At 72.2% G+C, this 114498-nt stretch carries 100 protein-coding genes, 2 tRNA genes and 1 pseudogene (1 of these 103 only partly in view); 65 read left to right on the top strand and 38 right to left on the bottom strand.

Features of this window, described 5'->3' with window-relative positions:
* Positions 1-299 carry the 5' portion of a hypothetical protein gene (locus Mam01_RS21010; protein ID WP_204286935.1) on the bottom strand. It extends 19 nt beyond the left edge of the window, so 299 of the gene's 318 nt are visible here — the first part of the coding sequence; the start codon lies at positions 297-299; the stop codon falls past the left edge of the window.
* A gap of 44 nt (positions 300-343) precedes the next feature.
* On the opposite strand from Mam01_RS21010, the gene Mam01_RS21005 reads away from it, so the two are divergent.
* Complete coding sequence (locus Mam01_RS21005) at positions 344-817, top strand: hypothetical protein (protein WP_204286934.1); 474 nt, start codon at positions 344-346, stop codon at positions 815-817.
* Positions 818-832: 15 nt separating this feature from the next.
* A complete protein-coding gene (locus Mam01_RS21000; protein WP_204286933.1) occupies positions 833-1408 on the top strand; it encodes a DNA-3-methyladenine glycosylase I in 576 nt (191 codons plus the stop codon).
* 12 nt (positions 1409-1420) lie between these two features.
* Here the strand turns inward: Mam01_RS21000 and Mam01_RS20995 are convergent, their stop codons facing one another.
* Positions 1421-2191, bottom strand: a complete 771-nt coding sequence (locus tag Mam01_RS20995; RefSeq protein WP_204286932.1) for a PaaX family transcriptional regulator — start codon at positions 2189-2191, stop codon at positions 1421-1423.
* 181 nt (positions 2192-2372) lie between these two features.
* Here Mam01_RS20995 and Mam01_RS20990 point away from each other — a divergent pair, with 181 nt between their 5' ends.
* Positions 2373-2540 carry a DUF3117 domain-containing protein gene (locus Mam01_RS20990; protein WP_076433904.1) on the top strand — a complete coding sequence of 56 codons (168 nt, stop codon included), beginning with the start codon at positions 2373-2375 and terminating at the stop codon, positions 2538-2540.
* A gap of 76 nt (positions 2541-2616) precedes the next feature.
* Positions 2617-4110 carry a leucyl aminopeptidase family protein gene (locus Mam01_RS20985; RefSeq protein WP_239101483.1) on the top strand — a complete coding sequence of 498 codons (1494 nt, stop codon included), beginning with the start codon at positions 2617-2619 and terminating at the stop codon, positions 4108-4110.
* Positions 4111-4117: 7 nt separating this feature from the next.
* Here Mam01_RS20985 and Mam01_RS20980 read toward each other — a convergent pair whose 3' ends face one another.
* Positions 4118-4747 (bottom strand): O-methyltransferase, encoded by a 630-nt coding sequence (locus Mam01_RS20980; RefSeq protein WP_150937934.1) that lies wholly within the window; start codon positions 4745-4747, stop codon positions 4118-4120.
* 185 nt (positions 4748-4932) lie between these two features.
* Between Mam01_RS20980 and sigE the strand changes: the two are divergent.
* From sigE to Mam01_RS20960, 4 genes and pseudogenes are all read left to right on the top strand, one after another.
* Positions 4933-5511: pseudogene (sigE, locus tag Mam01_RS20975) on the top strand (RNA polymerase sigma factor SigE); the annotation flags it as partial.
* Positions 5512-5538: 27 nt separating this feature from the next.
* Positions 5539-6096: an anti-sigma factor family protein gene (locus Mam01_RS20970; protein WP_150937936.1), complete on the top strand. Its 558-nt coding sequence runs from the start codon at positions 5539-5541 to the stop codon at positions 6094-6096.
* Between the two features lie 80 nt (positions 6097-6176).
* On the top strand, positions 6177-7490 hold the full coding sequence (locus Mam01_RS20965) for a S1C family serine protease (protein ID WP_239101482.1): 1314 nt from the start codon (positions 6177-6179) through the stop codon (positions 7488-7490).
* Positions 7491-7588: 98 nt separating this feature from the next.
* Positions 7589-7945, top strand: a complete 357-nt coding sequence (locus Mam01_RS20960) for a sec-independent translocase (RefSeq protein WP_150937940.1) — start codon at positions 7589-7591, stop codon at positions 7943-7945.
* A 32-nt stretch (positions 7946-7977) separates the two neighbouring features.
* Here Mam01_RS20960 and Mam01_RS20955 read toward each other — a convergent pair whose 3' ends face one another.
* From Mam01_RS20955 to Mam01_RS20945, 3 genes are read right to left on the bottom strand one after another with little or no spacing between them, the layout of a single operon-like run.
* Positions 7978-9117 (bottom strand): Mrp/NBP35 family ATP-binding protein, encoded by a 1140-nt coding sequence (locus tag Mam01_RS20955; RefSeq protein WP_204286931.1) that lies wholly within the window; start codon positions 9115-9117, stop codon positions 7978-7980.
* A 17-nt stretch (positions 9118-9134) separates the two neighbouring features.
* Entirely contained in the window at positions 9135-9629 is a 495-nt protein-coding gene (locus Mam01_RS20950) for a DUF1003 domain-containing protein (RefSeq protein ID WP_150937944.1), read from the bottom strand.
* Positions 9630-9653: 24 nt separating this feature from the next.
* A complete protein-coding gene (locus Mam01_RS20945) occupies positions 9654-10859 on the bottom strand; it encodes a magnesium transporter MgtE N-terminal domain-containing protein (protein WP_150937946.1) in 1206 nt (401 codons plus the stop codon).
* Between the two features lie 85 nt (positions 10860-10944).
* Between Mam01_RS20945 and Mam01_RS20940 the strand changes: the two genes are divergently transcribed.
* The 4 genes from Mam01_RS20940 (at position 10945) to Mam01_RS20925 (ending at position 17661) form a co-directional block, all read left to right on the top strand.
* On the top strand, positions 10945-11889 hold the full coding sequence (locus Mam01_RS20940) for an EamA family transporter (protein WP_204286930.1): 945 nt from the start codon (positions 10945-10947) through the stop codon (positions 11887-11889).
* Between the two features lie 91 nt (positions 11890-11980).
* Positions 11981-12919 (top strand): HpcH/HpaI aldolase/citrate lyase family protein, encoded by a 939-nt coding sequence (locus tag Mam01_RS20935; protein WP_204286929.1) that lies wholly within the window; start codon positions 11981-11983, stop codon positions 12917-12919.
* Between the two features lie 275 nt (positions 12920-13194).
* Positions 13195-14163, top strand: a complete 969-nt coding sequence (locus Mam01_RS20930) for a CPBP family intramembrane glutamic endopeptidase (protein WP_204286928.1) — start codon at positions 13195-13197, stop codon at positions 14161-14163.
* A gap of 135 nt (positions 14164-14298) precedes the next feature.
* Positions 14299-17661 (top strand): hypothetical protein, encoded by a 3363-nt coding sequence (locus Mam01_RS20925; RefSeq protein WP_204286927.1) that lies wholly within the window; start codon positions 14299-14301, stop codon positions 17659-17661.
* Here Mam01_RS20925 and Mam01_RS20920 read toward each other — a convergent pair.
* Positions 17648-18073 (bottom strand): NUDIX hydrolase, encoded by a 426-nt coding sequence (locus tag Mam01_RS20920; protein WP_225311996.1) that lies wholly within the window; start codon positions 18071-18073, stop codon positions 17648-17650. The two genes, Mam01_RS20925 and Mam01_RS20920, sit on opposite strands and share 14 nt — an antisense overlap.
* A gap of 72 nt (positions 18074-18145) precedes the next feature.
* Here Mam01_RS20920 and Mam01_RS20915 point away from each other — a divergent pair, with 72 nt between their 5' ends.
* The 3 genes from Mam01_RS20915 to Mam01_RS20905 are packed head-to-tail and all read left to right on the top strand — an operon-like array spanning position 18146 to position 20555.
* Positions 18146-18808 (top strand): DUF6758 family protein, encoded by a 663-nt coding sequence (locus Mam01_RS20915; protein ID WP_204286925.1) that lies wholly within the window; start codon positions 18146-18148, stop codon positions 18806-18808.
* Between the two features lie 39 nt (positions 18809-18847).
* Complete coding sequence (locus tag Mam01_RS20910) at positions 18848-19561, top strand: MBL fold metallo-hydrolase (protein WP_204286924.1); 714 nt, start codon at positions 18848-18850, stop codon at positions 19559-19561.
* A gap of 4 nt (positions 19562-19565) precedes the next feature.
* Complete coding sequence (locus Mam01_RS20905; RefSeq protein WP_239101481.1) at positions 19566-20555, top strand: RecB family exonuclease; 990 nt, start codon at positions 19566-19568, stop codon at positions 20553-20555.
* Here Mam01_RS20905 and Mam01_RS20900 read toward each other — a convergent pair.
* From Mam01_RS20900 to Mam01_RS37555, 3 genes are all read right to left on the bottom strand, one after another.
* A complete protein-coding gene (locus Mam01_RS20900) occupies positions 20552-21463 on the bottom strand; it encodes an oxygenase MpaB family protein (protein ID WP_204286923.1) in 912 nt (303 codons plus the stop codon). The genes Mam01_RS20905 and Mam01_RS20900 overlap by 4 nt on opposite strands.
* A 10-nt stretch (positions 21464-21473) precedes the next feature.
* A complete protein-coding gene (locus Mam01_RS20895; protein WP_150937965.1) occupies positions 21474-22352 on the bottom strand; it encodes an alpha/beta fold hydrolase in 879 nt (292 codons plus the stop codon).
* A gap of 380 nt (positions 22353-22732) precedes the next feature.
* Positions 22733-24910 (bottom strand): DEAD/DEAH box helicase, encoded by a 2178-nt coding sequence (locus Mam01_RS37555; RefSeq protein WP_307820079.1) that lies wholly within the window; start codon positions 24908-24910, stop codon positions 22733-22735.
* Between the two features lie 452 nt (positions 24911-25362).
* Between Mam01_RS37555 and Mam01_RS20885 the strand changes: the two genes are divergently transcribed.
* Complete coding sequence (locus Mam01_RS20885; protein ID WP_204286921.1) at positions 25363-26022, top strand: ferritin-like fold-containing protein; 660 nt, start codon at positions 25363-25365, stop codon at positions 26020-26022.
* Between the two features lie 355 nt (positions 26023-26377).
* Here the strand turns inward: Mam01_RS20885 and Mam01_RS20880 are convergent, their stop codons facing one another.
* The 5 genes from Mam01_RS20880 to ligD (Mam01_RS20860) form a co-directional block, all read right to left on the bottom strand.
* Complete coding sequence (locus tag Mam01_RS20880; protein ID WP_204286920.1) at positions 26378-26608, bottom strand: DUF3107 domain-containing protein; 231 nt, start codon at positions 26606-26608, stop codon at positions 26378-26380.
* Positions 26609-26725: 117 nt separating this feature from the next.
* Positions 26726-27346, bottom strand: coding sequence for a TetR/AcrR family transcriptional regulator (locus Mam01_RS20875; RefSeq protein ID WP_117409108.1), 621 nt, complete (start codon positions 27344-27346; stop codon positions 26726-26728).
* Between the two features lie 72 nt (positions 27347-27418).
* The gene (locus tag Mam01_RS20870; protein WP_150937971.1) at positions 27419-27619 is read right to left on the bottom strand and encodes an Rv3202a family protein; all 201 of its coding nucleotides are present in this window, start codon (positions 27617-27619) and stop codon (positions 27419-27421) included.
* A 67-nt stretch (positions 27620-27686) separates the two neighbouring features.
* Positions 27687-28568 (bottom strand): non-homologous end-joining DNA ligase, encoded by an 882-nt coding sequence (gene ligD / locus Mam01_RS20865; RefSeq protein ID WP_204286918.1) that lies wholly within the window; start codon positions 28566-28568, stop codon positions 27687-27689.
* Positions 28568-29524: a non-homologous end-joining DNA ligase gene (gene ligD / locus Mam01_RS20860; protein WP_204286917.1), complete on the bottom strand. Its 957-nt coding sequence runs from the start codon at positions 29522-29524 to the stop codon at positions 28568-28570. Before ligD (Mam01_RS20860) ends, ligD (Mam01_RS20865) begins: the two co-directional genes overlap by 1 nt.
* Before the next feature lie 77 nt (positions 29525-29601).
* Here ligD (Mam01_RS20860) and ku point away from each other — a divergent pair, with 77 nt between their 5' ends.
* Positions 29602-30570, top strand: a complete 969-nt coding sequence (gene ku / locus Mam01_RS20855; protein WP_204286916.1) for a non-homologous end joining protein Ku — start codon at positions 29602-29604, stop codon at positions 30568-30570.
* A gap of 150 nt (positions 30571-30720) precedes the next feature.
* On the opposite strand, the gene Mam01_RS20850 is transcribed toward ku, so the two are convergent.
* From Mam01_RS20850 to Mam01_RS20825, 6 genes are all read right to left on the bottom strand, one after another.
* Positions 30721-31023, bottom strand: a complete 303-nt coding sequence (locus tag Mam01_RS20850; protein WP_204286915.1) for a hypothetical protein — start codon at positions 31021-31023, stop codon at positions 30721-30723.
* A 533-nt stretch (positions 31024-31556) separates the two neighbouring features.
* Positions 31557-32183: a hypothetical protein gene (locus tag Mam01_RS20845; protein WP_204286914.1), complete on the bottom strand. Its 627-nt coding sequence runs from the start codon at positions 32181-32183 to the stop codon at positions 31557-31559.
* A gap of 725 nt (positions 32184-32908) precedes the next feature.
* Positions 32909-33400 (bottom strand): hypothetical protein, encoded by a 492-nt coding sequence (locus Mam01_RS20840; RefSeq protein ID WP_204286913.1) that lies wholly within the window; start codon positions 33398-33400, stop codon positions 32909-32911.
* A 334-nt stretch (positions 33401-33734) separates the two neighbouring features.
* Positions 33735-34205: a hypothetical protein gene (locus Mam01_RS20835; protein WP_204286912.1), complete on the bottom strand. Its 471-nt coding sequence runs from the start codon at positions 34203-34205 to the stop codon at positions 33735-33737.
* A 487-nt stretch (positions 34206-34692) separates the two neighbouring features.
* Positions 34693-35298, bottom strand: coding sequence for a hypothetical protein (locus Mam01_RS20830; protein ID WP_204286911.1), 606 nt, complete (start codon positions 35296-35298; stop codon positions 34693-34695).
* 399 nt (positions 35299-35697) lie between these two features.
* Entirely contained in the window at positions 35698-36282 is a 585-nt protein-coding gene (locus Mam01_RS20825; protein WP_204286910.1) for a hypothetical protein, read from the bottom strand.
* 392 nt (positions 36283-36674) lie between these two features.
* On the opposite strand from Mam01_RS20825, the gene Mam01_RS20820 reads away from it, so the two are divergent.
* Both Mam01_RS20820 and moeZ read left to right on the top strand, forming a co-directional pair.
* Positions 36675-37592: an alpha/beta fold hydrolase gene (locus Mam01_RS20820; protein ID WP_204286909.1), complete on the top strand. Its 918-nt coding sequence runs from the start codon at positions 36675-36677 to the stop codon at positions 37590-37592.
* 112 nt (positions 37593-37704) lie between these two features.
* Positions 37705-38883 (top strand): adenylyltransferase/sulfurtransferase MoeZ, encoded by a 1179-nt coding sequence (gene moeZ / locus Mam01_RS20815; protein ID WP_150937994.1) that lies wholly within the window; start codon positions 37705-37707, stop codon positions 38881-38883.
* A 66-nt stretch (positions 38884-38949) separates the two neighbouring features.
* Here the strand turns inward: moeZ and Mam01_RS20810 are convergent, their stop codons facing one another.
* On the bottom strand, positions 38950-39282 hold the full coding sequence (locus Mam01_RS20810) for a winged helix-turn-helix domain-containing protein (protein ID WP_204286908.1): 333 nt from the start codon (positions 39280-39282) through the stop codon (positions 38950-38952).
* Positions 39282-39749 carry a hypothetical protein gene (locus tag Mam01_RS20805; RefSeq protein ID WP_204286907.1) on the bottom strand — a complete coding sequence of 156 codons (468 nt, stop codon included), beginning with the start codon at positions 39747-39749 and terminating at the stop codon, positions 39282-39284. The genes Mam01_RS20810 and Mam01_RS20805 overlap by 1 nt, the downstream gene beginning before the upstream one ends.
* Positions 39750-39906: 157 nt before the next feature.
* Between Mam01_RS20805 and Mam01_RS20800 the strand changes: the two genes are divergently transcribed.
* The 9 genes from Mam01_RS20800 to Mam01_RS20760 all read left to right on the top strand — a co-directional run bounded on the left by Mam01_RS20800 (position 39907) and on the right by Mam01_RS20760 (position 49028).
* Positions 39907-40626, top strand: a complete 720-nt coding sequence (locus Mam01_RS20800) for a hypothetical protein (protein ID WP_239101480.1) — start codon at positions 39907-39909, stop codon at positions 40624-40626.
* Entirely contained in the window at positions 40620-41900 is a 1281-nt protein-coding gene (locus Mam01_RS20795) for a S8 family serine peptidase (protein WP_239101479.1), read from the top strand. The genes Mam01_RS20800 and Mam01_RS20795 overlap by 7 nt, the downstream gene beginning before the upstream one ends.
* 9 nt (positions 41901-41909) lie before the next feature.
* Positions 41910-42800, top strand: a complete 891-nt coding sequence (locus Mam01_RS20790; RefSeq protein WP_204286906.1) for a hypothetical protein — start codon at positions 41910-41912, stop codon at positions 42798-42800.
* Positions 42794-43978 (top strand): S8 family serine peptidase, encoded by a 1185-nt coding sequence (locus tag Mam01_RS20785; RefSeq protein WP_204286905.1) that lies wholly within the window; start codon positions 42794-42796, stop codon positions 43976-43978. The genes Mam01_RS20790 and Mam01_RS20785 overlap by 7 nt, the downstream gene beginning before the upstream one ends.
* Before the next feature lie 101 nt (positions 43979-44079).
* The gene (locus tag Mam01_RS20780; RefSeq protein WP_204286904.1) at positions 44080-44448 is read left to right on the top strand and encodes a hypothetical protein; all 369 of its coding nucleotides are present in this window, start codon (positions 44080-44082) and stop codon (positions 44446-44448) included.
* Positions 44441-44752 (top strand): MGMT family protein, encoded by a 312-nt coding sequence (locus Mam01_RS20775; RefSeq protein WP_204286903.1) that lies wholly within the window; start codon positions 44441-44443, stop codon positions 44750-44752. Before Mam01_RS20780 ends, Mam01_RS20775 begins: the two co-directional genes overlap by 8 nt.
* Positions 44753-44954: 202 nt before the next feature.
* The gene (locus Mam01_RS20770; RefSeq protein WP_239101478.1) at positions 44955-47813 is read left to right on the top strand and encodes a CDP-glycerol glycerophosphotransferase family protein; all 2859 of its coding nucleotides are present in this window, start codon (positions 44955-44957) and stop codon (positions 47811-47813) included.
* A gap of 35 nt (positions 47814-47848) precedes the next feature.
* Positions 47849-48382 carry a signal peptidase II gene (locus tag Mam01_RS20765; protein ID WP_204286901.1) on the top strand — a complete coding sequence of 178 codons (534 nt, stop codon included), beginning with the start codon at positions 47849-47851 and terminating at the stop codon, positions 48380-48382.
* A gap of 76 nt (positions 48383-48458) precedes the next feature.
* Positions 48459-49028 carry a Uma2 family endonuclease gene (locus Mam01_RS20760; protein ID WP_239101490.1) on the top strand — a complete coding sequence of 190 codons (570 nt, stop codon included), beginning with the start codon at positions 48459-48461 and terminating at the stop codon, positions 49026-49028.
* Between the two features lie 68 nt (positions 49029-49096).
* Here the strand turns inward: Mam01_RS20760 and Mam01_RS20755 are convergent, their stop codons facing one another.
* Complete coding sequence (locus Mam01_RS20755; RefSeq protein ID WP_204286899.1) at positions 49097-49372, bottom strand: hypothetical protein; 276 nt, start codon at positions 49370-49372, stop codon at positions 49097-49099.
* 317 nt (positions 49373-49689) lie between these two features.
* On the opposite strand from Mam01_RS20755, the gene Mam01_RS20750 reads away from it, so the two are divergent.
* The 3 genes from Mam01_RS20750 (at position 49690) to Mam01_RS20740 (ending at position 56726) form a co-directional block, all read left to right on the top strand.
* Positions 49690-50118, top strand: a complete 429-nt coding sequence (locus Mam01_RS20750; RefSeq protein ID WP_204286980.1) for a UTRA domain-containing protein — start codon at positions 49690-49692, stop codon at positions 50116-50118.
* A 120-nt stretch (positions 50119-50238) separates the two neighbouring features.
* A complete protein-coding gene (locus Mam01_RS20745) occupies positions 50239-53457 on the top strand; it encodes an ATP-dependent helicase (RefSeq protein WP_239101477.1) in 3219 nt (1072 codons plus the stop codon).
* Positions 53451-56726, top strand: a complete 3276-nt coding sequence (locus Mam01_RS20740) for an ATP-dependent helicase (protein ID WP_204286898.1) — start codon at positions 53451-53453, stop codon at positions 56724-56726. Before Mam01_RS20745 ends, Mam01_RS20740 begins: the two co-directional genes overlap by 7 nt.
* On the opposite strand, the gene Mam01_RS20735 is transcribed toward Mam01_RS20740, so the two are convergent.
* Positions 56701-57402: a Uma2 family endonuclease gene (locus tag Mam01_RS20735; RefSeq protein WP_204286897.1), complete on the bottom strand. Its 702-nt coding sequence runs from the start codon at positions 57400-57402 to the stop codon at positions 56701-56703. The two genes, Mam01_RS20740 and Mam01_RS20735, sit on opposite strands and share 26 nt — an antisense overlap.
* Before the next feature lie 244 nt (positions 57403-57646).
* Here Mam01_RS20735 and Mam01_RS20730 point away from each other — a divergent pair, with 244 nt between their 5' ends.
* The 5 genes from Mam01_RS20730 to Mam01_RS20710 all read left to right on the top strand — a co-directional run bounded on the left by Mam01_RS20730 (position 57647) and on the right by Mam01_RS20710 (position 65319).
* Positions 57647-58528 (top strand): hypothetical protein, encoded by an 882-nt coding sequence (locus Mam01_RS20730; RefSeq protein WP_204286896.1) that lies wholly within the window; start codon positions 57647-57649, stop codon positions 58526-58528.
* Positions 58529-59071: 543 nt separating this feature from the next.
* The gene (locus tag Mam01_RS20725; RefSeq protein ID WP_204286895.1) at positions 59072-61231 is read left to right on the top strand and encodes a hypothetical protein; all 2160 of its coding nucleotides are present in this window, start codon (positions 59072-59074) and stop codon (positions 61229-61231) included.
* A 147-nt stretch (positions 61232-61378) separates the two neighbouring features.
* Entirely contained in the window at positions 61379-62728 is a 1350-nt protein-coding gene (locus tag Mam01_RS20720) for a multicopper oxidase domain-containing protein (protein WP_204286894.1), read from the top strand.
* A 96-nt stretch (positions 62729-62824) separates the two neighbouring features.
* On the top strand, positions 62825-63565 hold the full coding sequence (locus Mam01_RS20715) for a YcnI family copper-binding membrane protein (RefSeq protein ID WP_204286893.1): 741 nt from the start codon (positions 62825-62827) through the stop codon (positions 63563-63565).
* A complete protein-coding gene (locus Mam01_RS20710) occupies positions 63562-65319 on the top strand; it encodes a copper resistance CopC/CopD family protein (RefSeq protein WP_204286892.1) in 1758 nt (585 codons plus the stop codon). The genes Mam01_RS20715 and Mam01_RS20710 overlap by 4 nt, the downstream gene beginning before the upstream one ends.
* A gap of 215 nt (positions 65320-65534) precedes the next feature.
* On the opposite strand, the gene Mam01_RS20705 is transcribed toward Mam01_RS20710, so the two are convergent.
* From Mam01_RS20705 to Mam01_RS20695, 3 genes are read right to left on the bottom strand one after another with little or no spacing between them, the layout of a single operon-like run.
* Entirely contained in the window at positions 65535-66755 is a 1221-nt protein-coding gene (locus tag Mam01_RS20705) for a type III PLP-dependent enzyme domain-containing protein (RefSeq protein WP_239101476.1), read from the bottom strand.
* A complete protein-coding gene (locus Mam01_RS36795) occupies positions 66752-70213 on the bottom strand; it encodes an IucA/IucC family protein (protein ID WP_307820073.1) in 3462 nt (1153 codons plus the stop codon). Before Mam01_RS36795 ends, Mam01_RS20705 begins: the two co-directional genes overlap by 4 nt.
* Positions 70198-71556, bottom strand: coding sequence for an ATP-grasp domain-containing protein (locus Mam01_RS20695; RefSeq protein WP_204286891.1), 1359 nt, complete (start codon positions 71554-71556; stop codon positions 70198-70200). The genes Mam01_RS36795 and Mam01_RS20695 overlap by 16 nt, the downstream gene beginning before the upstream one ends.
* A 117-nt stretch (positions 71557-71673) precedes the next feature.
* Here Mam01_RS20695 and nudC point away from each other — a divergent pair, with 117 nt between their 5' ends.
* A complete protein-coding gene (gene nudC / locus Mam01_RS20690) occupies positions 71674-72588 on the top strand; it encodes an NAD(+) diphosphatase (protein ID WP_373868712.1) in 915 nt (304 codons plus the stop codon).
* A 3-nt stretch (positions 72589-72591) separates the two neighbouring features.
* Here nudC and Mam01_RS20685 read toward each other — a convergent pair whose 3' ends face one another.
* Both Mam01_RS20685 and Mam01_RS20680 read right to left on the bottom strand, forming a co-directional pair.
* Positions 72592-72831 carry a mycoredoxin gene (locus Mam01_RS20685; protein ID WP_150938033.1) on the bottom strand — a complete coding sequence of 80 codons (240 nt, stop codon included), beginning with the start codon at positions 72829-72831 and terminating at the stop codon, positions 72592-72594.
* Between the two features lie 156 nt (positions 72832-72987).
* Positions 72988-74037 (bottom strand): alpha/beta hydrolase, encoded by a 1050-nt coding sequence (locus Mam01_RS20680; RefSeq protein WP_239101475.1) that lies wholly within the window; start codon positions 74035-74037, stop codon positions 72988-72990.
* Between the two features lie 128 nt (positions 74038-74165).
* On the opposite strand from Mam01_RS20680, the gene Mam01_RS20675 reads away from it, so the two are divergent.
* The 6 genes from Mam01_RS20675 (at position 74166) to Mam01_RS20650 (ending at position 79077) form a co-directional block, all read left to right on the top strand.
* On the top strand, positions 74166-76220 hold the full coding sequence (locus tag Mam01_RS20675; RefSeq protein ID WP_239101474.1) for an ATP-dependent DNA helicase UvrD2: 2055 nt from the start codon (positions 74166-74168) through the stop codon (positions 76218-76220).
* Positions 76221-76247: 27 nt separating this feature from the next.
* Positions 76248-77144, top strand: coding sequence for an acyl-CoA thioesterase (locus Mam01_RS20670; RefSeq protein WP_204286889.1), 897 nt, complete (start codon positions 76248-76250; stop codon positions 77142-77144).
* Between the two features lie 141 nt (positions 77145-77285).
* The gene (locus Mam01_RS20665; protein WP_204286888.1) at positions 77286-77594 is read left to right on the top strand and encodes a hypothetical protein; all 309 of its coding nucleotides are present in this window, start codon (positions 77286-77288) and stop codon (positions 77592-77594) included.
* A 121-nt stretch (positions 77595-77715) separates the two neighbouring features.
* Positions 77716-77979: a WhiB family transcriptional regulator gene (locus tag Mam01_RS20660; protein WP_111697892.1), complete on the top strand. Its 264-nt coding sequence runs from the start codon at positions 77716-77718 to the stop codon at positions 77977-77979.
* A gap of 52 nt (positions 77980-78031) precedes the next feature.
* Positions 78032-78199 carry a hypothetical protein gene (locus Mam01_RS20655; protein ID WP_191910369.1) on the top strand — a complete coding sequence of 56 codons (168 nt, stop codon included), beginning with the start codon at positions 78032-78034 and terminating at the stop codon, positions 78197-78199.
* Positions 78200-78435: 236 nt separating this feature from the next.
* Positions 78436-79077 carry a hypothetical protein gene (locus Mam01_RS20650; protein WP_204286887.1) on the top strand — a complete coding sequence of 214 codons (642 nt, stop codon included), beginning with the start codon at positions 78436-78438 and terminating at the stop codon, positions 79075-79077.
* Between the two features lie 227 nt (positions 79078-79304).
* On the opposite strand, the gene Mam01_RS20645 is transcribed toward Mam01_RS20650, so the two are convergent.
* Entirely contained in the window at positions 79305-80648 is a 1344-nt protein-coding gene (locus Mam01_RS20645; RefSeq protein ID WP_204286886.1) for an ABC1 kinase family protein, read from the bottom strand.
* Positions 80649-80767: 119 nt separating this feature from the next.
* Positions 80768-81850: a ThiF family adenylyltransferase gene (locus tag Mam01_RS20640; RefSeq protein ID WP_204286885.1), complete on the bottom strand. Its 1083-nt coding sequence runs from the start codon at positions 81848-81850 to the stop codon at positions 80768-80770.
* Between the two features lie 200 nt (positions 81851-82050).
* Here Mam01_RS20640 and Mam01_RS20635 point away from each other — a divergent pair, with 200 nt between their 5' ends.
* Together Mam01_RS20635 and Mam01_RS20630 are read left to right on the top strand one after the other, a co-directional pair.
* Positions 82051-82566, top strand: a complete 516-nt coding sequence (locus tag Mam01_RS20635) for a M48 metallopeptidase family protein (RefSeq protein ID WP_204286884.1) — start codon at positions 82051-82053, stop codon at positions 82564-82566.
* A complete protein-coding gene (locus tag Mam01_RS20630) occupies positions 82560-83162 on the top strand; it encodes a glycosyltransferase family protein (RefSeq protein ID WP_239101473.1) in 603 nt (200 codons plus the stop codon). The genes Mam01_RS20635 and Mam01_RS20630 overlap by 7 nt, the downstream gene beginning before the upstream one ends.
* Before the next feature lie 21 nt (positions 83163-83183).
* Here Mam01_RS20630 and Mam01_RS20625 read toward each other — a convergent pair whose 3' ends face one another.
* The 3 genes from Mam01_RS20625 to Mam01_RS20615 all read right to left on the bottom strand — a co-directional run bounded on the left by Mam01_RS20625 (position 83184) and on the right by Mam01_RS20615 (position 86110).
* Complete coding sequence (locus tag Mam01_RS20625) at positions 83184-84182, bottom strand: endonuclease/exonuclease/phosphatase family protein (RefSeq protein WP_204286883.1); 999 nt, start codon at positions 84180-84182, stop codon at positions 83184-83186.
* 71 nt (positions 84183-84253) lie between these two features.
* Positions 84254-84796, bottom strand: coding sequence for an NUDIX hydrolase (locus Mam01_RS20620; RefSeq protein ID WP_204286882.1), 543 nt, complete (start codon positions 84794-84796; stop codon positions 84254-84256).
* Positions 84797-84826: 30 nt separating this feature from the next.
* Positions 84827-86110 carry a zinc-dependent metalloprotease gene (locus Mam01_RS20615; protein WP_373868711.1) on the bottom strand — a complete coding sequence of 428 codons (1284 nt, stop codon included), beginning with the start codon at positions 86108-86110 and terminating at the stop codon, positions 84827-84829.
* Positions 86111-86192: 82 nt separating this feature from the next.
* Here Mam01_RS20615 and Mam01_RS20610 point away from each other — a divergent pair, with 82 nt between their 5' ends.
* The 19 genes from Mam01_RS20610 (at position 86193) to Mam01_RS20520 (ending at position 109373) form a co-directional block, all read left to right on the top strand.
* Positions 86193-87263, top strand: coding sequence for an NAD-dependent epimerase/dehydratase family protein (locus Mam01_RS20610; protein ID WP_204286881.1), 1071 nt, complete (start codon positions 86193-86195; stop codon positions 87261-87263).
* A gap of 71 nt (positions 87264-87334) precedes the next feature.
* Entirely contained in the window at positions 87335-87763 is a 429-nt protein-coding gene (locus tag Mam01_RS20605) for a molybdenum cofactor biosynthesis protein MoaE (RefSeq protein ID WP_150938051.1), read from the top strand.
* Between the two features lie 28 nt (positions 87764-87791).
* Complete coding sequence (locus Mam01_RS20600; protein WP_204286879.1) at positions 87792-88844, top strand: YlbL family protein; 1053 nt, start codon at positions 87792-87794, stop codon at positions 88842-88844.
* A 251-nt stretch (positions 88845-89095) separates the two neighbouring features.
* Entirely contained in the window at positions 89096-92086 is a 2991-nt protein-coding gene (locus tag Mam01_RS20595; protein WP_239101472.1) for a UPF0182 family membrane protein, read from the top strand.
* Positions 92087-92169: 83 nt separating this feature from the next.
* Positions 92170-92243 (top strand) — tRNA-Met (locus Mam01_RS20590).
* A gap of 103 nt (positions 92244-92346) precedes the next feature.
* On the top strand, positions 92347-92856 hold the full coding sequence (locus tag Mam01_RS20585; RefSeq protein ID WP_239101471.1) for a GNAT family N-acetyltransferase: 510 nt from the start codon (positions 92347-92349) through the stop codon (positions 92854-92856).
* 145 nt (positions 92857-93001) lie between these two features.
* Positions 93002-93078: transfer RNA gene (locus tag Mam01_RS20580), tRNA-Met, on the top strand.
* A gap of 105 nt (positions 93079-93183) precedes the next feature.
* Positions 93184-94713 carry a PucR family transcriptional regulator gene (locus Mam01_RS20575; protein WP_204286877.1) on the top strand — a complete coding sequence of 510 codons (1530 nt, stop codon included), beginning with the start codon at positions 93184-93186 and terminating at the stop codon, positions 94711-94713.
* Between the two features lie 112 nt (positions 94714-94825).
* Complete coding sequence (locus Mam01_RS20570; RefSeq protein WP_204286876.1) at positions 94826-96088, top strand: NAD(P)/FAD-dependent oxidoreductase; 1263 nt, start codon at positions 94826-94828, stop codon at positions 96086-96088.
* Between the two features lie 97 nt (positions 96089-96185).
* Entirely contained in the window at positions 96186-97253 is a 1068-nt protein-coding gene (locus Mam01_RS20565; RefSeq protein WP_239101470.1) for an S-methyl thiohydantoin desulfurase family protein, read from the top strand.
* 76 nt (positions 97254-97329) lie between these two features.
* Positions 97330-98868 carry a hydantoinase/oxoprolinase N-terminal domain-containing protein gene (locus tag Mam01_RS20560; RefSeq protein ID WP_239101469.1) on the top strand — a complete coding sequence of 513 codons (1539 nt, stop codon included), beginning with the start codon at positions 97330-97332 and terminating at the stop codon, positions 98866-98868.
* A gap of 17 nt (positions 98869-98885) precedes the next feature.
* Positions 98886-100517, top strand: a complete 1632-nt coding sequence (locus Mam01_RS20555; protein ID WP_204286875.1) for an ABC transporter substrate-binding protein — start codon at positions 98886-98888, stop codon at positions 100515-100517.
* Positions 100518-100519: 2 nt separating this feature from the next.
* Positions 100520-101536 (top strand): ABC transporter permease, encoded by a 1017-nt coding sequence (locus tag Mam01_RS20550; RefSeq protein ID WP_204286874.1) that lies wholly within the window; start codon positions 100520-100522, stop codon positions 101534-101536.
* Positions 101533-102390, top strand: a complete 858-nt coding sequence (locus Mam01_RS20545; protein ID WP_150938071.1) for an ABC transporter permease — start codon at positions 101533-101535, stop codon at positions 102388-102390. The genes Mam01_RS20550 and Mam01_RS20545 overlap by 4 nt, the downstream gene beginning before the upstream one ends.
* On the top strand, positions 102387-103175 hold the full coding sequence (locus tag Mam01_RS20540; protein WP_239101468.1) for an ATP-binding cassette domain-containing protein: 789 nt from the start codon (positions 102387-102389) through the stop codon (positions 103173-103175). Before Mam01_RS20545 ends, Mam01_RS20540 begins: the two co-directional genes overlap by 4 nt.
* Complete coding sequence (locus tag Mam01_RS20535) at positions 103172-104173, top strand: ABC transporter ATP-binding protein (RefSeq protein WP_204286873.1); 1002 nt, start codon at positions 103172-103174, stop codon at positions 104171-104173. The genes Mam01_RS20540 and Mam01_RS20535 overlap by 4 nt, the downstream gene beginning before the upstream one ends.
* Entirely contained in the window at positions 104157-105617 is a 1461-nt protein-coding gene (locus Mam01_RS20530; RefSeq protein ID WP_204286872.1) for a helix-turn-helix domain-containing protein, read from the top strand. The genes Mam01_RS20535 and Mam01_RS20530 overlap by 17 nt, the downstream gene beginning before the upstream one ends.
* A gap of 43 nt (positions 105618-105660) precedes the next feature.
* A complete protein-coding gene (locus tag Mam01_RS20525; RefSeq protein WP_204286871.1) occupies positions 105661-107667 on the top strand; it encodes a hydantoinase/oxoprolinase family protein in 2007 nt (668 codons plus the stop codon).
* Positions 107664-109373: a hydantoinase B/oxoprolinase family protein gene (locus Mam01_RS20520; protein ID WP_204286870.1), complete on the top strand. Its 1710-nt coding sequence runs from the start codon at positions 107664-107666 to the stop codon at positions 109371-109373. The genes Mam01_RS20525 and Mam01_RS20520 overlap by 4 nt, the downstream gene beginning before the upstream one ends.
* 21 nt (positions 109374-109394) lie before the next feature.
* On the opposite strand, the gene Mam01_RS20515 is transcribed toward Mam01_RS20520, so the two are convergent.
* A complete protein-coding gene (locus tag Mam01_RS20515) occupies positions 109395-109766 on the bottom strand; it encodes a DUF742 domain-containing protein (protein WP_239101467.1) in 372 nt (123 codons plus the stop codon).
* Complete coding sequence (locus Mam01_RS20510; RefSeq protein WP_204286869.1) at positions 109763-111769, bottom strand: sensor histidine kinase; 2007 nt, start codon at positions 111767-111769, stop codon at positions 109763-109765. Before Mam01_RS20510 ends, Mam01_RS20515 begins: the two co-directional genes overlap by 4 nt.
* Positions 111770-111943: 174 nt before the next feature.
* Here Mam01_RS20510 and Mam01_RS20505 point away from each other — a divergent pair, with 174 nt between their 5' ends.
* Entirely contained in the window at positions 111944-113539 is a 1596-nt protein-coding gene (locus Mam01_RS20505; protein ID WP_204286868.1) for an ABC transporter substrate-binding protein, read from the top strand.
* A gap of 64 nt (positions 113540-113603) precedes the next feature.
* On the opposite strand, the gene Mam01_RS20500 is transcribed toward Mam01_RS20505, so the two are convergent.
* Positions 113604-113996 (bottom strand): hypothetical protein, encoded by a 393-nt coding sequence (locus Mam01_RS20500; protein ID WP_225312011.1) that lies wholly within the window; start codon positions 113994-113996, stop codon positions 113604-113606.
* Between the last annotated feature and the right edge of the window lie 502 nt (positions 113997-114498).

The following is a 114498-nucleotide window of genomic DNA, read 5'->3' as shown; positions in this document are numbered from 1 at the left end:
GTCAGGGCCGGGGGACGGCGGCCCAGCAGGGCCTCGGTCATGTCGAGCGCCTGCCGTACGAGGTGGGAGGTGCCGGGGTGGGAGGCCGCGGGGTCGTAGGTCACGGAGCGGGAGGTCCGGAAGACGCCCGCGCCCGCCCAGGCGTACGCCGCGGCGGCGGCGATCGCCTCGGTCTCGTCCTCCGGCAGCGTCACCAGGACGGTGCGCCCCGCCCGGACCAGCGCGGACACCTCCGGCAGCGAGGCGGCCTCGGCCCACTCCGGGTCGGCCGGGTCGTCCGGCCCGATCACCAGCGTCATGCCTTCCATGCTCGCACGCGCACGAGTTGTGGCACGATTCGTATGTGCTGGTCGTACTCGTCATCGCCGGGCTCGCCGTGATCGCGTGTGTGGTGATGGTCTCGTTGGGCCATGGAGGCGAGATGGCGGAGTTCTCTTCCGACGCGCCGCCGCTCGGCCTGCCCGCCGCCGGAGAGTTAACCCCCACCGACCTGATGACGCTCCGGCTTCCCATCAGTCTCGTGGGCTACGGCACCCATGCCGTGGACGAGACCCTGAACCGGGTGTCGATCGCGCTCGCGGAGCGGGACACCCGCATCGCCGTGCTGGAGCAGCGGGTGGCCGAACTGGCGTACGGACAGCCGCGGGCGCGCGACGCGGCCCCCGAAGAGGGCACTGGGCCGGCCCACGAAGCGGTCGGCGAGAAGGCAGAGGACAAGACCGGAGACCAACCCGAGGTGTCCGTGGCGGCGGTCAAAGACAGCGGGGCCAGAGAGAGCGGGGACGGCGACCGTTCCGACGCCGAAGAGACATGGTGACCCGGCGGTGATCCCATGGTGACCGCGGTGATCCGGTGCGGCTGGGCGGGTTCGACGCCGGACTACGTCGCCTACCACGACGAGGAGTGGGGCCGGCCGGTCCGCGGCGACGACCTCGTCTTCGAGCGGGTCACCCTGGAGGCGTTCCAGTCCGGCCTGTCGTGGCTGACGATCCTGCGCAAGCGGGAGAACTTCCGCAAGGCGTTCGCCGGGTTCTCGATCCCCGCCGTGGCGGCGTTCGACGAGGAGGACGTGGAGCGTCTGCTCGCCGACACCGGCATCGTGCGCAACCGCGCCAAGATCGAGGCCGCGGTCGCCAACGCCCGGGCCGCCGCCGAGATGCCGGGCGGGCTGTCGGAGCTCGTGTGGAGGTACGCCGAGGAGCCCGGGCGCGTCGCCCCGGCCACGCTCGCCGACGTCCCCGCCCGCACCCCCGGCTCCGTCGCACTGGCCAAGGAGCTGAAGAAGAACGGGTTCCGCTTCGTCGGGCCCACCACGGCGTACGCCCTGATGCAGGCCATCGGGCTGGTCAACGACCACGTCGCCGACTGCCACGTCCGCGAGGCCGTCACCACCCTCCGCGGCGCCTGACCGCCGCGGGTCTCAGCTCGCGGCCAGGTTGCGGTCCACGAACGCGGCGGCGGCGGGCAGCAGCCGGGCGGCCTCATGGTCGAAGAACGCGCGGGCCTTCTCACCCGGCCAGCCCGGCGGCAGCAGGTCGGCGGGCAGGCCGGGGTCGCGGAACAGGAAGTTGCGCCAGCCGTGCACCAGTTCGCTGCGGACCGCGAAGACCTGGTCGTCCGGGGCGCCCTCCGGCAGGGAGCCGACCAGGCCGGCCGCGCTGGCGAGCCACTCCTCGTACGCCCTGCCGATGGCGTCCAGGTCCCACGCGCGGGCGAGCAGGTTCCGCGCGTCGCCCTCGTAGGCCGCGTCGAACCAGTGGCCGGGGATCCGCAGCGCGTCGAGCTCGGGCGACGGCCGCGGCCCGATCCAGGTCGTCTCGGACAGCGGCGCGTACCCGAGGAAGGCGAGGTCGGAGCGCAGGCGCTCGCGCCGCGCGCGGTCCCTGACCGGTTCGAGCACCAGGACGTGCCACCGCCCGTCCCAGGGGGTGTCGGCCCCGCGGTACACCCGGGCCGCGGCGTCGTCGAGCCTGCGCTCGGCCTTCGGCGTGACGGCGTACCCCGGCCCCTGCGGGAGCCGTACGGGATCGAGCCAGCCCTGCCGGACCATGCGGGAGATCGCGGTGCGCACGGCCGGCGCCGCGATGCCGAGCGGCGCGAGCAGCCGTACGAGCGCGGCCACGGAGGCGCGGCCGCCACGGGTGCGGAGGTGGTCCCCATAGAGATCGAAAAGCGCGGCTCGGGCGTTCACGCCACCCAGTGTGGGGTCACGTCCCGCCCTCCGACAACGCGTGCGACGCGTGCATTGATCCACCTACCGGAGCCGGGCCGTTACCTTTTTGAGCTCCGAGGCGGGATAATAGAACATCACAGAAACGTGAATACGCCGGTTACCCCCAGGGGCGGCCGACAAGGCGGGAAGGGATACACGCATGGCGGCGATGAAGCCGCGGACCGGTGACGGTCCGCTGGAGGTCACCAAGGAAGGACGGGGCATCGTCATGCGGGTCCCTCTGGAGGGTGGCGGCCGACTCGTCGTGGAGCTCTCGGCGGACGAGGCCAGCGCCCTCGGCGACGCGCTGAAGAAGGTCGTCGGCTGATCTACCGGCCGATTTGCTGATCTACGGCCCTGGCGGCGGGTCTCTCCGCGCCGGGGCCGCTCTGTTGGAGGTGGACGTGCCCATCGAGACCACGCCGGTCCTCTCCGGCCCCCGCACCGCCGGGCCCGCGCCGGAGGCGGACATCGTGGCCGTGCCCTTCGGCCCCGGCCGGACCCCGCCCGCCGTGCCCGGGACGGAGCTGCCGGTGCCGGTGGACGCGCTGCTCGCGCAGTACGAGGCCAAGGGCGAGCCCGGAGAGGTCGTCGAGGCGACCGCCCTGCGCGAGGGCGGGCTGCGGCGCGTCCTGCTGTACGGCGTCGGCGACGGTTCGCCCGGCGCGCTGCGCAGGGCCGGGGCGGCGGTCGCGAGGCGGGCGAGGCGCCGGGAGTCGCTGTCGGTCGTGGTCCCCACCAAGGAGGACTTCGGGGAGGACTTCGGCGAAGGCTTCGGCGGAAGCTTCGAGGGAGACGCCGAGGGGGCCACGGCGTCCCTGGTGGAGGGGGCGCTGCTGGCGTCGTACTCGTTCTCCATCGGCGACGGCCGCCCGGGCAAACCGGTGCGGGAGATCGTCTTCCTCGGCGGGGACGAGCGGGAGCTGCGGCGGGGCGAGGCGGTCGCGCGGGCCACCGCGCTCGCCCGCGACCTCGTCAACACCCCCGCCAGCGTGAAGACCCCCGCCTGGCTCGCCGACCAGGCGAAGGAGGTGGCGGCCGGCGCCGGGCTGGACGTGCGCGTGTGGGCGGAGCCCGAGCTCGGCGAGTTCGGCGGCATCCGGGCCGTCGGCCAGGGGTCGGTGAACCCGCCGCGCCTCGTCCAGCTCTCCTACACGCCGGAGAACCCGCGCGCCCACGTGGTGCTCGCCGGGAAGGGCATCACGTTCGACTCGGGGGGCCTGTCCCTGAAGCCCACCGAGGGCATGAAGACGATGAAGACCGATATGGCGGGCGGCGCCGCCGTCATCGCCGCGATGAGCGCGCTGGCGGACTTCGAGGTGCCGGTGCGGGTGACCGGGCTCGTGGCCTGCGCGGAGAACTCCATCTCCGGCTCCGCGCAGCGCCCCGGCGACGTCATCAGGCAGTACGGCGGGCGGACGGTCGAGGTGCTGAACACCGACGCGGAGGGCCGCCTGGTGCTGGCCGACGCGCTGGCGTACGCGGACGCCGTGCTCGACCCCGACGTCGTGATCGACGTCGCCACCCTGACCGGCGCGGCCAAGATCGCCCTCGGCCCGACGATCGCGGCCCTCTACTCGACCGACGAGGCGCTGGCCGCGGGCCTGGCCGGTGCGGGGGAGGCCAGCGGGGAGCGCCTGTGGCGGATGCCGCTGGTCGACGACTACCGCGCGATGCTCGACTCCGAGGTGGCCGACCTGGCGAACGTCGACCGGGCGATGTCGGGGTCGGCGGGGTCGATCCTGGCGGCGCTGTTCCTGCGCGAGTTCGCGGGTGGGCGGCCCTGGGCGCATCTGGACATCGCGGGTCCCGCGCGGGCGGGCTCCGACGAGGGCGAGATCACCAGGGGCGGCACCGGATTCGGCGTCCGCCTGCTCCTGCGTTACCTGGCCGCCTGACGCCCGCTCAGGCGAGCTTGACGGCGGCCAGCAGGCCGGAGCCGAGCGGCAGCATCAGCGGGCGCAGCCGCTCGTCGTTCCGTACGAGCTTGCCCAGCTCGCGGATCGCGACCGTGTCGGGGTCCCGCTGGGTGGGGTCGGCCACCTGGTCGCCGCAGAAGGCGTCGCCGAACACCACGACGCCGCCCCGGCGCAGCAGCCGTACCGACTCGGTGAGGTAGTCGATGTACTCCTGCTTGGACGCGTCGCAGAAGACCATGTCGTAGCCGCCGTCGGCGAGGCGGGGGAGCACGTCGAGCGCGCGGCCGCCGATCAGCCGGATCCGGCTGCCGGAGAAGCCCGCCTCGGCGAACGTCTGGCGGGCCATGCGCTGGTGCTCCGGCTCCACGTCGACGCTCGTGAGCGTGCCGTCCGGGCGCATCCCGCGCAGCAGCCACAGGCCGGAGACCCCGCAGCCGGTGCCGACCTCCACCACCGAGCGGGCGTTCACCACCGTGGCGAGGAAGCAGAGCGCCGCTCCGCACCCGGGCAGGATCGGGTGCGCTCCGACCTCGATGCCACGCCGGCGCGCGGTCCGCAGGATGTCGTCCTCCGGGACGAACTCCTCCGCGTACTCCAGGCTGGCCGGTGTCGCCATCGGCCTCTCCCTCCCCTGCTTCATCTTGCACGCAGCCTAGGGGAGTCGGCCCGGAACGGGAACTCACGCCACAACGGGGACGTTGCACGCTTTGAACGGTCTTTGTTCAAGACCGCTCGGCCCACGGTGCGCAGGAAGGGGCGAAACCAGGCACTATGGCTGTAGCGACGATCCTGCAGAGAGGAATGCCGGTGGACGAGCACGACCACCAGGCGGAGACTTCGGTGTCCGACTGGACGCCTCCCACATGGGAGGAGGTCGTCAGAACGCATTCCGCACGCGTCTACCGGCTGGCCTATCGGCTGACGGGCAACGTCCACGACGCCGAGGACCTCACGCAGGAGGTCTTCGTCCGGGTGTTCCGGTCGCTGTCGAGCTACACCCCCGGCACGTTCGAGGGGTGGCTCCACCGGATCACCACGAACCTCTTCCTCGACATGGCGCGGCGCAGGCAGCGCATCCGTTTCGAAGGGCTGGCGGACGACGCCGCCGAGCGGTTGCACGGCCGTGAGCCGTCCCCCGCGCAGGCGTACGACGACGCGCACATGGAGCCCGACATCCAGGCCGCGCTCGACGCCCTGGCACCGGAGTTCCGGGCGGCCGTGGTGCTGTGCGACATCGAGGGCCTGTCCTACGAGGAGATCGCGAGGACGCTCGACGTGAAACTCGGCACCGTGCGCAGCCGCATCCACCGCGGCCGCGCGCAACTGCGGGAGGCGCTCGACCACCGGGCGCCCTCGGCGAACCGGAACGGCGACCAAACCCCCCCCTTCATTCAGCAGGGAGGGACTGTGAGTCATCTTGGCGAGCGCGTCTCCGCGCTCATCGACGGCGAACTCAGTCATAACGAGCGGGAACGCGCGCTGGCGCACCTGACCTTCTGCGCGGACTGCCGCGCTGAGGTCGACGCGCTGCGGGCGCTGAAGACCCGCCTGCGGTCCATGGATCCGCCCGCCATGCCGGCGGACCTCACGATGTCGCTCCTGCGGATGGCGGAGCCGGGAGGGCCGTTGCCGCCGCGGATGCGGCCCTTTCCCGACCACCCGGCCTTCGGCCGGCTTCCCGCCATGCACGCGGCCGGGCCGATGGACAACCGGCCCCGGCGCCGGGACGACGGACGGTCGGGGCCAGGACGGCCCGGCAGGGCCAGACGCGCGGGATACGTGGCCGTGGGAATGGCCTCCGCCGCCGTCGCCCTCGGCACCATGCTCATGGCCGGAGGATCGAGCGCCACTCCCAGCAGCCAGACCCCCGGGCAGATGTTCGTTCATCCCGCCCCGAACAAGGCGCCGGTGGTGAGCGTCTCGCCCACTCCGTCACAGAGCGTTACCAGGGGTCTTTCGCGCTGATCGGGGAAGACGGCATACGATCGGACACCGCACCCGTTCGGGTGTGACTGGCGCGTCGTGTGCGAGGAGTGACTGTCGCGATGACCGACAACACGCGTTCCCACGGCGCGTCGGACCGGCCGGAGTTCCTGCCCGCCGGTCATGAGGCGCCGCAGGAGCCCTCCCACGACTCCTGGGGCACCCGGTGGGCGCCCCAGCCGGGGTTCCCGCAGTCGTACTTCTCGGAGACGGCCTTCCCGGAGGCGGCCTTCACGGAGGAGGCGCCGGAGCCCCGCGGGCCCAACATCGCGCTGTTCACGGCCCTGGCCGTGGTGATCGCGCTCGTGGCGGGCGGGGTGGCGAGCTGGGGGACGTTCCTGCTGACCCGCCCCGCCTCCGGCGTCGACCCCGGCTACACGCTGACCGCGCCGTCGTCCCTCCCCACGGCACGGCCGCCCGGGTCGGTCGCGGGAGTGGCCGCCAAGGTCCTGCCCAGCGTGGTCTCGCTGGAGGTGAAGGGCAACAGCGAGGCCGGCACCGGGTCGGGCTTCGTCATCAAGGGCGGCTACGTCGTCACCAACAACCACGTCGTGGCCGTCTCGGGCCAGGTGGGGAACATCCGTGTGCGTTACAACGACGGCACCTCCGCCGCGGCGCGGGTCGTGGGCCGCGACCCGAACTCCGACATCGCGGTGGTCAAGCCCGAGGGGGCCGTCAGGGCGCCGGAGCTTCCTCTCGGGAACTCCGACGGGGCGGTCGTCGGCGACCCGGTCATCGCCGTCGGCTCACCCCTCGGCCTGACCGGCACCGTCACCACCGGGATCATCAGCTCGCTCAACCGTCCCGTCGAGGCCGGCGGCAGCACCGGGTCCGACTACGCGCTCATCAACGCGATCCAGACCGACGCCGCGATCAACCCGGGCAACTCCGGCGGCCCGCTGGTGAACACGGCGGGAGAGGTGATCGGCGTGAACTCTGCGATCGCCACGGTCGGCGGCGGCTCGCTGCTCGGCCAGCAGTCCGGCAGCATCGGCCTCGGCTTCGCGATCCCGGTCAACCAGGTGCGCCGGATCGCCCAGGAACTGATCACCACCGGGGCCGCCCGCACCTCCCGGATCGGCATCACCATCGACCAGAACTATCAGGGCGAGGGGGTGCGGATCGCCACGGAGACCGAGGGCGGAGCCGTGCCGGTCACCCCGGGCGGCCCGGCCGCGAAGGCGGGCCTGCGGGCCGGTGACGTCATCCTGGAGGTCGACGGCCGCCCCGTGGGCGACAGCCGCGAGCTGGTCGTCACCATCCGCAGCAAGGCGCCCGGCGACCAGGTGCGCCTGCGGTTCCGGCACGACGGCGAGGTGCGGACCGCCACGGTCACCGTGGGCGCGGCCCCCGCCCCCAGCGCCGCCCCGTCCTGATCCCCACCGGCCCGTCCTGATCCCATCGAGCCCCCGTCCCCAGCGCGCGGGCGTGGGCATTAGTCTGAATCCAGTCGTACTTGCTGGAGGAGATCGCCATGTTCGGACTCGGCTGGGCGGAGGCCCTGGCGCTCGTGGTGATCGCCTTGCTCGTCTTCGGTCCCGACAAGCTGCCCCAGGCCGCCCAGCAGGCGGGCCGCACGCTGCGGCAGCTCCGTCAGATGGCCAACAACGCCAAGTCGGACCTGCAGGCCAACATGGGGCCGGAGTTCGCCAACTTCGACCCGGCCGACCTCAACCCCAAGAACTTCGTGCGCAAGCACCTGCTCGACGACCTCGAGAAGGACTGGAACGACCCGGGGCACACGGACCACGGGCCGTCGGACTCCCCGACGCCCGAGGTGCCCGAGCTGGGCGTGGGGGAGATTCCGCCGTACGACAACGAGGCGACCTGAGCGCCTGCTGAGCGCTTACGAGAAGCCCCCGGTCAGTGCTTGACCGGGGAGATGTCGAGCTTCAGCCCCTTGAGCCCGGTCGGCTTGCGGCCGAGCCCGGCCGCGATCCTGCGCAGCTCGGCCGCCGCGGGGGCCTCCGGGTCGGTCAGCACGAGCGGCTTGCCCTCGTCGCCGCCCTCCCGCAGCCGCATGTCGATCGGCACCTGACCGAGCAGCGGCACCCGCGAGCCCAGCGTGCGGGTCAGCGCGTCGGCCACGGACTGGCCGCCGCCCTCGCCGAACACGGAGATGCGCTCGTCGCAGTGCGGGCAGGGCAGCCACGCCATGTTCTCGATGACCCCCGCGATCTGCTGGTGGGTCTGGGCGGCGATGGACCCGGCGCGCTCGGCCACCTCGGCGGCGGCCTGCTGGGGGGTCGTCACGACCAGGATCTCCGCCGTGGGCAGGCGCTGGGCGACCGAGATCGCGATGTCGCCGGTGCCCGGCGGCAGGTCCAGTAGCAGGACGTCGAGGTCGCCCCAGAAGACGTCGGTCAGGAACTGGTACAGCGCGCGGTCGAGCATCGGCCCGCGCCAGACCACCGGGGTGTTTCCCTCGGGCTTGAACATGCCGACCGAGATGACCTTGATGTCGTGCGCCACCGGCGGCATGATCATGTCTTCGACCTTGGTGGGCCGCTCGCTCACCCCGAGCATGCGCGGCACCGAGTGGCCGTAGATGTCGGCGTCGACGACGCCGACCTTCAGGCCCTGGGAGGCCATGGCGGCGGCGAGGTTCACCGTGACCGACGACTTGCCGACGCCGCCCTTGCCGCTGGCGACGGCGAAGACGCGGGTCAGCGAGCCGGGCTTGGAGAAGGGGATCTCCTTCTCCGGCCCGCGGTCGCCGCGCAGCTTCGTCTGCAGCTCCTTGCGCTGCTCGGCGCTCATCACGTCCATGTCGACGTGGACGCGCGACACGCCGTCGAGCCGGGACACGGCGCCGGTGATGTCGCGGGTGATGGTGTCCTTCAGCGGACAGCCGGCGACGGTCAGGTACACGCCGACGCGCACCACCCCGTCGAGGGAGATGTCCACGCTCTTGACCATGCCGAGCTCGGTGATCGGCCGGCGGATCTCCGGGTCGTTCACCGTGGCGAGGGCGGCCGTGACCTGTTCAGGGGATGGTGCCATGAATCCATGCTATGGACTCAGCGGGAATCCTCAGAACCCGCCCCGCACGATCTCGCCGGTTCGCCGCCCAGCTCCTCCTGGAGGCGCTGGAGCTCCGACCGGATGTAGTCGCGTGTGGCCACCTCGCCGATCGCCATGCGCAGGGCGGCGATCTCCCGGGTGAGGTACTCGATCTCGGCCTGGTTCCGCTCGGCCGTCGTCTTGTCCTGCTCGTACTGGACGCGGTCGCGGTCGGCCTGCCGGTTCTGCGCCAGCAGGATCAGCGGCGCGGCGTACGACGCCTGGAGGGAGAGCATGAGCGTGAGGAAGATGAACGGGTACGGGTCGAACGTGACCGGCGCGAACAGGTTCCACAGCAGCCACACCGCGACGAACACGGTCATGTAGACGATGAAGCGGGCGGTGCCGAGGAACCGCGCGAACCGTTCGGAGAACCTGCCGAACGCCTCGGGGTCGTAGTAGAGCCGCACGCGGTAGCCGATCTCGCGCGGCTGGTCGAGACGTTCTGTCATGGTCGTTCCGTCATGTTCGGTCCGTCATGGTCGTTCCCGCCAGTCGTCCGGCAGCATGTGGTCGAGCACGTCGTCGACGGTCACGGCGCCGAGCAGGCGCCCCAGCTCGTCCACGACGGGGACCGCGACCAGGTTGTACGTCGCGAGGTAGGCCGCCACCTCGGCCACCGTGAACTCCGGCCTGATCGGGTCCACGGTGATGTCTATCACGCTGCCGAGCAGCGTCGACGGCGGCTCCCGCAGCAGGCGCTGGAAGTGCGCCACCCCCAGGAAGCGCCCGGTGGGCGTCTCGCTCGGCGGCCGGGCGACGTACACCTGGGCGGCGATGGCCGGCGTCTGCTCCTGCTGCCGGATGTGCGCGAGGGCCTCGGCCACCGTCGCGGTCGGGGGCAGGACGACCGGCTCGGTCGTCATCATGCCGCCGGCCGTGTCCTCGCGGTAGCTCAGCAGCCGCCGCACCGGGGCGGCCTCCTCGGGCACCATGAGGCGCAGCAGGCCCTCGGCCTGTTCCGCGGGCAGTTCCTGGAGCAGGTCGGCCGCGTCGTCCGGGCCCATCTCCTCCAGCACGTCGGCGGCCCGGTCCCGGTGCAGCCGGCTCAGCACGAGCACCTGGTCGCGCTCGGGCAGTTCCTCCAACACGTCGGCGAGGCGGTCGTCGTCCAGCGCGGCGGCCACCTCGGCCATCCGCTGGCTGGGCAGCTCGTGCAGCATGTTCGCCAGGTCGGCCGGGCGGAGCGCCTCGAACACGGCGAGCAGGTTGGCCGCGCCCTGGTCCTTCTGGACCCCGGTGAAGCCGGAGACGTCCTCCCAGCCGACGATCAGCGTCTCGCCCCGGCGCCGCGACCCCCGCCGTACGGCGACCTTCGCGATCAGCCAGTCGGAGGGGCGGGTCCGCTCCATGGCGAGGTCCTGCACGGTGACCCGCTCGCCGCGGTACTCGACGGTGCGGTCGAGCATCTCGCCGATGGCCAGCGTCTCGGTGTCCCGGCACTCGAACCTGCGCATGTTGAGCTTGCCGGTGAAGATGACGGCGCGGGCCTCGATGGAGGTGATCCTGGTGACCGGCAGGAAGACCCGGCGGCGTGGCTGCACCTCGACGACGAAGCCGTGGACCCGGGGGAGCAGCGGCCCCCGCAGCGAGACGACGACGTCCCGGATCCGGCCGATCTGGTCGCCGGCCGGGTCGAAGACCGCCACCCCCGCCAGGCGGGCCACGAAGATCCGATCCACCCTGCCAGGTTACGCAAGGATGCGGACCTGTCCGTGTTGTGACAGGATCAAAGCCTTTTATTGGTGATTACATGGGCAGGTGACGATGAGGGCGGTCAGCCTGGCGATCGCGGGCGTCTCGGCCTTCTGCTTCGGGTTCTCCGGACCGATGGCGAAGATCCTCGGCATGGCCGGGCTCGCGCCGCTGGAGGCCGTGTGGGTCCGCATGGCGGGTGCGGGCGTGCTCCTGCTGCTGGTCCTCGCCGTCTTCAGGCCGCGGGCGCTGCGCATCCCCCGCGACCGGCTGCCGTTCTTCGCGGCGTACTCGGTGATCGCGGTCGCCGCCGTGCAGGGCCTGTTCTTCGTGGCCATCACCCGCCTGCCGGTCGGGGTCGCGCTGCTGCTGGAGTACACCTCTCCGGTGCTGGTGGTCCTGTGGGTGCGGTTCGTCCGGCGGATCCGGCTGCCGCGCTCGGCCTACCTGGGCGCCCTGGTCGCGGTCGCGGGCCTGGCGATCGTCGTCCAGGTCTGGGAAGGCCTGCGACTGGACGCGCTCGGGCTGCTGCTGGGCCTGCTTGCCGCCGCCTGCTGCGCCGGATATTTCCTGATGAGTGATTCGTTCGGCGACGACGTGGACACGCTGGGCCTGATCGGCTGGGGCATGCTCGGCTCGGCGGTGGTCCTGCTGCCCCTCTCGCGGCCGTGGCACATCGACTGGGCGGCGTTCACCCGCACGGCCGAGGTCTCCGGGCACGCCGTACCGGTCGCCGTGGCCGGTCTCTGGATGATCGCGGTGGCCACCGTGGTGGCGTACGTGACCGGAGTCACCGCCGTACGGCGCCTGTCGGCGGCGGTCGGCGCGACGGTCGCGTCGGTGGAGGTCATCGCCGGGGCGCTGATCGCCTGGGTGCTGCTCGGCGAGCACCTCGGCGCGGCCCAGATCACCGGGGGCGCGATCGTGCTCGCCGGCGCGTTGTACGCCCAGTCGGCGACCACGCGGATCGGCGCCGCGCGGCCCGCGCCCGAGGCGCCGCAGACCGTACGCGTCTGAGGGGGACGCGTCTAAGGCGGGTGAGGGGGTTCAGGGGCGCCGGCCGTGCCGCGGCGGACGCCCACCCGTCGGGTCTCGCTACCGTAGGGCCATGCGCGCGCGACGTTCCTGCCTGGCGGTGCCCGGCAGCAACCCTCGATTCCTGGAGAAGGCCCAGGGCCTCGGCGCCGACGAGGTCTTCCTCGACCTGGAGGACTCCGTCGCCCCGGGCGCGAAGGAGGAGGCGCGCCGCAACGTGGTCGCCGCCCTGCGGGAGGGCGACTGGACGGGCAAGACGGTCGTCGTCCGGGTCAACGACCTCACCACCCAGTGGACCTACCGGGACGTCGTGGAGGTGGTCGAGGGAGCCGGTGACAGGCTCGACTGCCTGATGCTGCCGAAGGTCCGGGACGCCTCGCATGTGGTCTGGCTCGACACCCTGCTCGGCCAGATCGAACGGGCCGTCGGGCTGCCCGAGGGCGGCATCGGCGTGGAGGCCCAGATCGAGGACGCCCGGGGGCTCGTCGAGATCGACGGCATCGCCCGGTCGTCGCCCCGGCTGGAGACCCTGGTCTTCGGCCCGGCCGACTTCATGGCCTCCATCGGGATGCGCACGCTGGTCGTGGGGGAGCAGCCCCCCGGATACGACGAGGGCGACGCCTACCACTACATCCTCATGCGCATCCTGATGGCCGCCCGCGCGTACGGCCTGCAGGCGGTCGACGGGCCGTACCTCCAGATCCGCGACCTGGACGGCTTCCGGCGGTCGGCGAGGCGGTCGGCGGCGCTGGGTTTCGACGGCAAGTGGGTGCTGCACCCCTCGCAGGTCGAGGCGGCCAACGAGGTGTTCTCCCCATCCCAGGAGGACTACGACCACGCCGAACTGATCCTCGACGCGTACGAGTACTACACGACGGTCGAGAAGCGGGGCGCGGTGATGCTCGGCGACGAGATGATCGACGAGGCGTCGCGGAAGATGGCGCTGGTGGTCGCGGCCCGGGGCCGCGCCGCCGGGCTCGCCCGCACGAGCGCCTTCACCCCGCCCGCCTGAAGCCCGCCTGAAGCCCGTCTGAAGCCTGCCCGAAGCCCCCCGAAGGCCCGCCCGCCTTAGTCGGCTGTGCGAGGGCCGCGAAGAATGGACATATGAGCGAGACACAGCCGGATCCGCGCCGGCTTCCCGCGGTCTACCTGGCTCCCGGGCCGTACGCGGGCGGCACCGCGTGGCCGGCCGGCCCGCCGCCGGGATGGCACCCTGGCCGCTATCCGGCCTCGGGTCCTCCCGCCTGGGGAGGCCCTGCGTGGGGAGGCCCTGCGTGGGGAGGCCCTGTGGCGGGAAGCGCTGGGTGGGGAGGCCCTGCCTGGGGAGGCGCTGCCTGGGGCCCGCCCGCGCGCACGCGCTGGGACGTCGCTCCGCCTCCGGGCACGCCGTACGACCAGATGGCGCGCACGGTCCTGAACCGCTGGTGGCGGCCCATCGCAGGCACCCTCGCGATCGTGGCGACCTTCGTCGTGATCTCCATCGGGGCGGGGCTGGTGGCCTACCTCGTCTCCCTGGTGTCCGGGGTGCCGATGACGGGGTCGGGGGCCCGGCTGTTCGCCGATCCCGTGCTCGATCTGGGCTTCCAACTGGGCGTCATCGCCCTGCTGCTCCCTCTGGTGCTGGGCGCGGCGTGGGCGTTCCAGCGGAGGCCGCCCGGGTCGCTCTCCTCGGTGGCCCTGCGCCTGCGGTGGAGGTGGCTGGCGGCCTGCCTGCTGGTGGCGCTGGTCTCGGTCGTGCTCGGCCAGGCCGCCGAGGCCGGGATGCTGCTGTCGGCCGGCGTGGGCCCGGGATACGCCTGGGCGGGCTGGGGGGCGTTCCTCCCGGCCCTGATCGTCATCGTGCTGCTCGTGCCCTTCCAGGCGGCGGCCGAGGAGTACGCCTACCGGGGCTGGATCATCCAGGGGCTCGGGGCGTACTTCCGCAACCCGTGGCCGGCGATCCTGCTGGGCGCGGTGGCCTTCGCCGCCTCGCACGGATACACGGGCTGGGGGATCGTCTACGTCTTCGTGTTCGGCGTGCTCATGGGGTGGCTCGCGGTCCGCACCGGCGGGCTGGAGGCGCCGATCGCCCTGCACGTCTCGAACAACGTCGTGGCCTTCGGGCTCGTGGCCGCCTCCGGCGAAATGAACGGCGCCCTGGAGCAGGGCGCGGTGCCGTGGCAGGCTCTGATCGGATCGGCCGTCCAGTTCGCGGTTTTCGGGTTCGGTGTCCTAATAATCGCCCGAAAGTGGGCAATCCAGACTCTCTCCCGATAAATCTCACTAGAGAGGTATGGTCCCCAGGGCTTTCCCGTGTTGCTCTGGATTCGTGATGGGGTATCACTGTGATCGCTTTGCCGTAATAGAGGTGGAACGGTCCGGATTGACCTCTCCGGGGAGGAGGTACTGAGCGTGGCCTCGGGCCCCGACGAACGTGACCGCCGGCGCACGCCCGGTGAACAGGAGACGCCCGCGCCCCCTCCGGAGCTGCATCACCGGCCGCCGGGTCCCTCCCCGTGGGCACTGCCCCCCTTCGCCGCCCCCATACCCGAGGACGCCTCATCCGAGGAGCCCTCACCCCAGGAGCGCTCAGGCGGGGAGCCCTTACCCGGAGACGTGCTGGCCGGGGACGACGAGGACACCCGGCCCTACCGAAGGATCGGCGACGCCGAGCCGCGCCCCGAGCCGCGCCCCGAACCGCGCCCCGGGCCCCAGACGGAGTCGCAGGGCGAGGCGCACGACTGGGCGCCGCGGCCGGAGGCGGAGGCCCCGCCCCACTTATCCGGCGGCCACCCGCCCCGGACGGGCCGCAGGCCCTACTCGGCCCCGTACGGCGCCGCGGCCCCGGGAGCCGCGGACACGGGCCCCACTGACGGCTCCACCCCCTGGCACGGCGAGGGTGCCAGGTCGACCGGCCCGTCGGAGGAAGGAGGCCGGCGGCGGCGCGTCGTGGACCGGCCGGACAAGCTGGTCGCCTCGGGCCCGCCCCGGCCGCGCCGGGCGCAGATCCCGCGCGAGAACCCCGACGGTCCCGGCGCCCCCGAGATCGACACTCCGCCGTCCGGCCCGCTGCGTCCCCCGGTGGGCCCCCCGCCCGGGGGCGCGCACGTGTGGACGCACACGCCGCCCGAGCCCGCCTCACGCCACGGCCACGGCGACGACCCGGAGCTTGACGAGCCCGGGACAGACGGGCCTGGGACAGACGGGCCCGAGCCGGGCATCCGGATGCGCCCGGAGATCCCCGTCGAGCCGGAGCCCGGACCCGAGTCCGAACCAGAGCACGGACTCGAGCACGGACTCGAGCCCGGGCCGGTCGAGCGCATCGGCCGCCCGCCGGGAGGCCGCCCGGCGCGGCACGACGTGCTCGTGGCCGTCGGGCCGCCGCGACCAGGCGGAGGGCGCCACCACAGGCGGGTGCTGCCGGGCCGTGGCTCGCCGGTCCGGGGGCTGCCCCGGCTGGTCACACCGGTGGTCGTCGCGGCGGTCCTCATCGTGGCGGCGGTGCTGGGCGTGGCGGTGGTCAAGTGGTCCCGGGGACCGGCCACCACCGGGCTGCGGCTCGCCGCGGGCGACGGCCAGTCGGGCGACACCGCCTTCGCCGCGCCGGGCCTGCCGGGCAACGGCTCCAGCCAGGTGCTCAACGCGTTCGCCTCGGCGGGCTCGACCGTCGTGGCGGCGGGCAGCGACATGACCGGGGCGCTCGCGCGCCCGCTGTTCCTCGTCTCCGCCGACGGGGGCGCGCACTGGCAACTGGGCCGGGTCACCGGAGCGCCGGGCTACGAGGCCGCGGCGGCGGCCGTGGGCCGGGTCGCGGGCGGAGACGGCCGCTGGCTCGCGGTCGGCACCGACGCGCCGGGCCCCGCCGGCCCCGCCGCCCGCGGCATGTGGGTCTCCTCCGACGGCCGTTCCTGGACCGCGGTCGACCCGGCCCGGCTGACCGCGTTCTGGAGCCAGGACAGGATCACCGACGTGGCGCGGACCGCGACCGGCTTCCTGGCCGTGGGCGCGACGACCCTGCGCGACGGCACGGCGGGCCCGGTGGCCTGGGTGTCGGCCGACGGCACCGGGTGGACGCGGGTGGACACCGACCAGATCGGCACGCCCGACAAGGTCCGCGGCATGCGGGCGGTGGCGGCGCGCGGCGACCGGGTGGTGGCGCTCGCCGACCCCGGCTCGGGCGACACGGTCTCGGTCATCCTGCGGTCCGACGACGGCGGCCGCACCTGGCTGCGTACGGCCGCGGCCATCTCCGACGTACGGCCCGAGCCCGGCGCGCTCGCCGCCGCGGAGAAGGGCTTCGTGCTCGTACCCACCCGCCAGCGGTCCGCCGGCGGCGAGGTGCGGGTGTACTGCTCGCCCGACGGCGCCGCCTGGACGCAGTGCGGCGCGATCGGGCCGCTCGGCGCGCAGGGCACGGGCGTACGCGGCCTCGCCGCCTCGGCTGCGGGGATCGCGGCGGTCGCCGAGTCGGCCTGGGAGCGGTACGCCGTCTACACCAGCCGGGACGGGCGTCAGTGGACCAAGAGCGCCGACCTCGGCGAGATCCCCGGCACGCTGCGGGGCCTCGCCATCACCGACGGCGGCACGCTGGTCGCGGGCGGCGACAAGCGGGGCCCCGGCGACGTGGAGAACCTGCCGGTGCTGATCACGGCGGGGAAGGGCGAGGCGGCCCGCGCCGTGCCGCTCAAGGAGATCGGCGGGCTCAACCGGCTGGCCAGGGACACGGCGGACGTCGCCGCGGCCGGCGGCACGTTCGTGGCGGTGGGCTCGGCCAACGGCGACGCCGCCATCTGGACGAGCGGCAACAACGGCGCGAACTGGAAGGACGCCGGCTTCCCCGACCTGCTCGGCGGCCCCGGACGCCAGGTGCTCAGCGGCGTGGCGCACGGCCCGAAGGGGTGGCTCGCCGTGGGCGGCACGATGACCGACCCCGCCGTGACCCGGCCGCTGCTGGTCACCTCGGCGGACGGCAGGTCGTGGCGGCCCGGCCCGCCGATCGAGGTGCCCGCGGGCCACTTCCTGCTCACGCCCCGCGTGGTGGCGGCGGGGGAGAAGGGCTACGTCCTCGCCGGCGAGGACCGCGGCGCGGCGGGGGTGACCGCCGCCCTGTGGTTCAGCCCGGACCTCAGGCGGATCACCCGTTCGGCGCCCGGCAGCATGCCCGCCGGCGGGGTCGGCGTGCGCCTGTCCGGGGTCACGGCGACGTCCCACGGGTTCATGGCGGTCGGCGGCTCGGGCTCGGCCGACCGTGAGACAGGGGTGGTCTGGGTCTCCTCCGACGGGCTCAACTGGACCGCGCGCGGCAGGGTCCTGCCGCCGGACGCCACCTCCGCCGGGCTGCGCCACGTGGTCGCGACGAAGGCCGGGGTCGTCGCGGTGGGCGTCGCCGTGACCGAGGACGGCCCCCGCCCGTTCTCCGCGGTGTCCGCCGACGACGGCGAGCACTGGGAGTACGCCATGCTGCCCGCCGACGGGGATGCCTCGGTCCTCGACCTGACCGCGACCGCGAAGGGCGTGGTCGCGGTGGGATCGCACCGCTCCGCCGACGACGCGGACGGCGACGGGGGCGGCGAGGGGGACAGCACCGCCTGGATCTCCGAGGACGGCCTGGACTGGTCGCGGCACACGCTTACCCAGGACGGCCTCGGCGGGCGGGGCTCCCAGTGGCTCGGCGCGGTGGCCGTCTCCGGCAGCCGGGTCGTGGCCGTCGGCAGATCCACCGACTACGCCGACGATCACCTGACGATCTGGCGCAGCACGGTCACGGACCGATGATGCCCCATCCGGTAAGGGCGTCGGCGAGGCCGTCGGTCAACGGCAGGCCGGGCAGGTCGGCCGGCGCCCACCAGCGGGCGTCGGCGGCGTCGTCCCCGGCGACCGGCGTGCCCGAGGCCGTCCCCGGGATCGTCGCCACGTAGTCGTGGATCTCGTACGTCACGCCGCCGGGGCCGGGCCGCAGCACGGTCCCGGCGAGCCGTACGACCGCGACGTCGAGGCCGGTCTCCTCGCGCAGTTCGCGGCGCAGCGCCTCCTCGTCGGTCTCGCCGGGCTCGACCCTGCCGCCGGGCAGTGACCACAGCCCCTCGCCGGGCGGGCGGCCCCGCCGTACGAGCAGAAGCCGCCCGTCCGGATCGGCGACGATCGCCCCGACGCATCTGACGCGTTTTCCAAGACCAAGATGTCGCACAACACCAAGATTACGACTAGATAACGGGCGGGCTCTTGACTGATGGACATCATCGACGCACCGTGAATATTTGTGAGAACCGCGCCAACCTGCCCGCGGTGCTTCGGGCCGCTGCATGAACCGAACGTCTGGTCGAGCTCGTGGCGGTGCGCCGCCCACGGCGACGTGCTGCCCTTCCAGCCGCCCCACCGGCCCTCGCAGGCCGCGCTCGACGCTCTGTGCGAGGCCGCACGGGTTCCCGTGTGGCTTCCCTGGCCGCTCCCCACAGGGTGGCTGGTGACCGGCTTCGCCGAGGTGGGCGACGAACGGACCGGTGCGCGGGCGAGCGTCGTCGCCCTGACCGGCCCGTCGATCACCCATGGTCCCGCCGACATGCTGATCGTCGCCGAGGAGCCCGGGATCGGCCTCGGGGCCGCGTACGCCGGGCTGCCCGGGCCCGACCCCGGCGCCGGGTTCGACGCCGGCCCGCCGCACGCGAAGATCGACGTACGTGGCCACCCGACGGCGCTGTGGTGCGCGGGGCCGGCCGTGCCGGACGACCGCGCCGTCTACGTCGGGGAGGCCCTCGGAAACTGGCTGTGGACGGTCGCCTGGCCGGCCGAGGCCGGTTGTTTCATCGCGCTGGCCGATCTCTCGCTGCGTGACCTGCGCGACCAGGACCAGGCGGTGGACCCGCCCTTCGGCGCGTTCTCGCCGAGATTGGACGGGCCGAGATCGGACGGGGATGTGCGGTAAAGCAGGTCCGAAGCGCCGGGGATAGTAAGGTTCTGAGCCGTGACAGCGCGTATCGAACGAGTGGTGACCTCGGGCCTCGTGGACATCGAGGGCGAAGAGCACAAGGTCGAGAACAACACCTGGATCCTGGGCGACGACGACGAGGTGATCGTCATCGACCCGGCGCGGGACGCCGAGAAGATCCTGGAGAAGGTCGGCGACCGCGAGGTCCTCGCCGTCATCTGCACCCACGGGCTGCCCGACCACGTGGGCGCCGCGATCGAGGTGGCGGCCAGGGACGAGGCGGTGATCGCCGTCCACGCCAAGGACAGGCGCCTGTGGCGGCAGACCTGGGAGGAGACCTGGCCCGACATCGAGATGGAGGACGAGGGACTGTTCTCCGTCGCCGACGTCGAGCTTGAGGTGCTCGCCACCCCCGGCGTGACCACGGGCGGTGTCTCGCTCTACTGCGAGGACCTCGCGGCGGTCTTCACCGGGAAGACCCTGCTCATGGACGGGCCGGGCAAGCTCGGCGGGGAGTATCCCGCCCTCGCCGACCAGCTCACGTCCATCGGCGAGCGGCTCTTCACGCTGCCGCACGAGACCAGGGTGCTGCCCGCGCACGGCGAGGAGGGCAGGATCGGCGACCTGGAGCCGGAGTTCGACCGCTGGCTGTCGGGGTCGCTGACCGGCGCCCAGGAGGAGGCCGAGCCGACGTCGCCGCTGGTGGACGGCACCGGCGTGTCCGGCATCGCGCTGAACCGCGACGAGTAGGGCCGTGGAGCAGCTCGGCCTCGACGGCATGCCGAGGCGGCTCTACACCTGCACTCCGTCACGCCTGAACACCTGGCTCGACTGCCGGCGCCGCTACCGCTTCACCTATCTCGACCGGCCGGCCCCGCGCAAGGGCCCTCCGTGGGCCCACAACAGCGTGGGGGCCTCCGTGCACAACGCGCTGGCCGCGTGGTGGCGGGAGCCGTACGAGCGGCGCACGCCGGTCGTGGCGGCCACCCTGCTGACCGGCGGCTGGCTCCGCGAGGGGTTCAGGGACGAGGAGCAGTCGGCGGCCTGGCGGGACCGGGCCCGCGAGATGGTCTCCTCCTACGTCGCGACGCTCGACCCGGCCGACGAGCCCGTGGGCGTCGAGCGGACGGTCGCCACGCGCACGTCCGTGCTCGCCCTGTCCGGCCGGATCGACCGGCTCGACCGGCGCGGGGACGAACTGGTGGTGGTCGACTACAAGACCGGACGCCGTCCGCTGACGCCCGACGACGCCCGGTCCTCGCTCGCGCTCGCCGTCTACGCGATCGCCTCGTCCCGCATGATGCGCCGCCCCTGCCACCGGGTGGAACTGCACCACCTGCCCACCGGCTCGGTCGCGGAGTGGGAGCACGGTGAGGAGTCGCTGGCCCGCCACCTGCGCCGGGCCGAGGAGATCGGCCTGGAGGCGGCGGACGCCGACGACGCCTACCGGGAGTGGGCCGGGCCCGCCGCCCGCGCGAGCGGCCGCACACAGGGCCGGACACAGGGCCGGACACAGGGCCGTGCGGGGGGTGCCGTGCCGGCCCCGAGGCGAGGGGAGGGCGCGTCCGCGGAGGACGGCGCGGCCGTCGCGGTGCCGCCGGAGATCGACGCGTTGTTCCCGCCCGAGCCGGGCCCCATCTGCTCGTGGTGCGACTTCCGTGCGCACTGCCCGGAGGGACGGGCCGCCTCCCCTGACCGCCTGCCCTGGGACGGCCTCCCCACGGCCGAGGAGGTCCCCGGCTAGCGCCGGTCGGCTCCCGGGTGCCGACGCGGATCGGTCAGCGCCCGGAGGCCCTGGCCGACGTCGTACCCGGCCGCGCCGAGGCGCTCCCGGGAGGCCCGCAGCATGGCCCTGGTGCCCTCGTCGAGCACGCGCTGGTGCACCGGGTCGGGAATGCTGTTCATGGTGAGCCGGAAGGCCCGCAGCGCCGCGGTGACGGCGATCCCCGGCACCTCGGGCAGCACGCCGTACATGCGGCGGGCCCAGCGCGGCAGCGTGTAGTAGCAGAGCGCGCCGAACGGGAAGTAGACGGGCCTCGCCGGAGACAGGAACCGCAGGTGCTCCGGCAGGCGCGGCCAGAGCAGGAACCGGACGGCGGCGGCCGACTCGGGGATGACCCGCAGGCTGGGCCGCATCCGGGCGAAGTAGTCGTCCATCTCGCGCATGGTGCCCGGCACGTCATCCTGGCGCAGCCCGACGTACGCCGCGCTGCGCCGCTGCTCGGCGAGGTAGCGGTCGGCCTGCCGGTCGGTGATCCGGGCGCCCGCCCGCCGGACGACCTCCAGGTAGGACGTGACCTCCGCGCAGTGGACCCACAGCAGCAGCTCGGGGTCGTCCACCCGGTGGACCCGGCCCGTGTCGGGGTCGTGGACGCGCAGCGCCCGGTGGATCTTGCGGACCCGCCTCGCGACGCGCTCGGCCTCCTCCGGGCTGCCGTACGTCACGCGGCCCACGAAGTCGGCCGTACGGCGCAGCCGCCCGAAGGGGTCCTCCCGGAAGTCGGAGTTCTGCCACACGCCCCGCATCGCGAGCGGATGCAGGGCCTGCAGCATCAGGCCGCGGACGCCGCCCACCCACATGGCCCGGTCGACGTGGACCTGCCACGTCACGGACTCGGGAGGCTGGACGGTGGGACCGCTGACCCCGGTCATGGCCGTCGCGTCAGCCGTGCTGGAGCAGCCGGCTCTCGGCCGCGTTCCAGAAGCGGGTCAGGGCGGCGGCGGTGGTCTCGGGCGCCTCGACGGCGGGCGAGTGGAGCGCCCCCGGCACGACGACGCACTCCGCGTCGAGCCGCCGGGCCATCTCGGCCTGCAACGGCGGCGGCCAGCCGTCGTCGTGCTCGCCGTACAGGACCAGGAGGTCGAGGTCGCACAGGGCGAGCTCGTCGCACCGGTCGGTGGCGCCCAGCACCTCGTGCGCCATGGCCATGAGCCCGGTGGGGTGGTTGGACAGCAGCCGCTTGCGCAGGAACGCCACGATGTCGTCCGGGACCCCCGCCTTCAGCGCCTCCGGCTCCAGCCGGTTGGACCACAGGTAGTCCAGGCCGTACTCGGGCAGTTCGGCGAGCATCACCCGGCCCATCTTCTCCCGGGGTCCGATGATCCCGGCGGGCCCGGAGCTCATGAGCGTGAGCGAGGCGAATCTGGCGGCGCCGTTCAGCGCGGCCTCACGGGCGACGAGGCCGCCGAAGGAGTGCCCCATGAGGTGCACCGGCTCGCCTTGCCCGACGGCTGCGGCGATCGCGTCGACGTCCGCGCCGAGCGCCCCGCACGTGTACGCCGCCGGGTCGTCGGGGCCCGGCGTCTCGTACTGCCCGCGCATGTCGACCGCGATCACCCGGCGGCCGGCCTGCGCGAGGGTCTGCAGGACGGAGATGAAGTCCTCCTTCGACCCGGTGAAGCCGGGGACGAGGAGGGCGGGCCAGCGCTCGGGGATCCCGCTCACGGGAAGCGCCTCCAGGGCCGCGAACGAGCCCAGCGGTGTCTCGATCTGCTCGCTGCTGACGCCCGGAGGGAGGGTCAGGAACCGTGGCGTGCTCACGAGACCTCCTCCATCTCACCCGGGATCCCCGGCATGGACCGTCTGCTGAAGGCTCGCTCACTCACGTGGCATCACGATACCCAGCGGAGACTCCGGCGACACCGTCGAAATATCCAAGCCGGTTGTGGACCGGCCGGGAAGAGAGAGTCCGGGTGGTCATGACGCGTGCCTCCTGTCCAGGTCATACCCACTGCGAACGTGGCGGCCCGCCAGGGGGACCGTGCCCACGTACGAAGGCGCCCGCGTGTAGAGGCGCCCAACGTGCAGAGGCGCCCACATGTGAAGGCGCCCACGTGAAAAGGCAGGGAGCGCGCCGGGTGTCCGGCGCTCTCCCTGCCCTGGTGATCGTGCTCATCGACGAGCGGGCCGTGTCCGGCCCCTCACCCCGTACGGCGCGGGCGCGGCCGGGGCGGGCGGCGCCGCTGCTGGGCGCGCTCGGTCGCGGCGGACGGAGCGGGATCGTCGTCGTCGGTCGCGAGGTCGGGAGACTTGAACACGACCATGAACGGGCTGGCCGGAATGATCCGTTCCGGCTCCTGCCGGGCGACCGGCGGCCGGACGGGCTCGTCCGCCACGCCGTTCACGGTCACCTCGGCCGACGGCACCGACGGCACCGACGGGACGGACAGCGCCTCGTCAGGGGCGCCCGCGTCCGTGCTCCGCGTACGGCGGCGCGTGGGCCGGTCCGCGGAGACAGACGCGGAGACAGACGCGGAGACAGCCGGGGCGTCCTCCGTACCGGTGGCTCCGGCGCGGGTCCCGCGGCGGCGGGCGGGCCGGTCCGCGACGGGCTCCGCAGTGGACGCGGTGACGGGTGCGGTGACGGGCTCCGCAACCGGTGCGGCGACCGGCTGGTCCCCGCTTCGCGGCTCGTCGGCCTGTGGCTCCTCGATCCGGGGCTCCTCGATCCGGGGCTCGTCGATCCGGGGCTCGTCGATCTGGGGCTCGGTGGCCGGGGAGCCGGCCGTTTCGGTGGCGCGGGTCCTGCGGCGGGAGGCCCGGCGCGGGGCCGCCTCCGGCTCGGACGCCGCACCGGCCGGCGGTCCGCCCGCCTGCTCCTCCTGGGGCCGTGCGGCCGGGACCTCGGCCAGCGCGCCGGTCAGGGCGTCCGTGTTGGCGCCCCCTCGCCGGGACCTGCGTCCCTGAACCTGAGTCTGGACCTGAGCCTGGGTCTGCTCGGGCGACCCGGAGCCGTCCCCCACCTGGTCGGCGGCCTGGGAGGTCGGGGCGCCGGCGTCGCCGGAGGAGGACCCTTCGGCCTCCTGGAGGCGCCCGCCACGGGTCCGCCGCCGCTCGCGGGTGCGGGCGGGGCGCTCCCGGCGCTCCTCGGTGTTGTCGCGGTCGCGGTCACGGCCGCGCCCGCCCCGGTCGGACCTGCCGTTGGAGCGGGTGCGCCCGGTCTCGCCGAGGTCCTCGATCTCCTCGGACTCCAGACCCGCGCGCGAGCGCTGGGCGCGCGGCAGCACGCTCCTGGTGCCCTCAGGGATGTCGAGTTCGCCGTACAGGTGCGGGGAGCTCGAATAGGTCTCGACGGGATCGGCGAAGTCCAGCGAGAGGGCGTTGTTGATGACCTTCCAGCGGGTCAGCTCGGTCCACTCGACGAAGGTCACCGCGACGCCGGTGCGGCCCGCCCGGCCGGTGCGGCCGATCCGGTGGACGTAGGCCTTCTCGTCCTGCGGGCAGTCGTAGTTGACGACGTGGGTCACGTCGTCGATGTCGATGCCGCGCGCCGCGACGTCGGTCGCCACCAGCACGTTGATCTTGCCGTTGCGGAAGGCGCGCAGCGCCTGCTCGCGCTGGCCCTGACCGAGGTCGCCGTGGACGGCCGCCACCGCGAAGCCCTTTTCCTTGAGCTGCTCGGCGACCATGTCACAGGCCCGCTTGGTCTCGCAGAACACCATCGTGAGCCCGGCGCCCCTGCTCTGCAGCAGCCGCCCGAGAATCTCGATCTTGTCCATGCGGTGCGTGCGGTACACGTGCTGCGTGGTGAGCGTGGTCGTCTCGGCCTCGGCCGTGCTGCTCTCCGCGCGCACGCGGGTGGGCCGGTCGAGATAGCGGCGGGACAGGTTCACGATCTCGCCGGGCATCGTGGCCGAGAACAGCATGGTCTGGCGGTCGTCCGGCACGAGCTTGATGATCCGCTCGATGTCCGGGAGGAACCCGAGATCGAGCATGCGGTCGGCCTCGTCGAGGACGAGCATGGTGATCTGGCTCAGGTCGAGGTGCTTCTGCTTGACCAGGTCGAGCAGCCGCCCAGGGGTGCCGACGATCACGTCGACGCCGTTCTTGAGCGCCTCGATCTGCGGCTCGTACGCACGGCCGCCGTAGACGGTGAGGATGCGCGACCCCAGCTTCCCGGCGGCGAGGACCAGGTCCTCGGTCACCTGAAGGGCCAGTTCGCGCGTGGGGACGAGGACGAGACCGCGGGGCTTCTTGCGGTTCTTCCTCGGCTTGCCGACCAGTTGGAGCATGGCGACGCCGAAGGCATAGGTCTTGCCGGTGCCCGTGCGCGCCTGCCCGATGACGTCCTGGCCGGCCAGCGCCAGCGGGAGCGCCATCTCCTGAATCGGGAACGGTGAAGTGATGCCCTCGGTCTCGAGGGCATCGGCGATCTCCGGGATGACTCCCAGGTCTCGGAACGTCGTTGTCAGCGTGGCCTGCCTCAATCTGTGAAGGCGGCCCTCCGGGACATCCGGCCGGCAGATCTTTCCCGGTCCGGGTCCTCGCGGACAGTCGCGCCCTCGTCGTGAACAGCGACCGCGGCATCCACTGGTTCCTGAGGTCCGGGGGAGACCCCGGGTCGGCTCGGTTGTCAGCCAGTGCTGGTTGTTGGCCAGTGCGGTCGCACTTCCACGAAGCAGTCTACTCGATACCACAACACGGAACCGATTTCCGCGACTTCTCACTAAAAGTTGTTGTCCTGCGGGGGGTCGTACGGGGTGCCGAAGGGGTTCCGCCGGACCGGACCGGGTGGCTCCGCGGGCGCCCCGCCGACCCTTACGCTGCATCCATGAGTGATTCGTCTCCCGGGATCGTCGACCTGCTGGGTGTCCTCGCGTACGCCGAGCTCACCGCCTTCCTCAGGCTGGCCGAGGACGCCGCGCTGTTCGCGCCGACGCTGAACGACAGGGCGGCGCTCGGGGACGTGGCCGCGACCGAGTACGGGCACTTCCGGGTGCTGCGCGACCGGATCGCCTCCCTCGGGGCCGATCCGGAGGAGGCGATGGCGCCCTTCGTCGAGGCGATCGACGCCTGGCACGCCCAGACCAGGCCGAAGGACTGGTACGAGGCGCTGGTGAAGGCCTACGTGGGGGTGGGGATCGCGGGCGACTTCTACCGCGAGGCCGCCCGCCACGCCGATCCCTCGATCATCGCCCTGGTCGACGAGGTGCTGGCCGACGGGAGCCGTTCGGAGTTCGCGGTGGAGCGGATGCGCGCCGCGCTCGACGCCGATCCGCGCCTGTGCGGGCGGCTCGCGCTGTGGGCGCGCCGGATGGTCGGCGAGGCGCTGAGCCAGGGGCAGCGGCTGGCGGCCGCCCGTCCACACCTCGCCGCGCTGCTCGTGGGCGAGCAGGGCGAGGATCTGGCGGAGGTGGGCCGGATGTTCGCCCGGCTGACCGAGGAGCACGGCAGGCGGATGACGGAGCTCGGCCTCACCCCCAACGGGTGAAACCTCGCCGTTCCTGATTCGCGCATCCGGCAAACGGATGTACGGTGCGAGCATGAGGGCCTCGCGCCGCTACGGCAGTTCCTTGACAAGATGTGGGCCGAACAGCTGGACTCCCCGCCCGATCCTGCGGAGAGGAAGCACGGGCTGTCCGACGATCGGCGGAAGACGGGACGATCCGCATCGGGCGGATCTCACCCGTCGTCCCCGCGGATGCGGTTACAAGCGGTCCTGACCCGGGCGGCCGGATCCGGCCGTCGGCACGCCGCACGTCGCGGGACACCCGCGCCGTCGGCCGGCTCCGGCCGCACGTCAGACATTCTTCAAACCGGACGGTCTGTGAGTCGGACGGTCCAGATCAGAGAGTTCCGCCGAAGCCGACGGGCCGCGTCTCGTCCTCGCCGATCTCGACGAACCCGAGCGAGGTCACGGGGACGACCACCCGGCGGCCCTTCGTGTCGGTCAGGGAGAAGACGCCCTTGTCCGAGGCGAGCGCCTTGCGGAGCTCCTCTTCGATCTGCTCGGCCGACAGGTCGGTCTCCACCACGAGCTCGCGGTGCACCGACTGCACGCCGATCTTTATTTCCATAAGGCTCCCCTTTCGCGAGGGCTGGTCTCTCCCCATCGTCGTCGCCCCGCGGCGCGGCGAGCTCTGTGATCGCGTCAAGCGAACAGGATTCCGGCGAACTGGATTCCGGAGACCCGGTCAGCCGGTGCGGGGAAAACCGCTGATGCCGCGCCAGGCCAGGCGTGCCATCAACTGCGTCGCCGCCTCCTTGGGGATCGAGCCGTGGCTGCTCAGCCAGTAGCGCGCGCTCACCTCGGCCATGCCGACCAGGCCGACGCCGAGCAGGTGCGCCTCGTCGCTGGAGCAGCCGGTGTCCTCCTGGATCACCCGGCTGATCGCCTCGGCGCTCTCGTACAGCGAGCGCTCCATGCGCTGCCGTACGGGCGCCACGTTGCGCAGGTCGGACTCGAAGACCAGCCGGAAGGCCTCTCCCTGGCTCGACACGAAGTCGAAGAAGGCGCCGATGGCCGCCTGCACCCGCTGCTTGTTGTCGGTGGTGGACTCGAGCGCCTGGCGGCACCGGTTCACCATGTCGTCGACGTGCAGGTCGAGCAGCGCGAGATACAGCTCAAGCTTGCCCGGGAAGTGCTGGTAGAGCACCGGCTTGCTCACCCCGGCCCGCTCGGCGATCTCGTCCATCGCCGCGGCGTGGTAGCCGTTCTCCACGAACACTTCCTGCGCCGCGCTCAGCAACTGGCGGCGGCGGGCCATCCGGGGCAGCCGGGTGCCCCGGGGCTTGGCGTCCGGGGTAGCGGTCACGGCAGTCTCCTTGCACAAAGCGCATCGGGGGCTCCCGCCCCGGGGCCTCATCCTACGTGTCGGTATCCGTGATCAGCGATAGTCGTCGTCGTCGAGGTCGACCGTGCGCTCCTGCTCGGTCACGTCGGCCGGGTCGGCGTCGAACGGAACGCGCTCGGGCCAGCGCCTGTCCTCGGCGACCTTGACGAGCTGGTGCTGCTCGACCGCGTCGGCTTCCGGCGCCTCGATCGAGATCTCCTCGGCGACCTCGTCGAGGGGCTCCATCTCTGGCATGTGATCTTCCTTCCGTTCGACGGTCGGCTGCGACAGGTCCAACACTACGGCCAGGGGTGCGGCCGGGCTAAGCGCCAAGGGGCACGAACAGGTCGCCGTGTTCCGCGACGCGCTTCAGCACGTCGGAGGAGGTGAAGACGAGCTGCTCCGGGTTCTCGCACGCCTCGACCTCCTCCCACCGCAGGGGCGTCGACACGGTCGGCAGCGGGTTGGCGCGCAGCGAGTACGGCGCGACGGTGGTCTTGGCCGGATTGTTCTGGCTCCAGTCGATGAAGACCTTGCCCGGCCTTTCCTTCCTGGCCATCACACTGGTCACGAAGGGGTGTTCCTCCTGCATCCGCCGGGCCAGCGCCTTGGCGTAGTCGGAGGTGCCGGGCCCGCGGTCCCACGGGACGTAGAGCTGCATGCCCTTGTTGCCGCTGGTCTTCGGATGGCTCTCCAGGCCGTCGTCGGCCAGCGCCCGCCGCAGCAGGACGGCGACCCGGCAGCAGTCGACGATCGTGGCCGGCGCCCCGGGATCGAGGTCGAAGACGAGGGTGTCGGGCGGCTGCGGCTCGCCGTCCTTTGCCACCCGCCACATCGGCACGTGGATCTCCAGCGCGGCCAGGTTGGCGTAGTAGACGAGTGTGGGCAGGTCCTCCACGACCGCGAACTCGATCTCCTCGCGGTTCTTCGTGCTGCCCGGCGCGGGGAGGGTCACCGTACGGACCCAGTCGGGCGTGTGGTCGGGGGCGTTCTTCTCGAAGAAGAACGCGGCGTCCGCGCCGTTCGGATAGCGCTTGACCGTGAGCGGACGCCCGCGCAGATGCGGGAGCAGGACCGGGGAGATCCGGGTGTAGTAGTCGATCACCTCGGCCTTGGTGAACCCGGTGCCGGGATAGAGGACCTTGTCCAGGTTGGTCAGGACCAGCATCCGGTCCTCGACCTTCACCCGCACCTTCTCCGTCATCACCGCTCCTCCCGCCGCACCTCCGCGGGGATCTTGTCCACGCGGACGCCGCGCCACACCGGGTTGCGCAGCCGTCCGTCGCGGGTCCACATACTGAACGCCACCTCGCCGACCACTTCGGGCCGGAGCCAGCGGGCATTCCTGGAGATCTCTCTCGGCAGCCCGCCAGAGAAGGGGCTCTGCCCGATCTCGAGCGGCTCAATCAGGCCGCGGATGTCGTCCAGCACGGCGTCGGTGAAGCCGGTCCCCACATGCCCCGCGAAGAGGAGAGCGCCCGGGGGAGGCCCGCCGTACACGCCGAGCAGGAGCGAGCCGACGCCGCCCGCGCGGCGGCCCTTGCCGGGCCGCCAGCCGCCGACGACCACCTCGGTGGTGCGCAGGTTCTTGACCTTGATCCACCAGTCCGTCCTGCGCCCCGGCAGGTACGGCGAGTCGAGGCGCTTGGCGACCACGCCCTCCAGCCCCTGCCGCCTGGTCGCCTCCACGACCTCCGGTTCGCAGGGGAAGGACGGCGGCGCGCCCAGGCCGAGCGAGTCGAGCAGCGCCCGCCGGTCCCGGTACGGCAGGTCGAGCAGCGTGTGCCCGTCCAGATGGAGCAGGTCGAAGGGGAGGTAGGACGCCGGCAGGAGGCCGAGCACGTGGGCGCCCGCCGGATCGGTCACGTGCATGCGGCGCTGCAGCCGGGCGAAACTCGGCCGTCCCTCGTGGTCGAAGACGACCACCTCGCCGTCGACGACCGCCCGGTGCCCGGCGAGCGGGGCCATGGCGGCGGCGATCTCGGGGTAGCGGGAGGTGAAGTCGGCGCCGTGCCGGCCGGTCACCCGCACCACCCCGCCGTCGACGTACGCGAGCGCGCGGATGCCGTCCCACTTCACCTCAAGGGCGTAGTCGCCGGGGTTTCGGGGAAGCTCGCCGGCGACCGCGAGCATGGGTTCGACCGGGTACGGCACCGCCATAGTGGGTACCTGCCCATGAGGTAACTCCCTTGAATCCCAGCATAGCGGTATTCGAACACAGAGACGAGAATGTAGCCATGCGGAGCATCTGGAAAGGCGCCATCTCGTTCGGTCTGGTCACCATTCCCATCAAGCTGTACTCCGCGACCGAACAGAAGGACGTCAGCTTCCATCAGGTGCACCGGGAGGACGGCGGGCGGATCAAGTACAAGAGGGTCTGCTCGGTCGACGGCGAGGAGGTGCCGTACGCCGACATCGCCAAGGGGTACGAGCTTCCGACCGGTGAGATGGTCGTGCTGACCGACGACGACTTCGCCGACCTGCCGCTGACCACCTCGCGGCGGATCGACGTGCTGCAGTTCACCCCCGCCGACCAGATCGACCCCATCTACTTCGCGAAGTCCTACTATCTGGAGCCCGACGGGCAGGGGGCGAAGCCGTACGTGCTGCTGCGGGACGCCCTGGAGCGGTCGGGGCAGGTGGCGGTCGTGAAGATCGCCCTCCGCCAGCGGGAGTCGCTGGCCGCGCTGCGCGTCCGGGACGGCGTGTTCGTGCTGGAGACGATGCTCTGGCCGGACGAGATCCGCGAGGCCGACTTCGGCTTCCTGGAGGAGGACGTCCCGGTGCGGCCACAGGAACTGAAGATGGCCGAGTCGCTGATCGACACGATGGTGGCCGACTTCGATCCGGCGGAGTACACGGACGCCTACCGTGAGGCCCTGCAGGAGGTCATCGAGGCCAAGGTCGCGGGCAGGGAGATCGTGGCGCCCGAGGCGCCCGCCGAGCAGGGCCCGGCCGTCGACCTCATGGCCGCGCTGCGCGCCAGCGTCGAGGCCGCGAAGCGGGAACGCCAGGGCGCCGAGGCGGCGAAGCCGCAGGAGAGGACGGCCGCGAAGAGCGCGGCGGGGAGTTCGGCGAAGAGCGCCGGGAAGAGTGCTGCGAAGCCTGCCGCGAAGAGTGCCGCGAAGAGTGACGGCAAGGCGGCCTCGGACGGCGCGGAGGAGGAGAGCGCCCCCAGGAAGCGCAAGACCCGCCGCTCCGCCTGATCGTTCGGCCCGCCTGCTTCCTCGCGCTGCCTCGCCGATCCACGGGAGCCCCGGCGGCTGTCCCGCCGGGGCTTGTTCACTGTACGGATTGTCCACCGTGCGGATTGTTCACGGTGCGGAAGGAAGCGGCGCCGGGTAGCGCCGTCCGGATCAGTCGTCGTCGTCGCCGTCGATGTCGACGACCGCGTCGCCGGACGCGAAGGCGGCGGTGTTCCGGTTGACCTTCTTGATCCTGTAGTACTTGAAGCTGCGGAAGTCGTTCCGGTTCACGAGCTTGTTCTTGTTGTAGTTGCGGCCGTGCCCGTGGCCGTCCCAGCCGCAGCCCCACTTGGTGACGATGGTGGCGGTGGTCGGGGTGGAGGCGTGGGCGCTGACGGTGCTCAGAGCGAGCGCGCCGCCGGCCATTGCCGTGCTGACCGCCAGACCGGTGATGACGTTCCGGAATTTGGGCATAGAGGCCCTCCTCGAAGGATGGATTGCCCGTAGTTCTGACTTCTCCGGTGGGAACCGGAGATGTCCGGTTCTGACCTATATGTCCGGTCATCGCCGTGGTGTCTAGATTGCCGAAGGGGCCCGCGGCCAAACGCGGCGAGGGAGAGTTTGAACTCTCGTTGCGACCCATGGCACGGGTTAACCGGTTGCTGACGCAGTCGGTGTCCGGTCCGCGATTCACCGGCAGTGCCGGAGGGTACTCGCCCGGCCGCATTCCCCGCCTCCGGCTCTCCCAATCCTCGTGACCGTGGTTTCCGCCCGCCGTCCTGGGCCGGGCAAAGGTCAGGGCTCCGGCGAGAACCTCCGCCGGAGCCCTTGTCTCATGCCATAGAGAATCGATGGGCGATTATCCGCGCCGGACGCCCGGCACCTCGGAAACCGCTTGTCTGCACTCTTCTTCGTTTTTGTCGCGGGACGGAGGCGGGAGAGCGGGACCACTCACCCCGCCCCTCCGTGCCCCGTTGAAGCGATACCGCGAGAACGGAGCAGCCCCGTTACTGGCGCAGGCGGTTCCAGTTGTTGCGGTCGAACCGGTCGTTGTTGTTGTACCAGCCGTTGTTCTGCCACCAGTTGTTGTGGAACCAGTTGTTGTCCCGGTTCGTCTTGTCCTGGAAGCCGAGGGCGACGTCCTTGGCGACGACGCCGAACGCGGAGTGGTCGTCCTTGCCGTCCTTGTAGAGGTTCTGGCCCCAGTACCCCCGCTGGTCCCACCACCAGTTGTTGCCGTTGTTGAACTGGTTGTTGTTGAAGTGGTTGTTGTTGTTGGCGTTGTTGTTCCGGTTGTTACCGTCGACGAAGGGGTTGGCGGTGGCGAAGGCAGGGAAGCCCTGGCCGACGCCGTTGCCCAGGCCGGTGTTCCCCTGGGCGATGCCGCCCGTGCCGCCCCGGTTGCCGTTGGAGACGCCGTTGTTGTCGGTGCCCGTGGTGAAGCCGGGGAAGAGCCCGTTGCCCAGGCCGGTGTTCCCCTGGGCGATGCCGCCCGTGCCGCCCCGGTTGCCGTCGGCGACACCGTCCCGGTCCCCGTCCCCGGCGCTGGCGGCCGTGGTCCCGAGGGCGATGGCGCCGCCGACGACCGCGGTGCTCAGAACGAGGCCGGTGATGACCTTCTTGAGGTTGGGCATTATGTGTCCTCCTTGACAGGATTCGATTGTCGATTGCCCGTAGTACCTGGCATTTCCCGCACATATTCCGGCTGTGAGAATTGCCAATATGGCCCTTATCGAGCCTTACTTCCGACGCTAGGGTGATTTCCTCTGTGCGGGTCTGACAAACGAGGATCTGATGCTTTTGGGTAATGATTAGCTGCCTATAGGATTGATTCGAGGGATAATGCGCCTTATGCGGAGAAAGGTACGATTTGCGCCCCTGCTCCGAAGGGCCGTACAGGCATGGCGCGTGTCTCGTGCCGGCGGCGCGAACCGGGACGGGCCGGCGTGTGGCGGGGAGCGGTGCCGAGGCGGCGGTCACGGACCGGCGGTGCGCCGTACGAGGAGGGCCCTGATGTGCGGCAGCGGTGGGGCCTGCGCCTGTGGGCCTGGGGGGCGGGGGTGAGGGCTTGCGGGAGGACCGGGGGAGGGCTTCGGGAGGCTTCGAAAAGGGGGTCCTACAAGGCAGGGCTCCGGCGGAAGGTCCCGCCGGAGCCCTTGGTGGTGCGTCGAGAGTCGGACGGCTGTCCTCGGTTCTCAGGCCGCTCCGGGAGCGGCCGATGTGCCGAGAGACCTGTTTCTGCACTCAACGGCGCCGGTCCGCCGGTCCGGGGCCGGAAGTTCCCGATGGCGCGTGGCTTCTTCCGTCACCTTCGCAGCGCGGCGTGATCGTCTCGCAGGGCCGCTGGGAACCTGCCCTCTCAGCGCACGTTCTCGTTGTTGTTCCACCAGTTGTTGCGCTGGTCGCGGTTGTTCCACCAGTTGTTGTTCTGCCACCAGTTGTTGTTGAAGAAGGTGTTGTCGCGGTTGGTCTTGTCCTGGAAGCCGATGGCGACGCCCTTGCACACGATGCCGAAGCCGGAGGTGTCGTTCCGGCGGTCGGCGAACAGGCCCTGGTTCCAGAAGCCCTGCTGACCCCACAGCGAGTTGTTGTCGTTGTTGTTCTGGTTCTGCTGCAGGGTGTTCCGGTTGTTGTTCAGGTTGTTGTTCTCGACGGGCACCGCGAAGACCGGGAAGGCGTTCCTGCCGACCAGGTTGTCCTGGGCGATGCCGCCGGTGCCGCCCCGGTCGCCGTTCGCGATGCCGTCGTCGACGCTGGAAGCGCCGGCGGCCGTCATCCCCATGGCGAGTGTGCCCCCGGCGACGGCGGCGCCGAGCGCGAAACCTGCGACGATCGTGGTGAGCTTGGGCATTGCGTGTCCCCCTTGACAGGATTCGATGTGCCCTGATCTCCCGGGGCCTTTCTCCGACGGCGCGGAGAAAGTGCCTCGGAATCCCCGTGAGGCTTGAGGTCGTGTGGAGGTCAGGGCTCCGGCGAGAGAGAACCGCCGGAGCCCTTGTGAGTCACGCGTCGGATCGAACGGCCGTTCCCGGTTTTCGTGGGAACGTGTGACTGCGCTCAACTCGGGGCGCCGCGCCGGCGCCGGAGGGCGGGAGAACTTCCGCGAGTGCCTGTCCGGGTCGTCCCGTCACCCGTCCGGAGTCCGAACGGCGCGGTTGTCTCGCAGGCCGTTACGGCGGAGTGGTTTAGAAGCCGTTGCCGAGGTTGTTGTTCCAGCAGTTGTTATTGTTGTTGTTCCACCAGTTGTTGTTCTGCCACCAGCCGCTGTTGAAGAAGTTGCTGTTCCGCTTGGTGGAGTCCTGGAACGCGATGGCGGCGTCCTTGCCGATGACGGCGAAGCTGGAGTCGTCGTCGACGTTGTCGGTGAAGGCGCTCTGGTTCCAGAACGACTGGTTGTTCCAGAACATGTTGTTGTTGTTGTTATTGTTCCAGCAACCGTTGCCGTTGCCGAGGTTGTTGCCGCAGTTGTTGTTGTTATTGCCGAAGTCGCCGAACGGGATGAAGGTGTTGTTCATCATGGGCGGGCTCGACAAGGCGAAGGTGCCGAGCCCGTTGTCGGTCCCCGCGCTCGCCGCCGTCGCGCCCATGGCGATGGCGCCGCCCGCGGCCGCGGTGCCGAGTGCGAGCCCGGCGATAACCCTCGTGAACTTGCGCATTGCTGTCCCCCTAAAGGATTGGATCTCCCCCGCATCCTTCGATATCTCTCGCCTGTCCGGCCGGGAGATATCTTTGAGGCCCCTCACGGGGCCGGGTTCCTGCGCTACGTTGATGTCCGTCGGTATCCTCGGACAAACTCCGCTCTATGCCTTTTGATCAGCCGATAGCTCTTTATGGCGCGAATTAGAGGATAAAAGTGTGACTTGTCCCGTAATGTCCGATTCTCGGGATGGGTGGACCGTCGGCGCGGCCGGCCAGGAGCCGGGGCCGGGAGGGCTGGGAAGGGGCGGGAAAAGCCGGAGGGGCGGGGAAGCCGGGGAAGACGGAAGTGCCCGTGCTCGGGACGTGGCCGGAAAACCGAGCCACACCGCGGCGAGCACGGGCACGTTCGTCCGGCCCCGGGCCTGCGGCCCGGGGCCAGGAGATCTCTGACACTCCCTGGGCGCGGCCGGTCGTCCCGGCCGGCCGCGCGGCGATCATTCAGGATCAGGGAACGGCCTCGAAGTCGTCCGCCATCTCCCTCTTCTTCTTCTCCTCCTTCTTCTTGATGTCGATGTCGGCGTCCACGTCGAGCTTCTTCGCCTTCAGATTCGGGTTGATCTCGGTCGCCTGGTTCGTCTTCGGGTCGGCGAGCGAGGCCTGGCCCTGGCGCGGCAGGTTCTGCGACTGCGTGTTGTCGTACTGGCTCGAGTAGGGCAGCGCCTGCGTCTGGCTCCACTGGGCGTTGTACGGCAGCGCGGCCGAGCCGTTGGACGACTTCTGGAACGGCGTGAGCACGAGCGTGAAGTCCCGCATCAGGAACTGGTCCTGGTACTCGGACTGACGAGCGTGCTGCCACTCGTGGTTCTTGTTCTTGTTCTTGTTCTTGTTGCGGTTGGCCGCCTTGTGGCCCTGCCGCTGCGAGTTGGCGTTCCAGTTGGTGTTGTAGCTGCGCGGGTAGTAGCGGGCCGGAGCGCTCGGAGCGGGGATGTAGCCGCCCATGACGGTCGTCGCGCCGGCCGCGGCGCCGACGGCGCCGCCGAGCACGACGGCCGCGCCGCCCAGCGCGGTGCCGAGGGCAAGAGCCCCGGCGATGTTCTTCAACACGGACATCTGGTTGGTTCTCCTCTGAATATCGCGACCCCGCCCGGCCCCGTACGGAGACGGGCGGGGTGACAGCAGGTAAGTCGCCGCCGTGAGGCGGCGCGATGCGATGACCCGCGCCGGCGGCCCTCTCCTCGGAAACCCGCCGCCGGCGCTCCTTCCTCAACTGCTCACGCGTCCGCGTACGGAGCAGCGGCCCTGGTGACGCCGGTCCGCATCCGCGGGTCTCGGTCGCCGCCCGTCCCGCTCCGCGGGTACGCCGCCGCTCAACCACTCGCGCGTGTGTCCCCCCGGCTCGCGACCGAGGTCCCAGGCGAGGTCGCCCGGTCGCGAGCACGGGATGGGCGTCCGGATGACGCGTCACCCGCCGGAGCGAAGACGTTCACCGGACCGCCGGTCCGGATCGCGTCAGGGCACGAACACGGGGTCCGGGTCCATGTCCTTCTTCTTCTGGATGTCCGCGTCCACGTCGAGGTCGACGTTCGCCTCCTTCTTCTTGATGCGCGGGTCGATCTCGGTGGCCTGGTTGGTCCGCGGAGTGGCCGCGGACGCCTGGTCCTGACGCGGGTTGTTGAGGGAGTCGGCGTTCGTGTACATGCGGTTCCACGGAATCGCCTGCGAGTTGCCGTTCTGCCAGTTGTACGGCAGGGCCCGCGAGTCGGTCTCCGACTTCTGGAACGGCGTGAGGACGAGCGTGAAGTCACGCAGCAGGAACTGGTGCTGGCCCTGGTTCTGCCGCTCGTGCTGCCACTGCTTCGTCTTGTTCTTGTTCTTGTTCTTGTTGCCGTTCAGCGCCTTGTGCTTCTGCCGCTGCGAATTGCGGTTCGAGTTGAAGTTGCCGTAGGGGTACGGGTAGCCACCGCCGCCCACGTAGCCGCCCATGACGGTCGCCGCGTTCGCGCTGCCGGCGACCGCGGTACCCAGCGTGACGGCACCACCGGTGAGTGCGGCGCTGATCGCGAGGATCCCGACCAGGTTGTTGAACTTGGGCATTTCATGTCCTCCTTGAAGGATTGTTGCCCCGACACTCCGGCGTTTTCCAAGTCGTTCGGAAAATGCCCTTACTGATGACCCTTGGTGGATCATCCCTGCATTGTCTTGATTTCCTCGGCGTCCGAGCGACAAACGGCGATCGGCGGCTTTTGCCTTCTGCTTATCGCTTTATTGGCTCCGTTGAACCGCTAGCGCTTGGTTTGCGTGGAATGTCATTCATATCCGCATTTCGAAATGTCCGAATGGGGTGGATATTGGGCTTATGTCGCGCCCGTCTGATCGGGACGAACCGGATGATCGTTCCCGTTCCACCTGGGTAGGGGGAGTGCCCGCCGAGGCGTCGTACCGGCGGGGTTATGGTCGGAAACGCGAGGTGCAGCGGGGGAGGACGCGTGGGATACGAGCCGATTCCGGTGTGGCCCGGCCGGTTCATCGACGTGGAGGGCGGCGGCCGCCTCCATCTCCGGGCGACTCCGGAGGGGCCGCGGGAGACCGCCGTCTACGTCCACGGGCTGGCGGGCTCGGCGACGAACTGGACGGACCTGATGGGCGAGCTCGCCGGCGAGGTGCGGGGCGTCGCGGTCGACCTGCCCGGGGCCGGGCACTCCCCGGAGCCGCCGGACGGCGACTACTCCGTCGCGGCCAGCGCCACCGCGGTGGTCAGGCTCGTCGAGGCGCTCGGGGACGGCCCGGTCCACCTCTTCGGTCACTCCATGGGCGGCGCGGTCTCGGTCCGGGTCGCGGCCACGCGGCCCGACCTGGTCAGCTCGCTGACGCTGGTCTCACCGGCGCTGCCCGACCTGCGGCCGAGGTACGGCCCGGCCAGGATCGCCCTGTCGGCCGCCCCGTCCATCGGCGAACTGGCCGTCCGGTGGCTGAGCGCCCTCCCGCCCGAGCGGCGCGTGCTGGCGACGGTGAGCATGTGCTACGCCGACACGGGCCGGGTGCATCCGGACCGGCTGCGCGAGGCGGTCGAGGAACTGCGCCGCCGCGACGCGCTGCCGCACGCGGTGATGTCCATGGTCGGCTGCACCCGCGCGATCGTGCGGGAGTACTTCAGGTTCGGCGAGGACAACCTCTGGCGGCAGGCCGGGCGGGTGACCGCGCCCACCCTCGTCGTGTACGGCCTGCGCGACCGTCTGATCCACGCGCGCATGGTGCACCGGTCGGGCCGGGCCTTCCGCGACGTGCGCCTCGTCACACTCCCGCACGCCGGGCACGTGGCGCAGATGGAGTATCCCGAGCTCGTCGCGCGCGAGGCGCGCCGCCTGCTGGCGTACACGAGGATGCCCCCCCGCCGAACAGCGTGATTGGGGAATGCGGGGCCACCCCGGTTAAGTTGTGAGAAGAGCTTGTGATGGGCCCATGGAGCCGAGCGCGACCATTGGCACGAAGACGGACACGCAAAGCAGGAGTGGAACTGTGTCGTTGCCACCGCTGGTAGAGCCGGCAGCAGAGCTGACGGTCGACGAGGTGCGCCGCTACTCGCGCCACCTGATCATCCCCGATGTGGGCATGGCGGGTCAGAAGCGGCTCAAGAACGCCAAGGTGCTGTGTGTGGGCGCGGGCGGCCTGGGCTCTCCCGCCCTGCTGTACCTGGCCGCGGCGGGGGTGGGCACCCTCGGCATCGTCGACTTCGACGTCGTCGACGAGTCGAACCTCCAGCGGCAGGTGATCCACGGCCAGTCGGACGTGGGCCGGCTGAAGGCCGAGTCGGCCGCCGCCAGCGTGCGTGAGGTCAACCCGCTGGTCAACGTCATCATCCACAACGTCGCTCTGACGACCGACAACGTGATGGACATCTTCTCCGGCTACGACCTGATCGTGGACGGCACGGACAACTTCGCCACCCGCTACATGGTCAACGACGCGGCCGTGCTGCTGGGCAAGCCGTACGTGTGGGGGTCCATCTACCGCTTCGACGGGCAGGCGAGCGTCTTCTGGGCCGAGCACGGGCCGTGCTACCGCTGCCTCTACCCCGAGCCCCCGCCGCCGGGCATGGTGCCGAGCTGCGCCGAGGGCGGCGTGCTCGGCGTGCTGTGCGCGTCGATCGGCTCGATCCAGGTGAACGAGGCCATCAAGGTCCTCACCGGCGTCGGCGAGCCTCTCGTCGGCCGTCTGATGATCTATGACGCGCTGGAGATGAAGTACCGCGACGTCAAGGTCCGCAAGGACCCCGAGTGCCCGCTGTGCGGCAAGAACCCCTCGATCACCGAACTGATCGACTACGAGGCGTTCTGCGGCACGATCTCCGACGAGGCCCAGCAGGCCGCCGCGGGCAGCACGATCACCGCGGCCGAGCTCGAGGCGATGCGCGACCGCGGCGACGACATCATGATCATCGATGTCCGCGAGCCGAACGAGTACGAGATCGTCAGCATCCCCGGCGCCGTGCTGATCCCCAAGGGCGAGTTCCTGAACGGCTCGGCCCTGGAAGGGCTCCCGCAGAACCGGAAGATCGTGCTGCACTGCAAGTCGGGCGCCCGCTCGGCGGAGGTCCTCGCGGTGCTGAAGAACGCCGGCTTCTCCGACGCCGTCCACGTGGGCGGCGGCGTGCTGAGCTGGATCAAGACGGTCGACCCCAGCCTGCCGACCTACTGATCGCCGCAACGGCGATCCGCCACGACGGCCGCCGCCTCCACCCCGAGGCGGCGGCCGTCGCCGTTCTCACCGGGGCCTGCCCACCGCCTGCCCGCGTTCCTCCGGCGCCACGGTGAGACCGCTGGGCGAGACGATGCGCTGCAGGTTCGCGACGTACGCCGTGAACGCCGCCCGTCCCCTGTCCGTGAGCCTGAACCAGGTCTTGGGCCGCTTGCCCACGTAGCCCTTCCGCACCTGTATGTATCCCGCGGTCTCCAGCGCGCTGCCCTGCTTGGACAGGACCGAGTCGCTGACGCCCAGGGTGTCGCGGACGAACCCGAACTCCGCCTCCTCGGCCGCGGCGAGCAGCGAGACGATCTGCAGCCGCGTCGGCGGATGAATGACGGGGTCGAGTTCCATCACGAGCCGCTCTCGATCCGGCGCGCCAGCAGCGCCGACATCCAGCGGCCGACGAACGGCCCGGTGACCAGCAGGAACGCGGTCATGACCAGCCCGGCCCACGTCCGCGCGTAGGCCACCTCCGCCGCGTCGAGCCGGAAGGCGACGGCGAGGCAGAGCCCGACGCCCAGCGCGAGCCAGAGCATGAAGATGGTCATGACATTCGCCCGCACCAGGCTGCGGTGGGCCGTCATGGTGCGGGTGCGCACCAGCAGGGCGACCAGCGCGCCCATGCCGGCGGCCAGCAGGAGGCCCGTGGCCAGCGTCACCGCGACGGGCGTGCCGGGCTCGGTGACGAACTGCACACCGGTCACGAACAGCCCGACCCCGGCGGCGTACCAGGTGGGGAACCAGGGCCGCGACCTGACCGCCTTCGCCTGGGTCCGCCGGATGAGCGCCAGGCTCCGCTCCGCTTCCTCGACGTTCATGGGGGCTCCGTTCGCATGACAACCACTTTCCAGTATGGAAAGTACTTTCCACTTTCCATCACGTCAAGTACTTTCCTGTCGCATTTGGGGGTATGGCGGGCGGTTGGTCGCGTTAAGGTCACGTAGGAGAGGAGGCCGAGACGCGAACGGAGGCACAGTGGGCGAGACCCGCACCTGGCCGGCCGTCGCCGTGGCCTCCGCGATCACTCTGATCTGCGCGATCGCCGGTGGCATCGCGGCGAGCGCGGCGGTCGCCGAGCTCACCCGGGGGCCCAGCCAGGCCGAGCTGCGCGAGGCGCAGGCGGCCGAGACGGCGCTGCGCTGGGAACGCTGGCCGGTGGGGCGCGTCTTCCCCGCGAGCCTGGCCTACAACAGCGAGCAGGGCGGCCGTGAGCTGGCGCGGCGGGTGGGCGTCTCCACCCGCACCGACTGCCGGTCGGCCGTCGACACCGCCGTCGTCAAGGCGCTGCGCGCGGCCGGGTGCCGGGCGGTCCTGCGGGCCACCTACCTCGACGGCCTGCAGGGCGTCGTGGTCACGATCGGCGTGGCGGCCTTCCCCGACGCGACCCGGGCGCGCACCGCGCTCGCCGCCTTCCCCCGCGAGGGGGCGCCCGTCCCGGGCCTGCGTGCCCTCCCGTTCCCCGGCACCGTGACCGACCGCTTCACCGCGGGCGGGCGGCAGGCCGCGACCGTACGGCAGGCCGGGCCCTACCTCGTGCTCACGACGGCGGGCCAGGTCGACGGGCGGCCGGCCCGCGGGGTCGGGCAGCAGCGGGCGACGATCTTCTCGTTCGCGGGCGACCTGTCCGGGGACGTCGCCGCGATCCTGACCGCGCCGGTGTCCCCGGACTGCAGGGCCCGGGAGTGGCAGTGCTGACCCGGCGCGCACGTACGAGGATCAGGAGGTGCGTCCTGGCCGCGCTCGCGGCCGGGGCGCTCACCGTGCCCGGCGGGGCGTTCCTCCAGCCGGGGGCGGCCCGGGCCGACGACGTACGGCTCAGCCAGCAGGACGTGCTGCGGACCCTCGACGTCGACGACGCGTGGCAGCTGACGAAGGGCGCGGGCGTCACCGTGGCGGTCCTGGACTCGGGCGTGGACCCCGACCACCGCGACCTCGCCGGTTCGGTCGTCATCGGCAGGGACTTCACGACCGGCGCCAACCCCCGTGGGGTGCAGCCGGTGCGGCTGCACGGCACGTACATGGCCTCGCTCATCGCCGGGCACGGACACGGGCCGGACGGGGCCGACGGCATCATCGGCGTGGCGCCGGAGGCCCGGGTGCTGTCCGTACGGGTGATCCTGGAGGACGAGGAGCCCGGGTTCCGCACGTTCAACTCCGACGCGCGCTACGAGGGCGTGGTCGCCAAGGGCATCAGGTACGCCGTGGACCACGGCGCCGAGGTCGTCAACCTGTCGCTGTCGAAGGACATGCCGACGGAGGACGAGCGCGCGGCCATCCGGTACGCGATATCCAAGGGCGTCGTCCTGGTCGCCGCGGCGGGCAACGACGGCGCGGGCAAGCAGACCGCGCCGTACTCCTACCCCGCGGCGATCCCCGGCGTGATCTCGGTGGCCGCGGTCACCTCCACGCTGCGGCGGGCCTCGTTCTCCAACCGCAACTCCTCGGTCATGGTGGCCGCCCCCGGCGTGGACGTCCTCGGGGCGGGCCCGGGCGACGAGTACTGGGTCGGCCGGGGGACCTCCCAGGCGACCGCGCTCGTCTCCGGGATCGCCGCGCTCATCAAGTCGCGCCATCCCCGGATGTCGCCCGCGCTCGTCGCGCAGGCGCTCACCTCGTCGCCCGCCCGGAAGGGGCCCTACAACACGGGCACCGGCTTCGGGGTGGTCAACGCGTACCGCGCGCTGAGCGTCGCGGCCACCCTCGCGCGGCACCGCGCCGTCGCGTCCGGCGCCGGCGTGCTGAACCCCGCGCGTCCCCTCCGTACGGCGGCGGGCGGCCAGGAGCCCATCGTGGTCGTACGGCGCGACACCGGCGCGATCCTGCTCTATGGCGGCATCGCGCTCGCCGCGTTCGCGGGCTCGGGCGCGGGGCTCGCGGTCCTGCTCGTGCTCGCGCGGCGGGCGAGCCGGCGGGAGCGGGAGGACGACGCGCTCCCTCCGGCTCCTTGGCCGTCGCGGTTGCCGACGTAGCATCGGAGTATGCCGCCCGAGCAGCCTCACAGTCCCAGGAGGGCCGGCCCCAGGAAGGCGCGGGTCCCGCAGACGGCCCGGCTGCCGCGCCGCGCCGCGCGGGCGCGGCCCTGGACGGCCTCGCGGGGACGCGCCGCCGCGGCGCTGGCGGCCCGCGAGCGGGCGGAGCTGGCGCGCGGTGTCCGGTTCCGGTCGGCCTACCTCACGATCATGGGTGTCGTCCTCGCCGTGGCCGCGCTCAACGTGCTGCTGGGGGCGTTCGGCCTCGTCCGCGAGACCCGGTCGAGGCCGCTCACCGACGCCGAGCGCGCCCGCTACGTCGCGCAGGACGTGGCCCGCCGATGGCAGGCCTGGCCCGCGGGCATGGTCTTCCCCGAGGAGCTTCCGTACACCGGCCTCGGCCGGACCCAGCAGTACGCGCGCAGGGTCGGCATCGCGCCCGAAGCGGCGTGCGGGTCGGTGGTCGACGCGCCGGTGGCGCCGGTGCTGGGCGAGCACGGCTGCCGGACCCTGCTGCGCGCCACGTACGTCGACCAGACCGCCACGTTCGCCGTCACCGTGGGCGTCGCCGTCATGCCGAGCGAGGACGCCCGCACCGACGCGGCGGCCGACCTGCCCGTGGACGACCGGGTGGGGGTGCGTCCGGTGTCCTTCCCCGGCACGGTCACCGACTCGTTCGGCGCGGCCCAGCGGCAGCGCACCGGCTGGGTGGGCGCGGGACCGTACATCGTCTTCCTCACAGTGGGGTACACAGACGGAAGGACACGCGCGTCCGTCCCCCTGGAGGAACAGGTGAACAGCGAGATGTGGCCCCTGGCCCAGACACTGGCCGGGCGCATCGCGCGTGCCCTCGGAGAGCCCCCGGACGTCCCCCGCTGCACCCAGGGGAACGTGTGCTGAGGGCGGTCTCTCTCGGCGCGGCGCTGGCGGCCCTCCTGCTCGGGACCGGCCCGGCGGTCTCCGCGGCGGCGCTGCCGGCGGCCACTCCAGGCGGCGGGGAGGAGCGCTGGGCGCTCGACCTCGTCAACGCCGCCGACGCCTGGAAGGTGACCAAGGGCGCCGGGGTGGTCGTGGCCCTCCTCGGCGGGGGCCAGCCCGACTCCGGGCTGCCCGAACTGGCCGGCCGGGTCGAGCGCGGCCCGGACATGACGGGCACGGTGGTCGGCGACGAGACGCAGCGTCCGGGCGACGACGCGACCGCGCTGGCGTCGGTGATCGCGGGGAGCGGAAGCGGCGGCGGGCTCTCGGGCGTCGCGCCGGAGGCGCGGGTGCTGTCCCTTCCCGTCGTGGTGAACCGGCCGGAGCGCGACTACGTCGATCCGGAGGAACGGCCGGAGGAGACGCGCGACAGCCCGCTCGCCCGGGGCATCCGGTACGCCGCCGCCCAGGGCGCGAAGGTCATCTGCCTGCCCGTCCCGGCGTACGGCGTCGACCGGGTGGAGCGCGACGCCATCTCGTTCGCGCTGGCCCGGGGCGCCGTGCTCGTGGCCGCGGTGGGCGACGCGGGCCAGTCGGCGTACGCGCGGCAGAACGGCACCTCCTTCTGGGCGTTCCCGGCGGGATATCCCGGAGTGGTGGGCGTGGGCGCGGTCGACCGGCGGGGCGGCAAGACCTCCGGCAGCAGCGACAACCTGTCGGTCCTGGTCGCCGCGCCGGGAGAGCGGGTGCCGGTCACGCTTCCCGGCGGACGCCGGGGCACGGCGTCGGGCACCGGGGTGGCCAGTGCGATTGTCGCGGGAACCATCGCGCTTATTAAGGCGAAATATCCGGATTTGCCGCCGGAATTGGTGTCACGGGCGTTGACCGCGACGTCACGTCCCCATCCGCCCGCCGGTTATGACGACAAAGTTGGATTCGGCGTAGTGGACGCGGCGGCGGCTCTCGCGAAAGCCGGAGAACTGGTCGGATACGGCCAGGCGTCGGCGGTCCAGGACGACGCGCACTTCGGCAAGGGCCCGGTCTCACGGGCGCCCGCGCGCCCGGGGCCGGATCCGGTTAGGCTCTGGGTCTACGGCATCGCCGTCGTCCTCGGGATCGGCGGTTTCTGCGCCGGCGCCCTCGCGCTCAGCCGCCGGTGATCACATGTTGGCCGCCGTTTGGCCGCATTTCGGGCGCGGTCTTCCTGTTGTTCGCGTTTCCCGTCACAAAGCCGGGTCAATTTTCGCTAAGGTCGCGGCTCATGGGGTACGAGCTGCGCGTAGAGCGTGATGCACCGCTCGCCTACGCCGAACTCGCGAGCGTCTCGGCGCAGGCCGGATTCGAGCTGCGCGGGTCGCACGAGGCGGGCGAGGTCCTGGCGCGCCACGGCGACTCCGCACACCAGATCGCGACCTGGTCCGGACGGCTCGTGGGACAGCCGGGGTCGGACTGGCAGGTCGCCCAGCTCGCCCGGCTCACCGATCTCATGGGGGCCCGGCTGGTGGGCGAGGACGGCGAGGCGTACGGCATCAGGAACGGCGTCGTCGAGCAGATCAACGGGGCGGCGACCTACGAGTTCGGCAAGCTCGAAGAGATCATCGCGGCCGGGCCCGCCGACTGGAGTGTCTGAGACCGGCCGCGAGCCCCCGCCGTACGCGGAACGGGTGCTCGACGTGGTGGACCGGATCCCGGCCGGCAAGGTCATGTCGTACGGAGACGTCGCCGAGTATCTCGGCGAGGGCGGTCCCCGGCAGGTCGGCCGGGTGATGTCCCTGTGGGGCGGCGCCGTGCCGTGGTGGCGGGTCATCCGCGCCGACGGGACCCCGGCGGCCGGTCTGGAGGCCGAGTGCCTGGCGCGATGGCGGGCCGAGGGCACCCCGACGCGGGGCGCGCGGGCCGACATGCGCACGGCCCGCTGGGACGGCCGCGGGTGACGCTCCGGATCCGGCCGGGACCCTGACAGGTCACCCTTCGCCATCGGCGCGTCACGCGCCGGATCACACGATATTCACAGGCTGTCCCAAGTCAGGTCTGGCAGTGTCCTGACAGCATTACCATTTTCTGAACACAGGTCTGGCGAAGGGCGGTGCCTCCCTTATGACACCCGCACCCACGAGCGACGCCGTCGCTGAACGATTGCGGGCTGTCCAGGAGCTTTACGACCGGGGCGAGCCCATCGACGCGTTGGTCGCGCTCGTGCGCGCGGAGGGCCTGAGCCCCGCGCAGCGCCGCGAGCTCGACCGTGAGGCGATCGTCGGCCCCCTGGGCCTGCGCCTCGACGCCGCGGCCAAGCGCGGGGCGGCCCGCCGCCGCCAGGCCGTCGACGTGCTCCGGCCGTACCTGGCGCAGGTCGATCCAAAGGTCAAGCGGGAGCTTCCGGTCGGGCGCCGGGTCGCCTGCCACCTCATCGAGACCCAGGATCCGGGCGCGCTCGCCGAGGGCGACGCGCTGGTCAAGCTGGCCGCCGCCGCGGCCGAGCCGTCCCGCCGGGTCCGCCGGGGCCTGCGGTGGTACGCCGACCTGCCGGTGGAGGTCGGCGATCCCTCGCTGCTGCGCCTGCGCGCGGCCGACCTCGTGCCGGTGACCCAGATCGACGACATCACCTGGGTGGGCAACCGGCTGCGGATCACCGGGCACGCCTACATCGCGGGCCTGTCGGTCCGTGGCCGGCGCTTCAACCACGCCACCGTCGTGCTGCGCGGCCCCCGCTGGCTGCCCCGGGTCACACTGCGGACTCGGCGGATCTACCGGCCGGAGGCCACCCACGCCGCCCGCGAGCCCGGGTGCAACTACGACTGGGCGGGCTTCAGCGCCGACCTGCACCCGTTCTCGCTGCGCTGGCGGGCGGGGGTGCGGGCCCTGGTGCGCGGCGCCAAGCGCCTGCTGCGCCGCCGCCACACCGTCCAGGACACCACCACCTGGCGGGCCGAGATCGTCATCTGGAGCCGCGCCGCCCGGTCCAGGGGCGTGCTCCGCGGCCCCGTGATCGGCCGCACCGAGCGCCCGGCCGGCCTGCGGGTGCGCCCGCGCTGGTGGGTGCGCCCGGTGTGGACCTCCGACAAGGCGCTCCAGGTGGTCTACCAGCCCACCCGCGCGGAGCTCACCGGCGTCCGGCTGGACGGCGACAGCGTCGAGCTCACCGGCTTCCTGCCGGGCCGTCCGGTCACCAGGGGCAAGGCCCGCGTCGGCGGGCACCGGATGTCGGCCGACTTCACCCCGGCCGAGGGCGGCAGCCGCTTCTCGCTCTCGCTCGCCGTCCACACCTTGCTCAGCGCCGAGTCCCGGCGGCTGTGGGTCGAGCCGAAGGGCGACCCCGCGGCGGCGGTGATGCTGGAGGGCGCGGAGGAGACCCGGCTGCTCGTGGGCGACCGCGAGATCACCGTGCAGGGCGACCGGCGCGACCGCGTCGTCATCTCCGGCCACAAGATCCTGCCCGTGATCACGTCCGCCGCGTGGCAGGACGAGTCGATCACGCTGACCGGGCGTTACCCCGACCCGGACCACGGCCCGCGCGATCTCGTGCTGCGGCACCGGGGCGGGCTCACCATCCGCGTCCCGCTGGAGCGCGACGGCGAGCGGTTCACCGTACGGCTGTCGCCCGGCGCGATGCCGCGCTTCGGCACGGCCGTGCCGCTGGCCGAGGGCACCTGGAACATCTCCGTGGCCCCGCCCGGCAAGTACGGCCCCGCCATGGTGCCCACCCGGTTCGACCACGCGGCGCTCGACGGGCTGGACGAGGGACCCCGGACGATCGGCGGCCGGGTCTACCGGTTCGTCGCCACCCGGTTCGACGTGCCGGTGCTGGTCGCGGCCGAGGACCGGCCCGGCGACGAGCGCAGCGCGGCGGGCGTGTGGGCGCTCAGCCGCACGTTCTACCCCGCCGAGCGGGCCCGGCCGGTGCGCGACGCCACCGTCTACGTCTCCTTCGACGGCCGCGCCTACTCCGACAACCCGCGGGCGATCTACGAGGAGCGGCTGCGCCGCGGCGACGAGAGCGAGCACATCTGGGTCGTCAGGGACGGCGCGTTCGTCCCGCCGGGCACGCGCGAGCTGGGGCTCGGCGACGGCGTGACGCCCACCGTCGTCCGCGAGGGCAGCCGGGAGCACTACGAGGCGCTCGCCCGGGCGCGGTACGTCGTCTCCAACGGCTTCCTGCCGCAGTGGTTCCGCGCCCGTGACGAGCAGGTGTGCGTGCAGACCTGGCACGGCACACCGGTCAAGCACATCGGCCGCGACCAGGCCCACATGAAGCGCGAGCCCCGGCCCCCGGTCTGGCACCGCCAGGCCGTCGAGGTGCGCGGATGGGACCTGCTGCTGTCGCAGAGCCCCTGGGCGTCGTCGGTGCTCCGCAAGGCGTTCGGCTACGAGGGCGAGATCCTCGAGTCGGGCTACCCCCGCAACGACGTGCTGCTCGCCGGGGACCGCGACGTCGTCGCGGCCGAGATCAGGCGGCGCATCGGCGTCCCCGAGGGCAAGCGGGTCGTCCTGTACGCCCCGACCTTCCGGGACTGGGACCGCAGGAACGCGGCGGTCAAGCTCGACCTGGCCGACGCGAGGCAGGCCCTCGGAGACGACCACGTCGTGCTGGTGCGCGGGCACATGATGCAGGCCTTCCCGCACGTGAACGCGCAGGGCGGCTTCGCGATCGACGTCACGACCTACCCCGACACCGCCGACCTGATGCTGATCGCCGACGTGCTGGTGACCGACTACTCGTCGGTGATGTTCGACTTCGTGGCGACCGGCCGGCCGGTGGTGCTGTTCACGCCGGACCTGGGCAAGTATCGCTCGTCCAGGGGCATGTACCTCGACCTGGAGTCGCAGCGGCCGGGGCCGCGCCTGGAGACCTCCGCCGAGGTGGTGGAGACGCTCCGCCACATCGACACGGTCACCGCGAAGCTGCACGACCGCTACGCCGCCTTCGTCCGCACCTACGCCCCCCACGACAACGGCAAGGCCGCCGCCCGCGTCATCGACCACGTCTTCACGTCCTGACCGGCGCCGAGAACGTCGTGGACAGCGGGACAGAGATGCCGGACGGACGAGAGTCGCAGGAGACGGGACCAGGATCGCGGCCGTACGGGCGGATGCTCGTGCTGGCCGCGGTGGTCCTCCTCCTGGACCAGGCCTCCAAGCTGTGGGCGGTCTCCGCGCTCGCCGACGGCGCGGCCGTCACGGTGATCCCACGGCTGCTCCGCTTCCGGCTGCTGCTGAACCCCGGCGCCGCCTTCTCGATCGGCGAGGGGGCGACGTGGGTGTTCACCCTGGCCGCGGCCGCCGCGGTCGGCGGCATCCTGTACGTCGGGCGGCGGCTGCGTTCACCGGCCTGGACCCTGGTGCTGGGCGCGTTGCTGGGAGGCGCCACCTCCCATCTGCTCGACCGCCTCCTCCGTCCGCCCGCCTTCGCGCAGGGCCATGTCGTGGACTTCATCGACTACGGCGGCCTGTTCGTCGGCAACGTGGCGGACATCGCACTGGTCGGAGGCTGCGCCCTCCTCCTGCTGCTCACCCTCCGCGATGTCCCCCTCGGAGCCGCGCCCGACAAGGCCCGCCCATCCCCATGAGCGAACCACCCCATTCGCCTGACCGAATCTCCGTGGCTGTTCGGTAACGGTAAGTAATATTGAGCGTGTGGCGTTCATGAAGCAGGACGACATCCAGCGCCTGTGCCAGGAGCTCAACGACGCCGGCTATACGGCCGAGATCACCTATGGCCGGGTCGTCGTGAGCCCGAAGGTCAGCCGGGAGCAGTCGAACATCACCTTCCGGCTGATGAACCAGCTTTTCGACAAGGTACGTGAGAATCGGTGGGTCATCCACTCGAACTGGGGCGTTCACATCCCGCCGTACCCCGACATGCGGCTTCCCGACCTGATGATCGCGCCGCAGGACGCCGAGCAGTACGACGACATGCACATTTTCGGCGACGGTGCGTTGCTGGTGGCCGAGGTGTGTTCCAAGGGGACCCGGTCGATCGACTGGGACGAGAAGCCGCTGGAGTACGCCCGGGCGGGAGTGCCGCTTCTCCTGATCGTCGACCCGGTGACCGACCCCGCGACCGTCACCCTGATGCACGAGCCGCGCAAGGATCTCGCGGTGGACGACCTCCGCGAGCCGTACCAGCGGGTCAGCGTGGTCAACGCCGGAGAAACACTCCGGCTGCCGGCGCCGTTCGACATCGACCTGAACACCGGGACGCTGTTCGCCTGACCGGGTCCGCCGCCGGACCGTCCATGCGTGGACGGCGCGGCGGCGGGGCGGCCTGTGAAGGGGAATGGTCAGGCGGGAGAGCGCGGCGGGATGTCCATGACGCCGAGAGCTGCCAGGCCGATCAGGTGCATCCCGGCGCTCCGGGCCTCGGCGAGCGTCAGTTCGACGAGAGCGCGGTCGTCGATCTGCAGGTGGACGCGGGGTTCGTCGTCTCCGGGGCCGAGCACGAGGTCGAGCCACAGCCGCTGGGGGAGCCCCGCGAGGGGGATGGCGTGGAGATCGACGGCCTGAATCCAGGCGTTGTGAACGCGTTCGGTGGAAGGCTCGTCGATGTGGGCCTCCATGCACCAGGGCGGGCACGACCGGGGTGAGGCGTACGGGCTGGAGGAGTGGCCGGGAGCATTCGGGAAGACCCGGTCGGCGAGCCCGCTGCTCAGGTCGGCTCCAAGCGCGGCTGTTCCTGGTCGAGAGCCTGATGGGAGCCCTGGTCACGGGGCCACCGCGATCTCGGCGAGGCTCTCCTGCTCGGCCATGACACGGCACAGCTCGCGCAGGTCGTCGGCGTCCACCGTACGACAGGCGCCCGCCTCCTCGGCGGCCGCCGTGAACGGCCGCTCCCGGCTCGCCCAGAACCGCCCGGCGTCCCGGCGAGCGTACCAAGATCCTCGGCGCCGACCTGGTCCCGGCTCCGGGCCATGTCGCGGACGCGCTCGGCATCGACGAAGGGGACAACGTCGTACGACGCCGACGCGCCTACTACGACGATCTCGGAGCTGTCGCGCTTTCCACCTCGTGGCTTCCTGGCCAGCTTGCCGACGCCGCGCCTGAGCTGCTGGTGAGCCGACCGCTGCCGAAGATGACCTTCGGACTCGTCGAGGAGCGCACGGGACGCCGGGCGGTCAGGCGCCGGGACATAGTCGCGATCAAGGCTGCTCCCGAGGATGTGGCCGCAGCGCTGGGCGTCGATCCCGGGACACCCGTGTTGACCATGACGAACTGCTACTGGGATCAGCATGGCGAGATCACCGAGTACGCGGAGGACTATCTCGGACAGGGCCGCGAACTTTCCGCCGACTTCGACCTCGACTGATCCGGGAGTGGTTGGCCTGGGGTGATGACCATGGGATTCCGGGCGTCTGGCGAGACCGGATAGCGCTGTACTGGGCATTCGGGCACGATCTGCCGCAGGGATCTGGTGGAATGCTGTGTTGTGAGTGGTCAGAACTACCGGCTGGTGCGGCGTGGGGGCGTGGGGCGCCGCGTGGCTCCCGTGCTGGACGAGCACCAGAGGGCCGTCGTCGAGCACGAGAGCGGGCCGCTGCTCGTGCTCGCCGGCCCGGGGACCGGAAAGACCACAACGATAGTGGAGACCGTCGTCGACCGGGTCGAACGGCGGGGCGTGGACCCCGAACGGGTGCTGGTGCTCACGTTCAGCCGCAAGGCCGCCGGGGAGTTGCGCGAGCGGATCACCGCGCGGATGCGCCGGACCACCAGGACGCCGCTGGCCCTCACCTTCCACAGCTACGCGTACGCCCTGCTGCGGCGGGAGGCGGTGCTGGCCGGTGAGCCGCCGCCGCGCCTGCTCACCGGTCCCGAGCAGCTGCTGGAGATCCGGCGGCTGCTGCACGGCGAGCTTGAGGACGGCGCCCGCCACTGGCCGCCGGACATGCGGGAGCTGCTCAAGACCCGGGGGTTCGCCGAGGAGCTGCGCGACTTCCTGTCCAGGGCCGCCGAGCGCGGCCTGTACGGCGACGCGCTGGTGCGGCTGGGCCGCGAGCACGGCAGGCCCGACTGGGAGGCCGCCGGGCTGTTCTCCTTCCGCTACCAGGACCGGTTCGACCTCGATCCCGTGCCCGCGCTTGACTACTCGGAGCTGATCCGGGAGGCGGCCGGGCTGCTGACCGACGGAGAGGTGCGGGAGCGCGAGCGGGCGGCCTACGACGTGGTGCTCGTGGACGAGTACCAGGACACCGACCCGGCGCAGGAGTTCCTGCTCAGGCAGCTCGCCGGGGACGGCCGCGACCTCATCGCCGTGGGCGACCCCGACCAGTCCATCTACGGCTTCCGCGGCGCCGACGTGCAGGGCATCCTGCGGTTCCCCGAGCGGTTCCCGGCCCGGGACGGCCGTGACGCGCCGGTGGTCGCGCTGCGCGTGTGCCGCCGCAGCGGCCCGGCCCTGCTGGAGGCGTCCCGCCGCGTCGCCTCCCGCCTGCCCGCCGTACCGGGGCATGACAACAGGGCCGGCGGGCACCGCGACCTGATCCCGGTCGGGGACGCGGACCCGGGCGAGCTCAAGGTCCTGCTGGCCGACAGCGTCAGCCAGGAGGCCGCGGTGGTGGCCGACACGCTCCGCCGGGCGCACCTGCTCGACGGGGTGCCGTGGTCGCGCATGGCGGTGCTCGTGCGCAGCGCCACGCGGCAGGTGCCGCTGCTGCGGCGGGCGCTGGTGTCGGCGGGGGTGCCGGTCGTGGTCGCGGGTGACGAGCTCCCGCTCGTGCAGGAGCCCGGCGTACGGCCGCTGATCACGCTGCTGCGGGTCGCCGTCTCGCCGTCCGCGCTCGACGTGGCGACCGCTGAGGAGCTGCTGACCGGCCCGCTCGGCGGCACTGACATGATCGGCGTACGCCGCCTGCGCCGCGCCCTGCGGATCGCCGAGCACGAGGCGGTGGCCGCGGAGGCCGCCAAGGAGGAGGCGGGCCAGCCGGCGCTGCCCTTCACCCCGCGCTCGTCGGACGACCTGCTGGTCGCGGCGCTGCGCGACGCCCGGGAGCTGACCGGGGTCGAGCCGCACGTCGCGGCCCCCGCGGATCGCCTCGCCCGGCTCCTCGCGACCGCCCGCGACGCCGTACGGCACGGCCGGGGCGCGGAGGAGGCCCTGTGGGAGATCTGGCAGGCGAGCGGGCTCGCGGAGCGCTGGAGCGAGGCCAGCCTCGCGGGCGGGGCGCGGGGCGCCCAGGCCGACCGGGACCTCGACGCCGTCGTCGCCCTGTTCGACCACGTCGCCCGCTTCGCCGACCGGCTGCCCAAGGCCGGGGTCGCGGTCTTCCTCGACGATCTGACGTCCCAGGAGATCGCCGGTGACTCGCTCGCCGAGTCGGCCCCCGAGGGCGACGCCGTACGGATCCTGACCGCGCACCGGTCCAAGGGCCTGGAGTGGGACGTGGTGGTGGTCGCGGGCGTGCAGGAGGGCCTGTGGCCCGACCTTCGGCTGCGTGGCTCGCTCCTCGGCACCGAGGCGCTGGTCGAGTTCGCGGGCGGGTCGGCGCTCGACACCACCCAGGCCGCGGCGGCCGCGCTGGCGTCGAAGCTGCTCGCCGAGGAGCGGCGGCTGTTCTACGTGGCGGCGACCCGGGCGCGCCGGAGGCTCGTCGTCACCGCCGTCGGCGGCGAGGACACCGACGAGCGCCCCTCGCGCTTCCTCACCGAACTGCTGCCCGGCGGCGTCGAGGCGGCGACCGTGGACGACCGGGCGCGGTGGCTCAGCATGTCCGCGCTGGTCGCGGACCTGCGCGCCGCCGTGTGCGACACGACCAAGCCGGAGGCGGTGCGCCGGGAGGCCGCCGCGCACCTCGCCCGGCTGGCCCAGGCCGGGGTGCCGGGGGCGAACCCCGGCGAGTGGTACGCCCTGACCCCGATCTCCGACGACCGGCCGCTCGGCTGGCCGGACGACATCGTGCAGATCTCGCCGTCGTCGGTGGAGAACTTCACCAAGTGCGGGCTGCGCTGGATGCTGGAGACTGCGGTCGGGGCGGGGTCGAGCAACGTCACCCAGAGCCTTGGCACGGTCGTCCACGCGATCGCCGCGATGGCCACCGAGGACGGGACCGACTACGTCAAGCGGCTCGACGACATCTGGGACCAGTTCGACTTCGGCGGGCTGTGGTTCAACCGCAAGCAGCGCCGCGTCGCCGAGCAGATGGTCGACCGCTTCGTCCGGTGGCAGAAGGACAAGCAGCGTGACCTGGTCGCGGTCGAGGAGGCCTTCACCGTACGGGTGCCGGGCCACGACATCCAGATCACCGGCCGGGTGGACCGGGTGGAGCGGGACGGCGCCGGCCGGGCCGTCATCATCGACATCAAGACCGGCGGTGGCAGGCCCAAGGACACCGAGATCGACCGGCATCCGCAGCTCGGGGTCTACCAACTCGCCACGACGCTCGGGGCGTTCGAGCGGCACGGCCTGACCCAGCCGGGCGGCGCGTCGCTGCTGCACCTGGGCAAGGCGGCGGGCCAGGGCGCGGACGCGCGGGAGCAGGCGCAGCGGGCGCTCGCCGACGAAGACACGCCCGGCTGGGCGGACGACCTGGTCAAGACGGTGGCGACCGGCATGTCCGCCAACGTGTTCGTCGCCACGGTCAACGACGGCTGCCGCAACTGCGCCGCCCGGATCGCCTGCCCGGTGAACGACAACGGAGGACAGGTGTGCTGACGCCGGGCGAACTGGCCGGCCGGCTCGGGATCCTCCCGCCCACCCCCGAGCAGGCCGCCGTCATCGAGGCGCCGCTGGAGCCGATGGTGGTCGTGGCGGGCGCGGGCTCGGGCAAGAGCGAGACGATGGCCGGGAGGGTGGTCTGGCTCGTCGCCAACGGCTACGCGCGCCCCGAGCAGATCCTCGGCCTCACCTTCACCCGCAAGGCCGCCGCCGAACTGGCCGAGCGGGTGCGCCGACGGTTGGCGGGGCTGGCGGAGGCCGGGCTGGTCGAGCCCGAGATGCTCGACTCCGAGCCGACGGTCTCCACCTACCACGCGTACGCCGCGCGGCTGGTGACCGACCACGCGTTGCGCGAGGGCCTGGAGCCCACGATGCGCCTCGTCACGCCCGCCGTGGCCTGGCAGATGGCGGCGCGGGTGGTCGGCCAGTACGACGGGCCGATGGACCGCGTGGACCTCTCCCCGCCCAGCGTGACCGCCGCCGTCCTCGACCTGGCCGGGGAGCTGGCCGAGCACCTGCGCGAGCCGGGGGAGGTGCGCGAGGTCGGCGACTGGCTGCGCGAGCGCCTCGCCTCGCTCACCGGGCGGATCATCAAGGACCAGCGCAAACCGGTCGACATCCAGGCCGTACGCGAGCAGTTGTTGCCGATGGTCGAGGCGTACGGACGGCTCAAGCGCGGCCGGGAGGTCATCGACTACGGCGACCAGATGGCGCTGGCGGCCCGGATCGCCTCCCGGCACCCGGAGGTCGGCGCGTCCGAGCGGTCGCGCTTCTCGGTCGTGCTGCTCGACGAGTATCAGGACACCAGCCACGCCCAGCTCGTGCTCCTGCGGTCCCTGTACGCCGGGGGGCACCCGGTCACCTCGGTCGGCGACCCCTGCCAGTCGATCTACGGCTGGCGCGGCGCGTCGGCGGGCAACCTCTCCCGCTTCCCGCAGGACTTCCCGGCGGAGTCCGGCGAACCGGCGCAGGTGCGACGCCTCTCGGTCAGCTTCCGCAACGGCGAACACGTGCTGGATGTCGCGGCCCGGATTCAGGCGCCCCTGCGGCGGGAGGCCCGGGAGGTGCCGGTGCTGGTGCCGGGCGGCAACCGGACCGGGCGCGGGCGGGTGGTCTGCGCCTTCCACGAGACGGCCGAGGACGAGGCGGAGTGGATCGCCGAGGGACTGGCCGCGATGCTGCACGGCGAGGGCGCCCCGGACGGCCTGCCCTGGGGAGAGGGCGAGCGGGCCAAGCGCGGCCCGGCCCTGCAGCCGCAGGATGTCGCGATCCTCGCCCGCAAGAGGTCGCAGTTTCCCGCGCTGCGCCGGTCTCTGGAGGCGCGGGGCATCCCGGTCGAGGTCGTCGGGCTCGGCGGGCTGCTGACCGTGCCCGAGGTGGCCGACATCGTGGCGACGCTGCGGACGCTGTACGACCCGACCGCCGGGGACGCGCTGGTCCGGCTGCTCGCCGGGCCGCGCCGGCGGATCGGCCCGGCCGACCTCAAGGTGCTCGGCGACCTGGCCCGTGAGCTCAACCGCGAGATCAGGGCGGCCAGGGGAGGGCCACGGCCGGACGACCCGCTCGACCAGGTCGTGGCCGATCTCGCCGAGGAGCGCGGCAGCCTGGTCGACGCGCTCGACGAGCTGCCCGATCGGCCCGACTGGCTCGTGCGGTTCTCCCCGCTCGCCCAGGAGCGGCTGCCCGCCGCCGCCCGCGAGCTGCGTCAGCTGCGCGCCCACGCCGGACAGCCGCTGCCCGACCTCATCAGCGAGATCGAACGCCGCCTCGGGCTCGACGTCGAGGTGGCCGCCCGCGGCCGGGGCGGCGGCCCGCTGGCCGCCCGCGCCGACCTGGACGCCTTCCTCGACGCGGCGTCCCGGTTCGCCGGCGACTCGGAGGACCCGACGCTCGGCGCGTTCCTGGCGTACCTCAAGGCGGCCGAGAGCGAGGAGTTCGGCCTGGAGGCCGGGCGGGTCGGCGACAGCAACACCGTCAAGCTGATGACCGTCCACGCGTCCAAGGGCCTGGAGTGGCCGGTCGTGGTCGTGCCGGGGCTGTCTCAGCTCACCTCGCAGAAGGGCGGGCTGATCAAGGGCAGCGTGTTCCCGGCGACCCCGGTCACCAACTCCCGCTGGACGGAGAACCCGCGCAAGCTGCCGTACCCGCTGCGGGGGGACAGCTCCGACCTGCCCGAGCTGGCCGGGCTGGACCGGGAGGCGCTCGGCGCCTTCGACGAGCGCTGCCGCGACCGCGACCTCATGGAGGAGCGGCGGCTGGCGTACGTCGCCGTGACCCGGGCGCACTACCTGCTCATCGCCTCCGGCTACCGCTGGGGGAGCTCGTCCCGGCCGCTGGAGCCGTCGGACTTCCTGCGGGAGATCCGCGAGGCGGGCGCGGGGGTGGTCCGCTGGGCGGAAAGCGAGGGTTCGGAGCACCTGGAGAACCCTCTGCTGGCCGAGCCGTCGGCGGCCGAGTGGCCGTCCGTCACCGTCCACGACGCCATCCGCGACGGCGCCCGCCTCGTGGAGGAGGCGATGACCGGCGCGACGCCCGCGACGGCCTCTGCCGACGACGGCCCCGCTCCGCTGCGGGACCGGGACCGAGAACGGATGCGGGCCTGGGCCCGCGACACCGACCTGCTGCTGCGCGAGCGCGAGACGAACAGCCGGCGAGCGGGCGCGGTGGTGGAGCTGCCGTCGCGGCTGTCGGTGTCGTCACTGGTGACGCTGGCCCAGGACCCGGCGGCGTTCGCCCGGCAGGTGCGGCGGCCGGTGCCGCGCAGGCCCGCCCCGCTCGCCCGGAGGGGCACCACCTTCCACCGGTGGCTGGAGTCGCGCTGGGGTCAGCAACGCCTGATCGACGACCTGGAGCTGCCGGGCGCCGCCGACGAGCTGTCGGAGACCGAGATGCAGCTCGCCGAGCTGCAGGAGCGGTTCGAGGAGAGCGAGTGGGCCGTGCGGGAGCCGGTCGACCTGGAGGTCCCGTTCGAGACGATGATCGGCGACCGGCTGGTGCGCGGGCGGATGGACGCGGTCTTCCGTGAGCGCGACGGCTATGTGGTGGTCGACTGGAAGACCGGCGAACGGCCGCACGGCCGGGCCGCCGACACCGCGTCGGTGCAGCTCGCGGCCTACCGGGTGGCCTGGGCCGCGCTCGCCGGAGTGCCGCTGGAGCAGGTGGGGGCGGCCTTCCACTACGTCCGCTCGAACGAGACCATCCGCCCCGTGGACCTCCTCGACGCGGACGGCCTCACCACCCTCATCCAGCGGGTTCCCGAGGAGTAGTCTCCGGCTCGTCATCGTCGAACAGAGCACTCGTCTCGATCTTTATCCCGAAGGGCTCGGGCAGTTCCACGACCTCGCCCTCCTCCGCCGTGGCAATCTTCCGGTACGGCTGCCGGACGTCGAACGGTTCGAGGCCGGGAAGGGGATCGCTCATCAGCGTGACCCTGCGTGGAGTCGGCACCGGGTCCACGATCAGGAAGAGCGGCACGCCCGCCCGCGCGTAGTCGAGCGGCTTCTCCTGCCAATCAGCCTTACGTGTGCCAGGCGAGCACACCTCCACGACAAGCAGGAGACTGTGCCCATGTACGCGCAGCGGATCGAGGTACTCGACTTCGCGCCGCGCGACGATCATGTCAGGCAACCGATGGTCGAGCAGTGGTGGAATATGGACCGCCCAGTTGTAGTGGAACCGCCAGCCGTTCACCAGCTTGAGAGGAATCAGAACGTTTGTGAGCCGGTCGATGATGTCGTTGCTTTCCTTGCTCATCCATGGGCTCACGACGATCTGCCCAGAGCGGATTTCCGCCCGGTAATCGGCGGCCTTGAGTTCGAGGCACAGTTGCAGCACCTCGTCGGGGAGCTCTTGGGGCTCGTGCTCGTCTGGGGCGGAGTTGTCCTGCCTTCGCGGGGCGGGGCGGTCGTGCCTGCCGCGACGAGTCGGCTTCGTAAGGGCCATGTCGCCGTCCTCTCCTACTCCTCCATGTCGATGGTACGGAACGTTCTTGCATCGACACGGAAGGTAACCGATAAGTGATGGCACGGGTGCCTCAGGAGGCGGTGAAGTGGAGGAACTTCCACCGGGGGGAGGAAAACCACCGTGGTGATTTCGGTCATTGGCCGTAAATGCCATACCGGCAGTTTCTGAGAGTGATTGTCTCTTTTGTCGGCGCGGGCTGTTCATGATCGGCTATGAATGCCCCATGTCTCTTCTGCGGATGGCGTTGGTGATGGCTGGTGTCGTGGCGGCGGCCGGGTGCTCGGCGTCGGCGAATCCGCCGGATACCCACCTGCCTCTGGACGCATACAGCCTCGGTGCCGAGAACCGGGCCCAGGTCCTGCGGGCGCGGTTCATGCTGGCCGAGGAGTGCATGCGTCGTGCGGGGCTCGATTTCCGGTTTCCCGCCGTCGAACCGGTGACCAACCTGCACAACATCGATTATCTCGGGTGGTTCGATCCCGAAGAGGCCCAGAAGTCGGGCTACGCGGGGGAACGCCGGAATGTGAGTGAGGACACGGGGATCCCCACGTACTCGGGCAGCGACGACGAGTTTCGTGTCCTGATGGGAAACGTTCGGCGGTACCACGGGCGGACGGTGCCGCCCGGGGGCTGCATGGCCGAGGCCGACGCGGTGCTGAACCGGGGAGCGCGGGGCGTGACCCAGGCGGACATCCGGAAGAGGTTCGACGACGACGAGGTCCCGCGTTTCGCCGACAGCGCGTCCGACGCCGCCTCCCGGGACCCGCGGATCGCGGCGGCCGAGCGCGAGTGGAGCGACTGTATGGAGTCGAGGGGCTTCCACTACAGCAGCATCGGCCAGGCCGTCGGAGACCCGCGCTGGGCGACGACCGCGAAGGACGACCAGATCGTCAAGCCACGCGGCACGCGGGCCGAGATCGACACGGCGGTCGCGGACGCGCAGTGCCGGGCCGAGACCGGCTACTCCGACGTCCGCCGCACGGTCTATGTCGAGGCCCAGCAGCGGGTCATCGACCGTGATCGTGCCCGGCTCAGCGTCATCAGGTCGCTCAACGAGGCCCGCCTCGCCAACTCCGCGAAGGTTCTCGGCTCTCAGCCCAAGTAGCGGAACTCGGGCTTCCTCGGCGCGGTCTCCCATGCGGCCTTTGGCGTCTCATGAGTCGTGAAGGGTGCCGGTGTGTGTCACGCCGTGCGTCCCGTCGCCGGCGATGGAGTAATCGGTGGACCCTGGCCGTTGGGCCACGTTACGCGGCTTGTTTCGGGTTTGTTGCGTCCGTTGTATTTGTCCATCGGCCGCCTGAGCGGCGCAAATCCCGCTCTGGTCAGTTCGACCTGAGCTTGGTGCTGAACCAACCCGATTCACGGCCCCGCCGCGCCACGTTGAGGCGTTCGTAACCGTGTTGCGCGTGAGCGCCCGTTCACAGCGAGTTAACTGCGCCTAGCCGCGCGTGAAACATCCGGCTGGCGTCATCATCTCACCCCACTTCAGGAGGAGTGTATGCATTCTCCCCCACGCGGCATTCTCGCCGCCCGACGCCGGGCCAATCGACGACGACTGGCTTGGCTGCTGACCCCGATCCTGGTTTTCGTAACAATCGGGGTCAATCCGTCCTCATCCAACGCGCTTCCGATCGGTGTAGGAACGCCGGTGCAATTCACGCTCACCGACAACCAGGGTGCGTGGTTCGACACCGGTGCGACGCTGTTCGGCACGCGGTCGCTCGGCGTCGCCGTGACGCCGCGGACCAAGCTCGCGTCGCTGCCGCTGAACACCGACACGCTGCTCAACGGCGATCTCGGCGGCGGCCTGCTCAACCTGCCGCTGCTCAACGGCGACGCACCGCTGATCGGCAGCCTCGGTGTGAACGTCAACAGCCTGCTCAACCTCGACCAGCTCAACTCGGCGGTCGACGCGGCGGGCGGCGCGCTCGGATTCCTGAACCCGACGATCCAGCGTGCCAAGACGCAGATCAACCAGCTCAGCCAGCAGCTGTCGACGGTGCCGGACAGCAGCGCCACCCCGCTCGGCAGCCTGCCCGTGGGGCTCGACCTGATGCGCACGCTCAAGGAGGTCGCCGCGCTGGCGCCCACGGACCTGAGCCTCGCGCCGAAGGCGAAGTTCGCGGTGGCGGCACCGGCGGCCGCCTCGGCCCACTCGGTGACCAGCCTGATCTGGCCGGTCGGCGCGCAGCCGATCGACCAGAACAGTGCGTTCATCGGCAACGCCGAGGCCAACCTGACCGAACCGGGCCTGTACGCGTGGGCCTGCAAGATCCACCCGTACATGCTCGGCGCTGTGGTCGTGGACGACCCGCTCACGCCCGGCCTGGACTTCGGCAAGAAGCTCAACGTCAACGTCAAGGGCGGCATCGTCGTGCCCAGCTCGGCCGACGTGGTGCAGGAGCTCGTGCAGAAGTTCTTCCGGATCACCACGCCCGACAACTGGCAGGTCTACAGCAACACGCAGACCAAGAACTGGAACCCCTACTACCCGCCCGCGCCGATCCTGGAGTACGACGCGAACGAGCAGCCGGTGATCATCCCGAGCCTCGACGCGTACTACAACAGCAAGTTCACCGAGGGCGTCACGCTGCCCGCGCTGACCCAGCGGCCGAGCGTGCCCGGCGTCGGTGAGCTCTGGGTCGACACCCAGATGGAGCAGTACGCCGGCAAGGTCAAGTCCGGCGCGGCGACCAAGGTCGACGTGCAGAACTGGACCGTGGACCGGAAGGTGGCGCTCCCACAGATCAACCTCAACAACCCGCACAATATGTGGTCGGACCGCGACGGAAAGTACATCTATCAGACGGAATGGTTCTCCGACCGCCTGACCGTGTTCGACCGGACCACGGGTAAGCTCGTGCGAACCATCCAGGTCGGCCCGGACCCATCCCATGTGATGACCCGGACCGACACCGACCAGCTCCACGTCGCCATCAACGCCGGCAACGCGGTGGTCGAACTGAGTCCGGGTGCCAAGCAGATCGACAGACGCATCCTGGTGCAGGGTCCCGGCCAGACACCGGCCCACCCGCACGCGCACTGGATGAGCGCCGACGGGCACACCATGGTCACGCCGAACGTCAACCACAACAACTCGACGATCGTCGACGTGCCGTCGGGCTCGATCCAGGAGGTGCAGACCGAGCAGCTGCCCATCGCGACCGGCATGATGCCGGACTCCTCGAAGTACTACGTGGCCAACTTCCTCGGCCAGAGCGTCTCCTGCATCTCGCTGGACGGGCCGGCGTGCCATTCCGACAGCGGCACGAACGTCGGCTACAAGTCCATCAACCTGTGGGCGAACTACGACATGGTGACCGGGGCGACGACCGGGGGCTTCGGCGGCCTGCCGATCCAGATCCCGGTCAGCCCTGACGGCAACGTGGCGTTCGTGGCGAACACGCTCACGAGCAACATCGCCGTCATCGACACCAAGACCGACAAGGTCATCAAGTACCTGCCGTGCGACTCCGGCTGTCACGGCATCAACTTCGGTGCCAAGCGCGGCGGCGGCTACTACGCCTACGTGTCGAGCAAGTTCGCCAACACCCTCGCCGTGATCGACCCCGACCCCAACGGCGACGGCAGCCCCGCCGACTCCACAATCGTCGGCAAGATGGTTCTCGACTCGGCCGCGGGCACCGCCGTGGACGACGTCGTGACCGGCTACAACGGCATGGGCGGGCAGGGCGTCTTGCCCTATCCGATCGTCTACAACGGCTGGGTGCAGAACGCCACGCCGGAGATGGCGGACCAGCTCACGTGTGCCCAGCTCAACCCCATCAACCAGGGGGTCTGCGAGTAACTGCGGGCCCGCACTGCGGGGGAGGGACCGTAAAGCGGACGGTCCCTCCCCCTGACCAGGGCCCCCGATCGCGCACCACCCACGCCGGTCCATTCGGCCGCCGACACGTGGGCGCGTGCATCCCACAGTAGACGAGGAAGTACACCCATGTCTGATACGACCGCGCCGGAGCCCTTCGCGGCCCTCCGGCGCGCCCTCTCCGACGCCTCGCCACCGGTACGGCGGCTCATGCTGATCGGCGTGATCGCGCTCTCGATCCTGGTCCCCGGCGCGGCACTGTTCGCGCCGAAGGCCGCGGGCGCGACGAACCACACGATCGCGATCAAGAACTTCGCGTTCACGCCGGACGTGCTCACGCTGGCGCCCGGCGACACGGTCACGTTCGTCAACCAGGAGACAGACGGTACCGTCCACGCCATCCGCGGCGACTTCACGTCCCCGGACCTGCCGCCCGGGGCGAGCTTCATGGTCACCGTCGCCACCGCCGGCTCGTACAACTACTACTGCAGTTTCCACCCGTACATGACCGGCATCATCAACGCCGGAACGGCACCGCCGTCGCCGTCGCCGTCCCGGTCACCGAGCGTGAGCCCGTCGCCGAGCGGCAGCCCGGGCACGAGCCCGAGCCCGAGCGTCACTCCGACGACGCCGCCGCCCGGCTCCGCGCCCTGCGACAACCCGGCCCTCGGCGCCGACCAGGGCGATGGCACCCGGCTGGCCGCCTACAACCTGGTCGGCACCGTCAAGGTGTTCAAGCTGTGCATGTCGCAGACCGACTGGGAGGTCTCGCCCGGGGTGGTGAAGCAGGCGTACACGTTCAACGGCATAGTGCCCGGCCCCACCATCAAGGTCAACGAGGGCGACCAGGTGCGGGTCATCGTGCAGAACGACCTGCCGGAGCACACGGCGGTGCACTGGCACGGCATGCAACTGCCGAACGCGCAGGACGGCGTGCCGGACATCACGCAGCCGCACATCATGCCCGGCAACACCTACACGTACGAGTGGACCGCCAAGTCGACCGGCACGCACTGGTACCACTCGCACATGGGTGGCGGCCAGGTCGGCCGGGGCCTCTACGGCGCGCTCCTGGTGACCCCGACGCTGGGCGACATCGCCGCCGACAAGCACTACACCATCGAGATCGGCGACGGTTCCAACGGGTTCACCTTCAACGGCAAGTCGTACCCGGCGACCGTGCCGCTGACGGCGTCGGTCAACCAGAAGGTCCACGTCCGGCTGATCGGCACGGGCCCCGAGATGATCCACCCGATGCACCTGCACGGGGTGCCGTTCCAGGTCGTGGCCCAAGACGGCAACAAGCTCGCCTCACCGTACACCGTGGACACGCTCAACGTCGGCGTCGGACAGACGTACGACATCGTGTTCCAGCCCAAAGAGCCCGGGAAGTGGCTGCTGCACTGCCACATCTTCTCCCACTCCGAGGGACCCAACGGCATGATCGGCCTCGTGACGATCATCAATGTGACGCCGTAATCGCCGGCTGAACCCGCCTCCGAACCCGTGCCGGTCAGCCGTGCGCGCACCTGGCCGGCACGGGCTCCACATACCGATCGCGCAAGGAGTCCGTGCATGAAGCCCATCCGTGTCGTCGCCGCGACGCTCGTCGCCGGCGTCGCCGTCCTGCTCGCCCCCACCTTGCCGGCGTGGGCCCACGTCACCGTTTCCCCCTCGGTCGCCACCACCGGCGGCTACGGCACGTTCGCGTTCAAGGTGCCCGACGAGCGCGCGGACGCGAACACGACCCGCGTCGAGGTCGTCTTCCCGGAGAACGCCCAGCTCACCAGCGTCTCCCTGCGCCCCGTCCCGGGCTGGAAGGCCACTGTCGCCACCCGGCAACTGCCGAACGCCGCGTCCGCCGGGCACGACGACGAGGCCGGCAACAAGGCCGTCACGGGCATCGTGTGGGAGGGCGGCGCCATCAAGCCCGGCGAGTTCCAGGTCTTCGAGGTGTCCCTCGGTCCGCTGCCCACCACGCCCGGCCAGCTCGTGTTCAAGGCGCTGCAGACCTACAGCAACGGTGAGGTCGTCCGCTGGATCGACATCCCGGAGGCCGGCGCGCCACGGCCCGAACACCCGGCGCCGGTGATCGACGTCAAGCCGGCGGACGCGCAGGCCAACGCGCCCGCCGCGGCCACTCCCACCCCCACCCCCACCGACGACGGCGTCGCTCGCCTGCTCGGCTGGGCCGGCCTCGCGCTCGGCGCCCTCGCGCTGCTGACGGCGGCCGCGACCGGGCTGCGCCGGCGCACCTCGGTGCCGGCCTCCGCGCCGCTCGCGGAGGCGGACACCGCCGCGCGGCTCTCGCCGTGACCCGCATCAGGACGCGCGGCGCGGGGCTCGCCGTCCTCCTGGCAGGGTTCGCCACCGCCGTGTCCCTCGTGGTGGCGAGCCCTGCCTGGGCGCACGCGGAACTGGTCGACGCCGCGCCGGCCAACGGCCAGATCTACCAGGACTCCCCTCGGACGCTGCTGCTGCAGTTCACCGACCCGGTGACCGTGCCGCCGGACGGCCTGCGGCTGTTCGGCCCGGACGGCGCCCGCATCGGCATCGGCGCACCGGTCCACCGCGTGGGCGACGACACGTCGGTGGAGGCCCCGCTGAACGGGAAACTCGCCGACGGCGTCTACACCGTCTCGTGGCGGGTGGTGTCCTCCGACAGCCACCCGGTGCAGGGCGCCTACACGTTCACCGTCGGTACGCCGGGCAGCCGCCCGGCCGGTGTCACGCCCCCGGGCGATCGTTCCGGCGATGCCGCGACGGCGTACGGCGCCGCCCGGTGGGCCGCGTTCGCGGGGTTCGCCGTGCTGCTCGGCACCGCGTTCTACCTGGCGTGGTGCTGGCCGGCCGGTGCGCGGCGACGGCCGGCCCGGCGGGCGTTGTGGGCAGGTTGGGGCGCCAGCCTCGCCGCCGCGATCGCCTCCGGCCTGTTGTACGGGCCGTACGTGGCCGACGGCGATGTGGCGGGCGCCTTCGACCCGCGGCTGCTGTCCACGACATGGGCCACCGGCCTGGGCCGTGCCCTCGGGATTCGCGTCGCTCTGCTGCTCGCCGCGGCGCCCGCACTCGTCTGGCTGCTGAACCGCTACCCGGACGCGCCGGACCGCCGCACCCGGTGGACGGCCGCGGCGGCGGTACTCGCGGCCGCTGCGGCGCTCGCCGCGACCTGGAGCATCGCGAACCACAGCGTGACGGGCGAGGCCGGCGGGTTCGCCGTGCCGGTCGACGTCGTGCACCTCGTCGCCGGCTCGGTCTGGCTCGGGGGTCTCGTCGCGCTCGCCATGACGCACGTGCCGACCCGCGACGCCGTGACCCTGCGCGTGGCGGTGCCCCGGTTCTCGCACACGGCGCTGGTGTGCGTGGCGCTCATGGTCGCCACCGGCCTGTTCCAGGCCTGGCGGCAGGTCGGGTCGCCGCCGACGCTGTTCGCCACCGCGTACGGCCGGGTTCTGCTGGCGAAGGTCGCCCTCGTGGTCGTGCTGGTCGCGTTCGGCGCCGCCGCCCGCGGATGGGTCGCCCGCCACTACGGCGCGGGCGGCAACCGGCGCCGCGGCGGCCCTGACCCGCACCAGCTCTACGCGTTCTACCGGCGGCTGCTGGGCGAGACGGCGGTGGGTGCCGTCGTGCTCGGCCTGTCCGCCGCGTTGGTCGCCATGGAGCCGGCCCGCTCGGCGTACGCCGAGCACCGCTCGACGGCGGCGCCCGCGAATACGGCGGCGCCGGTGCCGGCCGTGCCCACACCCGTGCCGTTCTCGGCCGGCTCCGGCCCCGCCGCGCGCGGTGCGGTGCTGCTCGCGGTATTTCCGCCCAAGGTGGGGCCGGCGCAGCTGCACCTGTCGGTGCTCGGCCCGAACGGCGCGCCGCTCAACGTGCCGGAGGTGCACGCCGCCATGACCCTCACAGACCGGGACCTCGGGCCGATCCCGGTGGAGCTCCAGGGCGCCGGCGGGCACTACATCGGCCAGCTGAACCTGCCGTTCCCGGGTCGCTGGCAGGCCGTTCTCACGGTCCGCACCACGGAGACGGACCAGGCCACGGTTCGCGTCGTGGTCGACGTGAGCGCCTGAAGGGCGGATTCGGGCAAGCCACGCGGCACGCGGGCCGAGATCGACACGGCGGTCGCGGACGCGCAGTGCCGGGCCAAGACCGGCTACTCCGACGTCCGCCGCACGGTCTACGTCGAGGCCCAGCAGCGCGTCATCGACCGCGACCGTGCCAGGCTCGACGTCATCAGGTCGCTCAACGAGGCCCGCCTCGCCAACTCCGCGAAGGTTCTCGGCTCTCAGCGCAGGTAGTGGAACTCGGGCTTCGGGTGCATGAGGAAGTCGTGGTGGGAGATGTTCCAGGCGTACGCGCCGGCCATGGCGAAGGCGACCACGTCGCCGACGGCGAGGGCGGCGGGGACGCGGCGGGCGAAGACGTCCTTCGGGGTGCAGAGCCGTCCCACCAGGGTCACCGGGCCGTCCTCACCCTCTCCACTTCGAGGCAGTACGGCGAACGGCTGGTCGTGGCCCTTCGTCACCGGCGTCCGCAGGTGGTGGGTGCCGCCGGAGAGCACGGCGAAGCGTTCCCCGTGGACCCGCTTCACGTCGAGCACGGTCGTCAGATACCACCCGCAGTAGGCGGTCAGGGCCCGCCCCGGCTCCACGCGCAGCGTCTCGCCCGGCCGGGCCAGCGCCCGCAGGCCCGCGCCGTACGCCGCCCAGTCGAACCGCTCCTCGGGACGGGTGTAGGAGACGGCCATCCCGCCGCCGAGGTTGAACTCCCGCAGGCCCAGGCTTCTGCCGTACGCGAGCACGGCCTCGGCGAGGGTGAGCAGGTCGGGGGCGGCCAGGCCACTCGCCAGGTGGGCGTGGACGCCCCGTAGCCGCAACGCCTCCCACTCGTCCGGCCCGCCTGAGACGTCGGCTGAGACGTCGGGTGAGACAGGGCCTGGCGGGCGCCCCGAAAGCCCGTCTGAGCGCCTCCCTTGGATTCTGTCCGAGGCGGCGTCGCCGGGGGTGGGATGACCGAGCAGGGCCAGGCATTCGGCGACCCCGTCCGGGTCCATGCCGAACGGGGTCGCGCCGCCGCCCATCGCGAGGGCCGCGCCGGTGACGGGCACGTCGAGGTTGACCCGCAGCAGCACGTCCGCCGGGCCGCGCAGGCGCCGCAGTTCGGCCGGGCTCTCGACGTGCCACCGGTGCGCCGAAGGGGCGAGCGCCAGCTCGGCGCCGGTCTTGCCCGGCCCGCCGAAGCTCAGCCGGGCGTCCGGCAGCAGCGCCCTGACGTGCTCGAACTCGCCGCCGGAGGAGACCTCGAACCCGTCCGCGTACGGCGCGAGCGCCCGCAGCACCTCAGGGTCGGGGTTGGCCTTGACGGCGTAGCAGAGCTCGGTCCCGGCCAGTGCGGCGCGTACGGCCGCCGCGTGGCGGGCGAGCCCGGCGAGGTCGTAGACGTAGGCGGGGACGTCGTCCAGCGACTCGGCGATCTGCCGCACACCCAATGGGATGTCCATGCTCATCCGCGCCCCCTGGCGTGGGTCGGCTCGGGCCAGAGCGGGCCGGGGCGGGGCCCGGGCGGCGCAAGCGGGTTGGCGACGTGCACATATCCGGCCTCCCGGTCGGCCGCCCTCGCCCACCGTACGGTGAGGTTCGCCTTGGCGGGCAGCGGCGCCCCCGCCAGCAGCCGGGTCAGCGGCACGAGGGCGTCAGGACCGGCAGCGTGGCTGTCCACGTAGCGCTCAAGGGACGCGCGGGCGGCGGCCCACAGGTCCCGCAGGAGACGCTCACCTCCCGCGTCCGCCAGCCGGGCCGTCGCCGGGCCTGTCGTCCGGCCCGTCGCCGCGTCGGCCACTGCGTCGGCCACTGCGTCGGCCACTGCGTCGGCCACTGCGTCGGCCACTGCGTCGGCCACCGAGTCGGCCACTGTGGCGGCGACCTCCGCCAGGTGGTTGACGAACAGGCAGTAGGCCACCCGGTGCCAGCCGCGGCCGGCGTCGTACGACAGGGAGTCGGCGACCTCGCCCGGCAGGCCGGTCAGGTCGTGGCGGCCGGTGACCAGCTTGGTGCCCTCCAGGTCGCGGAAGACGACCTCGGCGGGCCACCCGTCCGCGTCGAACCCGACGAGCACGTTCTGCACGTGGGGTTCGAGCACGACGCCGTGCCAGATGTAGGCGTCGAGCACCGGGTATGCCACGCGCTCGGCGTACGCCTCGAACCAGGCGACCGGGTCGGCCGCCCGGCGGGCCAGGACGGCCTTCGGGACCCCCTCGCCGCCCGCCGCCACGGCCGCGGCGAGGACCGGCGTGATTCCCGGCCCGCACACGGCCCACGGCCCCGTACGGACGATCACCGAGAGCCCTTCGAGCAGCCGTGTGCCGAGCGCGGCCGACCGATAGCCGGGCTCGGGCAGCCAGCGCGTGCCGGGAAAACGCCTGTCCAGAAGCTCGAAGACGGGGGCGAGCCGCCGGGTCAGCTCCACCGCGCCGGCCAGCTCGTACCACGCGTTCTTGCGCACGCAGTTGGTGATCCGTACGTCGAGGCTGAACTTCAGGCACACACCGGCGCCGGGGTCGTACACGGTCCGGACCGAGGAGGTGGGCACGAGCGTGCGGGGGCCGGGCCCGAGGTCCACGAGCCGCCCGTCCGCGAGCGGCTCCCGCAGGTCGGCGGCGAGCAGGCGGAGCTGCCACGGATGGGCGGGCAGCGGCAGGTAGTCCGGCGGCGCCTCGCCGAAGCCGTCCAGCGCCGTCGTGTCGCCCTCCTGGGCCACCAGGTCGGCGCGCACTCCGAGCAGTCGCGGCGCGAAGCGCGCGTGCGCCTCGGGCGCGTGGTCCAGCCAGCCGTCACCCGCGCGGGCCTTTGGAGCCGGATGGAACGGGTGCCCGGCCACGAGTGCCTGCTCCGAGACGAGCCAGGGGTCTGCGGGCGGGGCGGCCCGCTCGCGAGCGGCGAGGATCGCGGCGGCCGCGTCGCGCCCGGCGCGGACCTGGTCGGCGAACTCCTCGTTGCCGCCGTCGAGATCGCTCTCCACGAGCGCGAGGAGGGAGGGTAGGTCGAGGGGCTGCCACCGCCCCTCCGCCAGGAATTCGGGCGGGCCGTCGAAACGCAGGGCGATGCCTCCGCGTGCGCGGACGCGCACCGGCGTCCCGGCCACCCGGAGCGTCAGATGCGGTCCGGCGGCGCGTACGTCGCCACGCGGGCCGCCGATCTCACGCAGCCAGCAGCGCAGCAGCGCCCCCAGCGCGGTCTCGTCGGCCTTCGGATCCGCAGCTGGGAGATCCACGGAGCGGGCGCCTCTCAGATAGTTGGGGCCGGTCGTTCCGTAGAACTTGTTGACGTCCCGGGCTCCGGTGCGCTCCTTCGCGACGAGCGTCCCGGCGACCACCATCGACTTGCCGGTGAGGCGGGCGGCGTCGAGGGTGCGGGCCCGCAGCAGCCGGGCCATCGGGTCGTCCCCGTACGGCTCCAGCGCGGCCGTCAGCGCCCGCCGGACCAGCGCGGCGCCGGAGTGGGGCAGCAGGCCGTGGGCCACCGCCATGGCGGCCAGGTGCAGGGTGATCGTCACGAAGACGTCGGCGAGCGCGTAGGGGTCGTCGGTCAGCATGCGCGCGTCGTCGAAGTCCGGAGCGTCGAGCCCGGCGGCCCGCAACCGCCCGGGGGAGACGAGCAGCCCGTCGTTGTCCTTGGCCAGCAGCCGCATGGGCCCGTCGCCGAACAGCAGGGCCAGGTTCTGCTGGTGGGCCTCCAATGCGACGCCGTACCGCACGAAGAGTGCGACGTTCCAGGCGAACAGCGCCGAGAGGTAGTCGTCCAGCAGTGCGCGCATGTCGCCGCCGTAGTGCCGCCCGGCCACCTCGTGCGCGACGAGCCGGTCGTCCTCGTCCGGCAGCGGCGCGAGGAGGGCCGCGACCGGGACGATCTCGCCCTCGGGCAGCCCGCGGACCAGCCAGCCCAGATATTCGTGCCCCGCGTGCCCGTACGTCTGCTCGTCGGCGAGCGTGGCGCGCAGGCCGGGCTCGCGCAGCAGGATCCGGCGCAGCAGCGACTCGGCCAGCGCGCCGTCGCGCAGCGTGCCCGGTTTGATCGACCTGCGGTTGCGCAGGCCGAGCGTGCTGGTGGGCAGCGGCACCTTGAGGTGGACGCGCGGGCCGACCTCGACCGTCCGCATCGACAGGGTCGGCCGCACCTCCAGGTACGGACGCCGCCCCGGCACCAGCCCGGAAAGCCCCGCCACCTGCCCGGAAAGCCCAAGCTCAGGCACGGGAAGCGCAGGCTCCGGCCCGGCGAACTCCGGGGTCGCGCCGGAAAACCCGGGGGCCACCCCGGGGAGCCCCGCCACGAGCGGCTGCGCCAGGGGATGGACGGGGAACAGCACGTGCGTACGGGCGAGGCCGGGCGGCAGCCCAACATCTTCTGGCTGGGGCCACCACGCGGGCGGTTCCGGCCGCGACAGCGTCGCAAGCTCCCGCGGCACCGCCGCCCAGCGCATCGCGAACTCGGGGGCGAACTCCGGCGCGTACGACGGCAGGTCGCCGGGGGAGACGCCGAGGCGGCAGCGCGCCGTCGGATAGAGCGGATGGTCCACCGAGGCGGCCAGCGACTCGTAGCGGATCAGTCCGTCCCGCCCGCGCAGCCGCCGGGCCACCTCGCCGCCCAGCCGGTGCCGGGCCTTCAGGGCCGTGAGCGTCTCGCGGCACTCCCGGGCGAAGGCGGCGACCCCCTCGGCGTCGGCCGGGTCGGCGACCTCCCGCAGCGTGTCCAGCACCTCGGCCAGGCGCAGGCGCTCATCAGGGGCCGTCGAGAAGTCCTGGAACGGGCTGCCCGGCGTGAGGCCGGCCCGCCGTCCCGAGGCGAGGACGATCGCGACGCCGTCCCTGTCACGGGTCACCCGGGAGGAGACACCGCCGTAGTCCTCCCGCAGCAGCGCGTCGAGCACCCGCGCGGCGAGGTAGTGCTCCGCCGTCATGCCAGCACCCAAGGGTGCTCCTTCCGGAACGCGTCCACCGCGGCGTCGACGCGCTCCCGGTCCGGTCCGACGGCGCGGAGCAGGCCGAGATAGTCGCGATTGGTGCCGGTCACCTCCACGTGGTCGCCGACCTGGCGCAGCGCCCGGTGCCACAGCCGTACGCCGTCCCCGTCGCCCGCCGCAGGGATGCCCGGCCCGGAAAGACCCGGCGCGGAGAAGCCCTGCGCGGGAAGGCCCGGCCCGGAAAGACCTGGCGCGGGGAGGTCCGGCGGTGCGGAGGTGACCGTGCCGGAGCGCTCGGCCACGAGGCTCACGACAGACCCGTACGCCGGACGTGGGCCGCCGACGCCGGACGCAGCGTGGTCGAACGCAGCGGCGCCGAACGCGTCGAAGTCGAACGTGGAGAGGGGTTCGCCTGCGTGAATTCGCAGGATCCATTCGTGCAGGGGTAGGCCGAGGAGGTCGGCCAGCAGGAAGTCGCAGGTGTCGCCGATGAGCCGATAGTTGATCTCGATGATCCGCGGGCCGTCCCGGGTGACGGCGTATTCGGTGTGACACACGCCGAAACCGACGCCTGCGGCGTCCAGCGCGGCGGACAGGTGGGGGAGGTGCCCGGGGTCCGGGGGTCGCCAGTCCAGGCGTTCCTCGATGAATCGCGGTGGCGGGCCGAGCGTCGTGGCGAACCCGCCGAGGACCCGCCGCGCGCCGCCGCTGTGACGCCCACCGCCGCCACCGCCGTCCCGGCCACCGCTGTAACGGCCGCCGACACTGGCACCGTCGCCAAGGGTTTCCAGTGTGCGCACCGGCCCGTCCAGGAACTCCTCGGCCACCAGGACCTCGGCCGGGCGGCGCTCCCGGATCTCCGCCACCGCCGCGCGCAGCGCGTCCGGGCCGTCCACGAGCACGACGTCCTCGCTCGCCACGCCGAGCGCGGGTTTGACCACCACCGGGTACGGCAGGTCGCGCGGGAGGTCGCCGCCGGGAGGGATCCGTACGGACCTGACCGGTTCCACGGCGGCGAGGGCGCGGCGGGTCAGCGCCTTGTTCTTGGCGGTGACGCAGGCCCGCCAGTCCTTGCCCGGCAGGCCGAAATACTCGGCGGCGAGCGCGGTGGGGGCCTGGAGGTGGTCGGAGTTCGAGAAGATCGCGCCGGGCGCGTGATGGGCGGCCACGGCGTCGATCACGGCCCTGGCGTCGCGGACGTCGGCGGCGAGGACCTCGCATCCCGGGCACCCGGCATACCGATCAGGTTGGTCGGTGAGTATCGTCACGTCCCAGCCCAGCGCGGCCGCGGCGGGAAGGAATCCGCCGGTCACCGAGTCGGTCGGGTTGAGCGTGGTGAGGTACAGCCGCACCGGCCCTCCGATAGGTAAGGCTAACCTAAGTGAGTGCATCCTAGCGCGGTGACGCGAGGAACGGGCTTGACGGGGAGATTGCCGCGGCGGCGCCAGTGGAAGGATGACGGCGTGGAAATCGCGGACGGACTGCTCGGCCCCCTGCTCCTCGCGCGGAGCGCCATCGACCGATCGGCGGCCCTGCGCGGCGACGAGGAGTGGCTGCGAAGGGCCTGGGAGGCGGAGAAGACGAGGGTCCTCCTCGTCCACGACGGCCGCACGCTGATCAGCCGCTTCACCGACGGCGCGGCGCTGGTGCTCACCTCTCCGGCGGAGGCGCCGGAGGGCACGCGCTATCTCCTCGGCGTGGACGAGGACGGCGTGCCCTACTTCGCGGTCAACGCGCCGCTGCCCGAGCCCGCCCGGAGCGCCGGCGACGTGGCCGGCCTGCGGGAGGCCGCGGTGCTGCTCGACGACCGCGACGCGGGGCTGCTCGTCTACGCGGTGGCCCTGGAGGCCTGGCACGCCACCCATGAGTTCTGCCCCAGGTGCGGCGGCCCCACGGACGTGACGGCCTCGGGGCACATGCGGGTGTGCCCGCGCGACGGCAGCCAGCACTTCCCCCGCGTCGACCCGGCCGTGATCATGCTGGTCCACGACGACGAGGGCCGCGTCCTGCTGGCGCGTGGCCCGGCGTGGCCGGCGAACCGGATGTCGGTGCTCGCCGGGTTCGTCGAGCCGGGCGAGTCGCTGGAGCACGCGGTGGTGCGCGAGGTCCTGGAGGAGGTCGGCGTCGCCGTCGCCACCCCGCGCTATCTGGGCAGCCAGCCCTGGCCGTTCCCGCGTAGCCTGATGCTCGGCTTCTTCGCCCGCGCCGTCACGACCGACCTGCGCCCCGACCTGGACGAGATCGCCGAGGCCCGCTGGCTGTCCCGGGCGGAGCTTGACGCCCAGGTGCGGTCGGGTGAGCTGCTCCTGCCGCCCGAGGTCTCGATCGCCCGGCGGATGATCGAGACCTGGTACGGCGGGCCGATCCCCGACTCCGGCCGGTAGAGGTCAGCAGGCGCCCTGGAGGTGCCGCTTGACCTCGGCGACCGAGGGGTTCGTCATGGTGTGGCAGTCGGTGACCACGGTCGGCACGACCTGGTTGCCGTTGTTCACGCTCATGACGAACTCGGCGGCGTCCGGGTGGCGCTCGATGTCGACCTCGCTGTAGGCGATGCCCTCGCGCGTGAGCTGGCTCTTCAGCCGCTTGCAGGGGCCGCACCAGCTCGTGGTGTAAACCGTGAGCGCCATCTTCGTCCCTTTCCTGGGCCACTTCATGGGGCAACTTCATGGGCAACGCGTTGCTTGGGCAGTCATGGCAACATCCCGGACGCGCCGGCTGTTCCCCGGCTGTTCTCGGCGGCCCGATCCGGTCAATCGGTCAGGGGAGGCGGTCGGGCCGGGCGTTCAGCGGGCGGGCTGCGCCAGCCGGGCGGCGATCCACGCCCGCACGGTCTCGGCGACCCCGGGCTCCCGGTAGAGCGGCGCGCTGTGGAAGGTGCCGGCCATCGTCTTGACGGTCATCGGGACCCCGACGTTCTCCAGCGACTCCTTGAGCACCTCGCTCTGGTACGGCGGCACGAACTCGTCGGCCGAGTGGACCGCGAGCATCGGCGCGTCGCCGGGGGTGGCGTGGAACGGCACCTCCATGCTCGACCAGACACGCGGGCACCGGGCCGGGGAACAGCCGCCCGCCAGACGCACCGCCGCCCGGCGCAGCTTGCGCTGCTCGTACGTGCCGAACGCGGTGCCGTCCTCGTACGCCGAGAGCGGCGAGACGGGCGGGGAGATCCCGACGACACCGCGCAGGCCGGGCCGGCCGTCGCCGTAGGTGCCGACGGCGGCGGCGAGGTGACCGCCGGCGGAGAACCCGAGGAGCACGTAGCGCCCGGGGTCGGTGTTGAAGAGGGCCGGGTGCCTGCGCACGGCGGCGACGGCGGACAGGACGTCGGTGCGCTGGGCCGGCCACGGCGCGTCGCCCGACAGCCGGTAGTCGAGGTTGACGACGGTGTAACCCTGCTGGACGTAGTAGCGGGTGACCGACGTCATGTACTTCTTGTCGCCCCCCGACCACCAGCCGCCGTGGACGACGAACACAGCGGGACGCCGCGGGCCGGTGGGATGCCACCACACGTCCATGATCTGGCGGGGGTGCGGGCCGTATGAGTAGGTGTGCATCCTCGCGCCGGCGGGCGGGGTCGGAGACGCCGAAGGCGAGGCGGTGGCGGACGGCGTGGGCGGCGTGGCCGACCCGGACGGCGTGGCCGACGCCGATGACACGGGGGAGGCGGACGGAACCGGAGTGGCCGACGGCTGCGGCGCGGGGTTGCCGACGGGGGCCACAGCGGGGGTCACAGCGGCGGCCGAGGTGGCGGCCCGCGCGCCGGGTGAGGTGAGCATCAGCGCGGCGAGGGCGGCGGCGCCCATGCCCATGGCAGTTCGGACCGCGGTTCCCACGGCGTCATCCTCCCCGATGTCGCGTCGCTGTCGCGTCGTGCCCCGACCGGTCCATGGGACACGCTCGGTCTGCTGCTGCAAGGATGATGCCAGTAACAACGTCCGCCACGCATGTTGGGAGCCGCTCCTTGGACGTCCTCGACGGTCTGGATCCCGAGCAGCGCGAGGTCGCCCAGGCGGTGCGCGGACCGGTCTGCGTGCTCGCGGGCGCGGGCACCGGCAAGACCCGTGCCATCACCCACCGCATCGCGTACGCCGTGCAGACGGGGGTCGTCGAGCCGCAGGGGGTCCTCGCCGTCACCTTCACGACCCGTGCGGCGGCCGAGCTGAAGCAGCGGCTGCGCCGCCTCGGCGCACCGGGGGTGCAGGCCCGCACGTTCCACGCGGCGGCGCTGCGCCAGCTCAGCTACTTCTGGCCCCGGGTGATCGGCGGCGACCCGCCGCAGGTGGTCGAGTCGAAGCTGCCACTGCTGATCGAGGCGGCCCGGCGGCTGCGCAGGAACCCCGAGCGCGGTGAGCTGCGCGACGTCGCCAGCGAGATCGAGTGGGCGAAGGTCACCCAGGTCGGCCCGGAGGACTACCCGGCCGCCGCCGTCAAGGCGCGGCGCACCCCGCCGATCGCCCCCGAGGAGGTCGCGCGGCTGTACGAGGGGTACGAGAGTCTGCGCCGCCAGCGGAACCTGATCGACTTCGAGACGATCCTGGAGCTCACCGCGGCCGTGATGACCGAGCACCGGGAGGTCGCGGCGCAGATCCGCCAGCAGTACCGCTACTTCGTGGTCGACGAGTTCCAGGACGTCAACCCGCTGCAGAAGCTGCTGCTCGACACGTGGCTCGGCGGGCGCGACGACCTGTGCGTGGTGGGCGACCCCAACCAGACGATCTACTCGTTCACCGGCGCGACGCCCCACTATCTGACGAACTTCGCCGTCGAGCATCCCTCGGCGGCCGTGATCCGGCTGGTGCGCGACTACCGGTCGACGCCGCAGGTGGTCACGCTGGCCAACCGGGTCATGGCCCGCTCGCCGCACCGGCTGGAACTGGTCGCCCAGCGGCCGGACGGTCCCGAACCGGTCTTCACCGAGTACGACGACGAGCAGGCCGAGGCCCTCGGCGTCGCGCTCACCGTCAAGAAGCTGATGGCCGACGGCGTGCCGACCCGCGAGATCGCGGTGCTGTTCCGGATCAACGCCCAGTCGGAGGCGTACGAGCAGGCGTTCAGCGACTCCGGCGTGCCCTACCTGCTGCGCGGGGCGGATCGGTTCTTCGAGCGCCCCGAGGTGCGCCAGGCCGTGGTGCTGCTGCGCGGCGCCGCGCGGTCGGCGGGCGACGAGCCGCTGGCGCCCGCCGTACACGCGATCCTCTCGGGCATCGGGCTGACCGCAGAAGCGCCCGGAGGGGGCAAGGCGAGGGAGAAGTGGGAGTCGCTCAAGGCCCTCGCCGACCTCGCCGAGGACATGGCGGCCGAGGGCGCCGACCTGCCCCGCTTCGTCGGCGAACTGGAGCGCCGGGCGGCGGAGCAGCACGCGCCGCCGGTCGAGGGCGTGACGCTCGCCTCGCTGCACGCGGCCAAGGGCCTGGAGTGGGACGCGGTCTTCCTCGTCGGGCTCACCGACGGCATGGTCCCGATCGTCTACGCGGAGACGCCGGACCAGGTCGAGGAGGAGCGGCGGCTGCTCTACGTCGGCGTCACCCGGGCCCGCGAGCACCTGCACCTGTCGTGGGCGCTCGCGCGGTCACCCGGGGGGCGGCGTGCCCGCAAGCCGTCCCGGTTCCTCGACGGCCTCTCCCCGCGTACGGCGAGCGTGAGCCGGGCCGAGCGGCCCGCCGGCGGGGGGAGGGGCAGGCGCGCCGCGGCGGCGCCGCTGCACTGCCGGATCTGCGGCAAGACGCTGTCCGTCGCGGCCGAGCAGAAGCTGGGCCGGTGCGCGACCTGCCCGGCCGACTACGACGAGGCGCTGCTCGAACGGCTCAAGGCGTGGCGCACGGCGGCGGCGAAGGAGGCCAAGGTCCCGGCGTACGTCGTCTTCACGGACGTCACCCTGCAGGCCATCGCGGAGCGGGTGCCCACCGCCGAGGAGGACCTGCTCGCGATCGCGGGAATCGGGCGCGTCAAACTTGACCGGTACGGTGACGCGGTCCTGGGGCTCTGCCGCGGCGACGATAGTGTTACCGACGAGTAATTCCCCCGCCCGCGCTGGAGGCCTCCCGTGAACTCGGCCCTGAAGGAGCTGCTCGACCTGCTCGACCTGGAGCAGATCGAGCTCGACATCTTCCGGGGGCGCAGCCCGGAGGAGCGGTTCCAGCGGGTCTTCGGCGGCCAGGTGGCGGCGCAGGCGCTGGTGGCGGCCGGGCGCACGGTGCCGGGCGACCGCATGGTGCACTCGCTGCACGCCTACTTCATCCGGCCGGGCGACCCCGCCGTGCCGATCGTCTACAACGTGGAGCGGGTGCGGGACGGCCGGTCGTTCACCACCCGGCGCATCACGGCCATCCAGCACGGCAAGGCGATCTTCTCGATGTCGGCGTCGTTCCACGTCGAGGAGCAGGGCGTGAGCCACCAGGCGGCTCAGATGCCGGAGGCGCCGGCCCCCGAGACCCTGCCGACCTTCCAGGAGCGGATGCGCGACGTCTTCGGCGACGAGCCGGGGTGGCGCGACCTGCTGTCGAAGCCGCGCCCGGTCGACGCCCGGTATGTCAACGCGCTGCCCTGGGAGGCGGCCAAGGACCCGAGCCTGGTCACCCCGGAGAACCGCGTGTGGTTCCGGTACGACGCCGACCTGCCCGACGACCCGTTGCTGCACATCGTGCTCGCGGCGTACGCCAGCGACTTCACGCTGGTGGACACCGTGCTGCTGGCGCACGGGCTCGCCTGGGGGTCCTCCGCCGTGTCGGGCGCGTCGCTGGACCACGCCATGTGGTTCCACCGGCCCTTCCGGGCCGACGACTGGCTGCTGTACGCCCAGGAGTCGCCCTGGTCCGGCGCGGCGCGGGGGCTCGCCCGCGGGCAGATGTTCACCCCCTCGGGGGAACTCGTCGTCTCCGTGGTCCAGGAGTGTCTGATCCGGGTGTCTCCGGAGCCACATCCTCGTGTCACGAAGTCGTGAAAATCGCAGGTAGAAAATAGGTTGCCCGGTCTGCTGCGGCGGTTTAGGGTCTTGGACAAGTCAGCCGGACGCTTCTGCCCGGCGAGAACGCACAGCGAACAGTAGAGCGCACAGGAATCGGAGGTGAGTCCAGTGAGGAACATGACGACGTCCCGCGTGCTGTGGCTCGTCTCCGCGCGCCCGGCCGCCGTTGTCGCGTCGACTGCCACGCCGGCTGGAACGCCGGTGAAACTGCGGCGTGACGAGGCCGTCGCCGCCCTGGCTCCGGTGAGCGGAGTCGCGGGCTCGGCCGCCTTCGGCGCGTTCGCCGGCCGCACCGGCCACAGCACGCCCACCCACCTTCCGGTGTATGTGAACCGGCCGATGGGTGATGAGCAGATCCGCGCCGCCGCTCGCGGCGGCGCCGCCCAGGGTCCGCACCACGCCTGGAGAGAACCAGTCATACCCTGACCGGTCTCCCTCTCCGGGCCGCGGATCCGCACCAGGATCCGCGGCCTTCTTGTTTGTCGGCCACGAATCCACACCCCGTAACGAGGACACCAGACCAGAAACACTCGAAGAGGTGACGCAGATGGCGGCCCCGGTCATGGACCTGATCGAAGCCGAAATCCCCTGCCGTACCGAGCCCGACCTGTGGTTCGCCGAGTCCCCCGAGGACGTGGAGTTCGCCAAGGCGCTCTGCGGCGGCTGCCCGATCCAGAAGGCCTGCCTGGCCCGCGCGCTGGAGCGCGAGGAGCCGTGGGGCGTCTGGGGCGGGGAGCTCATCCTGCGGGGGGTCGTCGTACCCCGCAAGCGTCCCCGTGGGCGCCCGCGCAAGACCCCTGTCGCCGCCTGAACCGCACGGCATCCACTCCGGAAGGAAACCGACCGAAATGAACATCGCCCCCATGACGACCATGTATCTGCATCAAGAACTGGTAGACGAGCGAATACGCACCCTGCACCGCGAGGCGGAGCAGGAGCGGCTCGCCGGCCGGGTCAGGAGCGTCGAGAAGGCGCGCCGGGAGGTCGAGCGCGCGTCCCGCAGACTGAGGTCCGCGCTGGCGCGCGTCTGACGCCCGGATAAGAGTGACCAGACCAGACTGACCAGATCAGAGTGAACAGAGAAGGCCCGGGCCAGGGTGAACGGCCCGGGCCTTCGCCCATATCGGGCATCTAACCCGGCCTGTCGCAAAGATTGAGTCATCGGCCGCGCAGCAGAGCGCCTGCCGCGGGAGGTGCTCCGGGCCGCTGGGTATGAGCCGGACGGCCGTTCACGACGCCGGGCGGAAGCGACGGCGGGTGGCAGGTGATGGCGGACGAAATGGCGGGGCGAGCGGCGGACGGGATGCGGATGAGCGACAGGGCGAGACGTTTCCCCGGCCCCACCACCACACCATGGCAGCCGCCCCCCACCAAGATCACCGGCCCCAGCACCGGTCCGGTCGCCGACTCGATCACCGGCCAGAGCACCGACCTGATTGTCGGCCCTGGCACCGGCTCGATTACTGGCTCGATCGCCGCGGGTCTGGTGGCCGCCGGCCTGATCGTCATCAGCCTGCCGCTTCTCTCCGTGCCGGCGGCCGGCGCCGCGCCGGTCCCTCCGAGCCTGCGGTCAGCTCGCCACGCTCATGCCCGCGCTCACGGCAATGATCACGGCAATGATCACGGCGGTGGGCACGGACGCGGGGCGACGCAGAGCACCGGCGGCACCGGCACCTCGAACTCGCCCAGCATCGGCAGCCCCGCACGGCAGGTCGCGACCGGACGGCGCAACGTGAACGCTCCGGCGGCCAACAGCGCCGTCACGTTCGCCGGCATCCAGCAGGTGTCGAGCGTCAGCGTGTTCACCAACACCGTCAACGGCAACTGCAGGCGGGGTATCAACCGCTGCGTCATCAACCAGACCCTGCGGGCCGTCGAGGGTCGCGGCGGCCACGCCCACGCAGGCTAGGTCGCTGTCCGCCGACGTTTCGCGGGGCTGGAGGGAGCGGAGCGGAAGGGAGCGAGGACCGCAGGCGAAGGCCCAGCGAAGCGGGCTTCGCGAGGACCGGAGGTTCCTTCCGGCGCAGTGACCGACTTGGCCAAGGGAGGGCCGGGGGTTTCCGGCGCAGTGACCGACTTGGCCAAGGGAGGGCCGGGGGTTTCCGGCGCAGTGACCGACTCGGCCAGGACCCTCCGCTAGCCGAGGGCGAGGGGGGCGGTCTCGGGGGCGCCGGGGTCGTCGGCGAAGCCGGGGACCCAGCGGACGACCTCGTCCCGGAACCTGGCGGTCGCGCCGAGCTGGCAGAGCACGCCCACGCCCGCCGCGTGCACGCGGTGGATCAGCACGTACGACGCGGGGAGGTTGAGCTGGCGGACCACGTTGTTCGGCCGAAGGTCGGCGACGTTCGCCGCCTGCTCGCGCAGCCACTCCCTGCTGAAGCTGAACTCCTCCACGCGGGTGGGCTCGACGTACGGCGCGAGGAAGGCCCGCAGGGCGTCGACGTCCACCTCGATGTGCGGGCGGATGAAGCCCTCCGCGCGCAGTCCGCGCACGACGGTGTCCATGTCGCCCTGGTTGAAGATGCGGGTGAGCCGGCCGAAGGCGACGGGATGGCCGCCGGGCATCCGGTTGACGGCGCCGAAGTCGAGCACGCCGAGCCGCCCGTCCTCCATCAGCCGGAAGTTCCCGGGGTGCGGGTCGGCGTGCAGCATCCCCACCCGGGCCGGAGAGCAGAACAGGAAGCGGACGAACAGCAGGCCCGCGTGGTTGCGCTCCTCCTGCGTGCCGTCGGTGATGATCTTCGACAGTGGGGTCCCGGTCATCCACTCGGTGACCAGCACCTGCTCGTTGGCGGCGATGACCGCCGGGACGCGGAAGTCGGGGTCGTCGCGGAACTCCTCGGCGAAGGCCTGCTGGGCCTCGGCCTCCTTGAAGTAGTCGAGCTCCTCGGCCACCCGCTCCTTGAGCTCGGCCAGCACCGGTTTGAGGTCCAGGCCCGGCAGCAGTGCGCCGAACAGCTTGCCCAGCCGCGAGAGCTGGTTGAAGTCCGAGATCAGGGCCTTGCCCGCGCCGGGATACTGGATCTTCACGGCGACCTCGCGGCCGTCGTGCCACACCGCGCGGTGCACCTGCCCGATGGACGCCGCGGCGCTCGGCCTGTCGTCGAACTCGAGGAAGTTCTCCCGCCAGTCGTCGCCGAGCTGTTCGGTCAGGACCCGGTGCACGACGGAGGCGGGCAGCGGCGGCGCGGCGTCCTGCAGCCGCGTCAGCGTCGCCCGGTACGGCCCGGCGACCTCGGGTGGCAACGCCGCCTCGAAGATCGACAAAGCCTGGCCGAGCTTCATCGCGCCGCCCTTGAGCTCGCCGAGGACCTTGAAGACCTGGTCGGCCGTGCGGCGCTGGATCTCCTGGGCGACGATCTCCGCGGAGGCGCCGCCGATCCGCCTGCCCAGTCCGAGCGCGGTACGGCCGGCGAACCCGAGGGGGAGCGTCGCGAGCTTTGCCGAGCGGGTCACGGCACCGTGGGGAACGTCACTCACTCAACCATTCTTAGCGATGGCGGGGCCTTTCGACCACAATTCCCTGTTCGTATCCCCCTCCAGGGCCCGGGGACGCCAACGGCGGGCGAGGAATCCGTCAGGTGTGTCATTCGTCACAGTCATGCCCGATCTTCCTTGTGGAGGCCGGCGACGTCGTCGCCGAGGCAGCCGCATCCGGGGTGGGCGTCGAGACGGCGGTGCCGCCAGCGCCAGCCGGGCGACACCTCCGTCAGGCCGCCCGGCACGCTGCCCTCGTCGAGGTAGGCCAGCGCCTGACCGGCCGCCTGCGCCGCGACCAGGCAGGCCAGGGCGACGTCGCAGGCGATCTCACCGGCGGGATAACCCCCGAGCCGGGCGCCGACCACCGGCCAGGACGGGTCCCGGTCGCGGCGGGCGAGGTCGAGGCACCGCAGGCAGGGCGTGAGCCCGGGGACGACGAACGGACCCGTCGAGCCGTACCCCTCGAAGGCGCAGGCGAGCAGGTGCGGCACGCCCGAGGCGACGATCTCGCCGACCAGCGTGGCGCTGAGCGGAGTGGTCGGAGCGAGGACCACGAGGTGGGGGCGCGCGCCGCCGTCCGAGAGGCGGGAGGCGGCCCGGCCGGGCCAGGCGTTGACGCCGGGGGCGATCCGCCGGGCCGCCAGCACCGCGGCGTCCTCCCGGGACATGCCGGTGTCGGACCGGCCGAGACCGCCCGGGACCACGTCGCCCGGCCCGGCCGCGGCGGGATCGACCACGCAGATGTGCCCGACCCCGGCGGCGGCGAGCAGCGTGACCACCTGCGCGCCCACCCGGCCGGCGCCGTACACGCGGACCCGGGGCGCCCGCCTCGCGGCCAGGCCGCTCACGCCGCCGTCGGAGCAGGTCAGCGACAGCCTGTCCAGGTCGGGGCGGAGCCGGTCCCGCTCGGCCGGCGGCAAATCGGCGAGCGGGCCGGGCCGGGTCGCGGCGTCCTCGATGAGACCGTGCGCGGTGAGCCGGGCGACCACCTCGTGGGCGGACGCCTCGTCCAGCCCGCTGCCGGCCACCGCCTGCCCGAGCGTGCGGGTGCCGTCGAGCCCGTCGATCAGGCGGCGGACCGGTGGTTCGACACCGGTCAGGACGACGGCCCGCAGCGGGTGGACGCCGAACTGCAGCGTGCCGCCGTCCCGCTCCACTCTGCGCAGGACGGGCTTGAGGCGTGGTCGAATGGTCTGTCCCATAGTCGGCAGACCTTGGCACAACCGGGCGCGGCCCGGAGCCGGAACCGCCGGTGCTGTGGATAATTACCGGGGTGATCGAGGTTGGTGAACATCCGCAACCCCGTAACTTCCACGCCCGCAAGGTAACGTTCGCCCGATTGACCAGGGAGAACGTGTACCACCCCCTGTGGAAATCGGCGTCTGTCGGCTACCTTTCATATGTGCCCCCCGAGACAGTCGAGGTTCGTCGGAGCGCACGACGGCGGCGAACCGTTTCCGCGTACCGCGATGGCGACAAGACCATCGTGCTGCTTCCGGCCGGTCTGAGCACGACCGACGAGGAGCAGTGGGTACGCCGCATGCTCGACCGGCTTGCGGCCAAGGAGCAGCGAAGACGTCCGAGCGACGACGACCTCCTGGAACGGGCGAGCGAGCTGTCCGCGCGCTACCTGGACGGCAAGGCCGTCCCGGCGAGTGTGCGATGGGTGGAGAACCAGCTCCACCGGTGGGGTTCGTGCACGCCCGACCACGGCACGATCAGGCTCTCGATGCGGCTGCGGGGCATGCCGGCCTGGGTCGTCGACTACGTCATCATGCACGAGCTCGTCCATCTGCTCGTGCCGAGCCACGGACCGCGCTTCTGGGCGCTGGTCGAGCGCTACCCTCGCGCGGAACGTGCCAGGGGGTTCCTCGAGGGTTTCTCGATGGCGGCCAACGGTTCGACGGAGGAATGTTGACCCGCGTAGTCGCGGTGCTGGTCACTCCCGGCATGGCCGGCGCGGCTCCGCCCGGCGTCGACCCGGCCGAGTTCCTGACGGCGATGGCCGAGGACACCTACGAGATGATCGCCGGGCTCGAACTCGTGCGGCCGGTGATCCTGTCGGCCGGGGTGCCGGGGCTCGCCGAGATCGCCTGGCCGGGCACGCCGGTCCTGCCGATCGGCTCGCCCACCGGCGCCTTCGCGGCGCTGGCCGCGCTGAACGAAGCGGGGGTGGAGACGGCGGACGAGGCGGTCGTCGTCAGCGGTGACGCCCCCGACCTGCCGCCGCTGCTGATCGGCAAGCTGTTCCGCGAGCTGGGCCGGGCGGATCTCGCCGTCTGCCCGGCCGAGGGCGGCGGAGCCGTGGCCGTCGCGGCCCGCCTGCCGGTTCCCGGCTGGGCCGCGCCCGACCTCGACGAGCCGGACGTCGTCGCGGCGATGCGCCGCAGGGCGCCGGGGCCGCGCATGGTCGCCACCGGTCCCGGCTGGCACCGCCTGCGGAAGCCGGAGGACGTGGCCCGCCTCGACCCCGGCCTCGAAGGCTGGGACAACACCCGCGCCCTGCTCATGTGACCTTCACGACGGCCGGTGCCGTCACAGGTGTCCGGGGAGGCGGATCTCGGCGAAGAACGCGCGGTGGTCGCTCTCCGGGACGGTGTGGACGCCGGTGTCCACCGCCGCCGCCCTCCGGTCGTACAGCACGTGGTCGATCGTGATCAGCGCCGGGAACCGCCTGTTCGCGGGCCAGGTGGCCGCCAGGCCGTGCCCGGTCGCGCCGGCCGCGTCCGCGTACCCGCGCGCGAGGACCGCGCGCAGCGCCGCGTGGTCGAGGCTGGCGTTGAAGTCGCCGGCCAGCACGCGTACGACGCCGGGGGAGGCGGACGGCAGCGCCGCGAGGTCGGCCGCCCACAGGGCCACGTCGTGCTCGACCGGCGAGAGGGTGTGCACGTCGACGATCTCGACGGGCGGCCCGGAGGGCAGGGCGATCCGGGCCCGCGGCATGCGATGGCCGCCCGCGGGCGCGAAGCCCGGCAGCCTGGTCAGCGGGTGACGCGAGTAGATTCCGCTGCCGGACGCCCCGGGGGCGTCCTCCAGATGCCGGTACGGCAGCAGCCCGCCGAGGCCGGCCGCGTCGAGCGCCTCGACGGCTTGCGGCGTGAGCTCCTGCGTGGTGAGCACGTCCGGACGCAGCCCGCGGACGAGGCCGACCACGGCCTCGGCGTCGCCGACCCCGTAGAAGAGGTTGGCGGTGAGAATTCGCAGCGTCGGCCCGGTGGCGGTGGTGGCGGGCGCTGATCCGATCGCCCGGGGCAGGACGACGGCCGCCAGCGCGGCCGTCGTCGCGACCGCGGTCGCGATCACGGGCCGGCGGCGGCTGCTCAGCGCGGCCAGGACCGCCACCACCGACGCGGCGGCGACGTACGGCGTGCCGGTCATGAGCGCGACCCCCGCACCGGCGGCGTCGAGCCCGGCCAGCCGGGCCACCGCCCACAGGGCGAACGGCGTCACCGTGATCCACGCCAGCGGAGGGGAGACCCGCAGCCTCCGGCGGGGCGGAACGACGATCTCACCGCCCACGTCCACCTTGGTCATGAACCCGACCCTAATGAACGCCGTCGAAAGCGGGCGTAACGCTGACGTGCGCGTACGGTGCGGAACGCCTGTCAGGCGCGCAGCAGGGCCAGGGAGCGGCGGACCAGCCGCCGGGTGGCCTCGTCGCTCAGCTCCGGGATCTCGTCCACCGGGAACCAGCGCAGGTCGAGCGACTCGTCGCTGATCACCGCCTCGGCCCCCGGCGGCGCGACCGCGCCGTACTCGACGTCCAGGTGCCAGCTGTGCGGCGGGTGGCACCACACCTTGTGCCGGTCGAGGGCGAGCGGGCCGTCCAGCAGGGTCAGCCCGGGGATGCCCGACTCCTCGGTGGCCTCGCGCAGGGCGGCCTCGCCGAGCGTCGTGTCGGACACCTCGCAGTGCCCGCCCATCGGCAGCCACATCCCGGCCTTGGCGTGCAGGGTCAGCAGCACCCGCGCGCCGTCGTGGGAGAGGACGGCGGTGGTCGCCGTCAGGTGCCCCGGCACGCACTGGCGCCACATCGCGTCCTCGTGGGCGTCCAGGTGCGCGAGGAAGTCCACACGGAGCCGTTCCTCTTCCGGAGTGGGGGCCGTCCACCCGGTCAGCACGGCCTGCGCGTCACGATTCAGGCTCACCCGGCGCAGCCTACCGGCCGCCGCGGGCCTCTATCGGTCGCTCTCCGGGCCAGGGCCGGGTTCCCCCGCTTCGCCGGATTCGCCCGGCTCTTCCAGCGCGGACAGGTCGAACGCGGTGCCGCCCTTCACGAACGGCTCGGGGTTGTCGAGGTCGTCGGCCGTGGGCATCAGGTCGGGGTGCCCCCAGACGGCGTCCCGGCCGTCGACGCCGCGCTCGTCGCCGAGCGCCCTCCACAGGGCGGCCGCCTCACGCAGCCGCCTCGGCCGCAGTTCCAGGCCCACCAGCGTCGCGAAGGTCCGCTCGGCCGGCCCGCCCGTGGCGCGGCGGCGCCGTACGGTCTCGGCCAGCGCCGCGGCGGACGGGAGCTTGCCCTCGGCGGCGGCGTCCACCACCGTGGCCACCCACCCCTCGACCAGCGCCAGCGCGGTCTCCAGGCGGGCGAGGGCGGCCTTCTGCCGCTCGGTCTCCTCGGGCTTGAGCAGCTCGCCGCCGCCCAGGACCTCCTGGATCCGCTCCGGGTTGCTGATGTCCAGCCCCTGGAGCTTCTCCTCCAGCGCGGACACGTCGACCGTGATGCCCCGGGCGTACTCCTCGACCGCGCCGAGCAGGTGCGCCCGCAGCCACGGCACGTGCTGGAACAGGCGGTGGTGCGCCGCCTCGCGCAGCGCCAGGTAGAGCCGGATCTCGTCCGAGGGCGTCTCCAGACCCTTGCTGAAGGCGGCCACGCCGCCGGGCAGCAGGGCGGCGGTGTCGGACAGGGGCAGGCCGATGTCGGAGGAGCCGACGACCTCCCGGGCGAGCGAGCCGAGGGCCTGGCCGATCTGCTGGCCGACCATCATGCTGCCCATCTGCTTCAGCATGCCCATCAGCGGTCCGGCCACGGCCTGCGCCTCCGGCGGCAGACCGGCGGCGCCGAGCGTGCCGCCCATCGTCTCCACCATCTGGGCGGCGACCGGATCGCACAGCTGCTTCCACACCGGGATCGTCTTCTCGATCCACTCCGACCGGCTCCAGGCCTGGGGCGCCGTCACGCCGCCGGGCAGCGGGGTCACCTCGTTCAGCCACAGGTCGGCCAGGTTGAGGGCCTCGGCGATCTGCCGCCGCTCGCCCTCCATGACGCTCGGATCACCCTCGGCGACCACGGCGTGCCGTGCGATGTTCTTCGCCATGTCCCAGTTGACGGGCCCGGCCTCCGGCGAGGCCGACAGCATGTCGGCGAACTGCCGCATGGCCGCGGCCATCTGCTCCGGACTGCCGAACATGGCGAACGGATTGTCGTTGGGGTCGTTTTCGCGACCTGGCAGGTCAGTCACCGCGCCACCTCGTGCAGGATGGAGGAGTCCACAACCGCCACGTTAGCCGCCGTGGGGCGGATCAGTGCAAAGTGAGGACCTCGTGCCTACCTCGAAACGCCTGCGTCCCCCCGTCGTCGCGGTCACGGGCGCCGCCTCCGGTCTCGGCCGGGCGTTCCTCGCGAAAGTGGCCTCGTCTGCGGATTTCCGCCGCGTCGTGGCGATCGACGAGCAGCGCGGAGACGTCCAGGACGTCACCTGGCGAGTCCTCGACATTCGTGATCCGCTCTTGGCGAACCGGATCTCCGACGTGGACGTCCTGGTGCATCTCGGCGCGGACGAGTCGCTCGACACCGACGCCGCCGAGCGCCGGCGCTACAACATCCGGGCCGCCCAGACCGTGCTGACGGCCTGCGCGGCGGCGCGGGTGCGCCGGGTCGTGCTGGTCACGAGCGCGATGGTGTACGGCGCCGCCGCCGACAACCCGGTCCCGCTGCCGGAGGACGCCCCGGTCGCGGCGGAGCCCGACACCGGCCTGGTGGGCGACCACCTGGAGATCGAGGCACTCGTACGCCGGTCGCTGCGGTCGCATCCCGGCCTGGAGGTGACCGTGCTGCGGCCCGCCGCCCTGGTCGGGCCGGGCGTCGACACCGTCATCACCCGCCACTTCGAGGCGCCCCGGCTGCTTGTGGTGAAAGGCTGCCTGCCCCGCTGGCAGTTCTGCCACGTCGACGACCTGGTATCGGCGCTGGAGGCCGCCGCGCTCGGCCGGGTCTCCGGGGTGGTGGCGGTCGGCTCCGAGGGCTGGCTGGAGATGGACCAGGTGGAGGAGATCTCGGGCCTGAAACGGTTCGAGCTTCCGGCGGGGGTGACGTTCGGCACCGCGCAGCGGCTGCACCGGCTCGGCATCACCCCGACCGCGGCCACCGACCTGCACTACGTCGTCTATCCCTGGGTGGTCGACGGTGTGGCGCTGCGGGAGGCCGGCTGGAAGCCGGTCTGGTCCAACGAGGCGGCCCTGCGCGAACTGCTCGAACTGGTGCAGGGCAGGCACGCGGTCGTCGGCCGCCGCCTGTCGGGCAAGGAGGCCACGATCACCGCCGCCGGCGCGACCGTGGCGGTCATCGGCACGGCCGCGATCGTCCGCGCCGCCCGTCGCAAGCGCCGCACCTGACCCCGGTGCGGATCGAGGCGGGTCTCCGGTCCCGACCCCCGGTCACGCGAGGATCACGTACTACCCTCGGGATGGTGGACGTCATCCGATTGCTGGGGATCCGCGACACCCCCCTGTCCGTCGACGAGGTGCTGGGCGCCGTCGAGGACCACGCGGCCGGAGGCACGGCGGTCTTCGTCGGGACGGTGCGCGAGCAGGACGGAGGGAGGCCGGTGACGCTCCTGTCGTACTCGGCGCACCCGTCCGCGGAGGAGCACCTGCGCAGGGTCGCGGAGAAGGTGGCCGCCGATCACCAGGTGACGGCGCTGGCGGCGGTCCACCGGGTGGGCGACCTGCGACTCGGCGAGATCGCCGTGGTCGTGGCCGCCGCCTGCCCGCACCGCGCCGAGGCCTTCGACGCGTGCCGCAGGCTGATCGACGATCTCAAGCACGAGGTGCCCATCTGGAAGCACCAGGTGTTCGCCGACGGCGGCGCCGAATGGGTCGGTGCCTGCGAATAGCGCCGTCCGGAACGCATAGAGTTCGTTCATGTCCCGACGCGCTCTGACCCTGCTGGTCGCGGGTTTCCTCGCGCTCGCGTTCGCGGTGATCGGCGCCATGGTCCCGGTGCCGTACGTCGTGCTGAGCCCCGGGCCGACGGAGAACACGATCGGCGACGTCAAGGGCAAGCCGGTCATCTCGATCTCGGGTCATGAGACGTACCCGACGCAGGGCAAACTGAGCATGGTCACCGTGGCCTACCAGGGCGGGCCGGGCAACCGCCTCGACCTGGTCACCGCGCTGCGCGGCTGGCTCGACTCCACGGTCGCGGTGGTGCCGGAGGAATCGCTGTTCCCCAAGACCTCCACTCCGGAGAAGGTGGAGCAGCAGAACACCCAGGAGATGGCCACCTCGCAGGAGTCGGCCACCGCCGCCGCGCTAAATGCGCTGAAGATCCCCTTCGGCAGGACGGTCAAGGTCGCCTCGACGAACAAGGGGGCGCCCGCCGACGGCAAGCTCAAGCCCGGCGACGAGATCACCGCGGTGGACGGCACCCCGGCGACCGCGCTGGACTCCGTCGCGGGAGCCGTCCGCAAGCACAAGCCAGGCGAACAGGTGACGTTCACCGTCAAGCGTGGGGAATCGGAGACGCAGATCCCGGTGTCCACCATCGCCGGCAAGGACGGCGCGGCGATCGTGGGCGTCACGATGCAGCAGTCGAGCGGCTACCGGTTCCCGTTCAAGGTCGACATCAGCGTCGGCGACATCGGCGGGCCCAGCGCCGGGCTGATGTTCTCGCTGGGCATCTACGACAAGCTGACCCCGGGGGCGCTCACCGGCGGCATGTCCATCGCCGGCACCGGCACGATCCGGGCCGACGGCACGGTCGGTCCCATCGGCGGGATCGAGCAGAAGATGGTCGGCGCGCGCCGGGCGGGCGCCACCGTGTTCCTCACCCCCGCGGACAACTGCGCCGACGCCGTCAAGGCCGTGCCCGAGGGGCTGCGCCTGGTGCGGGCCGACACCCTCGAAAGCGCGGTCAAGGCCATCGACGCGCTGCGTGACCACTCGGGCGAGGTGCCCGCCTGCCCCGCCGCCTGACCGTACGGCAGGCTCGCGGGGTGGCTGACCTGCCCCTTCCGCTCTCGGCCCGCGTTCGTTCCGCGTTCGTCCGAGGGCGACGTGGCGCCGCCATAACGATCAGATCCGTTACCGCGCGCACGCTCCCCGCAGTGTAGGTTTCCAAGCACGGACCGTTTGCGCCGCGACAATCTGACACCCATCTGAGTTTCCGACAATCCGAGACAAGGGGTTGAGCGTTGAGCTTCCGGAGCCCCGGAGCCGGACGGGCGGTGCGCTTGCCCCGACGGCCGCGCCTGCTGATACCCGTACTGATCGCCCTGGTGGCGATCGTCGTATTACTGCTCGTCTTCGCGGGGATCTACACCGACTACCTCTGGTACGACTCGGTGCACTTCTCCTCGGTGTTCTCCACGATGCTGCTCACCCAGGTGCTGCTGTTCGTCGTGGGCGCCGCCCTGATGCTGGTCATCGTGGGCGGCAACATGGTGCTCGCGCACCGTACCCGCCCGATGTTCGGCCCGGGGATGTTCGGCGCGCCGCAGGGCGCCGACCGCTACCGGGTGGCCCTCGACCCGCACCGGCGGCTGGTCTTCCTGGTCGGCATGGGCGTCCTCGCCCTGTTCACCGGGTCGTCCACGGCCGGGCAGTGGAAGACCTGGCTCCTGTTCGCCAACGCCACGCCGTTCGGCCAGAAGGACGACCAGTTCGGGCTCGACCTCTCGTTCTTCATGTTCACGTATCCGTTCCTGCGGATGCTGCTGAACTTCCTGTTCACCGCCGTGATCCTGTCGATCATCGCGGCCACCGCCGTGCACTACCTGTACGGCGGCTTCCGCATCTCCTCGCCCGGAGGGGTGCACGCCACCCGGGCCGCCCGGGTCCACCTGTCGGTGCTGCTCGGCGTGTTCGTCCTGCTCAAGGGCGCGGCCTACTTCCTCGACCGGTACAGCCTGGTCTTCTCCGACCGGGGCAAGGTCTTCGGCGCCTCCTACACCGACGTGCACGCCGTGCTCCCGGCCAAGGGGATCCTCGCCGCCATCTCCATCATCTGCGCGCTGATCTTCTTCGCCGGCGTCATCAGGCCCGGCGGGATGTGGCCGGGGGCGGCGTTCGGACTCCTCGTCCTGTCGGCCGTGCTGATCGGCACCGTCTATCCCTCGCTCGTCGAGCAGTTCCAGGTGCGGCCGAACCAGCAGAGCAAGGAGCAGGCGTACATCCAGCGCAACATCGACGCGACCCGGAAGGCGTACGGCGTCGATACGGCGAAGGTGACGGAATACAGCGCGAAGACCGACACCGACGCCTCCGTGCTGCAGACCGAGGCGTCGGCCATCCCCGGCATGCGCCTGCTCGACCCCAGCCTGCTGTCGCCGACCTTCCAGCAGAAGCAGCAGATCCGCGGCTACTACCAGTTCCCCGAGCAGCTCGACATCGACAGATACTCGGTCGACGGCAAGCTGCGCGACACCGTCGTGGCGGTCCGGGAGATCGGCCTCCCGCCGGAGGGCCAGCGCAACTGGATCAACAGCCACCTCGTCTACACGCACGGCTTCGGGTTCGTCGCCGCGCCGGGCAACAAGGTGGACAGCAGCGGCCTGCCGGTTTTCAGCGAGAAGGACATCCCGCCGGTCGGCGACCTCGGCGACTACGAGCCCCGCGTCTACTTCGGGGAGAACTCGCCCGACTACTCGATCGTCGGCGGCCCCAAGTCGGCCAAGCCGATCGAGCTCGACTATCCCCAGCAGGGACAGCAGGGCGACGACCAGCAGAACAAGACGGGCCAGGTCAACAGCACCTACGAGGGCAAGGGCGGCGTCTCGGTCGGCAACTTCTTCCGCCGCCTCCTCTACGCCGTGAAGTACGGCGAGACCAACCTGCTGCTGAACTCCAACATCAACCCCGAGTCGCGCATCCTCTACAACCGTGAGCCGGTGGACCGCATCCAGCAGGTCGCGCCGTTCCTCACCCTGGACCGCGACCCGTACCCGTCGGTGGTGGACGGCCGCATCGTGTGGATCGTGGACGCGTACACGACCTCCGACTCCTATCCCTACTCCGAGCGCAAGAGCCTGGAGTCGCTGACCACGGACGTCCAGAGCAGCCGGCTCGGCGTGCCGCAGGTGCCCAGGGACGAGGTCAACTACATCCGCAACTCGGTGAAGGCCACCGTGGACGCCTACGACGGCACGGTCACGCTCTACGCCTGGGACGAGAAGGACCCCGTCCTCCAGACCTGGCGGAAGGCCTTCGGCGGCGTCGTCAAGCCGGCCTCGGAGATCAGCCAGGACCTGCGCAACCATCTGCGCTACCCGGCCGACCTGTTCAAGGCCCAGCGGGAGATCCTGACCTCCTACCACGTCACCGACGCCAACGCGTTCTTCGGCGCGCAGGACTTCTGGAAGGTCCCGGAGGACCCGGCGACCCAGAAGAGCAAGCAGCCGCCGTACTACGTGACGATGAAGATGCCGGGCAGCGACACCGAGCGGTTCTCGCTGACGACCACGTTCGTGCCCAACCAGCGGCAGAACATGGCGGCGTTCATGGCGGTCGACGCGACCGCCGCGACGCCGAACCCGCAACTGGAGATCCTGCAGCTACCGAGCACGACCGCGGTGCAGGGACCACCCCAGGCGCAGAACCTGTTCGAGTCGAACCCCACGGTCTCGGAGCGGCTCAACCTGCTGCGCGGCACCGCGGGCGCGACCGACGTGCTGTACGGGAACCTGCTCACGCTGCCGTTCGGCGGCGGCCTGCTCTACGTCGAGCCGGTCTACATCCAGCCGCGTGCGGAGAGCTCGGGCAAGTATCCGACGCTGCGAAAGGTCCTCGTGCTGTTCGGCGAGAAGGTCGGCTTCGGCGACAACCTGAGCGAGGCGTTGCAGCAGGTGTTCGGCGGCACGGTGGCCACGCCGCCGGAGCAGACGCCCGAACAGCAGCCGGAGCAGCAGCCCAACCAGCAGCCGGACCAGGCCAATCAGCAGCCGGCCAACTCCTCGGCGCTCTCGTCCGCGCTCGACCGGGCGGAGCGGGCGTTCGAGGACTCGCAGAAGGCGCTGTCGGGCACCACGCCCGACTGGAAGGCGTACGGCGACGCGCAGAACGCCCTCAAGAAGGCGCTGGACGACCTGGCCAAGCTCAAGGCGGGAACGCCGTCGTCGACGGCGACCCCGGCCCCGAGCGGGAGCGCGACGCCGAGCGCGAGCGCGAGTCCGAGTGGCAGTCCCACGGCCGCCGCTCCCACCCCGGCGCCCAGCGGCTGAGCCCGTCCGGAGCCCCGCGCCCGTCAGGGCGCGGGGCTCCGGTTTGCCTCCTGGGGCGTGGCGGGATAGTCTCGTAGAGCCGACGCGGGGTGGAGCAGCTCGGTAGCTCGCTGGGCTCATAACCCAGAGGTCGCAGGTTCAAATCCTGTCCCCGCTACTCGAAGTCGAAGGCCCGGTGTCCGGAAACGGACACCGGGCCTTCGCGTTGTCAAGAGCACTGCGCGTTGCCAGGAGCACGTGACGTTCTCTAGCGTCGTCGTGTGAGTGGAGTGTTCACGGTCACCGAAGCCGCACCCGAGGACGGGAGCGTGGTCGGTGAAATCCACGCGGAGTCGTGGCAGGCGGTCTACGCGAAGTTCTTCTCCCCGGAGTTCGCCGCCGAGGCGGTCGGGCACCGGCGTGGCAAGTGGCGCGACGTGCTCCTCGAGAAGCGGGACACCGTCATGCTCGGCGCGCTGGACGGCCGGCCGCTCGCCTTCACCTACTTCGGCGCCTCGCCGGCGCGGCCGGGGTACGCCGAGATCTTCGGCTGCTACGCCCATCCGGACGGCTGGGGGACCGGTGTCGCCAACGCGCTGATGGCCGCGACCCTGCGCAGGATCGGCGAGCAGGGCTTCGGGCGGGTCCACCTCTGGACGCTCCGGGACACCCCGCAGTCGCGCCGCTTCTACCAGAAGAGCGGCTTCACCGAATCGGGCGCGGTCCGCGGCCACGACTTCGGCGACGGCAACCCCATCGACCAGATCGAATACGAGTTGATCCTCCCCTGACCCGGACGCCCGGTCCCACTGGAGCCGCGCCGGTCACACGTCCGCACGGCTTTGGAAGTGGCGCTCCGTCGTCGCATGGTGGTCGCCGGGACGGGAAACGATTTGGTGTTCGGTCCGTGGGGTGGGTAACATAGAGACACAACGACGCGGGGTGGAGCAGTTCGGTAGCTCGCTGGGCTCATAACCCAGAGGTCGCAGGTTCAAATCCTGTCCCCGCTACCAAGAGTCAAGGGCCTGGTCTTCTGAATCGGAGATCGGGCCTTTGGTCATTTTCGGGCTCAATCCGCCACGACCATTTGGAAACCTTCCACCACGGTGGAGTCGCACATGATCAGGTTGGATCGCTTGGTCAACGTGCTGGGCGGGTACGGCGTACGGCTGTGCGGGCGGCCCGAGACACGTTCGGCACAGTTGCGAAGCGTGGCGATACCGGACGCGACCGACAGCCGGGTCACCGGTGACGTGCTCGTGGCCGTGGGAGCCGCGTCGGTGACCGAGGCGGTGCGGTGGGCGGTCGCGGCGCAGGCGAAGGTGGTCCTGGTGCGCGCCGGAGCCGAAAGCGAGCACGAGGCCGCCGCGACCGGTGACGACCAGGGCGTGGCCGTGCTGCGGGCCGACCCCGCGGTGCCCTGGAGCCACCTGGTGGGCCTGGTCTACGGCCTGGTGCTGGAAGGGCGGGAGACCGAGTCGGGGCGGGGGCCCACGGACCTCTTCGCGCTGGCCGACAGCCTGGCGGACGTCGTCGGCGGCGCGGTGACCATCGAGGATCGGCTCTCGCGGGTGCTCGCGTACTCCCGCTCCCAGCAGGCGGGCGACCCGGCCCGGCTGGAGACGATCCTGGTGCGGCAGGTTCCGGACCGCCTGCGGGCCCTCTTCCGGTCACGGGGGGTGTTCGCCCGTCTGTCGTCGACGGACGAGCCGATCTTCGTCGAGCCGGACCCGGACCACGGCCTGACCGGGCGGATGGTGGTGGCGGTGCGGGCCGGGCGCGAACTGCTCGGCTCGGTGTGGGTGACGTGCGCCGACCCGCTGACCGGGGCGGCGCACACCGCGCTGGCGAACGGCGCGCGCACGGTGGCGTTGCACCTGCTGCGCTCCCGGGCCAGCGCCGACCTGGAGCGGAAGGTGGAGTCCGACCTGGTCATCCGGCTGCTTGAGGGCACCGCCGACGCCGAGACGGTGGTCAGCCAGCTGGGGCTGGCCCCGCGGGAGATGCGCGTCATCGCGGTCCGCGCGCACACGGCCGAGGACCGGCACGCCATGCTTCTGCTGGCCTTCGACCGGGCCACCGCGGGTTTCGGCTGGTCCAGGCCCGGGCGGAGCGCCCTGCTGGGCGACACGCTCCATACGATCCTGCCGGGCACGCGGGCGTCGGCGGCGCGGGAGTGGGTGGGCGCGCTGCGGGCCGCGCTGCCGTCGCGGGTGCGGATCACGGCCGGGATCGGCGGCGTGGCCCAGGCGGCGGAACTGCCGGCCAGCCGGCAGGAGGCGGAGGAGTGCCTGGCGCTGCACGAGAGAGGCGCACCCCAGGCCGAGCCACCCGCGTACGACGAGTCCTGGGACGACATCCTGCTGCAGCGGTTGCGGGCCGCGGCGCGCGCGGGCCGGACCCCGGCACGCGGGCCGGTGAGTGTGCTGCGACGGCACGACGCCCTTCACGACACCCACTACGTGCCGACGTTGCGGGCATGGCTGGAGGCCCAGGGCGATCTCGCGGTCGCCGCCGAACGGCTCGGCGTACACGCCAACACGGTCCGCAACAGGCTGCGCAGGATGAGCGAGGTGACTCTGCTGAACCTGGACGACCCGCGCAAGCGCCTCGCCATGGTCATCACTCTGGCCGCCGAGGACGAATAAGGGTTGTCTGGAACCCACAAGACGGACGTTGCGATTGTGCGGCCGCTACAACGGTTCGCGGCGCCGTACGGGCCACGCTGGGGGAGGTAGTCGCCTGGTGTGGAGGTGGGGTATGTCCGGCGCCGAGCGCGTCAGCGAGTGGCCGCGATCGGTGATCGTGGTCGGCGCGGGGATCGTGGGTCTGTCGACCGCGTGGTTCCTGCGGGAACGCGGTGTGGAGGTCACCGTGGTCGACCGCCGGGGCGTCGCGGCCGGCGCGTCCTGGGGCAACGCGGGATGGATCGCGCCGGGCCTGGCCATTCCCCTGAACGAGCCCTCGGTCCTGCGCTACGGCCTGCGCTCGCTGCTGAATCCGGCCGCGCCGCTGCGCATCCCGGCGACCGTCGATCCGGGACTGTGGGCGTTCCTGGCCCGCTTCGCCGCCAACTGCCGGTGGCCGTCCTGGACCCGGGCGGTGCGCGCCAACCTGCCGCTCAACGACGAGTGCATCGAGGCGTACGGCGTGCTCGCGGCCAACGGCGTGGCCGCCCCCGTCGAGGACGCGCCGATCACCGCCGGGTTCCGCACGCCGCGCCAAGCCGAGGGCCTGCTCCATGAGCTGCGCAGGATGGCCGAGGCCGGGCAGCCGGTCGACCACACGCCGCTGGACGCCCGGCAGCTGGTCGAGACCGTGCCGCTCGCCTCGGAGGCCCTGACCGCGGGCGTGCGGATCGACGGGCAGCGCTACATCGACCCCGGCCGCTTCGTCCACGCGCTGGGCGAGGCCGTCACGGCCCGGGGCGCCACGGTCGAGAGGCACGAGGTCGCCGACGTGCGCAGCGACGGCAGGAAGGTCGTCGTGGTGGCCCGTGACGGCGCCGTCCTGTCCGCCGACGCGGTGGTGCTGGCCACCGGCGCCTGGCTGTCCAGGCTGGCGGGCCGCTGGGGCGTACGCGTCCCCGTGCGGGCCGGCCGCGGCTACTCCTTCACCGCCCCCGTGGACCACCCCGTCCCTGGCCCGATCTACCTGCCGGACGTACGGGTGGCGTGCACGCCCTACCAGGGCGGCCTGCGGGTGGCGGGGACCATGGAGTTCCGCGACCCCGACGCCCCGGCCGTCGAGGCCCGGCTGCGGGCGATCATCGCCTCCGCCCGCCCGCTGCTGCGCGGGGTGCGCTGGGAGGAGCACACGGACGTCTGGGTCGGTCCCCGGCCGGTCACGCCCGACGGGCGCCCGCTGGTCGGCGCGACGGCCGCCCCGGGGATCTACGTGGCCGGCGGGCACGGCATGTGGGGCCTGGCCCAGGGCCCGGCCACCGGACGGCTCCTCGCCGAGCAGATCACCACCGGCAAGCAGCCGGCCGCTCTGCGGGAGTTCGACCCGCTGCGCAGATAGCAGTTTTTCCGGATTTGTCGTGGGGCGACAACAATCTGGTGATAGATGTCGCACTGTGACATTGAGGCGGCACCCCCCGGTGGTGAAGGCTCCCCGCATGCAGGCCCGCATCACACTGGAGGACGTCGCCGCCCTGGCCCGTGGCTGTGCCGTGCTCGGCACCGGCGGCGGCGGTGACGTGCGCCCCGGCGCCATCGCCGCCCGGCGCGCGATCCGCGAGCACGGCGAGGTGCCGCTTGTGTCCCTGGACGATCTGCCCGCCGACGCGCTCGTGCTGCCGCTGTCGGGCATCGGCGCGCCGACCGTCAGCCACGAGATGATCCACGGCGAGGACGAACCCGTACGGATCGCCGAGGAGATCGAGCGGATCCTCGGCCGCCCGCCGGCCGCGGTGATGTCGTCGGAGATCGGCGGCGGCAACGGGGTCGCGCCGGTCGCCTGGGCGGCCAGGCTCGGCCTGCCGCTGCTCGACGCCGACGCCATGGGCCGGGCCTTCCCCGAGGTCCAGATGGTCTCGATGTACGTGGCGGGCATCCCGGCCAACCTCGTGGTCATGGCCGACGTCGCCGGCAACGTCGTGACGATCCGCCCGATCGACGGACTGTGGTCGGAGCGGATCGCCCGGGCCGTCTGCGTGGCGGCGGGGTCGAGCGCGCTGATGGCCGACTACGTGCTGACCGCCCGCGAGTGCGCGGGAGCGGTGATCGAGGGCACGGTGAGCCGGGCGATCGCGGTCGGCCGGGCGACCGAGGGCGCCGCCGACCCGCTCGCCGCCCTCACCGCCGAGCTGGGCGCCGTACGGCTGCTCACCGGCAAGCTGGCCGATCTGGACCGCCGGACCACCGGCGGCTTCGCCCGCGGCACGGCGACGGTCGAGGGCACCGGCGACGACCGGGGCAGGACGCTGACCCTGGAGATCCAGAACGAGAACCTCGTCGCCCTGGAGGACGGCCGGGTCCGGGCCATGGTGCCCGACCTGATCACGGTGGTCGACACCCAGACGGCGACGGCGGTGCAGACCGAGGCGCTGCGGTACGGCCAGCGGGTCACCGTGCTCGCCTGGCCCTGCGATCCCCTCTGGCGTACGCCGAAGGGCCTGGAGACGGCGGGCCCGCGCGCCTTCGGCTACGACCTCGACTACCTGCCGGTGGAGAAGATCGCATGAGCGAGCGTAGCGAGCGAATCAGTAAACACAGCGGACTGCGCGAATGCGCCTCCGAGCCGCAAGGCGAGGAGGTGGCATGAGTATGAGCCTGCGGGTCGGGATCGACGTGGGCGGCACCAACACCGACGCGGTGGTGCTGGACGACGACGACCGGGTGCTGGCCACGGCCAAGCGGCCCACCAGCCCCGACGTCACCGAGGGCCTGCGCGCGGCGCTCGACGCGGTTCTTGCCGGGCTGCCGGACCCGCGCCTGGTCACCAGGGTGATGCTCGGCACCACCCACGCGACCAACGCGATCCTGGAGCGGCGGGCGCTCGGCCGGGTCGCCGTGCTGCGGCTCGGCGCCCCCGCGACCACGTCGGTGCCGCCGCTCAGCGAGTGGCCCGACGACCTGCGCGACACCGTGGCGGCCGGGACGGCGATCGTCCGGGGCGGCTACTTCGTCGACGGCAGTGAGATCGCGCCGCTGGACGAGGACGCGGTGCGGAAGTTCGTGGCCGGCACGCCCGCCGACGCGATCGCCGTCACCGGCGTGTTCAGCCCGGCGAGCGCCGACCAGGAGAACCGGGTCGCCGAGATCATCCAGGCCGAGATCGGCGACGTGCCGGTGAGCCTCAGCCACGAGATCGGCTCGCTCGGCCTGCTGGAGCGCGAGAACGCGGCCGTGCTCAACGCCGCGTTGTACGGCGTGGCGCGCGACGTCACCGCCGCGTTGCGCGAGGCCCTGGCGTCGAGGGGCCTGGAGGTCGAGACGTACTTCGCGCAGAACGACGGCACGCTGATGGCGGTCGGCTACGCGGCCCGCTACCCGGTGCTCACGATCGGCTCGGGCCCGGCCAACTCGCTGCGCGGCGCGGCGTACCTGTCGGGCGTCGCCGACGCGATCGTCGCCGACGTCGGCGGCACCTCGACCGACCTCGGCGTGCTCGTGGGCGGCTTCCCCCGGGAGTCGGCCGCGGCGGTCGAGATCGGCGGCGTCGCGACGAACTTCCGGATGCCCGACATCCTGTCGATCGCGCTCGGCGGCGGCACGATCGTCGGGGCCGAGCCGCGCTCGGTCGGCTACCGCATCGGCGCCGAGGCCCTCGTCTTCGGCGGCTCCACGCCCACCATGACCGACGCGGCCGTCGCGGCCGGGCGGGGAGTGGTCGGCACCCACCCCGTCCCGGGGGAGTGGAGCGAGAGGCTGGCCCGCGCCGTACGGGCCGCCGACGAGGCCGTCGCGGACGCGGTGGACCGGGTGGCGCTGGGCAGGGCCGACCGGCCGCTCGTGGCGGTCGGCGGCGGCGCGTTCCTGCTGGCCGAGCGGGTGCCGGGGGCGCGCGAGGTGATCCGGCCGGAGCACGCGGAGGTCGCCAACGCCGTGGGCGCGGCCATCGCGCTCGCCAGCGGGCGGATCGAGACGATCGTCCCCGCCGCGGGGGGCGGGAGCGCCAGGGCTAGATTGATCGACAACGCCAAGGAGGAGGCGGCCGCGAGGGCCGTCGCCGCCGGGGCGGACCCCGAATCGGTCCAGATCGTCGAGCTCAGTGAGATCCCCCTCAGCTACCTGCCTGAGCCCGCGGTGCGCCTGCACGTCAAGGCCGCCGGTCCTCTCGCCCGGCCGGCCGGATAGGAAAGGAACCCCTCCTCATGCGCTGGCACAAGCGTCTTCTCGCGGCGGGAGCCGTGGCCGCAGTGACCCTCTCCGCCGCCGCCTGCGCGGGTGGGCAGGTCCGCGGCGCCGCGGACTCCACCGAGCCCGCCCCGTCGGCGGGCGGGGCCGGGAGCGCGGCCGACAGCACGTTCACGTACGTCCCGAACCTCGACGTCGTCACCGACTGGGACCCGGCGAGCTCGTATTCCAACGAGATCATCGCGATGCAGAACATCTACGAGTCGCTGACCCGGTACAACCCGCAGACGAAGAAGGCCGAGCCGCGGCTGGCCTCGTCGTGGACCTCCTCGCCCGACGGCAAGAAGTGGACCTTCACCCTCCGGGAGGGCGCGACCTTCCACACCGGCAAGCCGGTGGACGCCGCCGCCGCGAAGGCGTCGATCGAGCGCACCATCAAGGAGGGCCAGGGCGCGGCCTACATCTGGAGCGCGGTCAAGAAGATCGAGGCCAAGGACGCCACGACGCTGGAGTTCACGCTCAAGTACCCCACCCCGCTCGACCTGGTCGCCTCGGCCGGATACGCGGCGTACGTCTACGACACCACGGCCGCCTCCGGCGACCTCAAGAAGTGGTTCGGCGAAGGCCACGACGCGGGCTCGGGGCCGTACACGGTCGAGAGCTGGCAGAAGGGCAAGGAGACCGAGCTCACGCTCAAGGCGTACGACGGCTACTGGGGCGGCTGGGACGGCGCCCACTACAAGAAGCTCGCCTTCCGGGTCACGCCCGAGCTGACCACCGCCTGGCAGCTGCTGCAGCGCGGCGAGGTGTCGTTCGTGCAGCGGCTCAACTCTCAGCTGTTCGCCCAGGCGGGGAACACGAACACGGTGCAGACCGCGCAGACGCCGTCGTTCCAGAACCTGCTCGTGCTGTTCAACACGGCCGACGGCCCGCTCAAGGACGTGAAGCTGCGCCAGGCCCTGCAGAAGGCGATCGACTACGACGGCCTCGTGGCGGCGCTGAAGGGCGCGGGCGTGGCCGCCAGCGGCCTGGTGCCCGAGGGCCTGCTCGGCTACACGCAGGGCCTGACCCCCAAGCAGGACCTCGCGGGCGCCGAGGCGCTGCTCAAGGAGGCCGGCTACGGCCCCGGCGGCAAGCAGCTGGAGCTGTCGCTGACCTACGCACAGGGCGACAGCGACCAGGAGCTGCTGGTCACGCTGCTCAGCTCGGCGCTCGACAAGCTGAACGTCAAGCTGTCGGCCAAGCCGCTGCAGTGGACCACCCAGTGGGACCAGGGCAAGGCGAAGGACCCGGCCAAGCGGCAGGACGTCTTCGTCATGTACTGGTTCCCCGACTACGCCGACGCCTACTCGTGGTTCGTCAACGTCTTCCACGGTGAGGACGCGCCGCAGTTCAACCTCTCCTACCTGAAGGACGCGGCGGTCGACAAGGAGATCGACGGGCTGCCCGCGCTCACCGCGACCGACCAGCCCGCCGCGGAGAAGGCGTACTCCGGCCTCCAGGAGAAGATCATCAACGAGAAGGCCGCGGTGGCCGTGCCGTACGTGCAGACCTACCAGCGGGCGTTCGCCAAGTCGGTCCAGGGCTACACGGACAACCCGGCCTACCCGAACGTGGTGTTCGCCTACGACCTGAAGCCCGGCGCCTGACCATGCCGGGGTACCTGATCCGCCGGCTCGGCCAGGCCCTCCTGGTCGTGGCCGGCGTGATCGTCCTCACGTTCGCCGTCATGCGCCTGGTCCCTGGCGACCCGGCCGTGGCGTACGCGGGGCCCAAGGCGACGGCGGCCGAGCTCGCCGACGCCCGGCGGCGTTTCGGGCTGGACGACCCGCTGCCGGTGCAGCTGTGGAACTACGTGCGCGACCTGCTGGGCGGCGACTGGGGGACCAGCCTGCACACCCGGCGTCCCGTGCGCGACGACCTCTTCCAGGCGTTCCCCGCCTCACTGGAGCTCGTCGGCGTCGCGCTGGTCGTCGCGCTGGTCGCAGGCATCCCGCTGGGGATCGCCGCCGCCCGCTACAAGGGCCGCCTGCCCGACCTGTCCGTACGGCTGTCGTCGATGCTGGCCGTCTCGGTGCCGGTGTTCTGGCTGGCCCTCGCCCTGCAGACGGTCTTCGCCAGCGGCCTCGGCTGGTTTCCCGTCGCCGGGGAGTACGACGCGTCGCTCGACCGGACCAGCCCGCTGCACCTCTACACCAACATCACCGCCGTGGACGCGCTGATCACCGGCAACTGGCCGATCCTGGCGAGCACGCTGTCGCACCTGGTGCTGCCCGCCCTGGTGATCGCGGCGTACCCGGCGGGGGTGGTCGCCCAGATGACCAGGGCCGCGCTCATCGAGGAGTCGTCGCGCGAGCACGCGCGGCTGGAGCGCGCGCTCGGCTTCGGGGAGACCGCCGTGCTCACCCGGTTCTCCCTGCGCCCGGCGCTGAACCCGGTGCTGGCGCTGATCGCGCTCGTCTTCGCGTACTCGATCGTGAACGGCTTCCTCGTGGAGGCCGTCTTCAACTGGCCGGGCCTCGGGCGGTACGCCGCCGACTCGATCCGCTCGCTCGACACGCCCGCCATCGCGGGGGTGACGCTGCTGGTCGCCGTGCTGTACGTCGTCGCCAACCTCGTCGTGGACCTCCTCCAGGGCGTGGTGGACCCGAGAGTGAGGGCGCGATGACCACTCCCGCCCTGCCCCTCTACCGGCGTACGCCGCTGCGGCGCCTGGCCGGGGTGGACCGGCTCGCGGTGGCGGGCGGTGTGCTGCTCGGGATCGTCGTGCTCGCGGCGCTGCTCGCGCCGTGGATCGCCCCCTATCCGGAGGACGGCGGCTCGGCCACGCATCCCCTGGAGGCGCTGCTGCCGCCGGGCGGTGACCACTGGTTCGGCACCGACCAGGTCGGCCGCGACGTGTTCAGCCGGGTCCTGTTCGGCGCGCGCACCTCGCTGTTCATCGCCGTCGCGGTGCTCGCCGTCAGCGGCGTGGCCGGAGTCGCGCTCGGGGTGGTCGCGGGGTACGCCGGAGGCTGGGCCCGCGACGTGATCATGCGGGTGACCGATGTCTTCCTCGCCTTCCCCGCGCTGCTGCTGTCGCTGGCACTCGCCGTGGTGCTCCAGCCGAGCGTGACCACCGTGATCGTGGCGATCGCGATCACCTGGTGGCCCTGGTACGCCCGGCTAACGGCGTCGGTCGCCGCGTCGGTGTCCACCCGGGGGTTCGTCGACTCCGCGCGCTGCCTCGGCGTGCCCGCGCCGCTCATCGTGCTGCGGCACGTGCTGCCCAACTCGCTCACGCCGGTGCTGGTGCAACTGTCGCTGGACGGCGGCGGGGTCATCCTCACCGCCGCCGCGCTGTCGTACCTCGGCCTCGGCGCCCACGAGCCGACCCCCGAGTGGGGCCTGATGGTCCAGCAGGGCCAGTCGCTCTTCACCACCGACTGGTGGGTGGTGACCTTCCCCGGCCTCGCCATCCTGGTCACCGCGTTCGCCTTCAACGTGCTCGGCGAGGGACTGAGGGCGAGGCTGGCCCGATGACTTTGATCAGCGTCAGGGACCTCGTCGTCCGGATCGGCGACCGGGTCATCGCGTCGGTCCCCGAGCTCGACGTGGCCGCCGGGGAGTGCGTGGCGATCGTCGGCGAGAGCGGGTCGGGCAAGACGACGACCCTGCTCAGCACGCTCGGCCTCCTCCACGGTGCCGACGTCGCCGGGAAGATCCGCGTCGGGGAGACCGACGTGCTCACGGCGAGCCCGGCGCGGCTGCGGGAGATCCGCGGTTCGCGCGCCGCCCTGGTCGTGCAGAGCCCGCAGGCCGCGCTGAACCCCACCATGCGCCTCGGCACGCTGATGCGCCGCGCGCTCGCCCGGCACGGGGTGAAGGGCGCGCGGGCGCGGGAACGGGCCGAGGAGGCCGTCCGCGCGGTGCTGCTCGACCCGGAGATCCTGCGCCGCCATCCCCACCAGGTGTCCGGTGGCCAGGCGCAGCGCTTCGTCATCGCGCTGGCCCTCGCACTCGGCGCGCAGGTCCTGCTGGCCGACGAGCCGACCAGCGCGCTGGACGTCACCGTGCAGGCCGAGGTGGTCGCGGTGCTGCGGCGGCTGCGCGACGAGCGCGGCCTCGCCGTGCTGCTGGTCTCCCACGACCTCGCGCTGGTCTCCACGATCGCCGACCGGGTCGTGGTGATGCGCGACGGCGCGGTGGTCGAGAGCGGCCCCGCCGCCGAGGTGTTCGCCCGCCCGCGCGACCCCTACACCCGCGAACTGATCGCCGCCGTTCCCCGGCTGCCGGAGCCTGCTGGCATGGACGAGGAGGGGTCATGACGTTGCTCGCCGCCGAGGGGGTCACCCTCGCGTACGGCACGACGGCGGTGGTCCACGACGTGAGCCTCAGCGTGGACGAGGGCGGGGTGGGCCTGATCGGGGAGAGCGGCTCGGGCAAGACCACGCTCGCCCGCGCCCTGCTCGGCCTCCTGCGCCCGCGCTCCGGCGTGGTCAGGTACGGCTCCGCCGACCTCGCCGGGCTCGGCCGCGCGGGCCGGGCGGAGTTCCGCCGGGCCGTGCAGCCGGTCTTCCAGGACGGCAGCGAGGCGCTCGACCCCCGCATGACCGCGGGGGCGTCGGTCGCCGAGGCGCTGACCACCCATCACCGCGTGCCCAGGGACGAGCGGCGCGACCGGGTGGCCGCGCTCCTCACCGGCGTCGGGCTCGATCCCGCGCTGGCCGGCCGCAGGCCGCACGAGATGTCCGGCGGCCAGCGGCAGCGGGTGGCCATCGCCCGCGCCCTCGCCGTGGAGCCCCGGCTGCTGGTGCTCGACGAGCCGACGAGCGCGCTCGACGTCACCGTGCAGGCCCGGATCCTCGACCTGCTGGAGGGCCTCGCCGCGGACCGCGGGCTGGGCTATCTGCTCATCACCCACAACCTCGGCGTCGTGGGGCGGCTGTGCCGCACGTCGTCGGTGCTGTTCGCCGGGCGGGTGGTCGAGTCGGGCCCGACCGCCGACCTGCTCACCCGGCCGGCCCACCCGTACACCCGGGCGCTGCGCGACGCGGTGCCGCGCCTCGGCGGCGAGCCGCCGCGTACGGCCGGGCGGACGGAGGCGGCGCCGGCGCCCACCGGCTGCCCGTTCCGGCTGCGCTGCCCCTGGGCGGCGGACCACTGCCGGGACGAGGCGCCGGAGCTTCGTGAGCTGGGAGGACGTAAGGTGGCGTGTCACCGCGCGGAGGAGGTGCTGACCACCCCTGCCTCCTCCATCCCGGCCTCCCCGGCCGCGCGGGTTCCCCGCGACGGAGGTGAGGCACCCGATGCGCCGCGTCAGTGACCTGCTGAGGACCCCGGCGGGCCGGCGGCTGACGCTCGTCGCCGGGCCCTGGGACGCCCGGGAGGTCGACAGCGTCGTCCTCGTCGACGAGATGCGCGAACTCGCCGAGGCGGCCCCCGGAGCGCTCGCGATCCTGTCCCGCCACGCCATGCGGTCGTGCGACGTGCCCGGTGCGCTGCGCCTGGCCGGGGGCCGCGGCCTCGCCGGGATCGTGCTGCCGGGCCCCTCCGGCACGTCCCCGGAGATGGTGGAGGTGGCCCGGCGGGAGAGGGTCGCCCTGCTCGCCGGGGCCTCCGGCCACTCCCTCTCTGACACCGTGCTCGGCCTCAGCGCCGCCGTGCGCGCCGACCCCGGGCTGCTGCTGCGCCGTACGCGGGAGGCGATCGACGGCCTCGGGGCGATGGAGGGCGCGGGTGAGGACGACATCCTGCGCGCGGCCTCCGCCTCGGTCGGGGTCGACTACCGGGCATCGGGTCTGGCCGCGCCGGGGGCGAACGCGACCGTGATCCGGATCGGCGGACGGCCGGACGGCTACGTGTGCTGGGACGGCGAGGACCCCGCGGCGGCGATCGTCGCCCAGGTCGTCGCGACCACGCTCGGCCGGGTGCGGGCGGCCGCCCGCGAGGCGGAGGCGGCCCGCGAGCGCGCGCTGCTGGCCCTGCTCGGCGCCAGGGACGGCGGGGCCGCCGTCCGCCGCGCCCGGCACGCGGGCGTGCCCGTCGAGGGCTGGCACGTGGCCGTGTTCCTGCGCGACCCCGCCGGGGTGGCGGACGTCGTGCTGCGGGAGGCGCGCGCGGCGGCCGGCGCGGCCCTGCCCGGCCTGGTGGGCCTCGGCGAGGCCGCCGACCTGTCCGCGCCGCCGCTGGTCGCCCGGTGGCAGGACGGCGTGCTCGTGGTGCTCACCACCGACGAGCGGACGACCGCCCGCGCGCCCGCCGGAGGGCCGCCGGGCCGCAGCACGGACCCGGGCGCGGGACCGGGTGCGGGACTGGGCATGGGAGTGGGGACCTGCCAGGCGGGGCCCGACGGGCTGCGCCGTACGGCGTCGCAGGCCCGCGCCGCCGCCGCCCGCGCGGAGGCGGGGCAGGCCGTCGCGTTCGACCGGCTGGGCGTGCACGCGCTCCTCGCGGAGCTGGGCGGCAGCGAGAGCGCCCTGATGGCCGCCCGCGACCTGCTCGCGCCGCTGGAGCGTCTCGGCGCCCTCAGCGCCCACGCGGTGCCCACCCTCAAGGCGTACCTGGACTGCTGGGGCTCCCGGACCAGGGCGGCGGAGCTGCTCAGCCTGCACCCCAACGCGGTGGCCCACCGGATCAGGCGCATCGCCGAGACGCTCGACGCCGACCTGTCGGATCCGCAGACCCGCTTCGCGCTCCAGCTCGCCTGCCACGTGGTGCTCGACCACGACTGTCTCCCGGGGACAACAACGTCGATCACGTCGTCGTGAGGACACATCGACGCGGCGTGCGCCTCGTCCTACCGTGCCGGGCATGACCACCGTGATCGGAGTGGACGTCGGCGGCACCTTCACCGACCTCGTCCTGCACGACGCCGCGACCGGCGAGATCAGGGTCGCCAAGCGGCCCACGACGCCGGCGGCGCCGGAGCGCGGGGTGCTCGCCGCGGTCGACGCGGCGGTGCCGCCGGACCTGCTCGCCCGCTGCCGCCACTTCGTGCACGGCACCACCGTCGGCCTGAACGCACTGCTCGAACGGCGCGGCGCGACCGTCGGACTGATCACCACGGCCGGGTTCCGCGACGTGCTGGAGATCCGCCGCGGCGACCGCGACGACCCCTATGACCTGTTCTGGACCCCGCCGCCGCCGCTCGTGCCCCGCCGGCTGCGCCTGGAGGTGACTGAACGGGTCGCCGCCGACGGCTCGGTCGTACGGACCCTGGAGCCGGAGGACGTGCGGCGGGCCGCGGAGGTCTTCGCGGCCGAGGGCGTGGACGCCGTCGCGATCGTGCTGGTGAACTCCTACGCGAACGCCGCGCACGAGACGAGGGTCGCCGAGCTGCTCGCGCGGGCCGGGTTCACCGGGCCGGTCTCGCTGTCGCACGAGGTCTCGGGGGAGTACCGCGAGTACGAGCGCACCTGCACCACGGTCGTGGACGCGTTCGTCCGGCACCGGATGGGCCCCTACCTGCACGACCTCGACCGCGAGCTGCGGGCCAGGGGCTTCGCCGGAGAGCTGCTCGTCACCCGCTCCGGCGGCGGGGCGCTGACGCTGGCCGAGGCCGCGGCCCGGCCGTTCGAGACGATCCTGTCCGGCCCGGTGGCCGGGGCCGCCGCGACCGCCCGCCTCGCCGCCTCCCTCGGCATCGGCACGGCGGTGGCCGCCGACGTCGGCGGCACCAGCTTCGACACCGCGCTCGTCGAGGACGGGCGGCTGCCGCTGCTCTACCAGGGCGAGGTCGTCGGCCTGCCGCTGCAGAGCCCCTGGGTGGACGTGCGGTCCGTGGGCGCGGGCGGCGGGTCCGTGGCGTACGCCGACGCGGGCGGCCTGCTGCGGGTCGGCCCGCGCAGCGCGGGCGCCGACCCCGGGCCGGCCTGCTACGGGCGCGGCGGGACCGAGCCGACGGTCACCGACGCGGCCCTGCGCCTCGGCATGATCCCGCGCGGGCACATCTCGGGCGGCATCGAACTGTCCGAGGACGCGGCGGCCCGCGCGCTCGCGCCGCTGGCGGGCCCGACCGGCATCGACGGCGTGGACGCGGTCGCGGTGGGCGTGATCAGGATCGCCGCCGCGCACATGGCCCAGGCCGTGCGCGGCGTGACCGTGGAGCGGGGCGTGGACCCGCGCGGCGCGGCCGTCGTCGCCTTCGGCGGCGCCGGGCCGGTGTTCGGCTGCCTGCTCGCCGACGAACTCGACGTGGACACCGTCGTCGTGCCGCCCAACGCGGGCAACTTCTCCGCCGTCGGGCTGGTGCAGGCCGACGTCGTCCGCTCGGCCGCCCGCACCCTGGTGCGTCCCCTCGACGACGCGGCGCTGCCGGTGGTCGGACGGCTGGCGGAGACGCTCTTCGAACGGCTCGCGCAGCCGGAGGCCGTCCGGGAGGTCGACCTCGACCTGCGCCACCGGGGGCAGGAACACACGCTGACGATCCCGGTGCGCCTGGCGGACGACGACGTGGCGGCCGTGTCCGCCCGGTTCTCCGAGGCCTACCACCGGGCCTTCGGCCACACCCTGCCCGACCCGCTGGAGGTCGTCACCGTACGGGCGACCAGCCGGATCGTGCTCGACGACGCCCGCCCCCTGGTGCCGGCCCCGCCACCCGCCGAGCAGGAAGCCGGGCGGGGGACGACGCGGCTGTGGTCGTTCCGCCGGGAGGCCTTCGCCGAGGCTCCGGTCGTCCGCCGGGAGGACCTGCGCGGCGTGGCCGAGGGTCCCCTGCTGGTGGTGGAGCCGACCGCGACCACCTACGTGGACGCCGGCTTCGCGGTGGAGGCGCACGAGAGCGGCAGCCTCATGATCACAAGGAAGGAACGGCGATGAGCGTCGTCCGCACCCGCTACGCGGAGGTCCACCCCGGGCTGGGCGACGGCGCCGACCCGGTCACCACCGAGATCATCCGGCAGGGCCTGAACGCCGCCGCCGACCAGATGAAGCAGTCGCTGATCCGCACCGCCTTCTCGCCGATCATCTACGAGGCGCTGGACTTCGCGGTCGCGTTCTACGACGCGGACATGTGCATGCTGGCGCAGGCCCCGACGCTGCCGGCGTTCATGGGCACGCTCGGCTTCTGCGTCCGGGAGGCCGTCGAGGGCGTCGGCGGGCCCGCCGCGCTCAGCCCCGGCGACGTGATCCTCTACAACGACCCGTACGGCACCGGCTCGCACCCCCAGGACGCGGCGATGGTCGTGCCGATCTTCCACGAGGACGTGCTGGCCGGCTACTCGGTGATCAAGGCCCACTGGCTCGACATCGGCGGCAAGGACCCCTACTGCACCGACACGATCGACGTCCACCAGGAGGGCACGATCTTCCCCGGGGTCAAGCTGTACGACGCGGGGCGCCTCGTCAGCGACGTCTACCGGATGATTCTCGCCAACAGCCGGATGCCCGAGATGGTCATCGGGGACATCAACGCGATGGTCGCCGGGGCGCGGACCGGGGCCGAGGCCCTCGGCGCGCTCGTGCGGCGGCACGGCCTCGGCGTCTTCCGCCGGTGCGTGGCCCGGATGTACGCGCACGGCGAGGCACTGGTGCGCGGCTGGTTCGAGCGCCTCCCGGACGGCGTCTACCAGGCGTCCAGCGTGATCGACTCCGACGGCGTCACCGGCACGCCGATCCCGTTCGGCGTCGAGGTCGTCGTGGACGGCTCGTCGGTGACCGTCGACCTGACCGGCTGTCCCGACCAGGTGGGCGGGCCGGTGAACTGCCCGCTGCCCTCGACGGTGGCGGCGGTGCGGATCGCGGTGTCCTTCCTCGCCGGGGCGGGCGAGCAGCCCAACGAGGGCCACTTCCGCCCCCTGGAACTGCTCACCCGGCCCGGCTCGCTGTTCCACCCCGTGCGGCCCGCGCCCTGCTTCATGTACGGCATCCCCTCCGACCACGCCATCGAGCTGATCATCAGGGCGCTCGCCGGGGCCGTGCCGGGATCGGTGCCCGCCGCGAGCGGCGGGGACATCAACGCCCTGGTGTGGTGGGGCAACCGCGAGGCCACCGGAGAGCCCTGGGCGGACGGCGCGCCGCACCCCGTTGGCCAGGGCGCCTCACGGTCGGCCGACGGCGCGAGCGCGCTGATGTACATCTCCGAGTCGGCCACCCGCTTCACCCCGGCCGAGGTCTGGGAGGCGCGCAACCCCTGGCGGATCGAACGGCTGGCACTGGCGGAGGACTCCGGCGGCCCGGGCCGTCACCGCGGCGGGCTCGGGCTCGACCTGTCCTTCCGGATCCTGGAGGACCAGTACCTCACCGCGGGTCTGGCGAGGACGGCGCTCGCGCCCTGGGGCCTGGAGGGCGGCCTGCCGGGCCGGCCGAACCGGCTGACCGTGGAATATCCCGACGGGCGGGCCGAGGAGTTCTCGCTGAAGACGCGGATCTTCCTCCCGAAGGGGGCGGTCGTGCACCTGCGCACCGGCTCGGGCGGCGGGTACGGCCCGCCGGAGGAGCGCGACCCGGAGGCCGTGCGCGCGGACCTGCGGGAGGGATACATCACCCCCGGGCACGCCCGGCGCCACTACCCCCACGCGCTGTGAGAACCGGGGGTCACAGGGCCGTCACAGGGCCTGGAGGCCGCCGATCACCTCGGTGAGGAGCTTCTCGGTCGGGAAACGCGCGACGTTGGCGGGCGGGCGCACCTCCACGAGCCCCTGCTCGTGGAGGTCGCCCACGAGCACCCGTACGACGCCGAGCGGCAGGTCGATGGCCACGGCGATGTCCGCGAGCGACGCCGACCGCGCGCACAGGCTGAGGATCATCCACTGCTCCGGACCGAGACTGACCGGCGTCGGCCCGCCGATCGCGGTCACGATCGCGACGATGTCGATGTCCTTGTTGGACGGCCGGACGCGCCCGCGAGTCAGGGCGTAGGCCGGGACGACGGGTCCCGCGTCCTCGTCCAGCCACTGGTCCTGCATGCGGTCGCTCACCTCGGGTCCTCCTGGCCGGCGTGCTTGTCGTTCTTGGGCCCTCGGTTGAACGAGGCGAGAATGATGTCCTCCGGGGTGACCTCCTCCGTCTGCAGACGGGTGAGGTCGTCGTCCTTCGGATAGACCATGAGCGCGGATGGGATCAGCACGATGGCGGTCGTTCCTCCGTATGGCGAGGGCCGCAGGGTCACGCGGACGTCCCGCCGGGCGGCCAGGCGCGCGACGACGAACAGCCCCATGCGGTCGGTGTCCGCGATGTCGAACTCGGGGGCGTTCGCCAGGCGCTCGTTCAGCTCCGCGAGCCGTTCCTTGGTCAGCCCGAGCCCGCGGTCCTCGATCTCCACGGCGAAGCCGGTACCCACGATCTCGCCGCGTACCGCGACCGGCGTGTGCGGCGGGGAGTAGACCGTGGCGTTCTCGATCAGCTCGGCGATCAGGTGGATGACGTCGGCGACCGCGGACCCGTCGAGCCCGTGCTCCTCCATCGGCAGCACGTTCACCCGGGCGTAGTCCTCGACCTCGGCCGCGGCGCCGCGTACGACGTCGTACATCGGGACGGGCTTGCGCCAGGCGCGGCCCGGGACCGAGCCGGACAGGATGATCAGGCCCTCGGCGTGGCGGCGCATGCGGGTCGTCAGGTGGTCGAGCCGGAACAGCTCCTCCAGCATGTCCGGTTCGGTCGCGTACCGCTGCATGCCGTGGAGCTGGGTGCGCTGCCGGTGCAGCAGCGTCTGGCTGCGCCGGGCGAGGTTGAGGAAGACCTGGCTGACCCCGCGCTGCAGGCGGGCCTGTCCGATCGCGGCCTCCACCGCGGCCTGCTGGACGGTCGAGAACGCCCGCCCCACGTCCTGGATCTCGGCGGTCCCGCCCAGGGTCCGGATCGGCGGCGCCTCCGTCGCCAGGTCGACCTCGTCGCCGCTTCTGAGCTTGGCCAGCACCCGGGGCAGCCGCTGGTTGGCGAGGTCGAGCGCGGCCTGCCGCAGCCCGGCCAGCTCGCGGGCGAGACGGCCGCCGACGTGCATCGAGATGAGGATCGAGGCGACGACCGCGAGGAGGCCGAAGCCACCGGCCAGCACGGCCCGCCGCAGGATCGAGTCGGCGATCGGCGCGGCCCGCCGGGCGAGCAGCGACGCGGCCTCGGTCTGCGCCTTCTGGAACGAGTCGGCGAGGTCGTCGGAGGTCGACTGCCAGACCCGCTGCGTACGCGCCGAGATCCGCGGTGCCTTGATGATCTGCTCTTCCTGGAGCCGCAGCCGCTGGTAGAGGGGCGTGGTGATCAGGTTCACGTGGAGCTGCCGCAGGGTCGTGTCCAGCTCGGGCAGCGCCTGGTCGATGAGGAACCGCCGGTTGCCCACGAGCTGGGTGAACAGCTTGCGCTCCTCGTCGGTGAGCCCGCCCGACGCGGCCGCGGCGAGGGCCTGCTCCCGGGTCAGCAGCTCCTTGGCGTACCCCAGCGAGATCACGACCCGCGACTGCTGGTAGATCGGGATGTCGTTGATCAGGGCGAGGCTGTAGTGCATCCGGTAGATCGCGTCGCTGACGAGGTTGTAGGTCTCGATGGCGTGCAGCCGCTCCGACAGCCCCTCGTCCACCTCGGCGCGGATCTCGTCCACCCGGGCCAGCCCCTGCAGCATCTCGTCCACCTGCGCGCGCATGGCGGGGGTGGTGGCCGAGCGGGACTCCCGCGACAGGGCCAGGGTGCGCACCCGCTCCCGGGCGGCGTTGGTGCGCTGCCGCTGCAGGCCGAGTGCCGTGCGGTCGTTCTGGCTCCGCGAGCCGAGGGAGCGGGCCGTCGCCATCCGCTCCGCCTGCAGTTCGACGATCAGGGAGTCGGCGGGCTGCCGCAGCGTGGACCACAGCGTGTTGTACGTACGCAGGCTCAGGCTCTCCTCGATGGTCACACCGGCGGTGACCGCCCACAGCGTGACCAGCGAGAACAGGGGGACGAGCAGCAGGCCGATGATCCGGGACCTGATCGGCCGGTCACGCCCGCGCGCAGTCATGGCACCTCGCCACGTGAGGGACAAGCCTCACATTGAACACTTTTGCGACAGAGATAGAGGTTAGCAGTGAGATCGCCAGCACGCGGCCCCGGTGATCAATTGCCGGAAATATCATGGCCAAGCGTGATCTTGCAGTAGCTTCGATCATGATAGACACGGAAAGGACCCGCCCGCATGCGCCGTTTTCTCGTCATGGGAGTGATGGCGGTGCTGGCCCTCACGGGGTGCGGCGGGGGTGAGCCCGCCGAGATCTCCGCGGCGGGGCTGTCCTCGGCGAAGGACTCGACCTTCGTCTACCTGCACCATCTCGACATCGTCACCGACTGGGATCCCGCCAGTTCCTACTCCAACGAGATCGTCGCGATGGAGAACATCTACGACTCGCTGACGATCTACAACCCTCGGACGAGGCGGGCCGGCCCGCGCCTGGCCGTGGCCTGGACGTCGTCGGCCGACGGCAAGACCTGGACCTTCACGTTGCGCGAGGGCGTGCTCTTCCACACCGGCCGGCCGGTGGACGCGGCGGCGGTCAAGGCGTCCGTCGAGCGCACCAAGCGGTTGGGCGCCGGAGCGGCCTACATCTGGGACTCCGTCCAGCAGATCGTCGTGCGGGACCCGCTCACCGTCGAGTTCCACCTCAAGTACGCCGCCCCGCTCGACATCATCGCCTCCTCCGGCTACGCCGCGTTCGTCTACGACACCCACGCGGCGGGTTCGGGCGACCTCGCGAAGTGGTTCCAGACCGGCCGCGACGCGGGCTCGGGGCCGTACACGGTGGCGAGCTGGACGAAGGGCAGGGAGAAGGAGCTGGTCCTGCGGGCCTTCGACGGCTACTGGGGCGGCTGGGACGGCCCGCACTACCGGAACGTCGAGTTCCGCGTCACCCCCGATCCCGACCGGGCGTACCGGATGCTGCTGCGGGGCGAGGCGAGCTACGTGCAGCGGCTGAACACCCAGCTGTTCCTGCGGGCCAGGGCGACCGCGGGCGTGCGGACGATCCAGGTGCCGTCGTTCCAGAACCTGCTCGTGCTGTTCAACTCCGCCTCCGGCCCGCTGGCCGACGTACGGCTGCGCAAGGCGGTGCAGAAGGCCATCGACTACGACGGGCTGATCACCCGGATGAGGGGAGCGGCCGCCCCCGCGTCCGGCCTGGTGCCCGAGGGCCTGCTCGGCCACGTGCCCGGCCAGAGATCGCGGCAGGATCTGGCCGGCGCCGCCGAGCTGCTCGCCCAGGCCGGGTACGGCCCCGGCGGCGCGCCGCTGCGCCTCACGCTGACCTACGCCGAGGGCGACGACGACGAGGCGCTGCTCGTACGCCTGCTCACCGACGCGCTCGCCTCGCTGAACGTCCAGGTCGAGGCCAAGGCCATGCAGTGGAACGACCAGTGGAGCCGGGGCAAGGCCACCGATCCCGCGAAACGCCAGGACATCTTCGTCATGTACTGGTATCCCGACTACGCCGACGCCTACTCGTGGTTCCTGAACGTTTTCCACAGCGCCGAGCCGGTGTCCTTCAACCTCACCTACCTGAAGGACAAGAACCTCGACGAGCGGATCGACACCCTGCCGTCACTCGCGACGAGCGACCGCGGGGCGGCGGAGAAGGCGTACGCCGACCTCCAGAAGAGGCTCGTCGAGAAGGAGGCGGTGGTGGCCGTGCCGTGGGTGTCCACCTATCAGCGGGCCTACCTGGGCAACGTCCAGGGATACACCGACAACCCCGCCTACTCCAACGTCGTCTTCGTGCACGACCTCATCCCGGGAGGCTGAACGACGGCCCGCAGGGGTGAGCGGAGGCCGCAGGGGTGAGCGGCGGCCCGGGACGACGGGTGGCTCAGCTCCGGAGCCGGCGGCTGACGCCGCCGCAGCGGGGGCCCCGGGGCGCGCGGGACCGCGGGGGAGCCGGCTCGTCGAGGTGGGCGAGCATGGCCTGCGCGCCCGCGGCGTCCGCCAGGATCCGCGGAGCCTGCTCCCCGTCGGGAAGCTGCCCGTGCCTGGCCAGCTCGTGCTCCAGGAAGGTCAGCGGCGCCAGGTCTCCGACGGCGTCGGCTGCGACGGTGGCGCGAGCGGCGGTGAGGAGCCCGAGATAGTGCGAACGCAGGATCGCCTCGCGCATGCGGAGCTGCTCCAGATCGTCGAGCAGGGCGTGCGCGAGCTCGAGCAGGTCTCCCGGGCGGGCCGGCTCGGCCGCGATGTGGGCACGGATGTCGTCGAACTCCGACCGCATGATGATGGCCACCTCCAGCGGCGGAAGTCCGGGCGGCCGGGTTGGCGCCGAACGGAGACTTCCGCGTCTTGTACGTACCGCGGGGCGATTGCGAGCGGCTTGACGTTTGGTTGAGGGGGGAGGCGACGTCCTTGGGGGGCCGTCACCGCCACCGTCTCCGTCACCGGACGAGGAACGACGCGCGACCCCGGGGCGTTGTCCCGCACGTCGCACCTCCCCGATCCTCCGCGCCTACACCGGCGTGATCGCCGCAGCGCTAAGTAGATGCCTGAGGGCCGGATCTGGTTGTCCGCGCTCGCCTGTGCGTTTCATGAGATCCCGTACGCGCCTGATGTCGTGCCCGCCGACCTGCGGGAATAGGTCGGGCCCCGGGAGCGTTCTTCTCGGGCTGGGTCATGGTGCCCCCGAACCCTGGTAATCTTCTGGAGTCGGCGCGGTCCGGCGCACTCCTCTTCGATCACCTTGGTGGTTGTCTTGGCGTGTGCGGCCGGTTGGTCGGCGC

Source organism: Microbispora amethystogenes (assembly GCF_016863015.1).
Lineage (GTDB): Bacteria > Actinomycetota > Actinomycetes > Streptosporangiales > Streptosporangiaceae > Microbispora > Microbispora amethystogenes.
Note: the sequence above shows the minus strand (reverse complement) of the source record. Positions and strands in the feature narration are given on the sequence as shown.

Excerpts from the sequence above, each read along its gene's own strand:
- Mam01_RS20955 (WP_204286931.1), bottom strand. The coding sequence starts at position 9,117 with ATGGCACCATCCCCTGAACAGGTCACGGCCGCCCTCGCCACGGTGAAC.
- Mam01_RS20625 (WP_204286883.1), bottom strand. The coding sequence starts at position 84,182 with ATGACCAAGGTGGACGTGGGCGGTGAGATCGTCGTTCCGCCCCGCCGG.
- Mam01_RS20870 (WP_150937971.1), bottom strand. The coding sequence starts at position 27,619 with ATGCCAGAGATGGAGCCCCTCGACGAGGTCGCCGAGGAGATCTCGATC.
- Mam01_RS20685 (WP_150938033.1), bottom strand. The coding sequence starts at position 72,831 with ATGGCGCTCACGGTTTACACCACGAGCTGGTGCGGCCCCTGCAAGCGG.
- Mam01_RS20540 (WP_239101468.1), top strand. The coding sequence starts at position 102,387 with ATGACTTTGATCAGCGTCAGGGACCTCGTCGTCCGGATCGGCGACCGG.
- Mam01_RS20560 (WP_239101469.1), top strand. The coding sequence starts at position 97,330 with ATGAGTATGAGCCTGCGGGTCGGGATCGACGTGGGCGGCACCAACACC.
- Mam01_RS20780 (WP_204286904.1), top strand. The coding sequence starts at position 44,080 with ATGGGGTACGAGCTGCGCGTAGAGCGTGATGCACCGCTCGCCTACGCC.
- Mam01_RS20530 (WP_204286872.1), top strand. The coding sequence starts at position 104,157 with ATGCGCCGCGTCAGTGACCTGCTGAGGACCCCGGCGGGCCGGCGGCTG.
- Mam01_RS20550 (WP_204286874.1), top strand. The coding sequence starts at position 100,520 with ATGCCGGGGTACCTGATCCGCCGGCTCGGCCAGGCCCTCCTGGTCGTG.
- Mam01_RS20640 (WP_204286885.1), bottom strand. The coding sequence starts at position 81,850 with ATGGGACAGACCATTCGACCACGCCTCAAGCCCGTCCTGCGCAGAGTG.
- Mam01_RS20805 (WP_204286907.1), bottom strand. The coding sequence starts at position 39,749 with ATGAACGTCGAGGAAGCGGAGCGGAGCCTGGCGCTCATCCGGCGGACC.
- ligD (WP_204286917.1), bottom strand. The coding sequence starts at position 29,524 with ATGGCGGTGCCGTACCCGGTCGAACCCATGCTCGCGGTCGCCGGCGAG.
- Mam01_RS21000 (WP_204286933.1), top strand. The coding sequence starts at position 833 with ATGGTGACCGCGGTGATCCGGTGCGGCTGGGCGGGTTCGACGCCGGAC.
- Mam01_RS20570 (WP_204286876.1), top strand. The coding sequence starts at position 94,826 with ATGTCCGGCGCCGAGCGCGTCAGCGAGTGGCCGCGATCGGTGATCGTG.
- Mam01_RS20965 (WP_239101482.1), top strand. The coding sequence starts at position 6,177 with ATGACCGACAACACGCGTTCCCACGGCGCGTCGGACCGGCCGGAGTTC.
- Mam01_RS20505 (WP_204286868.1), top strand. The coding sequence starts at position 111,944 with ATGCGCCGTTTTCTCGTCATGGGAGTGATGGCGGTGCTGGCCCTCACG.
- Mam01_RS20755 (WP_204286899.1), bottom strand. The coding sequence starts at position 49,372 with ATGGAGGCCCACATCGACGAGCCTTCCACCGAACGCGTTCACAACGCC.
- Mam01_RS20850 (WP_204286915.1), bottom strand. The coding sequence starts at position 31,023 with ATGCCCAAATTCCGGAACGTCATCACCGGTCTGGCGGTCAGCACGGCA.
- Mam01_RS20555 (WP_204286875.1), top strand. The coding sequence starts at position 98,886 with ATGCGCTGGCACAAGCGTCTTCTCGCGGCGGGAGCCGTGGCCGCAGTG.
- Mam01_RS20980 (WP_150937934.1), bottom strand. The coding sequence starts at position 4,747 with ATGGCGACACCGGCCAGCCTGGAGTACGCGGAGGAGTTCGTCCCGGAG.
- Mam01_RS20960 (WP_150937940.1), top strand. The coding sequence starts at position 7,589 with ATGTTCGGACTCGGCTGGGCGGAGGCCCTGGCGCTCGTGGTGATCGCC.
- ku (WP_204286916.1), top strand. The coding sequence starts at position 29,602 with ATGCGGAGCATCTGGAAAGGCGCCATCTCGTTCGGTCTGGTCACCATT.
- Mam01_RS20655 (WP_191910369.1), top strand. The coding sequence starts at position 78,032 with ATGACGACCATGTATCTGCATCAAGAACTGGTAGACGAGCGAATACGC.
- Mam01_RS20730 (WP_204286896.1), top strand. The coding sequence starts at position 57,647 with ATGTCTCTTCTGCGGATGGCGTTGGTGATGGCTGGTGTCGTGGCGGCG.
- Mam01_RS20715 (WP_204286893.1), top strand. The coding sequence starts at position 62,825 with ATGAAGCCCATCCGTGTCGTCGCCGCGACGCTCGTCGCCGGCGTCGCC.
- Mam01_RS20705 (WP_239101476.1), bottom strand. The coding sequence starts at position 66,755 with ATGAGCATGGACATCCCATTGGGTGTGCGGCAGATCGCCGAGTCGCTG.
- Mam01_RS20845 (WP_204286914.1), bottom strand. The coding sequence starts at position 32,183 with ATGCCCAACCTCAAGAAGGTCATCACCGGCCTCGTTCTGAGCACCGCG.
- Mam01_RS20735 (WP_204286897.1), bottom strand. The coding sequence starts at position 57,402 with ATGGCCCTTACGAAGCCGACTCGTCGCGGCAGGCACGACCGCCCCGCC.
- Mam01_RS20935 (WP_204286929.1), top strand. The coding sequence starts at position 11,981 with ATGCGCGCGCGACGTTCCTGCCTGGCGGTGCCCGGCAGCAACCCTCGA.
- Mam01_RS20510 (WP_204286869.1), bottom strand. The coding sequence starts at position 111,769 with ATGACTGCGCGCGGGCGTGACCGGCCGATCAGGTCCCGGATCATCGGC.
- Mam01_RS20545 (WP_150938071.1), top strand. The coding sequence starts at position 101,533 with ATGACCACTCCCGCCCTGCCCCTCTACCGGCGTACGCCGCTGCGGCGC.
- Mam01_RS20885 (WP_204286921.1), top strand. The coding sequence starts at position 25,363 with ATGAGTGATTCGTCTCCCGGGATCGTCGACCTGCTGGGTGTCCTCGCG.
- Mam01_RS20630 (WP_239101473.1), top strand. The coding sequence starts at position 82,560 with ATGTTGACCCGCGTAGTCGCGGTGCTGGTCACTCCCGGCATGGCCGGC.
- Mam01_RS20835 (WP_204286912.1), bottom strand. The coding sequence starts at position 34,205 with ATGCGCAAGTTCACGAGGGTTATCGCCGGGCTCGCACTCGGCACCGCG.
- Mam01_RS20665 (WP_204286888.1), top strand. The coding sequence starts at position 77,286 with ATGACGACGTCCCGCGTGCTGTGGCTCGTCTCCGCGCGCCCGGCCGCC.
- Mam01_RS20660 (WP_111697892.1), top strand. The coding sequence starts at position 77,716 with ATGGCGGCCCCGGTCATGGACCTGATCGAAGCCGAAATCCCCTGCCGT.
- Mam01_RS20720 (WP_204286894.1), top strand. The coding sequence starts at position 61,379 with ATGTCTGATACGACCGCGCCGGAGCCCTTCGCGGCCCTCCGGCGCGCC.
- Mam01_RS20900 (WP_204286923.1), bottom strand. The coding sequence starts at position 21,463 with ATGACCGGGGTCAGCGGTCCCACCGTCCAGCCTCCCGAGTCCGTGACG.
- Mam01_RS20790 (WP_204286906.1), top strand. The coding sequence starts at position 41,910 with ATGCCGCCCGAGCAGCCTCACAGTCCCAGGAGGGCCGGCCCCAGGAAG.
- Mam01_RS20605 (WP_150938051.1), top strand. The coding sequence starts at position 87,335 with ATGGTGGACGTCATCCGATTGCTGGGGATCCGCGACACCCCCCTGTCC.
- Mam01_RS20950 (WP_150937944.1), bottom strand. The coding sequence starts at position 9,629 with ATGACAGAACGTCTCGACCAGCCGCGCGAGATCGGCTACCGCGTGCGG.
- Mam01_RS20940 (WP_204286930.1), top strand. The coding sequence starts at position 10,945 with ATGAGGGCGGTCAGCCTGGCGATCGCGGGCGTCTCGGCCTTCTGCTTC.
- Mam01_RS20765 (WP_204286901.1), top strand. The coding sequence starts at position 47,849 with ATGCCGGACGGACGAGAGTCGCAGGAGACGGGACCAGGATCGCGGCCG.
- Mam01_RS20650 (WP_204286887.1), top strand. The coding sequence starts at position 78,436 with ATGGCGGACGAAATGGCGGGGCGAGCGGCGGACGGGATGCGGATGAGC.
- Mam01_RS37555 (WP_307820079.1), bottom strand. The coding sequence starts at position 24,910 with ATGGCGCTCCCGCTGGCGCTGGCCGGCCAGGACGTCATCGGGCAGGCG.
- Mam01_RS20500 (WP_225312011.1), bottom strand. The coding sequence starts at position 113,996 with ATGCGGTCGGAGTTCGACGACATCCGTGCCCACATCGCGGCCGAGCCG.
- Mam01_RS20600 (WP_204286879.1), top strand. The coding sequence starts at position 87,792 with ATGTCCCGACGCGCTCTGACCCTGCTGGTCGCGGGTTTCCTCGCGCTC.
- Mam01_RS20575 (WP_204286877.1), top strand. The coding sequence starts at position 93,184 with ATGATCAGGTTGGATCGCTTGGTCAACGTGCTGGGCGGGTACGGCGTA.
- Mam01_RS20535 (WP_204286873.1), top strand. The coding sequence starts at position 103,172 with ATGACGTTGCTCGCCGCCGAGGGGGTCACCCTCGCGTACGGCACGACG.
- Mam01_RS20520 (WP_204286870.1), top strand. The coding sequence starts at position 107,664 with ATGAGCGTCGTCCGCACCCGCTACGCGGAGGTCCACCCCGGGCTGGGC.
- Mam01_RS20525 (WP_204286871.1), top strand. The coding sequence starts at position 105,661 with ATGACCACCGTGATCGGAGTGGACGTCGGCGGCACCTTCACCGACCTC.
- Mam01_RS20830 (WP_204286911.1), bottom strand. The coding sequence starts at position 35,298 with ATGTCCGTGTTGAAGAACATCGCCGGGGCTCTTGCCCTCGGCACCGCG.
- Mam01_RS20840 (WP_204286913.1), bottom strand. The coding sequence starts at position 33,400 with ATGCCCAAGCTCACCACGATCGTCGCAGGTTTCGCGCTCGGCGCCGCC.
- Mam01_RS20825 (WP_204286910.1), bottom strand. The coding sequence starts at position 36,282 with ATGCCCAAGTTCAACAACCTGGTCGGGATCCTCGCGATCAGCGCCGCA.
- Mam01_RS20990 (WP_076433904.1), top strand. The coding sequence starts at position 2,373 with ATGGCGGCGATGAAGCCGCGGACCGGTGACGGTCCGCTGGAGGTCACC.
- Mam01_RS20810 (WP_204286908.1), bottom strand. The coding sequence starts at position 39,282 with ATGGAACTCGACCCCGTCATTCATCCGCCGACGCGGCTGCAGATCGTC.
- Mam01_RS20760 (WP_239101490.1), top strand. The coding sequence starts at position 48,459 with ATGAAGCAGGACGACATCCAGCGCCTGTGCCAGGAGCTCAACGACGCC.
- Mam01_RS20565 (WP_239101470.1), top strand. The coding sequence starts at position 96,186 with ATGCAGGCCCGCATCACACTGGAGGACGTCGCCGCCCTGGCCCGTGGC.
- ligD (WP_204286918.1), bottom strand. The coding sequence starts at position 28,568 with ATGACGGAGAAGGTGCGGGTGAAGGTCGAGGACCGGATGCTGGTCCTG.
- Mam01_RS20880 (WP_204286920.1), bottom strand. The coding sequence starts at position 26,608 with ATGGAAATAAAGATCGGCGTGCAGTCGGTGCACCGCGAGCTCGTGGTG.